This window comes from Desertivirga brevis, assembly GCF_017355835.1.
The window spans coordinates 230,687-346,029 of sequence record NZ_JAFEWF010000005.1; the positions used below are offsets into that span (position 1 = coordinate 230,687).

General features: G+C 40.4%; 97 protein-coding genes and 1 tRNA gene (2 of these 98 running past the window's edge). 56 read left to right on the plus strand and 42 right to left on the minus strand.

All coding sequences use genetic code 11. The features are described 5' to 3' along the window. The 3 genes in view from J4N25_RS13950 to J4N25_RS13960 are tightly spaced (at most 41 nt apart) and all read left to right on the plus strand, a layout consistent with a single transcriptional unit that may run on beyond the window. Positions 1-141, plus strand: the 3' end of a protein-coding gene (locus tag J4N25_RS13950; protein ID WP_207420281.1) for a hypothetical protein. 240 nt of this gene lie to the left of the window's left edge; the window shows 141 of its 381 coding nt (coding positions 241-381); the start codon falls outside the window, past its left edge; the stop codon is at positions 139-141. 41 nt (positions 142-182) lie between these two features. Beyond that, positions 183-773, plus strand: coding sequence for a penicillin-binding protein activator LpoB (locus J4N25_RS13955; RefSeq protein ID WP_207420282.1), 591 nt, complete (start codon positions 183-185; stop codon positions 771-773). Between the two features lie 39 nt (positions 774-812). After that, positions 813-2,225: a COG3014 family protein gene (locus J4N25_RS13960; RefSeq protein WP_207420283.1), complete on the plus strand. Its 1,413-nt coding sequence runs from the start codon at positions 813-815 to the stop codon at positions 2,223-2,225. Between the two features lie 210 nt (positions 2,226-2,435). Here the strand turns inward: J4N25_RS13960 and J4N25_RS13965 are convergent, their stop codons facing one another. Beyond that, the gene (locus J4N25_RS13965) at positions 2,436-2,834 is read right to left on the minus strand and encodes a response regulator (RefSeq protein ID WP_207420284.1); all 399 of its coding nucleotides are present in this window, start codon (positions 2,832-2,834) and stop codon (positions 2,436-2,438) included. 247 nt (positions 2,835-3,081) lie between these two features. Between J4N25_RS13965 and J4N25_RS13970 the strand changes: the two genes are divergently transcribed. Next, positions 3,082-3,378 (plus strand): hypothetical protein, encoded by a 297-nt coding sequence (locus tag J4N25_RS13970; RefSeq protein ID WP_207420285.1) that lies wholly within the window; start codon positions 3,082-3,084, stop codon positions 3,376-3,378. A 38-nt stretch (positions 3,379-3,416) separates the two neighbouring features. Here the strand turns inward: J4N25_RS13970 and J4N25_RS13975 are convergent, their stop codons facing one another. Together J4N25_RS13975 and J4N25_RS13980 are read right to left on the minus strand one after the other, a co-directional pair. Next, positions 3,417-4,088 (minus strand): hypothetical protein, encoded by a 672-nt coding sequence (locus tag J4N25_RS13975; protein WP_207420286.1) that lies wholly within the window; start codon positions 4,086-4,088, stop codon positions 3,417-3,419. 89 nt (positions 4,089-4,177) lie between these two features. After that, complete coding sequence (locus J4N25_RS13980) at positions 4,178-5,059, minus strand: winged helix-turn-helix domain-containing protein (protein ID WP_207420287.1); 882 nt, start codon at positions 5,057-5,059, stop codon at positions 4,178-4,180. Positions 5,060-5,193: 134 nt separating this feature from the next. Between J4N25_RS13980 and J4N25_RS13985 the strand changes: the two genes are divergently transcribed. Both J4N25_RS13985 and J4N25_RS13990 read left to right on the plus strand, forming a co-directional pair. Beyond that, positions 5,194-6,243, plus strand: coding sequence for a ligand-binding sensor domain-containing protein (locus J4N25_RS13985; RefSeq protein WP_207420288.1), 1,050 nt, complete (start codon positions 5,194-5,196; stop codon positions 6,241-6,243). A gap of 50 nt (positions 6,244-6,293) precedes the next feature. Continuing rightward, complete coding sequence (locus tag J4N25_RS13990) at positions 6,294-6,656, plus strand: hypothetical protein (protein ID WP_207420289.1); 363 nt, start codon at positions 6,294-6,296, stop codon at positions 6,654-6,656. A 196-nt stretch (positions 6,657-6,852) separates the two neighbouring features. Here the strand turns inward: J4N25_RS13990 and J4N25_RS13995 are convergent, their stop codons facing one another. Continuing rightward, positions 6,853-7,428, minus strand: a complete 576-nt coding sequence (locus J4N25_RS13995) for an RNA polymerase sigma factor (RefSeq protein WP_207420290.1) — start codon at positions 7,426-7,428, stop codon at positions 6,853-6,855. Between the two features lie 273 nt (positions 7,429-7,701). Between J4N25_RS13995 and J4N25_RS14000 the strand changes: the two genes are divergently transcribed. The 3 genes from J4N25_RS14000 to J4N25_RS14010 all read left to right on the plus strand — a co-directional run bounded on the left by J4N25_RS14000 (position 7,702) and on the right by J4N25_RS14010 (position 13,967). Then, positions 7,702-8,823 carry a FecR family protein gene (locus J4N25_RS14000; protein WP_207420291.1) on the plus strand — a complete coding sequence of 374 codons (1,122 nt, stop codon included), beginning with the start codon at positions 7,702-7,704 and terminating at the stop codon, positions 8,821-8,823. Positions 8,824-8,943: 120 nt separating this feature from the next. After that, positions 8,944-12,291 carry a TonB-dependent receptor gene (locus tag J4N25_RS14005; protein WP_207420292.1) on the plus strand — a complete coding sequence of 1,116 codons (3,348 nt, stop codon included), beginning with the start codon at positions 8,944-8,946 and terminating at the stop codon, positions 12,289-12,291. A gap of 11 nt (positions 12,292-12,302) precedes the next feature. Next, on the plus strand, positions 12,303-13,967 hold the full coding sequence (locus J4N25_RS14010; protein ID WP_207420293.1) for an IPT/TIG domain-containing protein: 1,665 nt from the start codon (positions 12,303-12,305) through the stop codon (positions 13,965-13,967). A 118-nt stretch (positions 13,968-14,085) separates the two neighbouring features. On the opposite strand, the gene J4N25_RS14015 is transcribed toward J4N25_RS14010, so the two are convergent. Both J4N25_RS14015 and J4N25_RS14020 read right to left on the minus strand, forming a co-directional pair. Beyond that, positions 14,086-14,640: a sugar O-acetyltransferase gene (locus J4N25_RS14015; RefSeq protein WP_207420294.1), complete on the minus strand. Its 555-nt coding sequence runs from the start codon at positions 14,638-14,640 to the stop codon at positions 14,086-14,088. A gap of 146 nt (positions 14,641-14,786) precedes the next feature. Continuing rightward, on the minus strand, positions 14,787-15,137 hold the full coding sequence (locus J4N25_RS14020) for a TfoX/Sxy family protein (RefSeq protein ID WP_207420295.1): 351 nt from the start codon (positions 15,135-15,137) through the stop codon (positions 14,787-14,789). A 110-nt stretch (positions 15,138-15,247) separates the two neighbouring features. On the opposite strand from J4N25_RS14020, the gene J4N25_RS14025 reads away from it, so the two are divergent. Both J4N25_RS14025 and J4N25_RS14030 read left to right on the plus strand, forming a co-directional pair. Next, on the plus strand, positions 15,248-16,141 hold the full coding sequence (locus tag J4N25_RS14025; RefSeq protein WP_207420296.1) for an EamA family transporter: 894 nt from the start codon (positions 15,248-15,250) through the stop codon (positions 16,139-16,141). An 83-nt stretch (positions 16,142-16,224) separates the two neighbouring features. After that, positions 16,225-17,031, plus strand: coding sequence for a DUF3050 domain-containing protein (locus tag J4N25_RS14030; protein ID WP_207420297.1), 807 nt, complete (start codon positions 16,225-16,227; stop codon positions 17,029-17,031). A gap of 130 nt (positions 17,032-17,161) precedes the next feature. On the opposite strand, the gene J4N25_RS14035 is transcribed toward J4N25_RS14030, so the two are convergent. The 4 genes from J4N25_RS14035 to J4N25_RS14050 form a co-directional block, all read right to left on the minus strand. Beyond that, positions 17,162-17,623 carry a hypothetical protein gene (locus tag J4N25_RS14035; protein ID WP_207420298.1) on the minus strand — a complete coding sequence of 154 codons (462 nt, stop codon included), beginning with the start codon at positions 17,621-17,623 and terminating at the stop codon, positions 17,162-17,164. Between the two features lie 186 nt (positions 17,624-17,809). Continuing rightward, on the minus strand, positions 17,810-18,892 hold the full coding sequence (locus J4N25_RS14040) for a hypothetical protein (RefSeq protein ID WP_207420299.1): 1,083 nt from the start codon (positions 18,890-18,892) through the stop codon (positions 17,810-17,812). 568 nt (positions 18,893-19,460) lie between these two features. Further along, positions 19,461-20,783 (minus strand): exosortase N, encoded by a 1,323-nt coding sequence (gene xrtN, locus J4N25_RS14045; protein ID WP_207420300.1) that lies wholly within the window; start codon positions 20,781-20,783, stop codon positions 19,461-19,463. After that, a complete protein-coding gene (locus J4N25_RS14050; protein ID WP_207420301.1) occupies positions 20,783-23,305 on the minus strand; it encodes an XrtN-dependent VIT domain-containing protein in 2,523 nt (840 codons plus the stop codon). The genes xrtN and J4N25_RS14050 overlap by 1 nt, the downstream gene beginning before the upstream one ends. Positions 23,306-23,630: 325 nt before the next feature. Between J4N25_RS14050 and J4N25_RS14055 the strand changes: the two genes are divergently transcribed. Genes J4N25_RS14055 through J4N25_RS14065 form a run of 3 tightly spaced genes read left to right on the plus strand, consistent with a single transcriptional unit; the run spans position 23,631 to position 26,780 of the window. Next, entirely contained in the window at positions 23,631-24,263 is a 633-nt protein-coding gene (locus J4N25_RS14055) for a hypothetical protein (RefSeq protein ID WP_207420302.1), read from the plus strand. 30 nt (positions 24,264-24,293) lie between these two features. Beyond that, entirely contained in the window at positions 24,294-25,229 is a 936-nt protein-coding gene (locus tag J4N25_RS14060; RefSeq protein ID WP_207420303.1) for a hypothetical protein, read from the plus strand. A gap of 45 nt (positions 25,230-25,274) precedes the next feature. Beyond that, positions 25,275-26,780: a hypothetical protein gene (locus J4N25_RS14065; protein ID WP_207420304.1), complete on the plus strand. Its 1,506-nt coding sequence runs from the start codon at positions 25,275-25,277 to the stop codon at positions 26,778-26,780. A gap of 85 nt (positions 26,781-26,865) precedes the next feature. On the opposite strand, the gene J4N25_RS14070 is transcribed toward J4N25_RS14065, so the two are convergent. From J4N25_RS14070 to J4N25_RS14095, 6 genes are all read right to left on the minus strand, one after another. Continuing rightward, positions 26,866-27,045 carry a hypothetical protein gene (locus J4N25_RS14070; RefSeq protein WP_207420305.1) on the minus strand — a complete coding sequence of 60 codons (180 nt, stop codon included), beginning with the start codon at positions 27,043-27,045 and terminating at the stop codon, positions 26,866-26,868. A gap of 106 nt (positions 27,046-27,151) precedes the next feature. Further along, positions 27,152-27,496, minus strand: a complete 345-nt coding sequence (locus J4N25_RS14075) for a hypothetical protein (protein WP_207420306.1) — start codon at positions 27,494-27,496, stop codon at positions 27,152-27,154. A 196-nt stretch (positions 27,497-27,692) separates the two neighbouring features. Next, the gene (locus J4N25_RS14080) at positions 27,693-28,391 is read right to left on the minus strand and encodes a DUF4595 domain-containing protein (RefSeq protein WP_207420307.1); all 699 of its coding nucleotides are present in this window, start codon (positions 28,389-28,391) and stop codon (positions 27,693-27,695) included. 209 nt (positions 28,392-28,600) lie between these two features. Beyond that, positions 28,601-29,038, minus strand: coding sequence for an EamA family transporter (locus J4N25_RS14085; protein ID WP_207420308.1), 438 nt, complete (start codon positions 29,036-29,038; stop codon positions 28,601-28,603). Between the two features lie 146 nt (positions 29,039-29,184). Then, positions 29,185-29,634, minus strand: a complete 450-nt coding sequence (locus tag J4N25_RS14090; RefSeq protein ID WP_207420309.1) for a GNAT family N-acetyltransferase — start codon at positions 29,632-29,634, stop codon at positions 29,185-29,187. 42 nt (positions 29,635-29,676) lie between these two features. Further along, entirely contained in the window at positions 29,677-30,249 is a 573-nt protein-coding gene (locus J4N25_RS14095) for a GrpB family protein (RefSeq protein WP_207420310.1), read from the minus strand. Positions 30,250-30,598: 349 nt separating this feature from the next. On the opposite strand from J4N25_RS14095, the gene map reads away from it, so the two are divergent. Next, positions 30,599-31,363: a type I methionyl aminopeptidase gene (gene map / locus J4N25_RS14100; protein WP_207420311.1), complete on the plus strand. Its 765-nt coding sequence runs from the start codon at positions 30,599-30,601 to the stop codon at positions 31,361-31,363. A 26-nt stretch (positions 31,364-31,389) separates the two neighbouring features. Here map and J4N25_RS14105 read toward each other — a convergent pair whose 3' ends face one another. From J4N25_RS14105 to J4N25_RS27155, 4 genes are read right to left on the minus strand one after another with little or no spacing between them, the layout of a single operon-like run. Further along, positions 31,390-31,602 (minus strand): DUF1456 family protein, encoded by a 213-nt coding sequence (locus J4N25_RS14105; protein WP_242695747.1) that lies wholly within the window; start codon positions 31,600-31,602, stop codon positions 31,390-31,392. 34 nt (positions 31,603-31,636) lie between these two features. Beyond that, a complete protein-coding gene (locus tag J4N25_RS14110) occupies positions 31,637-32,938 on the minus strand; it encodes a DEAD/DEAH box helicase (protein WP_207420313.1) in 1,302 nt (433 codons plus the stop codon). Between the two features lie 57 nt (positions 32,939-32,995). Then, on the minus strand, positions 32,996-34,126 hold the full coding sequence (locus J4N25_RS14115; protein ID WP_207420314.1) for an MBL fold metallo-hydrolase: 1,131 nt from the start codon (positions 34,124-34,126) through the stop codon (positions 32,996-32,998). A 56-nt stretch (positions 34,127-34,182) separates the two neighbouring features. Further along, complete coding sequence (locus J4N25_RS27155) at positions 34,183-34,797, minus strand: TetR/AcrR family transcriptional regulator (protein WP_207420315.1); 615 nt, start codon at positions 34,795-34,797, stop codon at positions 34,183-34,185. A 60-nt stretch (positions 34,798-34,857) separates the two neighbouring features. Here J4N25_RS27155 and J4N25_RS14125 point away from each other — a divergent pair, with 60 nt between their 5' ends. Continuing rightward, positions 34,858-37,374 (plus strand): pectinesterase, encoded by a 2,517-nt coding sequence (locus J4N25_RS14125; protein WP_207420316.1) that lies wholly within the window; start codon positions 34,858-34,860, stop codon positions 37,372-37,374. Between the two features lie 27 nt (positions 37,375-37,401). On the opposite strand, the gene J4N25_RS27160 is transcribed toward J4N25_RS14125, so the two are convergent. Both J4N25_RS27160 and J4N25_RS14135 read right to left on the minus strand, forming a co-directional pair. After that, positions 37,402-37,980, minus strand: a complete 579-nt coding sequence (locus J4N25_RS27160) for a YdeI/OmpD-associated family protein (protein ID WP_207420317.1) — start codon at positions 37,978-37,980, stop codon at positions 37,402-37,404. A 71-nt stretch (positions 37,981-38,051) separates the two neighbouring features. After that, positions 38,052-38,576, minus strand: coding sequence for a DUF6933 domain-containing protein (locus J4N25_RS14135; RefSeq protein ID WP_207420318.1), 525 nt, complete (start codon positions 38,574-38,576; stop codon positions 38,052-38,054). Positions 38,577-38,789: 213 nt separating this feature from the next. Between J4N25_RS14135 and J4N25_RS14140 the strand changes: the two genes are divergently transcribed. The 5 genes from J4N25_RS14140 (at position 38,790) to J4N25_RS14160 (ending at position 43,342) form a co-directional block, all read left to right on the plus strand. Beyond that, positions 38,790-39,929, plus strand: coding sequence for a hypothetical protein (locus J4N25_RS14140; protein ID WP_207420319.1), 1,140 nt, complete (start codon positions 38,790-38,792; stop codon positions 39,927-39,929). An 88-nt stretch (positions 39,930-40,017) separates the two neighbouring features. After that, complete coding sequence (locus J4N25_RS14145; RefSeq protein WP_207420320.1) at positions 40,018-42,222, plus strand: PAS domain-containing sensor histidine kinase; 2,205 nt, start codon at positions 40,018-40,020, stop codon at positions 42,220-42,222. Next, positions 42,209-42,601: a response regulator gene (locus J4N25_RS14150; protein WP_242695748.1), complete on the plus strand. Its 393-nt coding sequence runs from the start codon at positions 42,209-42,211 to the stop codon at positions 42,599-42,601. Before J4N25_RS14145 ends, J4N25_RS14150 begins: the two co-directional genes overlap by 14 nt. 186 nt (positions 42,602-42,787) lie before the next feature. Beyond that, positions 42,788-43,021, plus strand: coding sequence for a thioredoxin family protein (locus J4N25_RS14155; protein ID WP_207420321.1), 234 nt, complete (start codon positions 42,788-42,790; stop codon positions 43,019-43,021). Between the two features lie 57 nt (positions 43,022-43,078). Then, positions 43,079-43,342, plus strand: coding sequence for a DUF2024 family protein (locus tag J4N25_RS14160; protein ID WP_207420322.1), 264 nt, complete (start codon positions 43,079-43,081; stop codon positions 43,340-43,342). Positions 43,343-43,353: 11 nt separating this feature from the next. Here the strand turns inward: J4N25_RS14160 and pdxR are convergent, their stop codons facing one another. After that, complete coding sequence (gene pdxR / locus J4N25_RS14165) at positions 43,354-44,874, minus strand: MocR-like pyridoxine biosynthesis transcription factor PdxR (protein ID WP_242695749.1); 1,521 nt, start codon at positions 44,872-44,874, stop codon at positions 43,354-43,356. Between the two features lie 140 nt (positions 44,875-45,014). Here pdxR and J4N25_RS14170 point away from each other — a divergent pair, with 140 nt between their 5' ends. Further along, entirely contained in the window at positions 45,015-45,836 is an 822-nt protein-coding gene (locus J4N25_RS14170) for an ion transporter (protein ID WP_207420323.1), read from the plus strand. 60 nt (positions 45,837-45,896) lie between these two features. Here J4N25_RS14170 and J4N25_RS14175 read toward each other — a convergent pair whose 3' ends face one another. Further along, complete coding sequence (locus tag J4N25_RS14175) at positions 45,897-47,234, minus strand: PQQ-dependent sugar dehydrogenase (RefSeq protein ID WP_207420324.1); 1,338 nt, start codon at positions 47,232-47,234, stop codon at positions 45,897-45,899. A gap of 55 nt (positions 47,235-47,289) precedes the next feature. Next, complete coding sequence (locus tag J4N25_RS14180; RefSeq protein WP_207420325.1) at positions 47,290-47,919, minus strand: NAD(P)H-dependent oxidoreductase; 630 nt, start codon at positions 47,917-47,919, stop codon at positions 47,290-47,292. 94 nt (positions 47,920-48,013) lie between these two features. Between J4N25_RS14180 and J4N25_RS14185 the strand changes: the two genes are divergently transcribed. Then, positions 48,014-48,910 (plus strand): LysR family transcriptional regulator, encoded by an 897-nt coding sequence (locus tag J4N25_RS14185; protein WP_207420326.1) that lies wholly within the window; start codon positions 48,014-48,016, stop codon positions 48,908-48,910. A 3-nt stretch (positions 48,911-48,913) separates the two neighbouring features. On the opposite strand, the gene J4N25_RS14190 is transcribed toward J4N25_RS14185, so the two are convergent. Then, positions 48,914-50,107: an MFS transporter gene (locus J4N25_RS14190; RefSeq protein WP_207420327.1), complete on the minus strand. Its 1,194-nt coding sequence runs from the start codon at positions 50,105-50,107 to the stop codon at positions 48,914-48,916. A 152-nt stretch (positions 50,108-50,259) separates the two neighbouring features. Here J4N25_RS14190 and J4N25_RS14195 point away from each other — a divergent pair, with 152 nt between their 5' ends. The 3 genes from J4N25_RS14195 (at position 50,260) to J4N25_RS14205 (ending at position 51,668) form a co-directional block, all read left to right on the plus strand. Beyond that, positions 50,260-50,910, plus strand: coding sequence for a hypothetical protein (locus J4N25_RS14195; RefSeq protein ID WP_207420328.1), 651 nt, complete (start codon positions 50,260-50,262; stop codon positions 50,908-50,910). Between the two features lie 96 nt (positions 50,911-51,006). After that, complete coding sequence (locus tag J4N25_RS14200) at positions 51,007-51,417, plus strand: VOC family protein (RefSeq protein WP_207420329.1); 411 nt, start codon at positions 51,007-51,009, stop codon at positions 51,415-51,417. Between the two features lie 164 nt (positions 51,418-51,581). Beyond that, positions 51,582-51,668 (plus strand) — tRNA-Leu (locus J4N25_RS14205). 10 nt (positions 51,669-51,678) lie between these two features. Here the strand turns inward: J4N25_RS14205 and J4N25_RS14210 are convergent. Further along, positions 51,679-52,029, minus strand: a complete 351-nt coding sequence (locus J4N25_RS14210) for an MmcQ/YjbR family DNA-binding protein (RefSeq protein ID WP_207420330.1) — start codon at positions 52,027-52,029, stop codon at positions 51,679-51,681. A 96-nt stretch (positions 52,030-52,125) separates the two neighbouring features. On the opposite strand from J4N25_RS14210, the gene J4N25_RS14215 reads away from it, so the two are divergent. Then, positions 52,126-52,986 (plus strand): AraC family transcriptional regulator, encoded by an 861-nt coding sequence (locus J4N25_RS14215; RefSeq protein WP_207420331.1) that lies wholly within the window; start codon positions 52,126-52,128, stop codon positions 52,984-52,986. A gap of 86 nt (positions 52,987-53,072) precedes the next feature. Further along, positions 53,073-53,993, plus strand: a complete 921-nt coding sequence (locus J4N25_RS14220; protein WP_207420332.1) for an NAD(P)/FAD-dependent oxidoreductase — start codon at positions 53,073-53,075, stop codon at positions 53,991-53,993. 2 nt (positions 53,994-53,995) lie between these two features. On the opposite strand, the gene J4N25_RS14225 is transcribed toward J4N25_RS14220, so the two are convergent. The 4 genes from J4N25_RS14225 to J4N25_RS14240 all read right to left on the minus strand — a co-directional run bounded on the left by J4N25_RS14225 (position 53,996) and on the right by J4N25_RS14240 (position 58,893). Then, positions 53,996-54,613, minus strand: a complete 618-nt coding sequence (locus J4N25_RS14225; RefSeq protein ID WP_207420333.1) for a PAS domain-containing protein — start codon at positions 54,611-54,613, stop codon at positions 53,996-53,998. Next, positions 54,613-55,413, minus strand: a complete 801-nt coding sequence (locus J4N25_RS14230) for an alpha/beta fold hydrolase (RefSeq protein WP_207420334.1) — start codon at positions 55,411-55,413, stop codon at positions 54,613-54,615. Before J4N25_RS14230 ends, J4N25_RS14225 begins: the two co-directional genes overlap by 1 nt. A 125-nt stretch (positions 55,414-55,538) precedes the next feature. Next, entirely contained in the window at positions 55,539-56,528 is a 990-nt protein-coding gene (locus tag J4N25_RS14235; protein ID WP_207420335.1) for a purple acid phosphatase family protein, read from the minus strand. 166 nt (positions 56,529-56,694) lie between these two features. Further along, entirely contained in the window at positions 56,695-58,893 is a 2,199-nt protein-coding gene (locus J4N25_RS14240; protein WP_207420336.1) for an LruC domain-containing protein, read from the minus strand. A gap of 272 nt (positions 58,894-59,165) precedes the next feature. On the opposite strand from J4N25_RS14240, the gene J4N25_RS14245 reads away from it, so the two are divergent. After that, positions 59,166-59,750 (plus strand): Crp/Fnr family transcriptional regulator, encoded by a 585-nt coding sequence (locus tag J4N25_RS14245; RefSeq protein WP_207420337.1) that lies wholly within the window; start codon positions 59,166-59,168, stop codon positions 59,748-59,750. A 52-nt stretch (positions 59,751-59,802) separates the two neighbouring features. Next, positions 59,803-60,339 carry a DinB family protein gene (locus J4N25_RS14250; protein ID WP_207420338.1) on the plus strand — a complete coding sequence of 179 codons (537 nt, stop codon included), beginning with the start codon at positions 59,803-59,805 and terminating at the stop codon, positions 60,337-60,339. Between the two features lie 8 nt (positions 60,340-60,347). Here J4N25_RS14250 and J4N25_RS14255 read toward each other — a convergent pair whose 3' ends face one another. Further along, positions 60,348-62,192 carry a PAS domain-containing protein gene (locus J4N25_RS14255; RefSeq protein WP_207420339.1) on the minus strand — a complete coding sequence of 615 codons (1,845 nt, stop codon included), beginning with the start codon at positions 62,190-62,192 and terminating at the stop codon, positions 60,348-60,350. Between the two features lie 165 nt (positions 62,193-62,357). Here J4N25_RS14255 and J4N25_RS14260 point away from each other — a divergent pair, with 165 nt between their 5' ends. Next, a complete protein-coding gene (locus J4N25_RS14260; protein WP_207420340.1) occupies positions 62,358-62,972 on the plus strand; it encodes a trimeric intracellular cation channel family protein in 615 nt (204 codons plus the stop codon). 599 nt (positions 62,973-63,571) lie between these two features. Here J4N25_RS14260 and J4N25_RS14265 read toward each other — a convergent pair. Further along, positions 63,572-65,485 carry a vWA domain-containing protein gene (locus tag J4N25_RS14265; RefSeq protein WP_207420341.1) on the minus strand — a complete coding sequence of 638 codons (1,914 nt, stop codon included), beginning with the start codon at positions 65,483-65,485 and terminating at the stop codon, positions 63,572-63,574. A gap of 79 nt (positions 65,486-65,564) precedes the next feature. Between J4N25_RS14265 and J4N25_RS14270 the strand changes: the two genes are divergently transcribed. Together J4N25_RS14270 and J4N25_RS27165 are read left to right on the plus strand one after the other, a co-directional pair. Next, a complete protein-coding gene (locus J4N25_RS14270; RefSeq protein ID WP_207420342.1) occupies positions 65,565-66,140 on the plus strand; it encodes an RNA polymerase sigma factor in 576 nt (191 codons plus the stop codon). Further along, on the plus strand, positions 66,130-67,452 hold the full coding sequence (locus J4N25_RS27165) for a carboxypeptidase-like regulatory domain-containing protein (RefSeq protein WP_207420343.1): 1,323 nt from the start codon (positions 66,130-66,132) through the stop codon (positions 67,450-67,452). Before J4N25_RS14270 ends, J4N25_RS27165 begins: the two co-directional genes overlap by 11 nt. 54 nt (positions 67,453-67,506) lie before the next feature. Here J4N25_RS27165 and J4N25_RS14280 read toward each other — a convergent pair whose 3' ends face one another. From J4N25_RS14280 to J4N25_RS14310, 7 genes are read right to left on the minus strand one after another with little or no spacing between them, the layout of a single operon-like run. Continuing rightward, positions 67,507-68,577, minus strand: a complete 1,071-nt coding sequence (locus J4N25_RS14280) for a hypothetical protein (RefSeq protein ID WP_207420344.1) — start codon at positions 68,575-68,577, stop codon at positions 67,507-67,509. Beyond that, positions 68,564-70,234, minus strand: coding sequence for an NAD(P)-binding protein (locus J4N25_RS14285; protein WP_207420345.1), 1,671 nt, complete (start codon positions 70,232-70,234; stop codon positions 68,564-68,566). Before J4N25_RS14285 ends, J4N25_RS14280 begins: the two co-directional genes overlap by 14 nt. Next, positions 70,212-71,720 carry a polyamine aminopropyltransferase gene (locus J4N25_RS14290; RefSeq protein WP_207420346.1) on the minus strand — a complete coding sequence of 503 codons (1,509 nt, stop codon included), beginning with the start codon at positions 71,718-71,720 and terminating at the stop codon, positions 70,212-70,214. The genes J4N25_RS14285 and J4N25_RS14290 overlap by 23 nt, the downstream gene beginning before the upstream one ends. A 5-nt stretch (positions 71,721-71,725) precedes the next feature. Continuing rightward, positions 71,726-71,950: a DUF350 domain-containing protein gene (locus J4N25_RS14295; protein WP_207420347.1), complete on the minus strand. Its 225-nt coding sequence runs from the start codon at positions 71,948-71,950 to the stop codon at positions 71,726-71,728. A gap of 48 nt (positions 71,951-71,998) precedes the next feature. Continuing rightward, positions 71,999-72,175, minus strand: a complete 177-nt coding sequence (locus tag J4N25_RS14300; RefSeq protein WP_207420348.1) for a hypothetical protein — start codon at positions 72,173-72,175, stop codon at positions 71,999-72,001. Positions 72,176-72,178: 3 nt separating this feature from the next. Then, on the minus strand, positions 72,179-73,528 hold the full coding sequence (locus tag J4N25_RS14305; RefSeq protein ID WP_207420349.1) for a DUF4178 domain-containing protein: 1,350 nt from the start codon (positions 73,526-73,528) through the stop codon (positions 72,179-72,181). 2 nt (positions 73,529-73,530) lie between these two features. Next, positions 73,531-73,884 carry an S-adenosylmethionine decarboxylase family protein gene (locus J4N25_RS14310; protein ID WP_207420350.1) on the minus strand — a complete coding sequence of 118 codons (354 nt, stop codon included), beginning with the start codon at positions 73,882-73,884 and terminating at the stop codon, positions 73,531-73,533. Between the two features lie 218 nt (positions 73,885-74,102). On the opposite strand from J4N25_RS14310, the gene J4N25_RS14315 reads away from it, so the two are divergent. From J4N25_RS14315 to J4N25_RS14355, 9 genes are all read left to right on the plus strand, one after another. Next, positions 74,103-75,416, plus strand: a complete 1,314-nt coding sequence (locus tag J4N25_RS14315) for an SWIM zinc finger family protein (RefSeq protein WP_207420351.1) — start codon at positions 74,103-74,105, stop codon at positions 75,414-75,416. Continuing rightward, the gene (locus J4N25_RS14320; protein ID WP_207420352.1) at positions 75,413-76,882 is read left to right on the plus strand and encodes a DUF5691 domain-containing protein; all 1,470 of its coding nucleotides are present in this window, start codon (positions 75,413-75,415) and stop codon (positions 76,880-76,882) included. The genes J4N25_RS14315 and J4N25_RS14320 overlap by 4 nt, the downstream gene beginning before the upstream one ends. An 11-nt stretch (positions 76,883-76,893) precedes the next feature. Continuing rightward, the gene (locus J4N25_RS14325; protein ID WP_207420353.1) at positions 76,894-77,976 is read left to right on the plus strand and encodes an ATP-binding protein; all 1,083 of its coding nucleotides are present in this window, start codon (positions 76,894-76,896) and stop codon (positions 77,974-77,976) included. 3 nt (positions 77,977-77,979) lie between these two features. Continuing rightward, positions 77,980-80,220 carry a DUF5682 family protein gene (locus J4N25_RS14330; RefSeq protein WP_207420354.1) on the plus strand — a complete coding sequence of 747 codons (2,241 nt, stop codon included), beginning with the start codon at positions 77,980-77,982 and terminating at the stop codon, positions 80,218-80,220. 6 nt (positions 80,221-80,226) lie between these two features. Then, positions 80,227-81,366 (plus strand): vWA domain-containing protein, encoded by a 1,140-nt coding sequence (locus tag J4N25_RS14335; protein ID WP_207420355.1) that lies wholly within the window; start codon positions 80,227-80,229, stop codon positions 81,364-81,366. A 169-nt stretch (positions 81,367-81,535) separates the two neighbouring features. Further along, positions 81,536-82,894 carry a rhamnogalacturonidase gene (locus tag J4N25_RS14340; RefSeq protein WP_207420356.1) on the plus strand — a complete coding sequence of 453 codons (1,359 nt, stop codon included), beginning with the start codon at positions 81,536-81,538 and terminating at the stop codon, positions 82,892-82,894. Positions 82,895-83,354: 460 nt separating this feature from the next. Further along, on the plus strand, positions 83,355-86,498 hold the full coding sequence (locus J4N25_RS14345; protein ID WP_207420357.1) for a SusC/RagA family TonB-linked outer membrane protein: 3,144 nt from the start codon (positions 83,355-83,357) through the stop codon (positions 86,496-86,498). Between the two features lie 11 nt (positions 86,499-86,509). After that, complete coding sequence (locus J4N25_RS14350) at positions 86,510-88,126, plus strand: RagB/SusD family nutrient uptake outer membrane protein (protein ID WP_207420358.1); 1,617 nt, start codon at positions 86,510-86,512, stop codon at positions 88,124-88,126. Positions 88,127-88,138: 12 nt separating this feature from the next. Beyond that, complete coding sequence (locus J4N25_RS14355) at positions 88,139-89,053, plus strand: DUF5017 domain-containing protein (RefSeq protein WP_207420359.1); 915 nt, start codon at positions 88,139-88,141, stop codon at positions 89,051-89,053. Positions 89,054-89,124: 71 nt separating this feature from the next. Here the strand turns inward: J4N25_RS14355 and J4N25_RS14360 are convergent, their stop codons facing one another. Further along, positions 89,125-89,553, minus strand: coding sequence for a BLUF domain-containing protein (locus J4N25_RS14360; RefSeq protein ID WP_207420360.1), 429 nt, complete (start codon positions 89,551-89,553; stop codon positions 89,125-89,127). A 412-nt stretch (positions 89,554-89,965) separates the two neighbouring features. On the opposite strand from J4N25_RS14360, the gene J4N25_RS14365 reads away from it, so the two are divergent. The 14 genes from J4N25_RS14365 (at position 89,966) to J4N25_RS14430 (ending at position 114,437) form a co-directional block, all read left to right on the plus strand. Beyond that, positions 89,966-92,947, plus strand: coding sequence for a right-handed parallel beta-helix repeat-containing protein (locus tag J4N25_RS14365; RefSeq protein ID WP_207420361.1), 2,982 nt, complete (start codon positions 89,966-89,968; stop codon positions 92,945-92,947). Between the two features lie 177 nt (positions 92,948-93,124). Next, complete coding sequence (locus tag J4N25_RS14370; RefSeq protein WP_207420362.1) at positions 93,125-96,109, plus strand: SusC/RagA family TonB-linked outer membrane protein; 2,985 nt, start codon at positions 93,125-93,127, stop codon at positions 96,107-96,109. Between the two features lie 19 nt (positions 96,110-96,128). Further along, a complete protein-coding gene (locus J4N25_RS14375) occupies positions 96,129-97,721 on the plus strand; it encodes a RagB/SusD family nutrient uptake outer membrane protein (RefSeq protein ID WP_207420363.1) in 1,593 nt (530 codons plus the stop codon). 4 nt (positions 97,722-97,725) lie between these two features. Next, positions 97,726-98,991, plus strand: a complete 1,266-nt coding sequence (locus tag J4N25_RS14380; protein WP_207420364.1) for an SGNH/GDSL hydrolase family protein — start codon at positions 97,726-97,728, stop codon at positions 98,989-98,991. Positions 98,992-99,007: 16 nt separating this feature from the next. Further along, complete coding sequence (locus tag J4N25_RS14385) at positions 99,008-100,351, plus strand: alpha-L-fucosidase (RefSeq protein WP_207420365.1); 1,344 nt, start codon at positions 99,008-99,010, stop codon at positions 100,349-100,351. 10 nt (positions 100,352-100,361) lie between these two features. After that, a complete protein-coding gene (locus tag J4N25_RS14390; RefSeq protein WP_207420366.1) occupies positions 100,362-102,131 on the plus strand; it encodes a hypothetical protein in 1,770 nt (589 codons plus the stop codon). Between the two features lie 203 nt (positions 102,132-102,334). Then, entirely contained in the window at positions 102,335-106,393 is a 4,059-nt protein-coding gene (locus tag J4N25_RS14395) for a hybrid sensor histidine kinase/response regulator transcription factor (RefSeq protein WP_207420367.1), read from the plus strand. A 128-nt stretch (positions 106,394-106,521) separates the two neighbouring features. Then, positions 106,522-108,792 (plus strand): right-handed parallel beta-helix repeat-containing protein, encoded by a 2,271-nt coding sequence (locus tag J4N25_RS14400; RefSeq protein WP_207420368.1) that lies wholly within the window; start codon positions 106,522-106,524, stop codon positions 108,790-108,792. Between the two features lie 20 nt (positions 108,793-108,812). Further along, positions 108,813-110,537 (plus strand): glycoside hydrolase family 3 protein, encoded by a 1,725-nt coding sequence (locus tag J4N25_RS14405; RefSeq protein WP_207420369.1) that lies wholly within the window; start codon positions 108,813-108,815, stop codon positions 110,535-110,537. Positions 110,538-110,539: 2 nt separating this feature from the next. Beyond that, positions 110,540-111,943 (plus strand): alpha-L-fucosidase, encoded by a 1,404-nt coding sequence (locus J4N25_RS14410; protein WP_207420370.1) that lies wholly within the window; start codon positions 110,540-110,542, stop codon positions 111,941-111,943. A 4-nt stretch (positions 111,944-111,947) separates the two neighbouring features. After that, a complete protein-coding gene (locus tag J4N25_RS14415) occupies positions 111,948-112,598 on the plus strand; it encodes a GDSL-type esterase/lipase family protein (protein WP_207420371.1) in 651 nt (216 codons plus the stop codon). A gap of 52 nt (positions 112,599-112,650) precedes the next feature. Next, on the plus strand, positions 112,651-112,986 hold the full coding sequence (locus J4N25_RS14420) for an L-rhamnose mutarotase (protein WP_207420372.1): 336 nt from the start codon (positions 112,651-112,653) through the stop codon (positions 112,984-112,986). A gap of 11 nt (positions 112,987-112,997) precedes the next feature. Continuing rightward, complete coding sequence (locus J4N25_RS14425) at positions 112,998-114,125, plus strand: glycoside hydrolase family 88/105 protein (protein ID WP_207420373.1); 1,128 nt, start codon at positions 112,998-113,000, stop codon at positions 114,123-114,125. A gap of 78 nt (positions 114,126-114,203) precedes the next feature. After that, the gene (locus J4N25_RS14430) at positions 114,204-114,437 is read left to right on the plus strand and encodes a hypothetical protein (protein ID WP_207420374.1); all 234 of its coding nucleotides are present in this window, start codon (positions 114,204-114,206) and stop codon (positions 114,435-114,437) included. A gap of 187 nt (positions 114,438-114,624) precedes the next feature. Here J4N25_RS14430 and J4N25_RS14435 read toward each other — a convergent pair whose 3' ends face one another. Further along, on the minus strand, positions 114,625-115,343 hold the 3' portion of the coding sequence (locus tag J4N25_RS14435; RefSeq protein WP_207420375.1) for an ATP-binding protein. 1,492 nt of this gene lie beyond the right edge of the window; the window shows 719 of its 2,211 coding nt (coding positions 1,493-2,211); its start codon lies beyond the right edge, outside the window — the gene reads right to left on this strand; its stop codon occupies positions 114,625-114,627.

Consider the following 115,343-nt stretch of genomic DNA (forward strand, 5'->3'; position numbering starts at 1 on the left):
CATCAGGAAAATATGAACCGGCCTTTCTTATACAACAACTATTGGTCTGATTCTTTTTACTCTCCATATTGGAGAAATTCAGGCTTTTATTACCGCAACCTTCCGGGTCGTTTCCGCTCGTTCCGTTATTACAACTGGTAATAGTTTTTCAGCTTATTCACACATTCAACTTTTATATAAATATGAAGCTCAGTAAATTCAGCTTTTGTGCCATTGCTATGGCCTTGTTCTTTATGGTTTCTTGCGGGCGTAAGGTTACCCGGATAGATAACAATACGCCTATGGACATTAGCGGGAACTGGAACAATACGGATTCCCGTTTGGTAGCCGAAGAAATGACCGGAAGCATTTTAACTGCGGATTGGATAGCCAATCATTTGCAACAGAAAAGCGGAAAGAAACCGGTTGTAATTGTCGGCATGTTTCAAAACAAATCACATGAACACATTGATGCAGAAACTTTCACCAAAGATGTAGAACGTTCTTTTATTTCTACTCAGAAAGTTGGCTTAGTGCAGGGCGGTAAAAAGCGTGAAGAGATCAGGGGCGAGAGGGCAGATCAGCAAACCAATTCATCGGCTTCTACAATGAAGAAGTTCGGTTTAGAAAAAGGTGCTGATTATATTTTACAGGGTTCCATCAATTCTATCGTTGATGCGCACAAAAAACAAAAGGTGGTTGCCTATCAGGTAAATATGGAGCTAACCAATCTTGAAACCAACGAGGTGGTTTGGATTGGAGATAAGAAGATTACCAAATACGTAAAAAACTAATTCAACTATTCATAAGGAGCTTCGAGCTCCTTTATTATCATGCTCTTTAGAAGAAGAAAAGGTTTATCTGTTTTGTGGCTGATGGTGCTGTCACTTTGCTCCTGCGCTACCTATAATAATCGAATTCAATCGTATTATGCCAGCATTATGCAGGGCAATTATCACAAGGCAGATAAAGAACTTGAAGCGAATAAACTATTAAAAGCGGGGAGAAATAAACCCTTGTATATGTTGGAAAAAGGTCGCTTGGCTCATTTGCAGGGCGCCTATGATACCAGCAACTATTTTTTCAACGAATTCGACCGTATGATGGAAGAGCAGGGCCGTAACCCCGCTGATGTAGCTGTAGGTTTACTTGTTAATCCGATGATGCAGCAATACAAACCTGAACCTTTTGAGCGCATAATGATCCATTATTTTAAAGCGCTGAATTATTTGTACCTGAACCAACCGGATGAGGCCATCGTGGAAGCCCGGAGAATAACCTTACAAAATCAGCAAATCGGGGATAATGTGGGTAATAAAGATAAACGCTACTCGAAGGATGCTTTTTCGTTAATGTTGCAGGGACTTATCTACGAAACATCAGGTGATGTAAACAATGCGTTTATTGCCTATCGCAATTCTGCCGAGGTGTATTTGCGCGATACAAGTGGTCAGAAATATTATGGTGTGGAGCTACCGATGCAATTGAAAAAAGACGTGTTGCGAACAGCTTATCAGAATGGCTTTACCGACGAGCTTATGCGCTTTGAGCGCTTATTTGGGATGAAATACAAGCATGCTAAGCCGGCTGATGGTGGAGAGTTGGTGGTATTCTTCGAAAATGGAATGGCTCCGGTAAAAGAGCAGCAGGATTTTTTCTTTTCACTTACTAAAGGTCTTTCTGGTTTTTACTTTGTTGATTCGGGGGGCAACGAAATTCCTTTCGATGCTTCGATGAGCTTTGGCGAGGACAGCAACTTGGGTAGTTTGAATACGCTGCATGTTGCATTTCCTAAATTTGTTGCACGGCCATTGGTTTATCATTCCATAAGGATTTCAGGTGGGCTAGATACTTTAAAAGCTGAGAAAGTAGAGGATATCACCAGTCTGGCACAAGCCATACAGAAACAACGGTTTGCAAAGGAGATGTCGGCTTCGTTGAGTCGCCTTGCTGTGAAAAAAGCGGCGCAATATGTGGTAAAGGGAAAAGAAGGGGCAAAGAATAAGGAGCTGAGAGAAGGATTATCTTCTTTGATTGATATTTATGCGGCAGCGTCGGAAAAAGCCGATACCCGGAATTGGCAAACACTTCCTTCTGAAATCTATTATGTTCGCTTACCCTTAAAAAAGGGTGAAAATAAGGTGGAAATCAACTTGAATGGTAAACAGGGGCAATCAGAAAATAAAAGCTTTACAGTTAATGGTTCCGGCGGTCTGGTTTTCCTTAATTATGCTTCATTGAAGTAAAGCTACCCAACTGCATTCGGTGAGGAATTAACAGTGAGAGTTACATGTAAAGGTAGAGGAATTTGCTGTTTATAAATAATGTAACTTCGTTCAAGTTACCAAAGTTTTCATCCTGGCTTATTCCTTAAAACCTTGCCTCGCAAGGTTAGAAACCGACTTTGCTAATTAATAAATAATGAAGAAGATTGAACCTGAAAATAAGCTTATACCCTAATCTTCCAATACAACTCTACCCAAAGGAACAACTTTAGCCAGCAGGAAACGATCTACTGTATTAACTAAGGTAATAAGATCAAATGGCTTGGAAATCACGGCATCGGCAGCATATTCTTCAACAGCTCTATTAATGCAATCCAAACCAGAAACAATAACAATAGGAATATCCCTTGTGATAGAACTTTGTTTAAGTACTTTGCACATTTCTAAACCATTGAAAGCCCCGATCTTAATATCCAATAGCATCAGATCAGGAGAAAAATCAACGATAGCACCTGCCAGATTATCAGGGGAAAGGAGCGTTTTCACTTCATAACCCTCTGCCCCAAATGCCATAGAATAGATATCTAAAATATCAGGATCATCGTCTAATGCAAGAATTCTCTTAGCCATGAATAGGAAAAACTTTGAGGTGCAAAGATAGAAATTGATATAAATATTTCTTGCCTCTTATCCCTCTTACTACAATTTCTAGAATAAATTGACGGGAATATATAGCTTTGCAAAAAGATTTTTCAACCAAAAGGGGGAAAGGACTGCGCACAGAGTAAACGGGATTTTCTATTAATAGAGTTCAGTTTTTGAAGGTAGCAGTGGTGAATGGTCTTTCCAAAAATATTCAATTTTATCATTTTATAGCTTGCGTACACCTGTAATAGCGTTTAATATCGAAGGGTGCTTCCCCCTGATTGGGAGAGGTCAGATAATTTTCGGAGAAATTTTAGACGGCGAAGTGAGCGCCGGAGATGTTCTTAACCTGGTGATAAAAAGTAAACCCGTCAAATTGGAGATTAAATCAGTAGAAAGTATTCGAATGGGAGAGGAAGAGAAAGTAGGGTTACTGGTAGAGTTGGGTGAAGATTGGGTAGCTCTTGAGAAGCATTTCGCTTTTGTTATTCTGGCGGAAGTACAACAGGAAGAATTGCCTGGCAACTAAGCAAATACTTTGATAAATTACTTTTTCATAGGAATAAATTACAGTGGCGTTTCCTCGTTGTATAGTTTCATAATTCCATATCTTTTCGCTTTATTTAGAGCGCAGTCATCCTTGATCCTATACAATTCCTTTGCAAGCCACTGCTGTTCTTCTAAGTCTTTACCTTCGGGCAAGGTGACTGATTCGCTTCTAACAAAATAAAGGCGCACATAATAGGCTTTTTCGTTTTCACGTTCTTCTGTCTCTACTCGTACTCGATCCCAATCCCCGTAAGCTTTTCTTTGAATCCACTTGAATTTTAGTACCTGTTTTATAAATACCAGCTCTTTCGTATTAATAGTTAATTGATGCTTTAAATTGAAGTTAAAAACAAGGACCAGTGCTATTGCAAATAAAATAAACAAAAAAAGGGTCGCCTCACCATAGCCGAGAGCAAGGAAAAGAATAATAAAGATGGCAACACATAAAAGGAAAATGTTCCCATTCGACCAACCCGCTGATTTTCTGCTAATAATATAATCAGTATCGGTAATCTGTACACTCCATCTTGTCTGGCGTGGCTGCTCTGCCTCGCTAAGCTGTTGAAAAGGAGAGAGGAATTCTGATACTTTAAAGAATTCGTCGCAAGAAGAACAATAGCAAATACATGTTCTTAGGTTTACGTTATCACGGGTTATAGGTCTATTGCAGTTAGGGCAGAGTAATTTCATTGAAAAAATGTGATTCGATATTGGCAGAGGCTTTCATAACTCTAAGGTATGAAAAGGGAGTGAAGTGAAACACCGTTTCTTATCTTTTCTCAAACCTCCAGCTTATATCCTCGTCCATGAATATTAACAATACGAACCCTCGGGTCATTCCCGAGTTTCTTTCTCAGCTTAGAAAGAAACATATCTAGGCTACGCCCGACGATCACACCATCATCCTCCCAAACCTTTTGCAATTCTGCTCTTTCCACAAGCTCATTCTGCCTATTAGCAAGGATGTACAGGATTTTTGATTCCTTGTCGGAGAGGTCAATTTGCTGGTTTCCAATTTCCAGATACTGCTCTTTTGTTTTGAATTTAAAGTTACCAATAGTAATTATTTCAGACTTAGGTTGTTCCATTTCCTCGGGGCAATTTGCAATTCTTCTCTGCCTACTTCTCATCCTTAGCCCTGAAAGAATCAGCATCAGAGCACTCAGACTGCCACCCGCTCCTAAAACATAGTGATTGTTTAATGAACTAACAGCTGAATTCTGAAATGTTATGGATATAGAATAACATGCCTCAGGTTGTTTCCTCTCTTTGCAGGGTACCAGATCAGTCTTTTCCGTTTCAACAATTGAAAATCCGAATACTACTTGATTTCCCGTACATTCTATAACGTTTACTACATAATTAGAAGGTAAGTTATTAGTTTTTACAGCCTGCCGGATAATTCTTATAATAGAATCTGGATTGAAGTGCAAGCTGCTCTCAAAACGGATCTCATATTGGGTGTTTCCCGTATTATTAACCGTTAACACTCTCGAACTACTATCTCCCGAACTGAGTAAAATTTGATGGCCAATGGTCCGCATAACAATCATCTCCCTTGCGGAAACATAGTCTGTATCGTTGGGACTGAAGCACAAAGTCAGTGAGCAAACAATAAGAAGGAATGCGGTAATAAACAAAAATCCGGGCCTTAACTTCATACGTAAAAATATGAATTAACACTCGTCAAATCCCAGGTTGTATCTGATTTTACATTTTTTACAATTGGTTTTACAATGTTTTACTAGAAAGGTAATTACAGTGCTACTTAGGTTTGCAAAAACAATTCAACGTCATGAAAAAACTCCACCCGGTCTATGGCCTGTTCTTAATTCTTATTATTAATGTCACATGTATCAAGTACGATAAAAGAGTCGATGAACCTAAAAATGCGGCATCTGAATCCCAAGCTTTCGCTAAATCAAGCATACCTAAAAACATTGTACGTTCCATAAAAACAGATAAAAAGGGCAATATATGGATAGCCTCCTGGGAAGGCATTTTTTGTCACGATGGAAAATCGTTTTTCAACATTACAAGTAGAGTAAGTTCAGCACGCTTCTTTTCTATATTGGAGGATAGGAGGGGAAATTTCTGGTTTGGTTCAATCGGGGCAGGGGTATATTACTACGATGGAAGCTCCTTTAAGAATTATACTTCCAAAGAGGGACTGGCGGGAAACGAGGTTACTTCTATTTACGAAGATAAGATTGGTAACATCTGGTTCGGGACAACAGAAGGGGTGAGCCACTACGACGGAAGATCCTTTCGTAACTATACAGTGAAGGAGGGGCTTCCGAATAATGTTGTGAATTGGATCTTTGAAGACAAATCAGGAAAGATTTGGTTTGGTACAAGCGGAAATACGAGCACTTTCGATGGGGATAAATTTACTACGATCACTAATAATGATCAGCCCCTTAAAAATGTTTGGAGTATTGTAGAGGATAAAAATGGCAATATCTGGCTGGGTGCCGCTAGTGGATTATGGCGCTACGATGGCAAGTTTTTTTCAAATATGACAAGGACGTTTGTAGGCTATATTTACGAGGATAAGAAAGGAAACATTTGGACCACGGCAATGCTGCCTGCCGCGGATAGATGGACTGTTTCCTGGTATAACGGCAAGCCGCAATTTGGAGGGGATGTATCTGCAATCTATCGCTTTGATCAACAATCCTTATCTAAAGAAAGGCCTGCTGTAACAAGAATTAGGATACCACATCCGGGACCTTTTTTAGGGATTACAGAAGATCAGGAGGGTAGAATCTGGATTGGAACAGCCCAGGGTGTACGGGTTTATGGCGGGTATGTAGATTCTAGCAGGAAAAGGAAGGGGTGTTAGAATTAGCCACAATGGTGAATAAATTTCGTAGATTTCCTTAACTTTAGTTTATGAAAAAACTAATCCTATCCATACTTCTAACAATTCCTTTTATTGCCTTTTCTCAAGACACTACTAAGAAAGCATACGAAGAGTATTGCATGGTGGTAGCAACTGGAAAATTGCTCAGCACCAAGGTTAACATTAAAATGGACTATGGGCAAGAGCAAAAACTCTTTTCTCTTCAGGATCAGCGTTTAAAGGACGAAGCTGGTAAGGTAATTGATTTTAACTCAGCCATTGATGCCCTGAATTTTCTTGGTCAGAAAGGTTGGAAATTGGTGAATGCCTATCATATCGTAGATCCACAAGGATCTAATTCTTCACATTTTGTGATGAAGCGGGATGTTAATTTGGATGAACTAAGAAAGTAGTAGCACCAAGTCTTTTAAAGTTAAAAACTTGTAATCACGGCCTTTAATTTAAATTGTAGCACTGTGCACGTTACTATGAGAATAATGTTAATAGGTAAGTGCTAATTGAAGTTCATTCGAGCCCTGCAAAGCAGATCAAAGGACCTTTATTGAAGTATGATGTCATCATTGCTAGCTTTAGTTCTGCTAACTGTTCTTAAAACAGGAAAAATACTGCCGTAATAATCACAGAAATCTTTAACCGTAGTGATGTTAGAGCTTTATTGATCTGCTTCTTTACAGTATTTTCTGAGATCTTAAGCTCCCATGCTATTTCGCGGTAAGAGAGGTGATGCTTGCGGCTTAATTCAAATACTTCCCTCATTTTAGGCGGCAGCAGTTTAATTTCAGCTTCAATTCTACGCGCAAGCTCTTTTTCCAGAATAGCGTTGTCTGTGGTGTACTCACCAGCGAGAATGAAGTTCTCTAGCGACGCCTGATAATTCTGCTTCACTTTTCCCCGCTCAATTAGATTGAAAACTTTATTACGAACTGAAGCATATAGGTATGCAGAAAGGGAACTTGTTAAGGTTATTTCGGGAGCTCCTGCCCAGAGTGTTGCGAAAACGTCCTGAACTAAATCTTTTGCTTCGTTATCGTCTTGCAACATTCGCCTGGCGTGCCTGAACAGAATCCCCCAATATCTCTCGTAAATTTCAGAAAATGCCGTTCTGTCTGCCTTTTTAAGCTGCTCAAATATTTCTTTATCTGAAAGGTTCTTATACTTCAACATAAGGCGACGTTCACAAATCTCCTTAATATTTCCAGTGCTTTACACTCCTCCGTATTATCTTTTTGTTATGAATTCCCTTCTGGAAAATTAAGAAGACGCTCTTAGTCTTTAGTCACAACAAAAGCCTATTGGCCGATAATTTATGCTGAAACCTTTTTTTATTAGGTATAAAATTTGGGACGTGAAAAAACTGAAAAATATTTTGCAGTCGTATTACACAAGTACCAGAGCAAGCTGTCTTAACTATGATTGCCGAAGTTGCGGAAGTAAAGAATGGAAGATCTAAAAGCGAATGCCTTATTAAAAAAATACCTTGAAGGTAACTGTACGGATGCGGAAAGAGCTCTGGTAGAAAGCTGGTATATTAAAGAAATAGACGCTAAAACCGAAAAAGCAGGTGAGCCTGATTACCAGTCATTGAAAAGTTCCACCTGGGAAGATCTGGAGCGCTTGCCTGCACCCGACAAGAAAATTTATCCCATGAAGCATCTAGGGATAGCGGCTTCAATTATCCTATGTATTTCCATTGCTCTTTTCTTTTATCGGCGGCAAGATATTCTAAAAGCGGATCAAAAAACTGCAGCAATTGTTCCGGGAAGCAATCAAGCCGTTCTAACGCTGCAGGATGGTGAAAAAATAATGCTTAGCGAAATGAAACCAGGTGAGTTGGCCAGGCAAGGTGCTGTAACCATAAGTAAATTAAAAACTGGTGAATTAACTTATACGGTTAAGAAAGGGCTGTCTAACAGCCTTTCAAGTGGATTCAACACGATTGTTACGCCAAAAGGTGGGGAATGGCAGGTAAATCTGCCAGATGGATCAAGAGTCTGGCTGAATTCAGCTTCTTCATTAACTTTTCCAACGGCATTTACTGGTAATGTAAGACAAGTGCAACTTAGGGGAGAAGCCTATTTTGAAGTGGCTAAGAATAAGGCAAAACCTTTTAAAGTGATTACCGCGGGGCAGATGGTAGAAGTGTTGGGAACGCATTTTAATATTAATGCCTACCAGGACGAAGCTGCCGTGAAGACCACTTTATTGGAAGGGGTTGTAAGGGTAAAAGCCTCAGGGGCTGGGGGGAAAGCCAGAATATTAGCCCCTGGACAAAATGCAGTTCTGCAAAATGGAAACATCAGTATTAGTAATGCTGATACAGAGGAAGCGATTGCCTGGCATAAAGGCTATATGCGCTTTAATAATGATAATATAGAAAGCCTGATGCGTGAAATTGCAAGATGGTACGATGTGGAGGTGGTTTATGAGGGGAATATATCCCAGGAGAGGTTTACTGGCACCTTTTCCAGAAAAAGAAGCATACAAGAGGTTTTAAACACCTTACAATTAACCGGATTTTTTGAATTTAAAATAGAAGGAAGGAGGATCATTGTAATGTAGTCCCGCTCAAAACATTGATCCTTTAAAGCCAAATACCGGGTGCGACCGGTACTTGGCGACGATCCGGATCATAAAATTACTTGCTAGAACAAATTATTTATTGAAACCCGAACTATTCAAATGTATAAAATTTACCAACAAATTGTATGCAGCCTGGCATGCTGTGTCATTTATTTTCAAACAAATCTTATCCCATATCTACCAAACAGAACAAAAGGTGGTATGCTTCCAAAGCCCTTTTTACTTACGATACTGGTATTACTAACCTGCTTTATTCAAACTGGCATTGCTGCCACTGCACCCAAAGTGACGCTAAATGAAAAGAACGCGACATTGAAGGAGGTATTTGATAAATTACGTAATCAGACCGGTTATGATTTTATTTGTCCGGAATCAGTATTAAACTCTGCACGGCCAGTAACTGTGACCGTAAAGAATTTGGAACTTGAACAGGCTTTAAAAATAATACTTAAAGATCAGGCACTTAACTTTCAAATTGCCAATAATACTATTATCATTCGTAAGCTCCTTGAAAGAAAGCAAGAAACCGGAAAAATAGCTGGTAAAGTCACTGATGAAAAGGGTCTGCCTTTGCCTGGTGCAAGTGTGTATATCAGCGAATTAAACAAAAGTACTGCCACGCTAGCGAACGGCACCTACTCAATAAGCGTACCGGCAGGGGTGTACGCCCTACGTGTTTCATTTATTGGTTACAAGGTAAAAACTCTCCAAAGCCTGACAGTGAACGCAGGAAAAACTCTTATAGTGAATATAGCGATGGATGCTGAGGAAGGGCTACTTAATGAAGTGGAGGTTAAAACTGAAAATATTTCAATAAGCCCGACCCTGCATACCAACGAACGGCAGGTAATTGAACTGATCAGAAGTGCACCCACCGTAGTATCTGCCATATCTAACGAACAGATAGTTAAATCATTGGACCGCAGTGCTGCAGAAGTAATGACACGTCTTTCTGGTGTAACACTGATCAACGATCGCTTTATACAAATGCGAGCCCTTGATCCTCGTTATTCGGTCACTTTACTTAATGGCACTATCGCTCCAAGTTCTGAATCAGATTCCCGTTCATTTTCATACGATTTGATGAACACAAATATGTTAGACCGGATCGTAGCTTATAAGTCTGGCTCACCTGAACTTTACGGCGAACTTACGGCCGGGCTAATTAATCTCTCTACAAAGCATGCGGTTGAAAAAAAGCAATTTGACATTCAGGTATCAACTCAATATAGACCCGGTTCCTCTTTCCAAAATTTCTATTCCTATGCTGGTAGCGATATGGACTGGCTTGGTTTCGGTGCTAAAGACAGGCAATTACCTAAAGGTTTTCCTCAGGCAAATGTGGCTAAAAGTAATGATGGTGAAGGGAATTACGTTTCGGACGAATGGGGTAGGAAGGTGATTAAACCAAATTATAACTTATTACAGAAATATAATAACAGTGATATCCGCATTGTGACTGATTACATGAATAAGTTTAGGATCGGCCGCAGTTATCTCAACAGTATTTCTATGTTAAGCTACACACGCACCCGTAACCAAAGAGACTTGTCGAGAACCTATTTTAATGTTTCGAGTGGAAGAGATAACGGATATTTTGAAGAGCAAACACATACAGAGAGGGTGCGCCTTAATGGTATGCAAAACTTTATGTATGCTTTTAGTCCAAAAGTATCTCTGGAATGGAAGAACTTATTCAGCCAGAACGGCAGTGACCAGACCTTCATTAGAGACGGTTACCAGTATTTCCAGGAACCTGGTGCTACCCGTAGCGTAGTGACAAGCTATATGCAGAAAAGGCTTTACTCTAGTCAACTAAATGGTAATTTTTTGTTCAATGAAAAAAGAGACTCGAGGATGAACCTGGTGCTCGGGTACTCGGCAACAAATGAAGACGTGCCGGATACAAAGGATTTTCGTCTTGTAAATGCAACTCTAGATGTAACTGACGGTACGAAAAAGCCCTGGGAACAGCCAGTTGTTGCACCAGACGGAAGGTATTATCTATATTTAATTGAAGGCAGCAGCCCCTATGGTAATACACCATTAGGGGGCGTATGGAACTCAAGGACCTTTTACCGCACTGACGAAAAAGCTTACACAGGCTCTATCAACTACCATCTTGGCAATAGAGAAAAGATCGGAATTGATATTGGTTCCTATAACGAAGTTCGCGACCGGATTAGCAACCTCAGGGTTTTGGGCCACCGAATAGGGAAGGATTATCCGTTTGCTGCTAACCCTTATTACGCACCTTACAAACCTTGGGAAAGGATGTCTGACTGGCTTAATCCGGCGCTCGTCGGTAAAGGACTTCAGCTTTGGGATTTCAACCTTAATAAAAATGGCTATACGGGATTGTCCCGGGTACATGCTGGCTACATAACAGCTACTGTACCAATGTTTAAAAACAAGGTTTCTATTCATGGTGGAGTCAGGGCAGATTACAATCAACTTAAAATTGTTAACCTTCAAGGAGATGGCCAGCCTGCTCCAATTACAAGGAACGATGGTGCCAGTGGCCTAGATACCCTTGGTTTTGAGCGGAATACAAAAAAGCTTTACTGGCTACCGAGTATAAACATCACGTGGCATGCGAGTGATAAAACTCAATTGAGAGCATCTTACAGTAAATCAATTAACCGCCCGGAGTTTAGGGAGGCCTCTGGTCTCCAGTATCTTGATTTCGTTAATAGTACAATTGTTACAGGGAATGACACGCTGCGTTATGCAACAATTGATAATTTCGATCTTCGACTGGAATATTACCCGACACGAGGCCAGCAAATTTCTATTGGTGGTTATTATAAGGAGATTGATAACGCTGTTGAGAAGGTTTCGGGGACTGCAAGAGGCTTCGCGGGTGACTATAACTATTTCTGGAATGCACCGAAAACCACCGCATATGGGGTAGAGGTTGAACTAAGAAACCGTCTTGATTTTACCGGTCTTCGTTTTCTGAGAAATTTGTCTACGATAGTTAATGCTTGTTACCTCTACACCAAAACAAGCAGGTATGAAGGTGGCGGCATTTACCCTACGACTAAATCTACGAGACCACTGCAAGGAAGCACACCCTTTGTTTTCAACGCCGGCCTGTATTACGACAAACCATCAAAGGGAACATCAGTTGCGCTCTTGTACAACATAACAGGACAGCGCTTAGCTTTTGCAGGAAATTATTTTACGGCTGATCTCTATGAACTAGGGAGGCATTTGTTGGATATATCTTTCACACAACGTTTAACGAAGCGAATGACCTTAAGAGTGGGCGTGCAGGATTTACTGAACCAACCCTTCAGGACCGCCAGAGATGGGGACGGGAATGGGAAGTATGAAAATATCAACTTGAATGAGAGCGACGATCCAATGCTTACTTCGGATTATATTGAAACAAGCTTTAAACCCGGCTCATACTACTCGTTGGGCTTAAACTTCAAATTCTAACAGAACTTATCATGAAAATATACTTGGCTGCGCTATTATTAACAGTAATGGCATTAATCACATCTTGTGAAAAGAATGTTGATCTTGTTGGTCCTATACGTGATGGGCAACCTTTAACTTTTGAGGGCTTTTCTCCAGGTGATACAGTGTTAAAAGGTCAGGTCATTACCCTGACCGGGACAGGCTTCAATACCGTGGAAATTACGACGAATGGTTTTCCGCTCACTATAGACAAATTAAGTCCTGAAGCTATCAATATCACTTTACCTACTTACCTTGGAGCTGGCGAATATACCTTCCATATCAAACGTTTTGATGGAGACACGTTGAGCACGAAAAAGCTTACCGTATTTGACGCAGCCTTATCGGAAACGGCTGGCCCGGCAGGAAGCAGACTCTTTATTAGTGGGGGTGGCTTAAATAGTATCAATAAGATTTATTTTACCAGCGCCTCCGGGATGACCGCAGATGTATTAAAGGGTCGTAAGAATAATAAACAACTGGACCTGATAGTACCAGACGATGCGGTAACTGGCCCCTTAACTCTTGAATTGAACAACCCATCAGATCCATCAAAACCTATCCTATTACAAACAGGTGTATTCACAGTGACATTACCGACCCCAGAGATAACCAGTGTTAGCCATATGAACGTAGCACATGGACAGGAAATTACGATAACTGGTAGACATTTCGGAGAAGTAGGGCCTGCGAATACCTATTTCTATACCCGGAAAGTCTTGTTTGAAGACGCAAATGGTTTGAACATTGAGGGTGTATTAAGTACGGAGCCTGGTAGCCAGTCGGCAACACAGATAAAGGTGTTGGTGCCCTACTTCGCTGTATCAGGAAAACTTGAAGTAGAGATTGATAATATAGCCACCGGAAATCCGAAAAGTATAGCTGTTGATAATTCCAACACCAAGGGAACGTTCTTTTACATCAACGGAAACTACAATTTGGCAGCTGCAATTGAGCAAGCAAATAACACCTTCGGTTTTATCCCTGTAAACTCGGGCATGCAGATGTTTAGTATCGCATTAGACAAGTCTAATCACCGGGTGTTCTACCGCACTGGAGGGTCAATTGGCTACCTGGATCTATTAACCGGAATATCAACTGAAATTTATAGTACAGCTAGCGTGAATGATGTAGTTTTAGCAGGTGATAAACTTTTCTGGATTGAAAATTACTCTACCATAAACACCAGCGACCTTGATGGTACTAATATGCAGACTGTATACTCCAGCAGCATTGGCGGGGTATCAAAATTGGCCCTAGACCCTGCCGGAACAACGATATTCTATACAGAAAGTGATCCCAATTCCACGACATCATTAGTGTACAGGTATTCTATTGCTGATGGTATACCCTTACAAATAACGGCTATTTCCTCCACCGATCCCCTGATAATTTGCAGTAATAGCGAGGTATTTATTGCAGACGGAGCGGACATATTCAAAACAAGTATCGCAAATCCTGGCACTCCAACTAAGATTTATAATGCAAACACAAACTTCATAAATTCGATAGGAGTGAACCACCAGAGGCATGAATTGTACTGGATAGAAGGAAATGAAAGGTTTGATCTGTTCAAATCTAATTTAGATGGAAGCGGTAAAAGTCTTTTAGAATCAAATGTTGCTAAACCCTTTCCGTCGGTTTTACAATTCTAATAGCTACTCTATAATCCCATTCGTGAAGACGAATGGGATTATAATTACTGTTTTGCCTAAGGCCAAAGATATTACTAAGAACAATAGGGGCTCCAAACTATTTTTAATCTATTTGAGCTTAGAGATGCTTCACCACTCTGCAAGGAGAACCTACTGCGATTGAATTAGGAGGGATGCTTTTTGAAACCAGACTTCCGGCACCGATGGTACAGCCATCTCCAATGGTTACTCCTGGAAGTATTACACAATTGCCTCCGATCCAGACATCATTTCCAATGGTTATCGGTAAGGCAGAACCAATATGTTTATTCCGGGTTTCGGGATCAATAGGATGTTTTGCTGTATAGATTTGTACGTTTGGTGCTATAAAAACATTATTTCCAATTGTAACGGGGCAACAGTCAAGCATTACAAAATTGAAATTTATAAAGACGTTGCTTCCAATTCTTGTATTGATGCCGTAATCGATTCTAATAGGTTTTTCGATATGCACGTTTTCTCCAACACTACCAAAGATCCTTCTTTGCAAAGCCTCTTTTTCCTTAACATCTCTTGGTCCGGTTGCATTAAACTCGTCTACCAATTCTCTGGTTTTATATCTTATTTCAACAAGTTCCGGATCATTGATATAGTACAGCTCCTGAGCCAACATTTTTTCGCGTTCTGATTTCATTTTCCAAATGGATGTTGTTTATAGTCTGCATTCTGCAGCCTCTTTATTATACTGTAAAGGTACTAAAGGCAGGGTTATCTTTCTGCATTTGATATGAGCATGGTTATTATGGGTAGGGGATTGAAATCGCTTAAAGAATGGAGAGACTATCGCTTCTTCTTTTTAGAAGATTTTGCTCTGTCATTATAGTCAATGCACAGATTGATCCAATACTCAAAGTCCTGTTTTGACTGAAAACCTACCGGATCAACGTAACCATAACCTTTCAGCTCTTTACCCTTCATTATCATAGTACGAAAACCAGGTCTTTCAGCTACTTGTTCTAGTAAGTCAGGATCAAAACGACACATCAGCTCATCGCCGCTCACATTGATGCACATTTTGTCATTTACTAAAAATGCAAGGCCACTAAACATCTCCTTTTCCTCTATTTGTAATTGGGGTATTTCGGAAAGGTAATTGCGAACTCTGTCAGCTAGTTGGGAATCGTAAGGCATAATGTAAAAGCTGTTATGTAAATTTAGAGTTTTTTGTAGCCTGGTGATAGTTTCTGGACCAAAAAGTAGTATAAGTCACGAAAGTTTATTTATGCTTATTTTTGCGACCTATGGGCAATACTGCTAATTTAAGCTTAAAGCACCTTCTTCTGGTTCTCTTTATTGTTTTGATTTGGGGAACTAATTTCATTGCTGTTTTTGTGGGATTAAAAAGCTATCCTCCTTTTTTGTTAGGTGCTATACGGTTTGCGCTTTCTGCTTTACCTTGGGTGTTTATTCTGCCGAAACCCGACGCTCCATTCAAATTTGTATTAGGCTTTGGTGTGTTCAATTTTGCTATGCAATTCGGGTTTCTTTTCACCGGAATACATTTGGGCTTATCCCCAGGACTTGCATCTCTTCTCCTTCAGATTTCAGTTTTCTTTTCAATGGCACTGGCATTTCTGTTTTTCAAGGACAAACCAAGTGTTATGAAAATTCTTGGATCATTGATATCATTTGTAGGGATTGGAATTGTCGCCTCACACGTTGGTGAGGGTGCTACTTTTATTGGCCTGTTACTAACCTTGCTTGCTGCCTTTTCATGGGCAGCGGGAAATATGTTTACGAAAAAAGTTAACGCCCAATCGCCACTATCGCTTGTAGTTTGGGGAAACATGATTGCTTTTCCTTTTATGCTTGCTCTTTCGCTTGCCATAGAAGGGCCAACTTTAATTGTTAATTCATTACAAAGTTCTTCCTGGGCAACAATAGCTGCTGTTTTTTATATTGTTTACATTTCTACACATATTGGTTATGGTGCATGGGGATTTCTTTTGAAAAACTACTCAGCCTCTGCTGTGGTTCCCTTTACTCTTTTGATCCCGGTTGTAGGATTTTTAAGCTCTGCCTTATTTTTAGGGGAAGACTTGCCCTCATGGAAAATTTTCGCCTCTTTGTTTATTATGGGCGGACTAGTTTTTAGTTTGTTAGAAAGACAAATTCGTACACTTTTTAAGAACTGAACATTTAATGAACAGGATAGGGGATTAGTCTAGTTGGGGATCAGAAGAAATTTGCAATTTTATTATCCAGATAAGAACAGAACATGAACGAATACATACAGAAAATCAAAACGGTAACAGAACCATTAAGAGAACAGATCCTTCACCATAAATTGTATGAAGCTATTTCTGATATAGATGATCTGAAGATCTTTATGAAATATCATGTTTACGCAGTATGGGACTTTATGTCGCTATTAAAATCATTGCAAAACAGCTTAACCTGTGTTTCAGTTCCATGGTACCCGGTCGGCGACGGCGATACACGGCATCTAATTAATGAGATAGTATTAGGTGAAGAATCTGATGTAGATATCAATGGTGAAAGGAAAAGTCATTATGAACAATACCTGGATGCTATGCAGCAATGCGGAGCTGACATCTCTGAAATTGAAGCATTTACTACTGAGCTGAAACGTTCCGGAGATTTTGCAGCTGCATATGCTGCTGCCCAGACTCCTGAAAAAGCACGTGCATTTGTTGACTTTACATTTGACACTATCAGAAGTAATAAGGTATATCTAAACTCGGCGATATTTACATTTGGTCGGGAAGATCTGATTCCCGGAATGTTCTTTTCAATAGTGAATGACATTGATAAGAAATTTCCTGGAAGCATTTCTATATTTAAGTATTACCTGGAAAGACATATAGAGGTTGACGGTGACCACCACAGCCATTTAGCCTTACAAATGACTTCTAACCTCTGTGGATCAAACGAAAAATTCTGGCAGGAAGCCGAACTTGCAACTATAAAGTCGTTGCAAAAACGAATTGACCTTTGGGATGGAGCCTATCAGGATTTAATCAAGATGAAATCTGAAAAGCCCGGTTTACAGAATATCAAATAATATGTGTTTTTAAGGTGCGGGCAGGATTGCTATCACTTGAGCTTCTACCGCTAGAAAAAAAAAATGACTGACTAGCACATCGTCTAATCAGCCATTTTTAATGTTTTAAGAGTGGTTTTATCCAACCTCTTTATTTAAGGGTATATTTTATTCCGATACCGAATCTTCCGGCTTCAAATTCGCTTCCACCATCATAAAGGAATAGTCCGGGTCTCCAATCAAAGTTTAATGCAATAGGAGCATCTTTAATCTTGTACTCCAAACCAGCCATAGGGCGCAGAATGAAAGTTGAACCTCCTTCATACAAATTTACTCCGGGACCGCCTCCTAAATAGAACTTTAATCCTTGAGCGTCTTTCAATGGCCAATGGTGCTGATAAAATCCCTGGATCAATGTAGAGTTGCCTCCGAATATGATTTCGGCGTTAACAGCGTCAGCTGGGTTGAAGAAGTGCTTAATGGAAGGACCTACTAGCGTTGCTCCTGTACCAAAATCAATTGATAAACCTACTGCGGTCTTGTAGTCCTGAGCTTTTGCACCTGTTACAGACAACAAAGCTGTCAGGGAGAAGAGAAGTAGTAACTTTTTCATGTTCTTTGTGTTGTGTAGATAAGTTTGAGGCATAACACGAAAGAAAAGCTAATGTTTGCTATATTTTGAAATATTTTTACATCTATGGCAAGTTCTGTTCAGAATCCAGCGATATTATTACTACTGCCGAGAAGTTTTAGCAACTTGTTTGGATCGAAAGACTGGGTAAAAAGTCCGCTGATTCCCCTAACGTCCTAAAACATCAAAATATAATCCATTTTTTAATCCCGTATAGCTTGTTTCTATTAATCTATCAGACAGCTTCATTCTCTTAATTTCCCCATCATTTTTACTCGTCATCCAGTATAAGCAGTTTTTTTCGACATCCATTTCTAGATCAAGGATAAGCACTGGTTGTGAAATGTTACCAAAGGGTAGTGAGTTTTCCTGGAACAACTTGCTTAAGGAACCCGTTCCATCTAAGTTGCCCTGAAGGATCATACCGCTTTCCTTTTGCATTCCGGAAGGAGTGGGTTCGCCGTCAAACGAATTAATATAGATTTTTTGATTTTTTCCGTCAACCGCAATGTTCCAACAGTAAAGCAATCCATCCGTTTGATCAAAAAGCACAATCGGGCTTTGCTGACCGTTTATGCTTCCCTGCATGATTTTTGCCGAACCATTATTAATTCCGGTGTCCTTTATAATCCCCATGGCCCAGTAGATTTTTCCGTTTGCTTTGTCTAATTTGACATCTGAAATTGAGGCTTCTGTATTAATAGTGTAAAGTGGTGCCGAGCTTTGCGGCTGGTTAAGGCTTATTTTATAGATTTCGGCCTTATTGACACGTGGACCCTCAGCTGGATTGAGTGGTCGGTCTTCACTTACGGAATTCGTAAGATATAGTAAATTCGATTCAGTATCAAGAACCAAATCGATGAAAAAGTTAGTCTTATAATCTTTGCTAAAAATTACTTCTAAAGGTCCATTCCCACTTAATGGCGCCCTTACCACATCCATATCGTTTGTCAAGGAGTTATAACCGTTGATCCAGTAAACATAGTTTCTAATAGTATCTACTGCAATTCCCCAAGGGATTCTCACCCCATCCGGGGTGTTATACAAAACTTCTACTTTGCTTTTTCCACTTGCATCTGTAGTTCCTTTCATAATAGCACCACCATCGGTACCTTCATTAACCGTCCAATAGACAGTTCTTGCTATGTCTGGCCCTGAAACAATAGACTGTTCCTTTTTGCATGCGGATAAAAGGATAACAGAAAGAAAAAGGAATAATGAAACTTGACGGAAAGGATGCATTCTGTTCATAAGGAAAATTGTGATAACTTATGGTATCAAAACTAAGGATTTTATATAAACCTGTTGAAAATGGAGTTTATTTTAATACTTAACATCGATAAGGAATTAATTTTCGTCCGTATAAATAAAGAAAGGGAGTAGTAAAATTACCGCTCCCTCTCTATCAACCTCACCAATAAACCTAACTATGAAAATCTTTATTCCTAATGGATATACTTGCTTCTACGGGGCAATAAGTTCTAAGGTTACAAGATTTGTTTATTGAATTTTAAGGTGATATTCCCTTGACAATTAAGGCTTAATGTAGGGTCTACTTAATTCTATGAACAGATTGTAAATCTGCGGTAGCAGTATCATGAAAAGTTAATCTGTGATGATATGAATGAAAACAAGTAGCCGGGTTACATCGGCTAAAAAAAATAAGGGAGCTGTATTCTAGCTCCCTTATTATCAACCCCACCTAATCTAACCTTGAGATATCTTTAATTTCTAATGAATATACCTGCTTCTACGTGTTTTGCTCCAGCAGGTTTCGATCGTGTTATTTGCTGATACTAGAATTACAATTCTTAGACCACTAATCGTCAACGCCTCTTCTAATAAGCTCTTTTACCAATTTCATTAAGTCTTCTTCCGAATTTGCAGTTGCGTTAATAAGGTAAAATCCCTCATTAGAAACGCAGGCCTTCCATCGCCACTCCAATTGATTTACTGTTTGTGTTTTATCACTGCTATACCACCAGGCGGTATATAACTTCTCTTTGCCTTTGATTAAGGTGCCTGTATAAACTTTGTAGTTGGGAAAATTCGTTTCTTTAACCGAGCTAAACTTGTACCCACTTCCTTTCCAACATATTTTGGGATCATGATCTGGTGCATAAAAAGCACTAGGTTTGAAATAGAGAAGTGCCTTGTTATTGCTGAACTTTACAATTTTGTTATCCATAATTTCCCTTTTATATCCGCTGAGCTGAATATTTGTCGCCCTGTTATTCATCTTGTCTAAGCTATTTAAATTCAGTGATACGTATAAAACAACGGAAAAAAGTACGCAGTGGACGAGGTGCAGTAGACGAACGGGATTGTTTTGAGGAATGGCATTAATAACAGGTACCCCTGTACTTCCAACAAGCCGTTTTACCATAAACATTAATGGAAAGACGGAATAAACAACTAAGCAGACTATGCCGGTTAAATCATGCAAAAAATTCTCTGGCTCTATTTTCAATAGAACCAGGAAAAGGATACGAATGAGATTACCGATTAGATTCAGTAAAATACAGACGAATAACAGAGAGAAGACTTGCCAGTTCTTGATTCGCTGATACATGGTGTTTTCCCAGTGAGAAATAAGAAAAAGGCAGATTATCAGTGAGACATTTAGCATGCTCAGTCCGGCACACGCCTGCTCGACTATAAAACTATTTCCATTAACGATTAAAGTATTACCTTCTGCAATTGCTTGTATACCGCTGGCGTTAATCACCTTTGCCGCAAGGCCACTTATCCATAACCGTAGAGGGAAACCGAAGGTGTTCATGACAACCTTGAAGACTGGGGAAACGATAAGCAATGTGAGGATAGTTGCCAAATTGATCTTTCCCAGGTAAGTTTCTATAAAAAATATCAGCGCGAACAAAGCCGCGAGAAACAGGCAGGTATTAACAGGGAAGAAAATAGCCAAAGCGGCTGTTAGTACCGAAATAGGAAGGAATCGTAGGGATGAGGAGCCTTGATTTAGTCTGGCAATTAAGGGCAGTAATAAGAAGCCGCAAACAGATATTGCATCAAAGATGAAGTACCTTCGAAGTGCAAAAATGCTTATTGCGAGGTAGCAAAAGACCACCAAGCCAGGGAATGTAAAAGGCCTTGATCGAAGTGCAATGGATTGAGCGCTCATTAAGCTACAGATTTCGTTTGCTGTCTATTTCGGAGAAAGTAAATTACAACTGCCCCTGTAATTAAAATTAGCATCCACTCATGAGGCTCGGGTACTGCTCCTGAAGACTTCATAGAGGCATTTTTTAAACTATTTTTACTTTCTTCTATTCCAAACCGTTCATAGTCTTTTTGGGTCTCCAGCACGATCAGGCTTGATACAGGCGTTACGATATTAGCTTGCTCTGCTTCAGCAATAGTTTCTGGTTGAATAAAATCATTTTTAAAATAGCCTCCTGCTACTTCTTTCATAATATGATTATAGGCATATAAGCGGAGTAGGTGATCGGGTGCATTACTCTTCAAATTGCCCGAAGTTTGACGAATGCTTATTTTCGCTGGGTCAATGGTAGTTGAAGTTGAATCTTCAGCAGTGCTTTCAAATGTGTTGGTGCTTACGTTGTTCAACAGATCGGTAAGCTGCCCAGCATGAAAATCGAATACTCTCAACTCTTTTAAGGTCTTTAAATAAGGAGAAATCTGCCCTTCAAGAGCGTAAAGATGGATCTTCCCGGACGATGACAGATATTTTCCCATCTTACGTGCAAATTCAGAGTCCTTAAGATCGCTTAAATTAGGTGAAGGACCGTTACCTTTTGATATCAGTAATGACGTTTTAGGATCATCAATTTTGTACAGCGGAAAGAGACTAAAGTTAAGCTTTGATAAACGCTGGAACTCAAGGTCTACATTACTTTCATCCAGTTGCAATAGTTTCTCATCGAATACATATACTTTTCTCATCTTGATATGTTCCCATAATTCCAAATATTCTTTTTTACTCCATGAACCGTTGATATCGAGATAAATATGCTTAGGTGAAAAGGAATATTGATTCACTTTTGCTTCAGATATCTGGTATGCCTTGTTGTTAAATGAGAATCCTTGAGAAGATAAGGGAGATGCAGGGAATTGAAGGATCCAGTCAGGTTTATAATCTCTGTCCAGCTGATAGGCATTTTTTGAAACCAACTCGGAGCCATCAGGAATAAGTGGTTCAGGTAAGGGTTTAGAAGAACTTATTCGCAGGGTTTCAGTGGCATCTGACGCAGATGGGCCGTCAAAGTAGATATTTTCATAAACGAGTTCTGACCCGGCCTTTTTCAACGGACTTGTAACTCCAATCTTGAACTTCCGGTCTTCTTCGATGGAACATGGAAAGACCCGCACACTAACAGTGTTTCCTTCCTGCCAGTGAATTACTGAAGGGTCATGTTGTTCTACCCCTACAATTTGCCGGTAGGCCGAATCAGCTTTAGCTTTAGTTGTAAGGTAGCCTTTCTCTTCTTTACCCGCAATCCAAAGGGAAAGTGAACTTACAACTGCTCCTTCTGGCAGATGAAAGGTGTAGACTGCTTCCTGATTTCTGTTCCACATTGAAGTAGATCTATTCGTAATGGTGAGGATCTTCTCGGTATATGCTATTCGATATTCTGGAATAAGCCTTACGTTAGAAATTACATTACGTGTTTCAAGCTTGTCGCCACTCCATAATCTTTCCTGAGCCTGATGTCTGGCGTCATATAGCGATTCAAGTATTTTGATACGTTCTTTTTGATCAAGCTGAGATTTTCCTGCGAAAAGACTTGCCAAAACAACCAAAGGATCATGCTGCTGCTTCTCGTCGAATGTCTTGTTCATAAAGCCACCCCATAACCAAGATCCATCCATATCAATTGTGCGGTAAACAAGGTCAGACTTCAGGTTACGTTCTGTAATTAACCCTTTTGGAATACTTTGGCTTATCACTACCCAATTTGGCAGTTTGCCTTCTGCAAGTATATTCCGGTTGGATACCTTGCTGATGGTGTTATTAATAGAAAACCAGTTATAAGTGAAGATGGCAATCACCGAAATAGAAAAAATGAGCCCGGCTGCTATAGAATAGATTATTTTTCTATCCCTTTTAACATTGCGGCAGCAGATGGTGAGAGTAACAATGGTAAGGCACAGGGGAATAAAAGAGTGAAGCGAAATCCCCAGTCCGATAGATGCAGGAACGCTTATTAAGTATAATGGTATAAGGGAGAATGCGAAATAGGAGAAGAGGATAAGTGCTATCCCGAGCACAAAATGGTTAAGATGTTTTAGCAGGCTGGGCTGGAGATCAAGGAACAGTGCAGCTATTAGCGCAATACAGCTCAATACAAGCAAGACGACCAGCCATAAAACGGAGTCATCAAATACATTCATAACCTTGTTCAATACGAACGCACTTACAAACCATAAAATAAGCATTAGGACGGTATACTCTATTTTACTTTTGGAAAGCTTCCAGCGATATCGGTTTAGGGCGGTACCAAAAACAATGATAGTGTAAATGACGGTGATAACATAACTAAGGAAAAACATTCCATGGTGGCCCTCCGGGTTTTTCATCTCAATTAGTGTGCTTGCAAGCAAGATCAGACTGGAGAAAATGATCATCCAAATACCTGTACTTGTGATTAGGTCTTGCTGAAGGTTGGTTATTAATTTCTTCATTTTATAATTTGTGTTTTATTTAAAGTACTTTGTTATTCAAAGTTAAAGGGTAAAAAAAATTGACCTCCGCCAATCGTTAAAGAACTTTGAAATACAAAGTAAAGTAGAATAAGGCTTAATTGCAATAGGGGAGGAGGGATTATTTATAACTAATTTACAAAGTTCTTTCTTGAACTTATCCTAATTTAACTAAAGGTAGGTTGCGGAATGATGGAAAGACAGTGGTAAATCTGTAATAAATATCATTTTGGATTTCGCTGGGAATTTTTAGTTTTGCGCGCACTGCTCCCTGTAGCAGAATGATGAGTAATTTATTAACCTTATTATGATTAAACCCTTTTTGGTTGCGTGCCTGATATTTTCAGCATTCCACGCAAAATCACAATCGTATGGCCTCCAGGTTGGAGCAGACTACGACACACCTGTTGGCGATTTCGCCTATACTTTTAAACCGACAAAAGCCTATCACTTAGATCTGCTCTGGTATTCCTATGAGAAGGACAACACTATCAATTTCACCATCGGAACCAACACTTTTACACCAAAGGAAGAAATCTTTTATTTTCTCACCAATTCGGATCAAGGTTATGGGACTACTGTGTATTCAGATTACAAGATATTTTCTGCATACATGGGGTGGATGAGAAATTTAAATTTGGCAGAAAGACTAAAACTAGGGCTTGGCTTCAATTTTGGTGCCTATTTTTCTCACTACACAACGGAATCGAATGGGGGAGGATCAAGCTCTGATATCGGTGATACAAACGTTTACCTCGCGGCAAAATCAGGTTTTTCATTTGATCTGTCTGATCATCTGCAGCTAAACCTTCAGGCTAAGTATAATGCTTTCGCGCCCACAGGTAAAAATGATGCAAGAACTCCTGCATTTCAGGATAACAGAATTGGTACTTTTAACCGTACCTGGTCTAGTGGACTTGCTATTGCTTACAAATTCTAAATCTAGTTAACCAATCCTTTGATCTTTGTAATGAAACTCTTTCGCAACCTTTGCATTATTTTTCTATTGTCTTGTTTCGTGGCCTGCAAGAAGGGCGAAAATCCCTGGGTGCCAAAATCGGCTATAGATTCGCTGATCTCTGCCCGAAATCCTATGATGAACCATGTCGCCGTCATCTATAACCAAGATATTTATTATTTCCCTTCTATTGAACAATCGCCAATTCGCATCACCCAAACTCCGAACGTAAACAAGCGAATGTTAAGCATGTCTCATAATCATAAAAAATTTGCATTTCTTAATGGTAGCACCATTGTTATTGTTGATGATAAAGGCGCTCAGCTTGCCGAACTAAGTCAATATTCAAACGTTAAAGGTTTTGACTGGAGTGCAGATGACGCCACTCTCTATATTCTCAATAACAATACAATTTCCTACTTCGGTCCGTCAATGAACCTTCCTGCAATCACCTATCCTGGCATAAATTGGGCCACTAGTCCTCAGGTACTTTCTGCGACGGTTTCTTCAAGAGGAGATTTTGCCTACGTGTTTACGGCTTATCACCCTTTTAGCCCAGATCCTTACAAACTTGTTATCAAACGCGCAGATGGCAGACCAGATGTGGTTTATACCGCTGAACATAATGAACGTCTTAGTTATGCTGCTTTCTCCGCAAACGACTTCGATTTGGTAGTAGGATACAAGGATAATGAGAGCGACCGCAGTTTTGGCAAGTTGGGCATCTTTACAGGTTTAAAAAACTATCCTGATTTCGAAATGAGGTTTTCGTCAAAATACTCAAGCCCGAGGTATAACAGCAAACTGAACTTCATGGTCTGCGGATATAAGTCCTCCAGCTCTGATGTTTTCCTTTTAAGCGCGAGGAATTTTGCTGATCTGATTGATAAAAGTACGAACCGGGATGATTTTAACAACAGGGATGTGTTGTATACAGACTGGAAGTAGCCAGTCTTTACCTTATTATAAAACCAAAATACTTTATTCATAAAAATGAAAAGACAATTTTTTAGAGTACTATTCTCTGGGTTCCTATTGTGCTCCACTACTGGTCTAATGGCTCAAACCCAAACCAGAACACCTGATTTCTTCACTGGAAGCACACATGTAAAAAGCTTTATTCACGGGGGACAGGTAATACTTCTGTCGAGCGAAAATGATAAGCAGGTGAAAATCGTTAACTCCACACCCGGAATGAAAAAGAACTGGGAACAGACAATAGATGGATCTTTGATGTTCGGTGCCAGTTTAGAGGATAAGATCCTGATTGTGGTGAGCACTGATTTTGCAGCAATGGTAGGTGGAAATAATAGTACATATAAGGCTGCTGTCTTGAATCCAAAGGATGGTAGGATTATAGCCGAAAAGGTCATTTATAATGGTAATAATGATTATGTTACCATCTCCGATTTTGCTGTTTCCAAAGGTAAAAAAACGTTTTCCTTGTTTGCACGCGAAACCAGCGTAAAGCGAAACGTAAAGGTGGCTCCCGGAGCAATTGGAGCAATCCTTGTGGCAAAGAAAATGGATAATAATGCAAATATCATAAGGTCTTTTAGTGTTTCAACTTTTAACAGTAATCTGGAAATTACTGATAAGGTTTTCCCGGTATTGCCTAAAGGGGATTTTGTAGGTGCAGCAACTACCAACAATAATGATCTGTATGTTGCTGTTGCGGAGGATAAAAAAGGGGTAACTATCGCTAAGTACGAAGCAGGAAAAGATAAAGCAACCGCCACAGTAGTAGAGCCGTTCAACCATTCGGCTGGCTTTCTGGGTACAGCGAAATTGAACGACTATTTATCTCTTATTACCGATACTCTACACAATAATAGGGTATACCTTTCAGGAGCATTCAAAAACGATGATGAGTTTATCTGCATATTCAATAAATATGACTTCGGAACTAATCAGCACAACCGCTTTAAGAAAAGTTTCAGAAAAGCTGATCTGAAGGCGTTTGAAAAATCTTACACTCCTATAAATAAACAATTTGCTGATCTGGAGCTTGGAAGTGCTACAGGTGTTGAAGTTTTGGGTGTAATGTTTTCGGAAGATAAGTATTTGGTTGCCCTTGGAGATGTTCACTATGTGCCGTCTAGCCCAGGAAGCCGTTTGCCAGCAACGTACAATGCAAATGGAATGCTTATCTATAATCTCGATGATAATTTAGTAGAAAAGTCTGTTTCTGCAATTCCAAGATCTTACGAAAATGTTCCCAGACCTTCGTTTACCTCATATTATAAGGATAATGCCTGGTATTTGTTCGCTTCTGACGATTGGAGGGCGAAGTTTAGTGTAGCTAAGATCAACGCCACCACAGGGAAAGTGGAAGACCTTAAATTAATTGAGCCGGATAAGGCTGGTAAAGGTGATGTTGCCGAGCTAAGCGAAATGGTTATTACTGATAAATATCTGATTCTTCCAGTTAAAGATATTAAAATGTCTTTTAGTGCGAAGTTTAAATACGATGTGCATATGTACCAGATCAACTGGTAATTATTAAACTAATAATGAAATAGAGCCTATAAAGATGCACCATCTAAATAGGCTCTATTTGATTTTGCATCAGTGATTAGGAGTGTCACAGATAGCCGCCTAATCCTGGCTTACCCTCATCGTTGAGTATAACGAAGCCATCAATGATGATGGCTTGTATAAGTTCAAAATTAATTTTGTCAAGCAAGCTTAAGATGCCGGGTAGTTCGCGTTTGTAAAACTCTCCGGGGATATACTCTTGATCACAATCTAGAACCTCGATCAATGTGTCTACCGGTTCCTGATCTTCCCAGGTATTAAAACATAGACAAACAGTCCGGCTTTACTTTCATAGTAATAGCTGTCAAAGGCAAGTATCATTCTTCAATTACTCATTTACTTTTTTTCTTCTTTAGAAACTTAACATCATCGCGAGCTTCTTCTTTGTTATAGTTTTCCGCCTTTGAACTAATAGCCTTAGATCTGGTACACATGCTGGTAGTGTAATTTTCGTCAGTGCCATTAGCAAAGATCAACCATTTTTCCCCTTCCTTTGGGGAGATGCCGCAAGCAGCCGACTCTGCCGGTGTTGATACTATAACAGGCCCAGATTGCCTATTGCCTTTAAAGTAATTAATGACTTTAACTGTGATCTTCTTTTTCATGCCATCGGTATCAACCTTAAGGATCTTGCCTTTAATGATCAGATCGTACTGACTGAATTGTTTATCGTCCATCTTACCTAAAGCCACGCATTTACACGAGCTGGCAATTTTAGTGGTAAGAAGAAATAAAAATAGGAGGCAGTATTTAAAGGAGATGCACGTGATTTTGAAACCCATAAAAAGTTAATTTATTTTTGTTATACTAAGCTCGTAAAAGAAAAGGATGATAATATTTTTTTCATGAAGGCATTTTGGAAAAGGCAATAGATCAGTGGCATTCATAATTCAAAGCGAAACTGTAGCCCCCATTTTCCGCACTAACTATTCGGCCTTGGTCGTCCATTTGAAACTCATAAGGATGATTTCCAGGGAAGTCCCCATATTTAATTTCTGTTGGTAAGTTTGCTGGCATTTTACCATAATAATCAAGCAAATAAGGATTTACAACTTCCAATAGATTATATACAAGTCCATTTGGTAATTGCTGGTAAGCTTTGTTGGAGTACATTACTTGTTCTGGTACACCAACAGCATAACCATAATTACGATTTTTTTCGATCATATTACCATTAATCCAGGTATAGTTTAGGATTTGATAGTTCTTTCCATCATTCATAACTTCCTTTACCAAATAACTATCAGGACTATATTCATATGTATAGAGCGCCCCTGTGTTGCTCTCGTCTGATATTATTCTACCGCGATTATCAAGTTTAGATGTGAAAACAATATTGGTAGAAAGTCTCGTTTCAATAGAGTTCTGATTATAACTTATACTTATTTCTCCATTAGAAAACCGCACTCTTTTAAGCTTTTTATGCTCATCATAATAATAAGTTTCGAGCTTGGTGTCACTTAGAACATCTGTTTGCATAGAAACTGCCGCACATCCTTCAAATTCAGGTTTATCTTTCTTACAGGCCGACAAAAAAACAAATAGGATTAGGCAAAGGTTTAAGAGTTTCATCACCCAAACCTAAATAATTAATAGATCCCAGTCAAGAAGAGGTGACCTTTTCTCAGTGTTCGCCTATCCAAAATATCTTTTTTTAGCCTTCAAACAGCTTCAAGGCCTATTTAAATTACTTATATAGCTGGTCCTAAGGACACAGCCGACATGCTCGTAATTCTTTATCCTGCTGGAACAATTAATAGGAAAACGTGTAATCGTAGAATTTATGAAGATTGCTGACCCAATGCAACTAGAATGGCTCCGCCAAGCATTAATGCAACACCGGTAACCAGTTGCCAGGTCAATTTTTCGCGGAGAAAGATGACTGAGAAAATGATTGCGAATACCAGGGATAGCCTTTCAAGAGCAGTTACATAAGAAGCTTTACCTGATTTGAGCGCATAATAGGAAAACAAAGTCGACAAAGTTGTTGCTATTCCTGCGGCTACCAGGAACATCCAGGCTTTTTTGTCAATGTCCTTAAGCATTCCGATGTTTCCCTGAAATGCTACTACTCCCCAGGTAATAGTCAGGATCAGCACCGCCTGGATGGCAAAAGCAAGACTTGAGTCTACATTCTTCAAACCCGCCTTAGTAAGTACAATTGTAATTGCAGCTGAGAAAGCTGCTAAAAGAGCGAACAATATCCACGATTGACCCATATATCCCTTCTTAAAAAAATGGCAAAAAAGCCAATCTTTGGTGTTTTTGTATATCAGCTCTCTTAACCTCAGTTTAGTTCTTTAGTTTGCGAAAGTTTCATTTTCTACTGGGGATTATGAAAGGCGGTGATTATAATTTTCAAACATCAATTGAGTGATAACTCCATTAATAAAAGAGGGTAGGGTTTTCCAAGTCCGTCCACTTCAACCCGGTCATACACTTGAAAACCCATCTTATGGTAAAAGGCAATAGCCCCAAGATTCTGTTCATTTACATCTACTTTCTTCACACCATGAAAGTCAATAGCGAAACTTAGTAAAGCTTTACCAATTCCTTTCCCAAAAAACTTAGGCTTCACAAATAGCATCTCAACTTTATCTTCTGAAAAACCAATAAATCCTTGTATTTCGTTATCGTAATTCTTTACATAATAAAGCCTTAATTGTACTAAGTACTCGTTAAGAATCAATGGCTTGAAAAAGAGAATATCTTTTTCTGTAATGAAATCATGAGTTGCTCTTACCGAGGCTTCCCAAACTTCAGTTAATTCATTGTAATCGCAAGCACTAGCTTTGCTTATTCCACCTTTGGTCATGTTTTCTATGAGTTATAATAATGCTTAAGGGTCAAGTTGAATCTATATCATTATATCAGAAGGAGGGATCTTCCAATTCACTGAAGCTGCCCAGTGCTCTGCACCTGCCATTAAAACATCAAAAACAGGATCCTTAATATCGTAATAGGCTTTCATATCATGAGGGAAATACCTTGCTAAACTAATCTTTACCGCCTCGTAGGCCTTTGCTGCAAAATCATCATTTCGCAGGTAATCGCGACAAAGCAAGGCATAGCGTTGATTGTATCTTCCAGATATTCTTACATGTAGGTTAACTGCAGGCTCAAGCATTTGAAAGAACCATTTCTGCAGTTCTGATGCTGGAAGGTGCGCGGCCCCCGCTGGCAGGTGATCACTATTGATATGCTCCAGATTGTGGAAACCAAGCATTTCCAGTTCTTTTATGATCTTTGGATCAAATTTAGCCAGTGTCACCTGAATATCGATGACATCCTTCGCGCCAAGTTCACTAACGGCGGTAGAGCCTATGTGATGAATTCCTTTAATCGAACCGGTTAGGGTATCTTTAAGCCGGCTACCTAGTTTTTCAAACTCAACTTTCCATTGAGGTTTGTGTGGTACTATTTCTATCATTGGTAATTACTACATATTTTCTTAAAGTGAACCAGAGCTTAGACTTACAAGCTGGTCTATTACTTATATCTCCTTCAAGAATAATTCAAATGTGAAAAAATGAAATCACTTGAGAATAATCAGATTAAGGAAATTTGAACGTAACAGTTAAATGTAACACATAAAATAAAGCTGTTCTGTGGCGGTCTGTCGACCATTTAACTCATGAACACTTTTTGTATCCTATATCGATATTTCACTGCTTTCTGTTACATTAGCGCGATTTTGACGTTAGCTACAACGTTCTAAATACGAGGAAATGCGTGTAGTCGGTAAAGAATAAAAGATAACATTAAAAGATATAACAGGTATGTTAATTACGAATGAAACAGAGATGGAGGGTATGAAAAAGGCAAGTGATGCAGTGGCTTGCGCTTTAAAAGAAATGATAAAATACGCGCAGCCGGGTATCACAACAAAGCAGCTTGATGATTTTGGGGCGGGTATTCTTAAAGATTTTGGCGCTAATTCTGCTCCATTCATGGCTTATAAATTTCCAGGCTGGACATGCATTAGTGTCGACAACGAATTTTGCCATGGTATCCCATCCGAAAAGAGGATACTTCAGAAAGGGGATTTAATCAACATCGATGTTTCAGCTGAACTTGACGGCTTTTACTCGGATAATGGAGCTTCTTTTATTCTTGGTGAGGATCTAAAGCAACATCAAAAACTAGTTGAAGCTTCAAAACAAATTTTACGATTAGCGATCAACAGTATTAGAGGAGGGGTTAAAATTTCTGATGTTGGCTTATTAATTGAAACTGAAGCAAAGAAACGCGGCTATAAAGTTATTAAGAATTTAACGGGTCATGGAGTAGGGAGAAGCCTTCACGAAGAACCAAATGAAATAGCTAATTATAAAGACCGCTTTAACCAGACCAGGTTCAAAAAGAACAGCGTGGTGGCAATAGAAACCTTCATATCGACAACGTCAACAATTGCCGAAACTCTAAGTGACGGCTGGACTATGGTTGGAAACAAAGGAGGCTATATGGCACAGCACGAGCATACCATTATGGTAACAGAAGGTAAGCCAATTATATTAACGGAAAAAAATGAGATCTGGAGTTAGTGACCTGGAGAACCAGCAGGGATACCTTAATCCTTCGCTGGTTTCGGTCCTCTGTTATGAATTATAAGCCCATTTAAAAAATTTCGCAAAATCTGATCGCCACAAGGTTTAAAGTTGGGGTGATCTTCACTGCGAAAAATAGCACTAAGTTCTGTTTTGGTGATCCGGAAGTCTACTAGTTTTAAAACGTTGATAATATCATCATCCGTAAATTTCATAGCTACCCGAAGCTTCTTCATTATATCATTATTGGTCATCGCTTACATGCTTGAATTAGATGGAAACCTCTATTTTAACTTTCTTGTTTTTGATCTTTTCAGTCTTAAGTAGCTGCGCGGTCTTTTCAATTAAGCTGCGTTTTACGGCAACATAGGAAGAATAATCGAGCACCTCTATCAACCCAATTTCATCTCTTTCAAGACCACCTTTCTTTGCCAGCAGACCTACAATATCGATCTTATTTATTTTATCTTTCTTTCCTGCAGCGATATATAGGGTTGCCCACTCGGAAGGTTGTGGCACTATTGGCCGCTTAGGTAATTGTTCAGGTTCGGGCAGTTCGTTGAGGTAAACCGGGTTCTCGTCCTTAGTCAATAGGAGATAAGAAGTTCCTTTTGCATGCATACGTGCTGTACGTCCATTGCGGTGGGTGAAGGCCTCTTCGTTATGCGGTAATTGATAATGCACCACATTCTCGATCTCAGGAATATCTAATCCGCGGGATGCCAGATCGGTAGTTATGAGTATCTTGTGACTTCCATTCCTAAATTTTAGTAATGCACGCTCCCGGTCATCCTGTTCCATCCCGCCATGGAAGATTCCATGAGGCAAGCCCATATTCCAGAGCAATTCGCTGATCCGTTCTACGGCCTCGCGGTGGTTACAGAAAACCAATGTTGAATGGTTGCCTATCTTGCATATTAAACCGAAGAGCGCTTCAAGTTTATCCTCAGCTTCGCATATCACTACCTTTTGCAATAAATCGGGCGTTGCAGCGACATTACCAAGGTAATCAAGAACTGCAGGATCCTTTATCCCTGTAAAGGCTGGTATCTGGTCCATTTGGGTAGCCGAAGTTAGCATACGCTTAGTAACAGCAGGCATTTGCCGGATAATGAACTCCATATCCTCCTGGAAACCATATTCCAAAGCTTTATCGAATTCATCAAGAATTAAGGTATGAACTGCAGTGCTATCAAAACTCTTTCTGCGGAGGTGATGAGCAATTCGTCCAGGCGTTCCAATCAATACCGCTGGGGGCTCAGTAAAATTGTTCCGCTCAATTTTTACGGAATGCCCACCATAGCAGCAGTTCACTTTAAATCCACTACCAATGGTTCTGAAAACTTGCTCGATCTGTAAAGCTAATTCGCGTGACGGTACCAGAATTAAGCACTGAACTGTTTTTATATTGCTATCTAACAAGCCAAGTAATGGCAACAGGAAGCCCAGGGTTTTGCCGGATCCTGTTGGAGCAAGCAGGACTATATCGCTCTTTTTGGCTGCACTAAGAGATGCTTGTTGGATTTCATTCAGTGCATTTATTTTAAGATTTTCGAGGGCTTGCTTGATCATTAATTTGGGATTCGGATAAAGATAGCTTTATTTTTAACTTACTTGGTTTCCACAGTTTTATTTCAGCTCCTTCCACCATTCCTTAAATACCTGCTTTTCATTATCCATCCACACAACTTCGCCAATTAAGGGAGTTACCAGAGGAATATCTTGAGCTTTAGCAATACGCGAAACCTCTATAAGTGGCCCATCCCAACTATGCAGGGCCAGCGAGAACTTACTGGAGTGAACCGGCATAATACGTTTCGCATTCAGGTCTTTACCTGCTTTCACTACTTCTTCCGGAAGGCAGTGGATCGCATGCCAAGCCAGGTTGTATTGTCCGTTTTCCAGTATGGCGAGATCAATGTCGCCGAAACGTCTGCCGATAGCCGCAAAATGAGTATCGTAACCACTATCGCCTCCAACAAAAACTTTCGTATTTGAGGTTTCAAGTAGATATGACATCCAAAGAGTATTGTTCCTTTTGAAGGTTCGACCACTAAAATGCCGGGCCGGTAGGGTATGAACTTTGAACTTATCGTTTAGTGTGATGGTTTCATTCCAGTCGTGCTCAGAAATAATTTCGGGAGCGTAACCCCAGTGTTCAAAATGCTCCCCAACTCCTAAACCACAGATCACCTTTTTTACTTTGCCTTTAAGATCTTTGATGGTTAGGTAGTCGAGATGATCATAGTGATCGTGACTTATAAGAAGTACGTCAATCTCTTGAAAATCATTAACCCCGTAAGTATTTGCTCCGTCAAATGCACGTGTTGTAGAGGGAACAGGAGAGGCATTACCGCTAAATACCGGGTCGACGAGGATCTTTAAACCATCTAATTGCATATAGTACGAAGAGTGACCAAACCAAACTACTACATTACTATCAACAGGTAGACTTTTAAGGTCTGTTTTTACATAGGGTAAAGGTTTAGCAGGTTTTTGGCGGGGATTCGACTTGAAGAAAAAGTCAAACATTACAGACGTCATTGAATAGCCTTCTGTAAGCGTCGGGGTATGACTAAAATTATGAAATACTCCGTCTCTAAAATGTTTCGACTGTTTCATTCGCTCGAGACGTTTACCTGAAGCTGCCTTTCCAAATTGAGGTTGCTGAAGAAATATAAATGTTGCAAGTGCAAGTAAAACTGCCAGAGATATCAGGGTGATCATACCGTATTTTAATATATTAAGAAATCGTTTCATCTATTACTACTATAACCTTTGGACTGAATGTTCATTCCATTTGTTACTAAAAATTTTTATTCTTTTATAGCATCCCACACCAACCGCAATTGTCTTTGTAAATGTGTCGGGTCATTTTTCTTTCCCTCGCTCTGCATCCATCTTACATAAGTAGTGATAGTACCGGCAAGGAAATGAAGTAAGGCATTCAGGTCCATATCTTTGATTATTCCGTCCTTTTGGCCTTGTTGTAACAGATCAATCACATCCATAAAATCTTGCTGACCTGCTTTTCGTGTATTCTCTGTTATTAGCGGGGAGCTATGGAACTGATCCATAAAAGCAAAACAATCCGGGTAATTAAAATAAAAGTTTACCAAGCCTCCGTAAAAGTTGAAAAACCGTGCTTTTAATGAAGTTTGGTTATTCACCGTTTCAGCTATCAAATGGATTTTAGATCGCTTAATATAAAGGTAGATCTCATTTATTAAATCCTCTTTAGTTGCAAAATAGTTGTAAATAGTACCCATACCAGTATTGGCAGCTTTGGCGATAGCCGACATTGGCGTTGCCTGCACCCCGCGTTCTGTAAGTAAACGCATTGCAGCTATAATGATTTGTTCCTTCTTATCCACTGCGACAAAGGTATAACTTGGAATGGATATTCCAAATTCAATAGCATTAAGTAACACTCACACTACATTTGGATATTGTGTAGTTTAGTTCATAGCTTTATAAATCCAATTTCAAGTATGAACCTAAGTTTCTATACCCTTGCAATAACAGTATTTGCCTTAGTGACTGGCCCAATAAGCGGTTCTGCCGCTAAATCCCGGCAAGTAGCAAATTTCCGGCCGGGTAATTCCTCATTTAACGATGTTATTAAAACAATTAAATATCAGGGAAGAACTATTCACTTGAATGAGCGGGCTTTATATCTAAATCCAAAGCTTAATGAATCGCAGTTAGGTCTTTTTGCTTTTCGAACCTTACAGGATGTTGTCAAGTTTGCGAAGGACGGAACCGAAGAGCGGCCTACAGTGATCTATATGGAGCCAGACGTGTATTGGACGGATGACCCAAAGGGCGACAACAGGGAGAATAAATTGATAGGCCTTATTATTCCTCAGTCTAATATTACCTTGATTGGCTTATCGAAAAATCCTGAGCATACAATTATCGCAGGCAACAGGGGACAAATGGCTGGGGCAATAGGAAATTGGAATACCCTTGGTGTAGGAGACGGCTTTAAGGCTTATAACATTACTTTCGGCAATTACTGTAATGAGGATCTGGTTTACCCTTTAGATCCTTCTAAGAACCTTCCCAAGCGTCAATCTACTATTACTCAGGCCCAGGTATTAACTAAGGCTCATAACGGTAAGATGGATAAATGGATATTTGACAATTGCAGATTCATCAGCTATCTTAATACTTTCGCGGCCGGTAATCAACCTCATCGCACTTACTATAAAAATTGCTTCTTACAATGTACAGATGATGCGGTTGGCTCAGGAGATTATAGTGTATTTGACAGATGCAGTTTCCGGTTCTATGCAAATCATCCTTCCTGGGGAGGGTCGCGTGTCCTTCAGGCCTATCTCGGCTGTAGGTTTGAAACAGTATTACGCGATCCCGGGGCTAACTCAACTATCTACTTTGCAAAGAATAATAATGTTTTTGCAGTAATTGATGCGAGGTTTGAAGGGAATGCCACTGCATTAGGGTGGACAGATGTTACTCAGGATCACGTAAGGCATTATGTTTACAATAATACCCTTAACGGGAAGATCGTTCAAATAAGTCCTTCTAAACCCGAACTTTCTGTTCAATTAAAAGGAGGTAGTCTGGCTGCTTTTAAGGTGGGTGAGGAGTACAATATTTACAATTTATTGAGAGGAAATGACGACTGGGATCCCGCCGGTCAGAAGGATCGTTTGTCGGATTTCAAAGATATTCCATTCCGTATGGAGCTAACAACAGATAAGGCTAAGTTAAAAGGTGCAGATAAAGAACAAGCCACCTTATCCTACAACATCTATCCGGAACGAGTAAGGAAGAACACCACTTTGAAGTGGACAGTTAGCGATTCAAAGCTGTTATCGCTGCGGCAAAATATAAACGGTACCATTACCGTGGCCGCAACAAACAGCAGCGACAGTACCCGGCGGGCCTTCGTAAAAGCGGAAACCGAGCAGGGAATTCAAGCATTGGTTTATTTTGATATAAGCGGAATTGCACAGGAAGCGCCGTCTTTCAAAAAGAAACCGGAGATCAAAGGTCCGGAAGCCGGGATACTTTCTCTTAGTTATGATTTAAATTTAAATAACCGTAGAGATAATTCCCTAATCACCTGGTATAGAAGCTCTGGCAAAAATGCTATTGATTCAATTAAGGTTGGAGTAAGTACATCTACAGCTCCTTTGAAGAATTATTCCCTTTCTGCTGGTGATATTGGTTATTACCTGAATGCTGTGATTTATCCTAAACATAACACCAGCAAAACAGGGAAGCCTGTTTTTGTGCAAAGCCGAAAAATCAGTGCAAAAGATATTCTGACTTCTTCTATCACTACTGACTTTAAAAATCTTCCTACTTCGAGGAACTCTGTGATTAAGGAGGGTTTTTGGACTGTAGACACATATCGTCCAACAGATTTAAGTAAAGAATTTGTCTGGACACCAGATGAAGGGAACGGATGGGAGTATGGTCCAGGAATGGATGCCGCCGCCGGCCGGGAAGGTTTGATGACGGTAGGCAGGGGAGCTCGTCTACTTTATACGCAGTCGGGAAGACTTAAAGATATGACCCTGATTTTGAAATTAAGTCCACATAAAGCTGCAGGACAGGGATTTGGCAGCGCAACCGGACAGTACCTGGATATTTATACTAAATACGACACGAAAAGCCAGAGCGGATACGGACTACGAATTGAACGTACACCAAAATTTGGTAACGGCGTACAGTTTACACTATATAAGTTCAGTAAGGGGGTAGGTACCGCCATCTCAGACAGTCAATACTCCTCGGTTTTTTTACCCGGATGCAAGGTGGAACTTAGCACTGGCGGCGACATCCTTAGCGCAAGAGTAAGCACCAGCAGTCCACAGCAGCAGGGTCAAAAAGAAGCAGGCCTTGCACATAGCGTAAGTCTTGAAGCAAAGGTTGAACCGAATGAATTTGGTGGCTTTGGTGTTCAACATACTGGCAGTACTGGAGGAGCCAGCAGGATAATGCTTGAAGGTCTGGAGGTGACTTACAAGGACTGAAGAGAGGAAATCATTAAAATACCTTAACTAAAACTGCTTCGGTCTTTGTTTCTTTGCAGCAAGCTCGGCTACTTCTCTGACTCGCTTTTCGCGGGTTTCTGGCCTTTTGGCTACTGCAACCCATTGCAGGATCATTTTCCTGACAGACTTGCTCAAGGTAATAAAATACTCCTTTGATCCTGGGTTACTTTCAAATTGACGTTCTAATTCAGCGGGAATTAGCAATTCTTCAACTTCGTCCAGAATGGTCCAGGATCCATTCTCTTTTGCAGTTTCGATCGCTTTGTAGCCAGCTTCGGTCATTAAACCTTCATTAATCAATTGCTCAACCTTAGCTTTATTGATTTTAGACCATGCACTTCGTGCCTTTCGAGGGCAGAAAAATTGAATAAAACTTTCCTTATCGATTGATTTCCTAATACTGTCTATCCAGCCGAAGCAAAGTGCTTCGTCAACCGCTTCACTCCATGAAATGCTCGGCTTATTTGTATTTTTTCTATACTGCAATATCCATACAGCCTCTTTTGATTTATGATTTTCTTTTAACCACTCTCGCCATTCCTGTCTGCTGGCCGGATAAAAAGTTTCGACGGGAGTTTCCTTCACTTGAATATAATGGAATTTTATTGATGCATTCTGCCGGCAATCAGGAAAATTAGATTTTAGAATATAAAGCACTATAGATTTACCATGGCTTTCATATCTTCAATGGGCCAACCATATGCTCGTTTACCTGATCTTCCCGCCCCAACAGGTATCTGATTAAGTCTGCTATTTAAAACTGGTAGATCGGGTTGATCTTCATCCGAATATTCCAATTGCCCTTTAAATTGGAATATAAACTCGTTCAGCGTACCAATTGCTTTTTTATCGTTATTCGTTTTGGAGAAAGTTAAAGGAAGTAGTCGGCTTAAGATAACAAGGGAAGAGTCTTCATAAATAATTTTATCAAAAACTAATTGCTCTAAAAGTCTTTGAAGAAATATATTTTCCAGGTTCTTTAAATCCGCTTTTTTAATGGGAGGAATAAGTACAGCATAATAAGTTTTACTATTGACAAACATTAAATACTTCTTCCTTTGATAATAAAAGAGATGACCGTTCCAATTTCCAAATTGAGCTTCATTTACCTCGGGAGGGGTAGAGAGCTTTTCTTTTCCTAAGAAATCCGCTAGTTTGCCGGAACAATAGATCGTTGTCATTATCTTGATAAGTACTATAAAGGTTCGTAAAGATATTTGTTGGTTTATTACCAGCAAAATTAAACAAACAGAAAGCTGCAATTGTTCGCGGTCGAGTAACGAAAGGATTAATTAGAATATATAATGTCAGCTTCAGGGTAAATATAATAGAGGCAAAAACTACTACTTGTATCGTTATTGAATTTCCCCTCGTCATAGAGTAAATTAAAATTGATGAGATACTATTTTCTTCTATTTATCTATCTGATAGCTTTCACATCCTGTAAAAAAGATAAAGACAATGTTAAAGATGACGATGTTAAAGAACTTAAAGTATTGGGCTGGGCCCAAACCACTAACAACAGCAATTCTATACCCTCCCTCTGGACTGAAAGCCGGCAGCTTGACTTTCTGCCTATTCTAAATAATGCCCATTATAAGATGTACTTCAGCCATAAGATGAACGGAAAATTAATCTACGTGGGAATTGAGGATATCCATTCTCCTGCATCATCAAAAATAGTAATGTGGAAAGGATCCTCTAAAATGATCCTTTCTGAAATAATCCTTTCTCCGGTACAACAGGAAAGAATTTTAGGTATATCTGTTGATCCTCAAAGTAATGGCATCTTTATTCTTGCCTCTAATCTAAACAACTATTATTACTATCGAATTACTGATGGAGGGAATGAAATCATTAAAAGTTCTGTCAATGCTGGGGCTCATGGAATTCCAGTGTATATTCAAGCTAATGGCACCGACATAAATGTCCTTACAATTACTCAGGTATATAGTGATCAGGTTACTGAAGGGAAAACAACAATCAAGCATTTAAAGAATGATGTAGTTTATGCGACCTACGATATTCCTCTTAATGAAGAAGAGTATTTTTGGAACAATCTTATAGTGGGTTCAGCATATATTGAAAATAATGTATGCCACTTGCTGGCAGCCGCGGATCAGTCGCTAGACTACTATTATTTGAAGCTAAGCAAGAATGATCCAATAGTGCAGCGGTCTTTTCAAACTGATAATTATACACCTGCCTTCGGTGCTGAAACAGCAAGTATAAGTTCGGCAAGTGGCCTTTACGAGGATGGCAGGTTTTATGTGGCTGCCAAGAAGAGTGCAAGAGATGTTGCTTGCCTAACTATTGATGTAAGACCGGCTGTACCCACAGTGGTTAAATCGACATTAGAAGCACCTGAATCAAATACTACCTATACTCCCACGAAAGTGTATAAATATGACGGGGATATTTATTTAAGTGGGCTTGCTAATGACTTTGGGGTTTACTGGAAGAATGGAAAGCTGACCGTGCCGGACAAATCAGGGTTATCGATGTCAAGAATAGGGTACATAGCTTACCATTAGTTAAAAGTTTGTTCTGATTTGACTCTTTATCCAAGATTTCTCGAATCATGTTAAAACACGTAAATTAGGAGGCACTTATTTTTAGACTTTGGACATCGAAAGCTTTAATTCAATTATCAACCAGTTACCACTTCCTTTTATTGTTTATACTGGCACCGACTTAAAAATAGAGTTAATAAGTGGTGAGGCAAAAGACCTATTAGACCTTAAGTATTCATGGGAGGGCTCAAATTTTATTGACCTCTTTGCTGGAAGCAGCAGCGACCAGGTAGAAAGTTCTTTACATGCAGCAATGGAAACGGGTAAAGAACTTAAACAAGAAGCAATAGCATTAGAGATTAAGGAAGGTGATAGTACACGTCACCTTTACCTCAATGTACAAAATAGGCCATTAAAGCTTGAAGATGGAACAGTGTATGGTGTTTTGCAGGTGCTGAGTAAGGCCAGCCAGCCTAAACAAGAATACAATCCTGCAATGAATGATCATCGCCGGCTGATTGCCTTGGTTGAAAATAGTAGCGACCTCATTGGGATCACTGATATGGAGGGAAATGTTATCTATCTAAACAAGGCAGGACAAATGCTTATGGGCGCATCAAGCCCCGAGGAGTGTTACCGCCCAGCAGGTGAATATCTCCTGGAAGAGGAACATTCAAAGTTGCGTTTGGAAATGCAAGCCTCAATGAAATCGAGGGGGATGTGGCGAGGAGAGATAAACTACAAGCATTTTAAAACCGGAGAGGCAATCCTTTGTGATCTTAACGCTTTTGTAATAGTCGACCCGGTAAGCGGAGAAGCAATCGGAATGGCTTCTGTTACCCGGGATCTAAGGCCTACTTTGGCCGCAAGGAAGGAGCAGCAGAAATTGCTAACTCTGGTTGAGAATAGTGGCGATTTGATGTCGGTCCTGGAACCTACGGGGTATAATTCGTATCTAAATAAAGCCGGACGGGAAATGTTGGGTTTTGAGTCCGACGAGCAAGTTGTGTCTACACCAATCTCAAACCTCCACAGCGCTGAACATTTTCTTGAAGTAAGTCAGAAAGTGTTACCAGCCCTTGAAAATTTTGGTCGCTGGGAGGGACAGATGATTGTCCGGCACTTGCAAACGGGAGAGGAGTTCCCCGTATTCAATAAATCTATCAGAATTGATGATCCTAAAACAGGTAAAATGCTTGCCGTAGGAGCACTAATGCGGGATATGCGTCCTGAACTAGCGGCCCAACAGGCCCTTGCTGATAGTGAAAGGCTTTTCCGCGAAATTACCACAGCTGCACCTGCTGGTTTGTGGATGTGCGATACAGAACAAAAACTTACCTATGTAAATAGGATCTGGGAAGAATGGACAGGTAAAACTTTTGATCAGCAAGTAGGGGAATTGGTTTGCGATACGGTTATTTTATCAGACAGAGCCTCAGCTGAGTCCAAATTCAGGGAGGATTTTGAAAGGCGTAGCTTTCATCAAAGCCAGTTTCGTATCTCGAATGGCTCCACTACACGCTGGATTATAAGAACAGGAAATCCCCACTATTCAGCAAAGGGAGAGTTTTTGGGTTATGTTGGTGCTTGTGTGGATATTACGGAATTGAAACAGCTTCAGGAACAAAAGGACCAATTTCTGGGGATTGCAAGTCACGAACTAAAAACTCCTGTCACAAGTATCAAAGCATACACGCAGGTACTTGAATCCATGTTACGAGATAGTGGAGATCTCAAGAAGGCTGATATGGTAAAGAGGATGGATGTACAGGTAAATCGTTTAATAAACCTTATTGGCGACTTATTAGATGTGACCAAGATCCAGACAGGCAAGTTACAGTTTAATGACCAGGAGTTCGACTTCAACCAGATGGTAGAGGAACTAGTGGAAGATTTAGCGCGTACTAGTCCAAAGCACCAGATCGTTACTCACCTTGAAGAAACTGGAGCAGTATATGCCGATAAAGAACGAATAGGGCAGGTGGTAACTAATTTGATAACCAATGCCATTAAGTATTCACCAAATGCTGATAGAATTGAGGTCTATAGCAGACTTGATAATAATAAGGTTCGCCTTTGTGTTCAGGATTTCGGAATAGGAATACCAAAAGAGAAAAAAGACCGGGTATTTGAACAATTCTACCGTGTTAGCGGCGACGAACAACACACATTTCCAGGCTTGGGCTTAGGTCTTTTTATTTCGTCTGAGATCGTAAAACGCGAAGGTGGAGAAATTTGGGTAACCAGTGCGGAAGGAAAGGGTTCTACCTTTTGCTTTTCAATACCTGCCCACAATACCAATGAAAATAAATAATGAAATGAATAATAGTAATATAAGAATTATGATTGCGGATGATGATCCAGGTATACTGGATTCGGTTTCGATCATGTTGGAATACCGTGGTTATGATGTTCTCTTGTCTTCAATAAATACACTCGAGGCGGTTAAACAAGAATTACCAGATCTACTACTCCTTGACATTTGGATGTCTGGGCAGGACGGGATAGATATCTGCAAAGCTTTAAAGGCAGATGAAAAAACCAAAGAATTACCTGTCTTAATGATCTCAGCCAGCCGTGATATTGAAGGCTCGGCAAGGAATGCAGGGGCGGATGATTTCCTTGCAAAGCCGTTCGAAATGAATCAACTTTTCGCCAAAATGGAGACTTTATTAAAAACAGTAAAGCATTAAGTTGAATTTTTATAAAACCGCCTATTTCCTATGAAAATAGGCGGAGTTCCTGTTGCTGGTGACATTGTCAAAGAAGTCCTTCCTAACCAGTTTGCCCCGGAAAACGATAAAACTGGATCACCCAGCTGTTCATTTGTCTGCCTAAGTTTGTATTGACAATAAGGTCAAAACTCAAACAAATAAAAAATGGCAAAATCAATTTTCTATCATGCTGGTTGCCCGGTATGTGTAAGCGCAGAGCAAGATATTATTAATCTGATAGGTGAGTCGAATGTGGAAGTGGTTCACCTTGGAGACGATCAAACTCGTATCACTGAGGCTGAAAAAGCTGGAATAAAATCTGTACCAGCTCTGGTAACTCCGAATGGGAATGTTTTACACATCAATTACGGAGCATCTTTAGAAGACGTAAAAGGTTAAGTGTTTTACCTAATCGCCAGCAGTATCCTTCTGCTGGCTTAAATTTAAAATCATCAAATGAAAATTTCAGTCTGGGACACCTACGTTCAAAAAAAAGATGGACAAACAATGCACTTTGACATTCTTGTACCCTCAGATATTACCAACGATGCTCTAATCTATGAGATGGGTAAGCAGTACCTCACTACTAAGGGGCAGGAAGGGCAAGCCCTAAGCTCAAAGGAATGTCAGTACTGCCACCAGGAAATAGCTTCAGAAGAAATGGTGGATGCTATTGACAAGCAGGGCTTTTATATTATTGAGATGGAAGGTTGCAATTAATAATAAAGCTTTTACAAGAATTGCGCTATTATTCTAATACCTTTCTCCAGCTGATCCTCGTCCAGGGAGGCGTAGCCTAAGCGTAAACCTTGCACCGGGGAGCTAAAACTAAAGCTCTCTGGTGATAAGATTTGCACTCCTTTTTTTAACAGCACCTCAGACAGCTTCGTGATATCTACCTGTCCTTTTGGTGTTAGCCAGAATGCAAGTCCCCCTTCTGGTTTATGAAAATGCACTTTATCCCTTAGATGTTCATTAATTACCTTTTCAAAAAAGTCTCTTTTATTTTTATACGTCAATGTGGCTTTGCGAAGATGTCTTTTAATATGCCCCTCATTAATAAGTTGAAGAACAGCCTGCTCCATCATGTTATCCCCTTGAGCATCTATGATCTTCCGGAGACTTGCAACATTGGTGATGACTTGCTTTGAGGAGGCGAGATAGCCGATACGCAGAGCAGGAGCAACAATTTTACTCATCGTTCCGATATAGACAAAGTTGCCAACGTTCTCAGAGCTGCTTACCGGTAGTATTGGCCGCTGTCCAAAGTGGAACTCGTTGTCGTAATCGTCTTCAATGATTGTAAATCCATAAGCGTTTGATAAAGAAATAAGCTGCAAACGCCTTTGTAAACTTAAAGTAACCGTAGTGGGGAATTGATGATGCGGTGTGGTGTAAATTGCCTTTACTGATTTATGCGTCTGAAGGATAGTACGAAGTTCGTCAATATTTAAACCATTTTCATCAACGCTCAGCGGTACCAGTTCTGCTCCGGCACTCTGGAAAGCTTGCCATGCTGGCTTATATCCAGGATTTTCTACGATCACTTTATCGCCTGGCTTGAGCAGGGCATGTGCTGTTAAGTACATCGCCATTTGGCTTCCCCTGGTGATGAAAATCTCGTCGGGAGATAACCGCATGGAACGCTTGTAGTTAAGCATTTGCGCAATAGCGTTTCTGAAATCCCAATCACCAGCCTCTTCGGTATAACCCATCATTTGCCATCTTCCTTTTCGACTGAATATTTGTCGATAGGCCGCTGCAAGTTCATTTATTGGCGCTATTCGCGTGTCGGGGATTCCATCGTCAAATATAATTTCTGGCTTGATGCTTACCACTTGCTCAGAAACCACTGAATTAGGATGTTTTACCGCTGAAAAGTCCGGTAAATTATCCGCAATGAACGTTCCTTTCCTCACTTTCGAAACCAGCCAACCTTCTGCAAGGAGAACATCTAATGCATCGATCACTGTATTACGGTTGAGCTTTAATTGCAGTGCCATTTGCCTGCTGCCCGGTAGTGGATCGCCACTTTGCAGTTTTCCTCCCTTTATTGCCTCAATAATCGAATCGGCCACCTGAATATAGATCGGCCGTTCGCAGTTCACGTTTATTGTTATCTGTAGATCCCAGGGTCTGAGCATATCTGGACTTGTGGCTATTAATAATTCAACTACAATTATATCAACAATATCATGGAATATTAGAAGATCATAAGGATTTACCAGTAATTGAACTGACAGTAGATACAAACAGAACTTGCCTGCGGGTCATACAATTTTTGCGATTAGCAAATATTTTCTATTGATTAATAAGCCCGATCATTACCAGGTTGTAGAAAGGCTAGGAAAAAGGTCCGCAAACTTTATGTTTTAGCCATTGTTCAGCATGCATGTCCCTAGCTGAATTTCGTAACAGGCTTTACATTGTAATTTTTCATTCAGATACACCCGGCGGACGTAGGTTTGACATTGCTTTACTATGGCTTATAGTATTAAGTGTTGGGGTGGTTTTTATGGAGAGCATTGCTTCTGTAAGGAAGGAATATGCTCTTTTAATAACAGCCGCCGAATGGTGCTTCACTATCCTCTTCACCATAGAATTTGTAGCCAGAGTATTTAGTTCACCCAACCGGTACCGGTATATATTTAGTTTTTATGGGATGATTGATCTTTTAAGCATTCTTCCCGCATACCTGGCTTTGTTCATTCCAAACCTTCAATATTTGCTGGTAATTAGGGCATTGAGATTACTCAGGGTCTTCCGGATACTAAAGCTTACAAGGTTCTTGAAAGAAGGAAATGTGCTTGCAGTAGCATTAAGAGCGAGCATGTATAAAATTGTAGTGTTCCTTACAACTGTAATTACCCTGGTAATTGTAGTAGGTACAATGATGTATGTGATCGAGGGAGAAAAAAATGGCTTCACAAGTATACCTATTTCCATCTATTGGGCCATCGTTACAATTACCACCGTTGGCTATGGTGACATTTCTCCTTCAACTCCACTCGGCCAGTTCCTTGCAGCCCTACTGATGATTTTAGGCTACGGTATCATTGCTGTACCCACAGGAATTGTATCTTCAGAAATTACCAGGATTTCAAATTCGGGACTGTTGCCTTGTCCAAATTGTAATCATATGATTTTCCCGGCCAATGCAAGGTTCTGCGGCAACTGTGGCACCGAACAGAAACGCTCAGATAACAAAAATTAACATCAGACCGAAAGGATAGAACTTTTAGTTCAATGACCGGGAAAATCTAAAAAAACAATATTATTTAGCGGGGGCAACCCTCCAAATAGTATTAGAAGCATCGTCTGCTACCAGAAGGGAACCATCACGAATTACGGCAACTCCCACCGGTCTTCCATATACTTTACTTTTTTCCTTATCTGCAATAAATCCGGTTAAGAAATCCTGGGGTTTACCTGAAGGTTTGCCGTTCTTAAATGGCACAAATACTACCTTATATCCTACAAGCTGAGAATGGTTCCATGATCCATGTTGCCCGATGAAAGCTCCTCCCTGATATTCACCTGGGAATGCTTTTTGATCATAAAAGGCTAAACCTAAAGATGCCGTATGAGAACCAAGCGAAACATCTGGAACTATAGTTTTTTTAACGAGGTCGGGCCGTACATTTTTCATTCTGGGATCTTCATTAGGACCAAAGTAAGCATAGGGCCAGCCATAAAAACCATTTTCTTTAACACTGGTGATATAATCGGGCACTAACTCATCACCCAGTTCATCGCGTTCATTCACTGCTGTCCACAAGGTTTGGGTTCCTGGCTCCCAATCCATTCCTACTGGATTTCGCAGTCCTGATGCATAGATCTTCTCCCCTGAACCGTCAGGATTTACAACCAGTATAGCAGCCCTTCGAACCTCATGCTCCATTCCATTCTCTCCGTTATTAGATCCTGATCCTACAGAAATATAGATCTTGGAACCATCCTTACTCGCAATAATATTACGCGTCCAATGATTGTTATACCCGCCTGCTGGAAGCTCAACGATTTTAGTCCCCTTAGCACTGATCTTCGTAGTACCAGGAGTATATGGAAAACGCATCAAACCACTTGTGTTGGCTACATAGAATGAATTATTTAAAACTAGCATACCCAGTGGTTGCTCTAAACCTGTTAAAAAAACCTGTTTAAGGTCTACTTTACCGTCTTTGTTACTATCCCTAAGAATAGTGATCCGGTTGGCGCTTGCATCCTGCTGATTCGCCTTTGCTTTACCGGTAATATTATCTTTGATCTTTGCCTTTAGTTTCTTTTCGGTAGCAGCTTCAGCAATGAAAATATCTCCATTTGGAGCCTCATATATCCACCTGGGGTTTTGAAAACCATCGGCGTACTTTGTAACCTGAAAACCAGAAGGTGCTACAGGAGTCTTTCCTTCCGGCCAGCCAATAATATCAGAAAAATTTGTCTTTGAGGCGGTAGTATCTGGCTCAGGAAGAACCAGTTCTCCAGCCGCGGTTGATGTTCTGGAAATAGTATCAGCACCGCTATTTTTCGTTTGCTTGTTATTCGAATTACAACCTGTCCAAGCCAACCCAAGTGCCAAAACTAACCCGGGTAATACAAATTTGTTATTCATGCTCTTTTTTCAAAATTTCACTCAAGCAACCGTAAAAATACTTGTATTGTTTGAACTATAAGACGGAAACCGTTGACTGCTTAGCTATAAAGAGTTGGTCCAGATGCTGCTGGTAGCGCTTCAAATCTTTCTCAATATCTGCATTCTTCTCTACGTCGTGAAAATGCAGGCTTTCCAATGGATGCATTCCAGTGAAGGCATTCATGCGATGGAAACCGAATAAAGGCCCGTCGTCAACACTTCTTTGGTTAAAAAACTCACCAGGCAACGTAAAGGCAGTTGCCGGTGCATTCCAGGAAGTAGTTAGCAGATAATTACGCCCGTGTAGCATGCCCCCAGTCCCATAATTAACGTCAGGGTTCTCCGCCTTCCGGCCATCACTATGATAAATTCCCTTACGGTGCCCAGCGGTGAAAACTTCGTCTATATACTTCTTGAAGCCGTGGGGCAACTGAAACCACCAAATAGGAGTGTGATAAATGATAGTATCAGCCCAAACAAAGTTCTCTACCTCTTCAATAACATCATATTCCTTATTTATATCTGTAGATCTCACTTCGAAACCTTCTCTGGTGTTGAAAAATTCTTTGGTTGCATCGAAAACGGATCTATTGAATCTTCCGCCTGAATGTCCAAATACCTGACCTCCATTTATTACAAAAATCTTTTTACTTTGATTACTCATATTTATTGCTTTTGACACAAATGTAGGACGGTAAATACTTCTATTAAAATAATACAAATCATACCTTTGTATTATAATTATAATAGATATTACTATGGTGAATTTAGAGTGGTTCAGAACTTTTAAAGCTATTTACGAGACAGGAAGTCTTACGGGAGCGGCAGAAGCATTATATGTTTCTCAACCTGGGGTAAGTTTACATCTTAGCTCTTTGGAGGCATACGTGGGCTACAAATTATTCGACCGTAGTTCAAGAAAAATGGTCACTACAGAAAGAGGTAAGGTTTTATATAACTATATTGTAGAAGCACTTACCCACCTTGAAAAGGCAGAACAGCATTTTCACAAAAGCACAGAAAAAGAGCGGCCAACTATTAGTATAGGTATGTGCTTCGAAACTTTTCAATTTACTTTGGAGCCCTATTTGCCAAGATTACCCTTTAATGTGATCATCAAGTTTGGGGATTATCCAGAGATGCTGAGCGATCTGGATGCTGGTATTCTTGACCTGATCATTACTCCACAGAAGGGGGAATTTACGGGATTAGAATATGAGGCATTTTTTAAGGAACGTATTGTAATAGTAGGAGGGGCTAATACTGATATAGAGGGCTTTAAAAAACTGCTGAAGGATGGAAACAAGGTTGATATTCAAAAATGGTTGAAGAAACAGATCTGGTACGGGACAAATGGAGATATGGAGCATCTTCGAAGGTTCTGGCATTTCAACTTTGGGAAAAGACCCGACTTCAAGCCAAACTACATAGTGCCCAATATGAGCTCCATACTAAGATGTCTTGGCGGAGGCGAAGGCATTGCCGTAATACCTGACTTTTTATCAAAAAAGGAATTCGAGCAGGGCCACGTTAAATTGGTATGGGAAGGTGATAAACCAATTGAAAACACCCTTTATTTTGGCACCCGTAAAAAGACTACTTATAATAATGAAATTGCCATGGTCAAAGAGATTTTTTTAAGGGAAATGGTTTAAAGATTATAATTTCTTTATTATCCAATAGAAACCTGCCGCGGTGATGATAGAAACCAAGCCGGTAAGTGTCCATAGAACATCAAACCCAAAGTGGTCGGCAATACGCGTCCCTATAAATGGAGATATGATATGTGCAGCAGAAAATGCCAGGGAATTTACTCCCATATAAGAACCCTGCTTTTTTCCTGAAGCCCTTTTCATAGTCAATGTTGCCATAAAAGGCATGGCTAGAATTTCGGATATACATAGCAGGAACATACCGAAGTAGAGAAGCAGGAATTTGCCGGGCAATAGTAGTACGAGAAAGGCAGCACCACCTAACAAAGTCCCGATGATGATCGTTCCACTTGCTCCAAGTCGTCTTTCTGCAATATGTACGAGGATCATCTCGAGTGAAAAGACCACGAATCCACTGTAGGCGAGTATTACTCCGATACTCCATTCACTAAGGTGATGGACCGTCCTGTAAAACAGTGGGAGAGTGCTTAGAAGCTGGAAAAAACAAACACTGTACAGCAGGCAGAAAAAACTAAATACTAAAAACGGAGCATCCTTCCATGGAGACAAACCAGTTGTTCCCTTTTCAGGATCTTTTTGAACACCTTTAACGGGTTGCAGATTCCGGAAATAAAAGTAGAAAAAGAGGCCAGCAAGTCCCGTACTGATCGCATTTCCATAAAACAACCAATGGTAAGAGATAGCCGCAAGTAGACCTCCCAGAGCCGGGCCAATAGAGAAGCCCAGGTTCATAGCCATTCTGTTAAGAGAAAAAGCTTTTGTGATATTTTCAGGCGACGTATACGACGCAATAGAAACGGTATTCGCTGGCCGGAAAGTTTCACTGATAACACTTAGAATAAAGACTCCAATACTTAATTGAACGGGAGTACTTAGAACAGGAAGGATACAGTATACCGGAACACAAAGCATAAGGCAAAGGAACTGAACCCTGAAATTACCAACCTTATCACTTAACCATCCTCCTAAAGCTGACCCAACTACGGCACCTGCACCAAAACAACTTAAAGTATTTCCGGTATCTTTCAAGCTAAATTTAAGCGCATCAGTCATGTAAACCCCGAGAAATGGAATAACCATCGCTCCGCTGCGATTGATAAGCATTATCAATGCCAGCATCCAGGCGGGTTTAGACAGACCACGATAAGAATTAAGGTAAAGTTGTATTAAATGCTTCATGGGCAGGCGGTAAAAATAAGAGAATTGGACCGACCTTGACAAATCGTTTTGTCATAAAAGAAAGGATATCCTAAACCTTCCAATTGATTTGCAGTTTTGTGCGGAATCTTTAATTTTGCACCGCACTATAGAAATACTACTTAATTGGGAATATGAACTTTAAGCTTATCACTTGTACATTTATCACCGCTCTTTTTGCATTCACTTCCTGCAAGAAAACGCAAGAAGAACCTGTAATTGAATACCCTTTCACTTTAGAAAATTCAACCGTAGAAAAAAAGTCGGAGATACAGCTCTTTACTAGTAATCAGGAATTGAAGGACGTAGGAAAGATCACAAAGTTTGTTGAAAATAGTCAGCTATTTAACATGCATTTACAAGATAATCGTTTCGGTTCGTTGACTGTCTTTTCTGCCGACTCCTCTTATTTCAATTTTCCTGAAAACAAGTATACGTATGAGAAAAAAAACGGCTTGTATTACTTTTATTCTACATACTTATATGATCTTGGAGATGCTCCGGCTGGCTCATTGGCATTAGTAAAACATAAGGAACCACATTTTAATACCGCCCAGGGAGTAATGGCAAAAGAAATCAGGGTTGCTAAGGGAACATTAAAATCACTGGAATTTTCATGCCTTGCCTATAAATTATCCAGGAACAGCTATAATGTAAACGGAAAGCTTACGGGGTCTACAGAGGAGGAAGGTGTTCTATATAATGAATTCAATGAAGACTTCCTGAGAAGCCTTGGAGAACATGATACTTTGGCTGTCCAAAAATTTGTGATAACCGTAAAATAATTAGTCGTATTCTACCCTGCTTTTGTCGCAATGTACACACCTTTTACTTCATATTAACTTCGATATTTGGATAAAAATCACCGAAATAAAAGAAATATGAAAGACGAAAGAAACCCCATTGGATGGACAGAGATTTATGTGGAAGATCTTGTCCGCGCCCAAAAATTCTATGAAGATGTTTTGCAAATTACGATGCAACCAGCTCCGGTGCCTCAAGGAATGGAAGCTGAGGAAGGAAGTGACGACTACTTCGAAATGGTATTTTTTCCAGGTAACATGGAAGCCCCGGGAGTAAGTGGTTCTTTGGTAAAATCAAAAATGTTCAAACCGGGATCAGGAGGAACAATGGTCTACTTCTCATGTAGTGATTGCGCAGAGGAAATTTCAAGGGTTGAAGCCGCTGGAGGGCAGGTAATAGCAGGTAAAATGCCTATTGGTGAATATGGATTCTGCGGGATTTGCATGGATACGGAGGGTAACCAGATTGGTTTCCACTCAATGCAATAGGAAAAATTTTCTTGCAAAGGGAGTTGAATGCTCCCTTTTTTTATTCCCTGAAAATGATTGCATTAGGGCGAAATATTTATTTAGAAGGGGAATTCCCCCTAGATTACATTTTCCGATATCATCACTATTTCTATATTTGCGCCATAATACGTCGTTCCCAGCCTGCCCGGATGGCGAAATTGGTAAACGTTGCGGTCTCAGAAGCCGTTGAGAATTGTCTCTTGAGAGTTCGAGTCTCTCTCCGGGCACCAGGTTAACCACTTATTCACCCTCATTTTGTTTCAGCTGTAACCTTAAGTTTTTAGGAGCAACTTCGCAATAGGCGGTTCTCAAAGCATCTGTAAACAACCCTTCATTTACCCGCTTCATTTCTATCATTGTCCAGCCTTGTTTTCCCCATTTATTATTAACGGGATAGATCACTGTTCTGTCATTAGAGGAAAATACATCCTGGTCTATTTCAGACAACTTCACTGTGGCTATTTGTAGTTCGGCTACGTAAGTGGCAAAAATCTTTTTCTTAACCCTGAATGACGTTTTTTCAAAGTGGGGTTCTTCCGTTACTTCCGGCAATGAGAGAGCCAGTTGTCTGAATAAGTCAAATGTTACCATAATCAACCAAATAGAAGGATTCTTTTTTAGCTTTACAAAACATTGGCTGTTTAGCTACAATCTCCAGTAATACAAGATTGTCGAAAAGATAATTGAATGAACAAAATTCCAATAGCAGAAATTCCGGCTTCAGAAAGAAATTCTGAAGAGAATGGCTTTAGCATCTCCGAACTAGATTCATCCTTATTAGCTAAGGAGAGGATAAGGGGAAAGCACCGCCATAATTTCTTCTTCATTCTGCTTATAAAAAAGGGAACAGGGATTCATGAAGTTGATTTGGTGAACTATGATGTAGCAGACAATATGATCTTTTGTTTACGGCCAGGTCAGATTCATCTCCTGAAGTTAGAGAGCGACGTTACCGGGTATGTGATGAGGTTCAATACCAACTTTTACCAGCCAAACGAGAAGTCAATCCTACAGAAATTCAGGAAGGCAACTCACACTAACCTCTGTCCACTCGACAATAACCGTTTCGAAAGAGTACACGCCATAGCAGAACGGATTTTCAAAGAATTTAGCGATAAGGAAGAGGGTTATACTAGTGTTATAAAGGCTTCTCTTGATATGTTTTTTATTGAACTTGTTCGTCGATGCAACAATGGCGGCCAGGTGGAAGACCAGGTGCATTCTTATAAACAGGACCGACTTGAGGAGTTTCTGGATTTACTAAGATGCAATCTCTCATCTATGAAGCAAGTTTCTCAATACACCACAATGATGAACCTATCGGCATTTCAATTGAACGAAATTACCAAGACAACAATTGGAAAAACTGCATCGGAAGTCATAAATGAACAAATAGTCCTTGAGGCAAAAAGGCATTTGCTGGCTTTAGACGAACAGGTGAAAATGATCAGCGAGAGCCTTGGTTATGAAGACGTCTCCTACTTCATTCGTTTCTTTAAAAAGCATACTGGCTATTCTCCCGACGCCTACAGGAAAAACTTTAGATAAGTACTATCCAAGTAAATTTTTGTTCTATTTCTCATTTTCAGCCTAAGCTAGTTTTGTAGCTATAAATTATTGCTAGTTTAACTGATATGGAAACACCGAACAAAACATTTGATGTGATAATAATTGGAGGAAGCTACTCAGGTTTAGCAGCCGCACTTGCCCTTGGTAGAGCATTGATGAATGTTTTAATTATTGATGGAGCAGAGCCGTGCAACAAGCAAACGCCTCATTCCCATAATTTCCTTACGCAAGACGGGAAAAAGCCAGCAGAGATCCACAAACAAGGAAAAGAACAAGTATTGATGTACAATACAGTAGAATTCCTTGAAGGAGTTGCGGTCGCGGGGAGAAAAATGGATGATGGAACTTTTGAAATACAGGTGTCAAAAGGAGAAATATTCAGAGCAGGCCAGTTAATATTCGCCACAGGCATCAAAGATGATCTGTCAGGAATTCCTGGACTTGCAGAATGCTGGGGTATTTCGGTGATCCACTGTCCTTACTGCCATGGGTATGAAGTAAGAAATGAACCTACCGGTATTTTAAGTAACGGACCAGAGGCTATTGAAATAGCGGGTTTAATCTCCAACTGGACAAAGGACCTTACTATTTTAACAAATGGAGAGCATACTTTTAGTGAGGAGGAAGAGCTTAAACTGAAAAAACATGATATTAAAATTGATGAAAGAACAATTGCGAAGTTAAAGCACGATAATGGCTACTTAAGCAGTGTTACTTTTCAAGATGGATCAGAGCTCTCGCTGAAGGCAATTTATTATCGGCCCACCTTTGTTCAGCACTGTCAAATACCACAGGCATTAGGCTGCGAGTTAACAGAAGAAGGCTATATTAAGGTTGATTCAACTCAGGCAACTAGCATTAAAGGTATTTTTGCCTGCGGAGATAATGTAACAAGGATGAGAGCTGTGGCCAATGCTGTATTTATGGGTACCATGGCTGGGGTGGCAGCTAGTAGACAGCTTATACTCGACAGATTTAGCGAATAAGGTCATGCACCTGTTTTCCTTACAATTTCCTTTATGCGGACATCTAATTGTTCTGTACTTGTTTGAAGCATCTCTACAATACCTAGAACATCCTCGCTGATGTCCATTGTTTTTACGAGGGAAATAAGCGCCAGCATGTTAGCAAGAGGCGCCCTTGCTAAATGGGCCTGATCGAATGCGATATCGTTCAGAACCTGAACTTTATCCTTCTTTTCTTCTTCCGCCTGAACCTTCTTTTTCAGCAATTCGCTTTCGTACTTTTTTCTGTCGGCTACCTTGTAAAAAGCGCAATAAAAAAGCTCTTCGTCATCTGATTTGGGGCCGGATTGTGCAGTGAACAGACAAGGAAAGCTAGCATTATTACTTCGAATAGTAAGATCAATTTCTTTAACGGTTCCGTGCATTTTTAAAATCGGCTGCACAAAAAGCTGATAATAAACTTTACCACCCTTATCCAGCAAGTCTGAAATGTTTTTTCCAAGAATATCTGTTTCATCCAGGTCTAACCACTGTAAGAGAGTTGAATTCACATTTGAAATCTTGCCTTGTCTGAGCGTTAATAAGCCGCAGGGCGAATTATTAAAAAGGCTTTTGTAATCGGGAATGAGAGCGTGAGTCATTAATGAGTATCGAGATAATTTTCAATCGCTGCAATAGTCTCTTCCGGTGCGCTGAGATGAGGACAATGACCAGTTGCTTTCATGATTACCAGAGTATTTTGCGGTGTGTTCCTTTCAATATAATAGCCCACCTCCAGTGGAGCAAGTATATCCTCTGAACATTGAAGGCTAAGACTTTTTACTTTTAGTTTTTGAAGATCAGAACGGTTATCTGAAAAGAAAGTTACCCGCGCGAATTCTCTCGCTATCTCCGGGTCTGTAGCGCAGAAGTTTGCCGCAAGCTCATCGCCTAACTCGGGTGCTTGAGGATTACCCATGATCAGGGGAGCCATAGAGGTCGACCAGCCAAGGTAATTAGCATCCATTACTTCAAATAAAGACTCAATGTCTTCTCGGTTCATTCCTCCTACATAATCTTCACTGTTTATATAGGAAGGAGAGGGGGCTACCATAATTAGCCTTTCAAATTGCTCTGGATGTCTTATAGCTGCTCTCAAACCGATCATGCTACTAACAGAATGTCCAATAAAAATAACCTTGCTAAGCTCAAGAGCCTGTATTACTTCATTTACATCTTCGGCATAGCCATCCAGCGATGAGTATCTATTAGGGTCATAGGCCTCTATGTCTGACTGACCTGCTCCTACATAATCGAAAACAACAATTTTGTACCTTGACTCAAAAGCTTTAATTAGATGCCTCCAAACGTTTTGGTCGCAACCAAAACCATGGGCCATTAACATACATTGGTTTCCGTTTCCGTAAATCCGGACATTATTACGCTTAACTATATCTATCATAAGCTTTTCTGGCTTAATTTTATACGTTTTATCCCTAGTTCAAGTTTCCACTATAATCCATCCAATGGGTATTTAATTCATTTTTGTGAATTATACCAATACTCTGATTTATAACCGCCAGGCGTCTAATGTTTACTAAGCCTTGTTTTATAAACAACCTCACCATCTATACTTACCGCTTGCATTAATAATTGCTTCTCTTTAACCGAAAAAGTCATGAACCCGGGAACAGCTTTGGCCAGTTTACTTTTTGGAATTGTTTTCAATGAAAGTACTTCTGAACCTGCACCTGATATGAATTGTTGAGTTATCTTGTTCACTTTAAGATGCTGCAAGTTATGTTCATGCCCTGAAATGTATGCGTCCACTTTGTACTTGGAAAATAAAGGCTTTAGTTGTCTCCGGACCGCCCTTGTATCATAAGCAATTCGACGGTGCCCACCTGTATGAATAGGATGGTGACCCACAATTATTTTCCACTTTACACTGGGCGACGCGGTTTCTAATTCTTTCCTTATCCATTCTTTCTGTTCTGCTGGCTTTTGGCTTTTTATATTATTTCCGTAGTGTTGCTTTTTATGGTACAGCTTAACCAATGGATTAGTATCCAAAAAAAGTATTAGAACTTGTTGGCTTGTGTCTCCATCAATAGCAAACTTCTTCGAATAGTACCTGGAAGGCATAGACCATCTGCTGTTGGTATTAGAATATTCAATCTGAGCATCGGGGTTTGCCATATAATCATGGTTACCAAGAACCGGGTACCACTTTACCTGCAGTGATTTTTGATTGTAAATCTTTTCAAATGAATTTTGAAAGAGTGGATCAAGGGTATCTTTAACTCCAGCTGGATAAAAGTTATCTCCAGTGCTTACAATAAAATCTGCGTCTAACTTCTCCGCCGCTATAGCCATCTGAGTGGCAACCGGCCGTTGAAAATCTCCTCCGCTTTTACCCCAATCGCCAATAGCAATAAAGTGTAAAGCAGAATCACTTTTTTCCAATTCAAGCTTTGACGAATATTGCTTGTTGCCAGAATTAAACGAACCTTGCGAAAACGCTTGAGGGAGACAAATTACAAGAAGTAAAAGCTGAAAAATAGGGAAGAACCTCATTTATCTTTTTCTTAGAGTTCAAAATAGTTCATAAACTGACAAATTGCTTGAAAGTTTTTATTAAGAACACCTGATGAATGAGTGAGATTAGACAGAAATTCACCAGGTAGGCTTAGGGCCCTACCTGGTACGAATTTCGATGCAAAAAAGAACCTTGATCTAATTTTTATTTACTAAACAAGTTAACAGAATTTCTATACCCAGAACCAGTGTTGGCGTACCAATCGGTGTATTGTGTTCCTCCTGATAAGATCCAGTTCGGAAGTTTTAAATACGCTGTGCTAATATCTTTTCCTTCTAATGGATAAACAAAGTTTTTCACAGGAACGCTGATTGCCCATGGATATCCTTCTGCTGTGAGGTAGTACTTTCCTGCAGCAACATTGCTGCGATCGTCTCCCGTTCCAAATAAGCTTTTATCAGCTAAAGTAGTTGGAGTTTTTCCTGGTAGGTGGATCTCTGAACCTCTACCTGCGTTTTTATTCCAGATAAAAGGATTGTACTCACCCAAGCCGAAGCTTGCCAAAGATGGCCCGTTTGCAATTGTAAAGCTGATATTATATGATTTTGCCGTTTGCTTAGGTTCTTCCAGGCGGGTGTTATAGTAAAGCATTTCCGAATGTGTATTATCGAAAAGTGTTATAACAGCCTTTTCCTGTCCTGCTTCAAGAGAACCACCTGTAACATCACCTATCAGTTCTCGTTTAACCGGGAATTCTATACCAAAACCATTTTGGAAAATTCCACCTCTTGCCTGAAGCTCATAGTTACCGTCAACCTGAACTACTTTGTTTCCAGCATTAGTGATCACTTTTAATTTGTAAGAGAATACCACATCATTCATGTCGTAATCTCCTTTAACTGGCCACATATCCTCGAAAGCAATTGTTGCCCCAGCATCAGCAGCTGCATTTGGATAATAGTTATTAAAAGCTTTTGAAGCATCATTAGGGTAGTCGTCAAGATTATCGGCAACACCATCACCGTCTGAATCTACAATTGTTGCCATGCCGTTTCCTGGATTACATCCAGTAGCAGGAATATAAAGATCACAACCTTGAGATGCACCATCCTTGAACAACCCAGAAGGTAAGGTAGAACCATAACACACTCTTAAATTACCTTTAAACTTCTGACCATTCGAAGTTTGTTGAGCATCAAGTATCAGGTTAGAGTTAATTGTTCCAGTAACTTTTACCATAGATGTTGATCCACTTGCGGAAAAACCTCCTGTTATTTTATCAAGGTCTTTCGTCTTGAAATATGATGCATCATACAAATTGACCTGCGCGCTGCCATTAATTTGTGTATTACCGCTAACCTGAACATAACTGTAGTTATTTAACAGATTATTATTCATCAGGCTATTAGAAACCAGAAGTTTACAGCGGTTATTTACAATACCGCCACCATTAATTTGAAGGTTGTTAACTGTTGCAGAGCCTTTATTCTCAAAAGTTGTTGTGCTGTTCACGTTCATTGTACCACCAACCGAAATTGTGCCTTCGTTAGTGTCGGTAATATTAGATGAGTTAAGATTAAAGTCGCTCGTAACCGTTAGATCACCATAGTTATTTACAGTACCTGAGGAAGCAAGGTTTCCTGTAAACTTAGCTGTTCCGTAGTTACTGAAAACATGAGTAGCCCTGTCAAACTCTAAACCAGGAAAGCTTACCCTGCTACCATTTGTTACCACAAAACCAATAGCACTGCTTCCTGCATTTTTATTAATGTTCTGTACCGTAAGATCAGTTCCACACAAACGGGCAATACCACCACCGTTACCAAAGGTAAGGTTAACTATTTTATTAGAACCGCTGATACAAACTGTTTTACCACCATCAATAGTGATCCACTGACCTGAAGAGGTAAGGCTTACGCTTTGAGTACAGCCGGTATTGCAATCAGGACTAGTAGCAAATGTACTAGCACCAGATTTAGTGGAAGAGACAGTAGTGTTTATTGCTCCAAGTGAAATATTTACTTCAGCTCCGCTTAATTCTACTTTTTTGTTTACGGTTGAATTGTCTGGCGCTGTTTTAATTACATATACCTCTGTAATGCTGCTTGGAACATAAACCTTCGTTTCAAAACTAGCATCCGTTGAAGCTGACCCTTTTGAAAGTAATTTACCGTCAGGAGTATAAATAGCAATAATGTGAGTAGCATCAGAAAAACGTGTATCTGTAACTGCAACCTTGAATGTTACATCGCGTGAAGATTCCCATAAGAATCCTTCAGGAACTATTACGTCCGTCAACTTGTTAATATCGCCATTGGCCAATAACTGATCATCGGTTTTCTTGCAAGCCTGAAAAACACTCGCAATAATAAGGGAGTAGGTTAGTAAATGTTTGTAACTCATAGTCATACTTAATGCATACGGAAGGGCAATTCTAATGCCATGGCTGTTAAGATGCGTTTTAAAGCGGTGGTGGTTCAAACTGTAGGTCCCAAATGCCTCATCCTGTTCTATAGACTGCGAAATTTTGGGAAAGGTTTTCCTCTTTCCCAGTTATAAATCCATTGTAAAGCCTCTTGTCCTTTAATAAGGAAGGGCATTATTATTACTTACACAATGGTAGACCCAACTACAATGACTTAATTTGTACCTTCTCTGAAATAGAATAGCTAAACATGCAGGAAGATCTACAGCAACTTAGAAATTTACTGGAAACAATCGGAGTTTTGCAGAGTGAGGATTGGGAAGCATTTTCAAAAGTATGGTCGCCTTACTCCGCAAAGAGAAAGATCAGTCTTACCGCCATTGGCGAAACCGAGAAATACCTTTATTTTGTTTTAGACGGTGTTCAACGGGTTTACTATTTTGACGGGGAGGGGCGAGAGGCCACTATTGTTTTTATGTACCCACCTTCATTTGGCGGTGTGTTAGATTCCTTCATGCTTCAGCAACCATCTCGCTATTGTTACGAAACCTTAACTCCCTCACGGTTCCTGCGTGCTCCATATGCTGAGGTGAACGCCCTGATGAAATCACATCCGTCAATACAGCACCTTATCCTTCAGGGCCTCTCGGCGGTGCTTTCAGGAGTATTACAGCGACTTACAGAGTTGCAATGCTTCACTTCTGAAGAAAAGTTTTCGAGCTTTTTAAAACGAAGTCCCCATATTCTACAACTAGTTCCACATAAGTATCTGGCTAGCTACATTGGAATAGATCCAACTAATTTTAGTAAGCTGATCAATAAAGTGAAAATCTAAATCATGGTATTTACCAAGGTTGACGTGAACAAGGATTGCCAACTTTGCATCTATGAAACTCAATAAAAACCACCTCTTAAATAAGCTTGGCGACCAAGTAGAAAGCCATTTGCATATTGCAATTTCATCATTTCAGAACGAGTCTGAGAAAGTGTTGCTATGCCCGTCTGCTACCGGCGGCTGGAGTATTGCCCAATGCCTTGACCACTTGAACTCTTATGGGGATTACTTCTTACCTCGATTGAGTAAGGTATTACAGGTGGAAACCTCCGATAATGCCGTTACGTTCAAAAGCGGCTGGTTGGGAGATTATTTTAGTAAGATGATGGAGCCTTCAGCAAAGAAATACAAAGCAGCTAAAGGGCATACTCCGAGGAAAGATCTAGATGTATACAAGGTTACCGCCACTTTCATTGCTCAACAAGAAGAATTACTGTTGCTGTTAAGGAGGGCAACAAGTGCTAATCTTAATCACAGGATTCCAATTTCTATATCTCCAATAATACGTTTAAAAGCCGGCGATGTCTTTCGTTTTCTTATAGCTCATAATGAAAGACACATGCAACAGGCACTTAGGAATCTCCCTTAATCTCACTATCATGCATGTGATAGTAACCATTCCCGGGCTTCAGTCGTGGACGTAAAAAACTGCGTTATCACATTTCCCTGCTTTAGATCGACCGCTTTCTGAGCGGAGATATTGTTAAACATTACCGAGGAGAAGACCCAGGCAAAATGGCGCAGTCCTGCAGCTTCCATCATAGGAAACCACTGACCACCTACCCATTCGGAAGCGTCAGAAACGCCGGTGATGTTCGAATTATCATTCAACACGAGTCGGCAATTATTCGCCTTCAACAGTTCATGCATCTTCAAACAACCATATTTCACAGACTCAAGGTCCTGAAAGCCGATCCAATCTACCTCAAGGATGCCAGTTGCAACGTTGAAGCTTATAGCCATCTGATTATCTTTATACTCAGTTGAAGATTCAACAATAATTTCACGACGAAGGTCATTAATGGGAAGTTTAAAAAAGAACGTGGAGCCTTTTCCCAGTTCGCTTTCAATCCAAAAATCTCCACTATGTCTAATTAATATCTCAGACACTATAAAAAGGCCTAAACCCAATCCTTCGTACTTCATGGCCGTAGCATCTACACGATAGAACCGCTGAAAAATCCTCGCCAGATCCTCATCTGCTATGCCGATGCCAAAATCTTTAATTGAAGTAATTACATAATTCGCTTGGACGTAAGTATCTATTTCAACACGATCGGCTCCAGGCGAATATTTAACAGCATTGGAAAGTATATTCGCAAATACCTGCTCTAATCGGTAGCGATCTCCCTTAAGCTTTACAGATGATTTATTTTTAACAATAACTTGATGCTTTACATTCCAGCTCCTAAACGTATGAACAAAATCGTCTATTAGTTCAGCAAAATCAATTTCTTCAATATTGTATACGAGCTTTCCAGCTGATATTTTAGACACATCAAGTAAATCGGAAGTAAGCCTCTCCAAACGTTTCAATTGATCAAGGCCACGAGAGATAAAAGTAGTCTGTTCTGCGGTTTTGTTTTTATCTAAAAGCTGCAGATAAAGCTTTAGACTAGTGAGCGGAGTTTTGAGTTCGTGACTCGCGATACTTACAAACTCATCCATTTTCTTCAATTGCAAATTGCTGTGTTGATGTTCTCTTTCCTGCTCGGTGATGTCTGTCAATGTACCAAGAAAACCAGTTTCTCCATCAAAAACGGGTAAGCCTACCGAGAGGAACCATCTATATTCATTATTTGCACTCTTAAGTCGAAATCTGCCACTATAATGCTCTCTATTCCGCAAAGCTTTATCGTAGTATTTTTGAACCTCCGGAATATCATCCTCATGCAATAACTTGGTCCAGCCGCTATCAAATCCATCAGCGACAGGCATGCCAGAAAATTTCTCCCACTGCTTGCTAATATAATTCAAACTTCCGTCAACCCCGGTTCGCCAAATAATAACAGGAGTATTATCGGCAAGAAATCTGAAGTATTGTTCATTTTTTCGTAAGGCTTCAGACGATTGCTTTTGTTCTTCAATATCCACGCATATACCTAACCAGGAAGTCAAGACCCCATTTTTGTCGAACACAGGCTTCGTTTTACTTAGGTGCCAGCGATAAATTCCGTTTTTATCTCTAAAACGCTGCTCAATTTCATAACTTGTGGCACTCTGTAGATTTCTCTGCGCTTCTCTCTGCACTAGCGGTAGATCCGCTGGATGTATCAAAGTCCAAATAATCTTTTTTAATTCACTAACACATGTCGTTCCCGTAAAATCAAACCATTCCTGGTTATAATAATTCGCGGACATATTTGCATCAGCCCTCCAAACTTTGGCAGGAACTGCATCAGCTAAAAAACGAAATTCAGAATCAAACGAGCTATCAGGCATAAGACATATTAGCTGACAAACAAGTCAGGGTAGCAAAGATATTATTTATGCATTTTACAGCACTATATCCAAGGAAGGATTTTCTGGACTGCGAAAAGCCGTAAGTAAATAAGAACTGGTGTTTATAGATTTAGCTGTTATGAAATATTCCGTACTTTGCTTCAAATGGATCCTATTTACATTACTGAATTGTTTGGCACATTCTTTTTTGCAATGTCAGGAGCTCTGGCTGCTGCTGAACATAATGAGGAGCACGACTGGTTTGGCGCGGGCTTTATAGGCTTCGTTACCGCAATAGGAGGAGGTAGTTTGCGGGATATTTTGCTAGGTAGTTATCCACTTATATGGGTCGGCAATGTACGATTTCTGTATGCCATCCTCCTGGGAATTCTACTGGCCGGTTTATTTTATAATACCCTGTTAAAGCTTCGCAGAACCTTTTTGCTTTTTGATACTTTGGGTATTTCCCTTTTCACCATCCTTGGAACGGAAAAAGCACTTAGGTATGGTATTAGTTCTGAAGTTGCTGCCATGATGGGAATGTTTACAGCAGTGATGGGCGGAGTAGTAAGAGATACTTTGCTAAACGAGGTGCCTGTAATTTTTAAGAAGGAGATCTACGCAAGTGCTTGCTTGATGGGAGCAAGTATATATCTGTTACTTATTAATTTTGGGGTAGAGCGGAACAGCAGTTTCTTTGCTTCAATACTTGTAGTCGTTATCATAAGAATTCTGGCTCTGAAATTTAAATTAAGCTTACCAAAATTTAAAAGAGGCTAAATGTTTATGCCTGCTGCTATTATTGTAAAGCCTTAATGGAATAAGAAACTTTTTACTATTTAATTGAAATTCATTTTTGTAAATTTGGAACTATCCTATCAGAGGCAATTTCGGTCTCCATTCAAAATCCAATAAACATTATAGCAACCTTATAGCGACCTTACAGCGATCTTATAGCGACCTTATAGCGATATTTATTCCATACTGATTCGTAAATGCTCCGGCACTGATCTCACTATCGTCCAAGGATTGGCTTAAGGTTCGCTTCCTCTTATTTTCTACTGCCCCCCAAAATTCCGAACCTGTCCCGAACCAGTATGATCTTCTTCTATAAGGCAACCTGAAATTAATTCTTTTAGACAGACTACTTTTATAATAGGAGGGATCTTTCAAAAAAAACTTCCATGAGCAGAAACTCACAAACGTAGGATGAAAGCAGCTTAAGGGTTTTACTGTGGGGAAGGCAGGGTTGTGATACCATAACAGACTATAATTAGGATCATCATTGGTATCCCAGAAAGTAAAAGGCCGGCATTAGTTATTATGCCGGCCTGGGAGGCTAACTCCCTGTTTAGCACGGTTTAGGATGCCCGGTGTTATTAATAAGAGTCTTTAGCAAGTTCCATTCCTTTAGATAGCATGGCTGCGCTTTCAGCTAAACGAACAAATTCTGCACGATAGCCATCATCATCTTTTCCTCTTGCGCCTTTTGCTCTTAAGATGAGCTTATCAAAAGAAGAAGCTTGTTTAAACTCAGAATTTCTTAGTAGCATACCGAACTCGGCTACTGCACTAGCAAAACGAAAATCTGCAGAGGCTGATTCAAAGGCAAGGGCTCTATCTTCCTGGATAACTTGCACTAAGCGACTTTTATCAGAATGAGGATCCTTGTAGCGGAATTTAATAGTTGCAACATCATCCGAATTCGTAAGATCTTCTTTCCTTGCTTGTTTTTGATACTTTAGAGGATCAACGCTTAAGGAAAAATCACTTTTTACGCCCACCGGTATTATTTCATACAGGGCAGTTACAGTGTGCCCTACACCCATATCTCCGCCTATCTTTTTATCATTATTAAAGTCTTCTTTTGCCATAAGTCTGTTTTCATAACCTATTAGCCGGTACGCCTGAACTTTGCCTGGATTGAACTCAACCTGAATCTTTACATCTTTAGCAATTGTGAAAAGGGTTCCGCCAAATTCAGTGACCATTGCTTTCCGCGCTTCTGTAATATTGTCAATATAAGCATAGTTCCCTCTCCCTTTATTTGCGATAGTCTCCATTTTGCTGTCTTTCAGATTTCCCATACCAAACCCTAAAACAGAAATATTAACTCCGCTTTCTCTTTCCTGAACAATCAGATCTTCCATTTCCTTATCGCTCGAGGCACCTACATTGAAATCTCCATCCGTCGCCATAATGATCCTGTTATTACCTTCTTTCTTGAAATTTTCACGGGCAACCTGGTAGGCCATTCTTAAACCAGCACCGCCTGACGTAGAACCGCCAGAGCCTAAAGCATCAATGGCGTTCTTAATTTCTGCTTTACGGCTACCCGGGGTACTCTTCAAAGCTAGTGTTACGTAGCCTGCATAAGTTACTATAGCTACCTGGTCTTTATCCCGTAACTGATCTACCAACATTTTTAAAGAGGTTTTAACCAGTGGAAGTCTGTTTTCTGGAGACATTGAGCCTGAAACGTCGATCAGGAAAACAAGATTAGAGGCTGGCAACTTTTCTGTCTTAACCTCTTTTGCCTTTAAACCTATCCGTAATAGCTGGTGCTGGGGATTCCATGGGGCTGAGGATAGTTCTGTATGAATTGCGACTGGTTTATCGTCTTTTGGTCCTTCCAGATCATATTTGAAGTAATTGATCATTTCCTCAACTCGTACTGCGTCTTTAGGAGGAAGCTGCCCATTATTAATAAAGCGACGCAGATTTGTATAGGAAGCGCCATCCACATCTACTGCAAAGGTCGATAAAGCTTGATCTTTGGGATTCTGGAAACCGTTTTCGGTAATCTCCTTGTAAGATTCTGTGTTGTGGTCGGGAATTAATATATGTCGGGTATATACCTGATTGTTTTGACCTCTTATTGCAATCCCAGATATTTTACCATGCATAGCAGCTGTAGGAGCAGCTGCCACTGCTCCAGTGACATCCTGTTTTCTTTGGGTTCCATATCCAACTATCACTACTTCCTTCAGTTCTGATTTCGACTGCTTTAGAGTAACATTGAGGCGATCAGTTTTCCCCGGCTTAACTTTCAGAGTTTCATATCCAACAAATGAAAAGACCAAATTCACATCGTTGGATGGAATCTTTAAAGAATAATGCCCTTCGGTATCTGTTGATGCTCCAATAGTTGTACCTTCAACTCTTACAGACACACCCGGTAGAGGAGAGCCGTCTAATTGTTCGCGCACCGTTCCACTAATAGTGCGCACTGAGCTGCTTTTAAAGCCAACCAGACTTAAGAGCAGGATAATGAGGTATAGATTTCCTTTCATGTTATTGAATTTTGGCGAAGGATGCATCATCAGGAAAATTTCCATAAGCGATAAATAAAAATTATTTTCAAACACTTAAATGAGTTGGTTTAGTAATTCAGGGAAATCAGATCAGTATAGCGACCAGGAACTCCTGGACCGTTATCTGGCTACGCACGATCTGGAAATCCTGGGTAAACTGTATAAAACCCATTCCTCAATGGTTTACTATGTCTGCTATCGCTACTTCCAGGATACTGAACGGAGTAGGGATGCCGTAATGCAGATCTTCGAAGAGCTTATCAGGAAGATAGATAAGCAGGAGATCAGGCAATTCGCCAGCTGGCTTTATGTGTTGACCAAGAACTACTGCCTAATGCAGCTGCGTTCAAACAAGAAAATGCAATATGTTTCGTTCGATGAATTTGTGGAATTTCCTGTAAGTCAGCATCAGGAAGACCATAAAGAAAAGGAGGCAGCCCTTACCGCACTCGAGAAATGCGTGGAGAAGCTTCCAGAACGGCAAAAACAAAGTATCGACCTGTTCTTTTTAAATGAAAAGTGCTACAAAGAGATTGTGGATTTAACAGGCTTCAGTTTGAATGAGGTTAAAAGCTATATACAGAACGGAAAAAGGAATTTAAAAATTTGTATGGAGAAGAACGGTGGAGAGTAACAAATACGACATATCCTTAATTCGGAAGTATCTTAACGGAGAGCTTGATGCAAGAACTATGTATCAACTGGAACGCCAGGCTCAGGAAGATCCGCTTTTGATGGATCTGATTATGGGAATGGAATTGGGAGACCAGTTGAAACATGATAAAGCTTTAATTGAGGTAAATGATCTTATCGATCAAAGGACAAAACCTGAAAAGACCCGCATTATTCCTCTGCTTCGTTGGAGTATTGCAGCTTCTGTAGTTATCGTGTCTGGAATTGCTGCATTGCTTATCCTAAGGAAGGATTCACCCGAAAGAATTTCAATGGCGGAATCCAAGAAACCTGTAACTGTAGTGGACAGCCTGGAAAAGCCGGGGGTTGAGGATCTTCCTGAAGTTCATCAAGATCAAACGAAAGTGGCAGAAGTTAAACGGAAGTCAAAACCGTTGAAAACTTATGGGAAGGACAAGGATTTAGAAGTATCGAAGAGTAAGGAACAAATAGCAATGCTTGAACCAGGGAAAACAGGAGAGTCCGGAGTATTGAATGAGGTTGTGATAACAGGTTATCCCACACAGAAAAGAATGGAACTTACAGGCGCTGTAGTAAGTGTAAAAGCAGAAGAATTAAGCCCACAAATAGCCTTACAAGGGCGTGTTCCTGGGGTGGGAGTTGAGCCACCCATGTCAAAATCGATCAGAATTAGAGGTTCTTCTTCATTGCCAGCAGAAAACAAGGATTATAGAGCACAAATAAGTGGCATAGTTAGAGACAAGCAATCCAATCAGGCGCTTCCGGGTGTATTCATAAAAGTTAAAGGAACAAACATTGCAACAGTAACAGATATCAACGGAAAATTTAAGCTGGCCGTTCCAGACCCTCAACAAACCCTTGAAGTGTCTTTTGTTGGTTTTGACCATGCTTCTGTAAAGGTTAATAGTAACGATAGCGTGGTTATTGCGATGAACCCGGCAAGCTTGGCCTTAAACGAAGTTGCAGTAGTTCGCTACGGAAGCAAAAAAGATAATGACGATCTAGCGGACAATCAAAACAGGGAAGTTGCACCGGCTAATGGATGGGAGGAATATAACAAGTACATAAAGGAAAACGCAATAGTATCAAAAGGGCAAAAAGGTACGGTTGTACTAAGCTTTTCTGTTTCTTCTAATGGTTCCTTAAGTGATTTTAAAATTATAAAAACAGACAGGCCTTCTCTGAACCTACAGGCAATCAAACTGGTATCAGACGGTCCGCAATGGCGGGGCCCAAAGGCAGGCACACAGAAAGTGAGATTAAGGATCAAGTTTAAGGAGGTTGAAGACTAATAAGCAGAGTGGTTTAATACCTGGTATGCATAAAGACAAGTAACAGTGATCCGATCAAAATTTCTTTCTAATTTTCCAAATGAAGCCATCAAGAACGTAATGGGTGGATTGAGGAAGGGCAAGCAGTGGAACCAATAACGAAAGTAGTTGACGTTCTTCAATCTTTGGTAAATTTGAGAATGCGGGAAAAAGGTCATTATGTTCCTTCCAGATCAAGCCATCCCAAAGTCCTTCTTCCGCGTATGCCAAAGAAGCAAGGATAAGGATGAAGACTACAACGCCATACTTGCCAAAGGAAAACTTTAAGACCTTGCTTCCTTCAGACATCTCTTTACTATATCTTTTCTTTTCGAAAAACCAGATTAAAGCCATGTAGGGGATACCATGCGATAAGACGTTGAGGGTAGTGAAGGCCATATCTCCATTATAGTAAACTATCCCAAAATACCAGGATAAGACTGTGCCCAGGATCAAGATATTTTTGGGGACATTAAACTGCTTACGTTTGTATAACAACGCTATCTCCTTAAGGATGTAAAGTACAAGTACAGCAACATATGCCCAGCCGAATAGCTGTGATAGGAAGGGCAGAGGATAACGAAGGAAATCGTTTTCAATAAACCAATTGAAGTTCCGGTTCGGGTTAAGATGCCAGAAGCAGATCGGATAAATGGTTGCTGAATAGATCGTTAGAGAGTCGATCACTACGGATAGTTTATCTTTTTTCTCGTGTCGTGAGTATAAACGCATGATCCCGTACTGTTGCCGGATAAAGTGAAATACCGCCAGATAAGCTAATACGCGCCAGAACAATAGTTGATCAAGGCTGTAGAAAACGACACTGATGACGTAGCAGAACAAAGGAACCGCCACTAATAAGGATTTTTTTGATTTGAGTTCCCTGGGGTTAAAATAGGTGCGGTATAAAGTGCTGTAAACATGTGCCACATCCACAAATACAATCAATATCAGCCAATAAAGAGCAGGCATTGCCTCTGATTCCTTAAACTGCATCGGGAAAAAACCGACTATCAACAAGGCCAGATAGGGTGGTAGCAGGATAAAAATAGTGTCAGAGCTGGCAGAATTTAGCCAGGGTTGCTTGATCTCCTTAAACTTTTCCATTCGAATTGAGTACTTGTTTGGCTGCCTTTATTCCCTGGTAAAAGGCTTCTTCGAAAATGGAAACTCCACTTAGATCACTATGTCCAAAAAATATCTGATCATTTAGAGGCTGGTTAGCATTTCTTCTGCTTTCGCCCCAAACAAAACCTCTTGCAGGACTTATCATTCCATGTCCCCAAACCCAGAACTCTACATTTTCAATCTGTTCCGTGATATTAGGATGCAGGTACTCAAGCTCGGGCACTACTATGTCGAGCCATTGTTCATGATTCCTAGCGTATGCAGCTAGCCGGGCAACACGGGTATCGTGATCGCATAATGGAAGATAGTATGTAATGATCTTGGAACCGCCCTCTGCTGTAATATCCTGGTGATTTGCATTGACATAACCAACGGAAGGCGTGTTATAAGCTACATTATCCCAGGAAAGTGGCGCGCCCGGTGCTCCTGTTAGGCCTTTAAGTGTAATGTTGGCAACCAGCCAGGGTGCATAGTTAAAGTCGTCATAATCCACCTCCGTCCTGGTAAAATTTCTAAGCAATTTCCTTGTTACATATTGAGGTGTTGCCATGATCAATTTTTCTGTTCTTATCTGGTAAGATTCCTTTTTCTTCAGATCATACACGTCGACCAGCATAAAAGACTTATCTTCCTTAATTCCATAAACAAGTGTAGAGGAACGGACGTGCCGTTTAAGTCCGGCAGTAAGACCCTGCATCAAAAATCCGTTTCCTTCCGGCCAGGTTAGAACTGTTGAGCTCTCGGCGTTCACCGCTTTTCCCTTTCTACCTGCAAAGTAATGCAAACCCGCCCATGCTGATATCTTATCAAGCTTCTGGCCATAATCGTCCTTACAACAATATTCAAGATACCATAGGAGGTAAGGGGAGTTGAAGCCGTTTTTGTTTAAGTAATCGCTGAATAATAGTTTATCGAGTTTCCGCCATTCGGCATCTGTCGAACTTCGATCCAGGGGAATATCGAAGGCGTACTTTCCATCATTTCCTCTAACATATCTCAGTTCCTCCATTAAAGCCAGAAATCTTTTTATCTGGTCTTTATCCTCTGCTGGTATACCAAATTCAGGAATAAGGCCTTCCTGCCACTGTCCGTTGATGAGTAATCTTTCCTCAGGGTCGAAACAGAGTGAATATTCATTATAAAAAGGGAGACCGTTCTCGAAATGAGTGATCAGGTTACATTCCTGATAAAAATCAATCAGATCTTTATTTTCATTATTGGCAGGGGTAACATAGTGTGCACCCAAAGGGTATTTTGAAACCTTCGATTCCCCGAACTTTGAGTTTCCCCCTGGCTGGTTCTCTAATTCCAGCAGTTCAAAATTCTCTAAGCCATTTTTCTTCAGCCAACGCGCAGCTGAAAGACCGGAAATTCCTCCTCCAATAACTAAAACACCAACATCCCTGGAGTAAGAGGGTTTAGGCAGTGATACCTTGTCCCTCAGAATATGTCCAGCGCTTGCATCGGGTCCTTTAAGTTCCGCTGGTATACCTGAATAAGGAGAAGACCCGGGCTTAATTTTTCGGATACAGGCATTGAGCGCAATGCCAGAACAAATAAGTCCCGCACGAAGCATAAATCCTCTTCTGCTGATACTATTTGTAACTGAGTTTCTAAAGAACCGATGCCCACTCATCCTCAAAATATTTCACCAGCACCTGATTGTTCAATTTATTCACTTCCGTCTCTCTCTTGGCCATGTCTTTTGGAAAATACAGCATTTGATCCATGCTTTCCTTACTTACGAACTTAAGGTTGGAAATAAAGGAATTCGGCTTCTTATAGAAACTCTTCTTCATCGCCATGATATATCCCCATTCGCCGAAAGATGGAACATAGTTATGATAGGGAACAGTGTGCAAACCTACAGATTCAAGGGTTTTATTGACGGTCCAGAACGATTTAGGGGCTACAAAAGGAGATGTAGATTGTACGACCATGATCCCGTCAGGATTTAATAGTTCCTTAATTATTGAATAAAAGGAATTTGTATATAATTTTCCTACAGAATAGTTAGAAGGATCCGGGAAATCAACAACTATAAAATCAAAGGTATCCTTTTGCTGACGGGCCCAGGTAAAAGCATCTGCATTAATCACCTTCACTTTCTTCGACAGTAATGATTTCTTGTTCAAACTCAATAACATCTCATTCTTTTGAAACAAAGAGGTCATTCCTTTGTCCAGGTCAACAAGGGTAATTTGCTCTACATTAGGATATTTAAGTATTTCTCTAACCGCCAAACCGTCGCCGCCTCCCATTATCAAAACCTTACGTGCTCGCGGCAGAGCCTGAAGTCCGGGATGTACCAGGGCCTCATGATAACGGTACTCGTCGTCGGAACTGAACTGAAGATTTCCGTTCAGGAATAAACGCAATACTTTTCCTCGTTTAGTTAGGATGATGCGTTGGTAAGAGGTACTCTTGGAATAAATAATGGTGTCATTATAACTGAGACTTTCAGAGAAATTGGTGATCTTTTCGGCGTAAACAAAACCCAGCAGCAGACCAAGGATACTTATTATAGAGGCAGATTGAAGGTAATTAACCGCTGGTATCTCTTTTTTAAAATTTACACAGACCAATAAAGCAACAGAGACATTGAGGATACCAAACAGATATGCTGTTTTTACCAAGCCTAAATAAGGGATCAATACCAGCGGAAAGATAAGGGATGCAAGCAAGGCCCCAATATAGTCGAAGGTAAACACCTTCGACACGAGATCCTTAAACTCAAAACGGTTCTGAAGGATACGCATCAGCAAGGGGATTTCCAAACCTACCAATATCCCCGTAAGGGATACCAGACCGTACAACAGTACCCTGAAAGAGGCAATGCTTTCAAATAGAAGAAATAGTAAAGTAGAACTTATTCCACCAACAATTCCAACCAATATTTCTATTTGGATGAACCAGGATAAGATATTTTTCTCAAAGTACTTGGACAACCAGCTGCCAATTCCCATTGAAAATAAATAAACACCAATAATGGTAGAGAACTGCGTTACGGAATCTCCAAGAAGGTAACTGGCAAGAGTTCCGGCAATCAGTTCATAAATTAACCCGCATGTTGCAACTACAAATACAGAGAGCAGCAACACTGCAGGAAGTTTGTTATTCATATTTTCTATCCGTGAATGGCAGAACTAATAATTATAGCGATAGCAATAATAAATGCAGCACAAACAATAGCAAGTGCGTTATTCTTCTTATCAACGATCTCTTTCCAGAGATTTTCCGGAGTGATCTTTTCTATTATAACGAAGGAAATAACCAGGATTACAATACCAAGTACTGAATAAACCAGGGATGCAACTAAATACTTGTAATTGATCAGTTCGTGTAAACTCATTTTCTTATTTTTTTGAAGTTTTCTTATTATTTGAGATGACTGGTTAACCTACTTGTGGTAAAACCTTGCTCCTGAACCAAAATGTCCACGGCTCGTATTTGTATACTCGGTGTTTTTTTCTGCCTTATCTGCCCAAAATGTGATTCCATTCCAGGTAGCATATCCAAAATAAAACAGAATAACCAGCATAAATCCTATATAGTATTTTAATGGTTTGATATCCATATCTTAATTATCAGTTTCGTAAGGAGAATAGTCACTGTTCATCCAACGCTTCCTTTCGAAGCTTGTCCAGCGGATGTAACTAATGATTGGGTAAATACTTAGTAGAAGCCAGACTAGTAGGATGTTACGCCACATCAATACGTTTGCAGTCACCGCAATATGGAGATAGGTTTGAGTGGGATCACCTGAAGCTGGATAAATATTAAGATGATATTTACCTTCAGGGATTTTCGAGAGGATTATAGATTGGCTCTTCGATCCCTCAGACCATGATTCACCACTTTCATAGCCGTGATAGTATTCAATTCCTTTAGTTACTTCCCAGGTTTCATTTGTGCCTTCGTTAACCAAAACAACTGTCGCTTCCATCCAGCTATTATCAACATTTGCGCGTACTTCTATTTCGAGTGTTGTTCTCCCATATGGTTGCTCAAAAGAAGAGCTTAGGAATGGCTTGTATTCGTAAGTGCCTGAACTGGAACCCAAATAACTAGTTGAATCTGAGGAGTTTCGCTCAAATGAAATATTAAAATCACTATTAAGCAATTCCCGCTCGGGCCTGATTGTCCTAAAAAGGAATACAACCAGCAATACAGCAAGAGCAGCTAGAATACTGACCTTGGCCAGGGTGTCAAAACTAGCTCCCTGTCGGGACGGCTGATTTGCCCCAATCTCAACTTTAGGTGGAAAACTCTCCGCGTTCAATCCAAAACCTTCAGCAATTTCTTCCAGCTCAGTATATTCCCCCCAAAAATACTGTGCTTTGTTACTTCCGGAGTTTCCAACTTCCTTGAAAATAATAAAGGGTGGGGCAATGAATTCGTGCACCCTGGGGCGGTCATCCATAACATCGGAATCGAATTCCCCAATTGCACCAGTAATTACAGGCGTATACTTATTAAAAATCCGGTAATCGATATTGTTATGGGTGGCAGTTGTTGAATCGCTATACGCTTTTTCAAGGGAAGGTTCCCATGTCTGGTCAACAATAAAATTCCAATGACCGTTAAACTCCGACAATGTTGCATATCCCTTCTCGTAGTTATATAGCAAATATTCTTTCCAGCCATAGCTTGTACCTTTCTCTTTCTTTTCGAGGTAGGCTATCACCCGGAACTTATGGTCCTTTAAGGTTCCTAGGGCCCCAAGTGGAATAAGGGGTTTTGCTTTAACAGGAGGAACGTTTTTTTGGACTTTCGGTGTATAAGCAGTAACAAAACGAATAAAGGAATTACACGAACTGCAAATACAATAATCACTTCCATCAGGATCATAAAGTGTAATTGCTTCATGGCATTTCGGGCACTTGAAGGTTTCCGGTTCCGGAAAAGAAAGCTGTTTTACTGTTGCCATAATTAGCGCCTTAATTCGGTTTTCTGCAATTCGCTGCCTTCAAAAAATGCTAAGACTTCCGTGTAGATCGCTCTAACCTTTTCCGTATTGTCCTTCCTGAAATTGGAAAGGAATATATCAAAAGTGGCAAGCTGAAACTCCGGCCAGGTATGTATAGAAAGATGGGATTCTGTAAGACAAATTACAGATGTGAAGCCTCCCTGATCGAAGTCATGATAAACTTCGCCAACGGAAGATAGCTCAAACCTCGTGATGAGTTTTTCAAAAAGTTCTCTCGAAGCTACCGAAGAGTAGAGAAGATCAGCTCTCTCAGTTTTAAATTCAGCTAAAATGTGTAACCCGGGATTATATTCCATATTGCAATAAGGAATTCAAAAATAAATATTATTTGAATATATGGAAATACGAGGGGCCAGGTAAGTGCATAACACATATTTTTTTCGCACATCATTCTTTAAATTCTTACAAATTTTTATGTTTGAGAGAATTAAATCATTTCTAATGCGAAATAAACCTTGTCTGGAAACCTCAAATAAAAACATTTCTATAAACTCTTATACTCTTGCTATTTAACATGCAGTTTACGCAGGAACAGATTACTAAGCTAGCTCCCGATGATGCTTCAGCCAAAGCAGGTAAAGCTCTTGCCAGTAATTCCAAGTGGGTATTAAGGTGCGTGCATGAGAAAGCCTTGTGGGGTGACTGCCAGGGAAGTGGTAAAAATCCTTACAGAACGATTGTAGATCTAACTAATCTTGCTTTCAAATGCTCTTGTCCCAGTCGCAAATTCCCCTGTAAACATGGGCTTGGCTTACTCTTCCTTTACGCTGCCAACCCTGATGTGTTTTCTGCAGAAAAGGAACTGCCTGAACATGTAGGTGAGTGGCTTGGCAAGCGCGCCGAAAGGGCAGAAAGCAAACCCATTCCGGTTGAAAAAGCAGCACCGGATGAACAGGCACAGCAAAAACGTATTGAAGCAAGAGAGAAAAAGGTAAGGGGCGGCATTGAAGAATTAAGGCTTTGGATGAAGGATGTGGTAAGAACTGGAATTATGAATGTGCCACAAGATCCTTATCAGTTTAATCAAAATATCATTGCCCGGATGGTTGATTCTCAGGCCGCTGGATTAGCGAATCATTTAAGGAGGATCAACAAAATTAACTATTACCAGGAAGGCTGGCAGAAGGCACTTATTAAGCAGTTAAGCAAGACCTATCTGTTAACAGAGGCATATGAAAATATTGAGGCCCTAAACACTGAACTTCAATCAGACATTAAAACCTTAATAGGATGGAACACACCGAAAGAGGATGTGTTTAATTCAACAGGTATAAAAGACGAGTGGCTGATCTTAAGTATTTCGAACGAAGAAGAGGGAAATTTAAGGACCGAAAAGATCTGGCTTTATGGTTTAGGGTGTCAAAAATTTGCACTTATCCTAAATTTTTATGCTGGGGCACAACTTAGTGGACACGCTTTTGTGGAAGGGGGAACAGTAAAAGGTGAACTGGCGTTCTACCCGTCAACAACCCCGCTACGGGGATTAATGAAAGAACCGTTTGAAATAAATGGAAGGTTCATACAACCTGGCATTAGAAGTTCTATATCAACACTTTTGGAGGATGTGACAAGTAAATTTTCACTTAATCCGTTTGTTTCTGAATTACCCTTTATTTTATCTTCTTGCCGGATAGCTCTTAATGGAAAAAACTGGTACATTATAGGAGATGATGGGAGTGGTTTGCGACTTTCTAATAATGAAGAGGAATGCTGGACTGTCCTTTCGATCAGTAAAGGAAAAATGTTTCCTTGTTTCGGGATCTATGAAAATGAGTCGTTCAATATCCAGGCTTTATGGCCTTCCAATAGATACTATTCGATAAAATGAGCCTCCAGAACGATATTATAAAAACAGCCCTGCTGGGTACTGACAAAATACAATTTCAACTTCCAGAAGAGTTGTCGGATATTAGGGATGGTATCACCGCAACGCAGGAGGATAAAGAAGATGCCTTCCTAAAATCGGCTGCAATAGCTTTTCTCTATGAGGAGAGCGGCCAGGAGGCTAAGAATGCATTAAATGCTATCCCTGAATGTCCTGATGATACCAGCGAAGAGTTGAGTGCAAGTACAAGTCAGCACTTAGAAGATGCGCTCCTATCAAAAGACGAAGTATTTTTCGAATACCTGTTAACCAAAACCCTCGAGGCCGATAAAACCGTTTCTTCTAAATTGGTACCGCTGTTGCTAAACAAAGCAATTGAACAGAAAAGAAAAGCTGAAAAACTGATCGCTGTTTGCGGGAAAACAGGAGAGTGGCTTTGCTCTTTAAACCCAAACTGGCAGAGACTAACCCTGAGGAATGAGGAGCAAATCGATTGGGAAACGGGGAGCCTCGAAGACCGTAAGCTCTTTCTGGCACGACTAAGGACGACAGATCCTGATAAAGCTTTGCAGCTTCTCCAGGCAGTATTTGAGCAGGAAAATGCAAATAATAGAGCTGAATTTCTGGAGATACTAGAAATTGGTATATCGGTACAAGATGAAGCCTTTCTACTGGAAGCATTAAAAGATAAAAGCAAGAAAGTGAAGGAAGTAGCCCTGAGATTACTTCAACCCTTACAGGGAACAGAAATTAACAACCTTTATATAAACTATTTTCTGGATTCTGTATCAATTAAAGAAGAACGTAGTCTGCTTATTCTTAAAAAAAAGGTCATCGAAATAGATCCAGCAGTCCTTCCATCTGATGACATGTTCAGATATGGGATAGAGAAAGTCAGTTCTGTTAAAGGTGTGGACGACCAGATATTCTGGCTTAGCCAGATCCTAAGTTTTATAGATCCTTCTGCTTTAGAAGAACGGTATCAAATAACCCAAGGTGAGTGGTTTAAGCTATTAATTGAGCATAAACAAAGCTCCGTTTTTATTCCTTACTTAGCCACTGCTGCTATTCGTTTCCGGAACACACCTCTTGCTAAGAACCTCCTCGCTCATGTCGAAGCTTTTCGAGAGGAATTACTCTTGGTCCTTTCTGAGGATGAACGCTACGAGTGGTATGATAAATACCTGGAGTCGAGGTTTCCCATTATATTAGGACTGTTGCTCAATGATCAGTATTCGATAATTCCGCAACAACTGGCAGAACGGATTGTAAAAAGGCTGGCGGTAAATCCATACGTGATAACCCAGCCAATCTATACGAGGCTGGCTCTATCGCTACCAGTCAGCATTAGGATCTTTTTGAGCAAATATATTGAGGAAGGTGCTGACGACTATCAGAGAAGATACTTTAGTAGCCAGGCGTCTAATATGTTACATTATATTGAATTAAGAGAAGGTTTAACATTTTAAATAAAGATATTTTGACACAAACTATTTTGCGGCAAGCAGCTGAGCAGCAATTTGCGCAGGAAATTGAAGAAATAAAGTTACAGGATAAACATGCGAAACCTGTCAGTTGGCAAATGTCACCAAATGCTGTGGTTACCTATCTTATGGGGGGAACGCTGAATAATGGCTTTGAGATCACTCCAAAATATATTGGTAACAGGCGTCTGATGGAAATTGCAGTTGCAACTCTTACTACCGACAGAGCGCTCTTACTTTACGGGCTACCGGGAACAGCGAAATCATGGGTATCAGAGCATCTTGCTGCGGCTATTACCGGCGACTCTAATTTGGTAATACAGGGTACAGCAGGTATTAGCGAAGAAGCTGTTCGGTATGGTTGGAACTATGCTATGCTTTTATCAGCGGGACCAGTAGCTGAAGCCATTGTGGAAACTCCGGTAATGCGGGCAATGAAGCAAGGGAAGATCGTTCGTATAGAAGAACTTACAAGAATTGGCTCTGATGTTCAGGACTCCCTTATCACCATCCTTTCCGAAAAAATGCTTCCAGTCCCGGAACTTAATACTCAGGTGCAAGCTGTACGCGGCTTTAACGTGATTGCAACCGCTAATAACAGGGATAAAGGTGTGAATGAATTATCCAGTGCTTTGAAACGTCGTTTTAATACTGTTATCCTACCAGTTCCTTCTAGTATGGAAGAAGAAGTTGATATCGTTCAACAACGAGTATCCAGCTTTAGCAGAGCTATAGAACTACCAATACAAAAACCAGTAACAGAAGAAATTAAACGGATTGTTACCATCTTTAGGGAATTGAGGAACGGTGTTTCTTTGGATGGAAAAACAAAACTTAAATCTCCGTCTGGAACATTAAGTACCGCCGAGGCTATTTCTGTTATGAATAGTGGCCTGGCCCTGGCTTATCATTTTGGTGATGGCCTTGTGAAGGCTGATGATATAGCAAGTGGTGTGATAGGCGCTGTAGTAAAAGATCCGGTTCAGGATAAGATCGTGATGCAGGAATATATGGAGACCGTGCTTAAACAACGTGACGGCTGGAAAGATATTTATCGTGCTTGCCGGGATATTATTTAACCTATGGCCATTCACTTACTAGGTATAAGGCATCATGGACCGGGTTCTGCACGGCATGTACTGGAAGCGCTAAAGCAAATCAAACCGGATATTATCCTTATTGAAGGACCTCCGGAGGGAGAGCATATGCTTCCCTGGGTTCTCCACGAGGAAATGAAACCTCCTGTTGCCTTACTTGCTTATGTACCTGACGACCCTCAACGTGCAGTATTCTACCCATTTGCGGAATTTTCACCTGAGTGGCAAGCGATCAGATATGGTGTAGAGCATAAGAGACCGGTAAGGTTTATTGATATGCCTCTGGTACACAAACTCGCCATTTCGCCTTCAAAAAAAGAAGATACTATTCCTTCGGATCTTAACGAAGAAAGCCTTGAAGCAAGACAGGAAATCGGGGATGTTGAAACTATAAGGAGAAATCCTCTTTCTTACTTGGCTTCTATTGCAGGCTTTGAAGATGAAGAGGAATGGTGGGAGCACCAGTTTGAATTAAACCAACAACCACGGGAGGTATTCTTGGCTATCGCTGAGGCAATGGGAGCTCTACGGGAATTACTTCCTCAGCGGAAGGATCAGCGGGAAGAAATTAGAGAAGCGTTTATGCGGCGCGGAATACGGACGGCAGAAAGAGAAATGTATACTGAAATTGCCGTAATATGCGGAGGGTGGCATGTACCTGCACTGCAGAACATGCCGAAGCAAAAGGACGATGATGCCTTGCTTAAAAATCTTCCTAAAACAAAAGTAGAGACCACCTGGATTCCATGGACTAATGACCGTTTGAGCTTTGAAAGTGGATACGGAGCGGGAGTAAATTCTCCGGGCTATTATGCTCACATCTGGAACAAGCCTGAAGATGATGGGACAGTTTGGCTTTCCTACGCAGCAAGAGTGTTCAGGGAAAACAAGGTTGATATTTCATCAGCTCACATCATAGAAGCCGTACGCCTTGCAAATACGCTCGCGGCTATCAGGGACCTAAATCGCCCGGGATTAAAAGAGCTCAACGAGGCAACACAGACCGTGATGTGTATGGGAGACGATATTCCCATGCAATTGGTTCGGCGCGATTTGATCGTCGGAAAGGAACAAGGTGAAGTGCCGGAAGGAGCACCACAGGTACCTATCCAACGTGACTTGGAGCAGCAGGTAAAGGGTATGCGATTAAAACTCGCCATCGAAGACAAGGTTATTAGTCTCGATCTGAGAGAGAGTAGCGGTTTGCAGAAAAGTATCCTTTTTCATCGCCTCCTGGTCTTAGACATCCCTTGGGCTAAACAACAAAATACTTCTGGTAAGGGGACATTTAAAGAGGAATGGCGCATGAGATGGACTCCGGAACTTACCATCCAACTTCTGGAAAAAGCACCATGGGGAAATACTATTGAAGCAGCTTGTAACCATTATCTACAGAATAAAGCATTAAATAGTAAACAACTTTCGGAAATAACAGAACTGGTAAGTAAAGCACTTCCCGCGGATCTGCATGCAGGTATAGAGGTGGTGATGAAAAGAATGGATGAACTGGCTTCGGGCACAACTGATACCGCCATGCTCATGGACGCCTTTAATCCACTTGTACAGGTGAGCCGGTACGGTAACGTCCGCCAAACAGACCAGGAGACTGTTCAGGTAATTCTAAGATCAATATTCTACCGTATGGTTGCAGGTTTACCAATAAGCTGCACTGGGATAGACGAAGAACAATCGGCGGATATGGCAGAAAAGATCAAAGCTGTAAATAATGCAATCCTTTTCCTTGACGAGGAAGAACTTAAGAACACATGGCTGGAAACATTGCTGAAGATCACAACCGTAAAGCAAGTGTCGCCGCTGGTACATGGGATGAGTTCAAAGATCCTTTATGATCTTAAGTATATTGACAGTGAGCAGACAGCTGCAGAGTTTAGTAAAGCATTGTCACCAGGCCATGATCCTTCTTATTCAGCTGCCTGGGCAGAGGGCTTCCTAAAAGATTCTGCCACTATTTTGATACTTGACGATGATATCTGGAATATTACCAATAATTGGCTGGCGAGCCTTGATCAGGAGGTATTCCTGCAGGTTGTGCCTTTACTCCGCCGGACATTCGCGGTGTACAATTCTGTTGAAAAAAGCAGGATAGCGCAAAGGGTGAAATACAGCAAAGAGGGTGGGGAAAAGCGAGAAGCCGCAGTAACCATTAATAAAGAAAGAGCATCCAGGGTACTGCCAATACTAGGTACTATCCTGGGAATAAAATAAGGAACTATGCAGGAAGAACTGGAGAAACGCTGGAGATTAGTATTAGGTTCTGAAACCAGAGACGAGCTTTCAGTAGATTTAAGTAGACAAGAAACGGGCATTGACAACACCCTTCAGGCCTTGTATAATTCGGACCGGAAGGGAGGACTTGGTCCCTCATCCCCAAACGTTTCCCGGTGGTTGGGGGATATCCGGGAATACTTCCCTAATACCGTGGTTAAGGTGATGCAGCAGGACGCCCTTAAACGGCTTAACCTTACCTCCATGTTGACCGAACCAGAGATGCTCGAAACGGTAATTCCCGATGTACATCTCGTAGCCAACCTGCTTACCTTGGGCCGTGCTATACCGGAGAAAACCAAATCAACCGCCCGAATGGTTGTTAAGAAGGTTGTAGATGAATTATTGCAAAAACTTACAGCACCTACACAACAGGCTATTTCCGGAAGTCTAAATCGCTCAGCGAGGAACAGACGGCCCAGGCATAACGAAATTAATTGGTCAGAAACGATCCGAAGGAACCTTAAGCATTATCAGCCAGATTATAAAACCGTAATCCCAGAAACCAGGATTGGCTTTGGCAGAAAAAGAAAGGCGCTGAAAGACGTTGTGTTATGCATTGACCAAAGTGGCTCTATGGGAACATCGGTAGTATACTCAGGAATATTTGGAGCAGTAATGGCTTCTATTCCAGCGGTAAACACAAAGATGGTAGTCTTCGATACCGAGGTAGCAGATCTCACGGAAGAATTACAGGATCCGGTAGAATTGCTTTTTGGTGTTCAACTTGGGGGTGGGACAGACATTCATAAGGCCCTGACTTATTGTTCTCAAATCATAACCCGTCCCTTAGATACAGTCCTGGTGCTGATAACAGATCTCTATGAGGGTGGAAATCAACAAGAGATGCGAAAGAAGGCAGCCCAGCTTGTTGACAATGGAGTACAGGTGATCACATTACTTGCCCTTAATGATGACGGTTCTTCCTTCCATGATCATGGCAATGCTGATTTCCTGGCCTCTATTGGTGTGCCTGTTTTTGCTTGTACACCTGATCTTTTTCCCGACTTGATGGCTGCTGCATTAAGTAAACAAGATATAAACCAGTGGGCCGGTGCTAATGATATTAAGATGAGTGGGAGATAAAAATAGATAAAAGCTTCAGGACCATTCTTCAGATGCTGGCAGCTTTGGTTGCCACAAGGTTATTACATATCGTTGTGGCAGGATGCTCTTTGAATTTGTAATTTTACCCACAATTAAAAGGAAGTTCAAATACTTCCAGACCAATTTATCCTCTAGAATTAGAAATTTAATGACTACAAGAAACTTCAGGCTTGCATTATTGCTCTTGGTTGGCCTAACACTGAACTTTAAAAGTTACGCGAAAGAGATTTTTCCTGACGGAACCCCAATTCCTGAATGGTTCAGGCAAAATAAACCTACTGATATTAGCAAACTAGGAAAGCACTATCGCATTTCCGATTTCGATGTAGTGAACGACAGCTCTATCATTCAAACCAAATTAATCCAGTCTGTCATTGATAAAGCCAGTGCCGATGGTGGTGGCGTTATTGTCATTCCTAAAGGAACTTTCCTTAGCGGTTCATTATTTTTTAAAAAAGGAACTCACTTACATCTTGAGGATGGAGCGAAATTGAAAGGTAGCGACGACATTACAAATTTTCCGCTGGTTATGACACGGATGGAAGGGCAAACATTAAAATATTTTGCTGCACTTGTCAATGCCGATGGCCTAGATGGCTTTACAATATCAGGCAATGGAACTATTGATGGAAACGGCTTACGTTATTGGAAATCCTTTTGGCTTAGACGTGAATTCAATCCCAGCTGTACTAACATGGATGAAATGAGACCGAGACTAGTTTATATTTCTAACAGTAAAAATGTTCAGCTTTCAGGAGTTAAATTAATGAACTCGCCATTCTGGACAACCCACCTTTATAAATGCGAGAATATAAAGTTGCTCGACCTCTATATCTACTCACCTAAAGAGCCCGTGAAGGCTCCAAGTACTGACGCTGTAGATATTGATGGCTGCAAAAATGTGCTTATCAAAAACTGCTACATGTCTGTTAATGACGATGCTGTAGCCTTAAAAGGAGGGAAGGGACCTACTGCCGATAAGAATCCGAACAATGGGAGTAATCAAAATATCATTATCGAAGATTGTACCTATGGATTTTGCCATGGTGCTTTAACCTTCGGAAGTGAATCCATTCACGACAGGAACATTATATTACGCAGAATTAAAATAAGTCACGCAGAGCGCCTGCTTTGGCTGAAAATGCGTCCTGACACTCCGCAGAACTATGAATATGTATTGGTAGAGGACATCGAAGGCCATGATATTGGAAACTTTTTATTTGTGCGTCCCTGGACTCAATTCTTTGATCTGAAAGGTGAGCAGGTGGCAGGAACCTCGAACAGTCGCAATATCACAATGCGAAACATTAAGTTGGATTGTGAGAACTTTTTTAACGTTGGTGTGCCGAAAGAAGTGGCACCGGCAAAGGGTTTTGGATACAAGCTTTCAGATTTTAAGTTTGAAAACCTGGAAGTAACAGCAAAAAAGTTCACTGAAATCGATACTTCGTTAATAGAGAACTTCAAACTCAAGAATGTAGTGGTTAATAAAAAGAAGATTTATTAATAAAACTATTATCAACAGGTCCGCCACTTAAACAGTATTTCTGTTTTCTGGCGGACTTTTTATTTTAAGCCCATCCCTTCGTTAACAAATTCCTCTATTTATTCAAATAGCTGGTACAATCCCCTTAAAACCCCTTTTTTTGTAACATCTCCCGCTACTTATGCAACAGTAACATAACCTAACGGTGCATAAATCAACGACTTTAGCATAACGAAAAGAAGGATCTTTTCTATTATAAACTAACCAAGTAAATTTATGCTAACACTACTTTTGCCGCAAACTTTATTGGCACCTCTTAATCTCGTAAAAAACACAAAATCAAGGTTAAATCAAACCTCTTTCAAGCAGAGGAAAACCTTCAATTAAATTCAATATTAAACCAGGATTCAAAAGATTGTTCCAGCTTTCAGCAGAAAGTTTACGACAAGTAATTATAGGGCAATCTTTAAATTTTCATTGTATGAAAGGACTTTTATTTAAAAACGCAATAATCCCTTTTTTGCTTTTTTTCGTTGCACAGGTAACCTTTGGTCAGAGTGCTGAAATAGTAGTTAAAGGATTGGTAAAAGATGGAAGGGGAGAAAGCCTTCCGGGTGTGAGTGTGACCGTTAAAGGAACAACTAAAGGTGTTGTAACTAACTCTCAGGGGACCTTTACAATTAAAGCTTCCTCACCTGATAATATTCTTGTTTTCACTTTTCTGGGTTTCGATAAGGTTGAACGAAGGATTGGCAATGACAGGAATATTAACGTCGTTATGAAAGAACATGCTAACGAATTAAACCAGGTAGTAATAATTGGATATGGAGAAGTTGCCAGGAAGGATTTAACTGGTGCGGTAGGACAAGTTAAGGTTGAGGAACTACAGAAGGCACCTGTTAGGTCATTTGAGGAAGCATTAGCTGGAAGAATTGCCGGTGTACAAGTTAGTTCACCAGAAGGACAACCGGGCATGTCTAGTGATATTGTGATCCGTGGCGCCAGTTCCATAACACAGGATAATTCTCCTTTATACGTTGTTGATGGCTTTCCGCTTGAGAGTCCCCACAACAATACATTGAACCCCTCAGAAATTGAATCTATAGAGGTATTAAAGGACGCATCAGCCTCGGCAATTTATGGAGCGCGGGGAGCTAATGGGGTGATCATTATTACGACAAAAAAGGGCAAAGCTGGTAAACCCGTCATAAGTTACGACGGTTATTATGGCTCTCAACAAGAGATAAAGAGAGCACAATTGATGGACCCTTACGAGTTTGTGCGCTACCAATTGGAACTAGACCCGGTTGGAAAGGGAGAAGCATATACACCGCCGGGAAAAACGCTAGAATCTTATCGAGGGGTACAGGGTGTTGATTGGCAGGAGCAGGTATTCAGGGGCGCAGGTATGAACAATCACAATCTTTCTGTCAGGGGAGGAAATGAACAAACTAAATATTCCATCTCAGGCTCCGTTATGGGTCAGGACGGGATAATTATTAATTCCGGGTTCAAACGATATCAAGGGAGGATTGCATTGGATCAGAACATTAGAAAAGACTTCAGAGTGGGGATAAATGCCAACTATGCAAATACAAGGATTAACGGAACAACACCCTCAACTTACAATGGAAACAGTAATTCTTTAAGTCTTCTTTACAGTGTTTGGGGATATAGACCGATTAGTGCGAGTGATGTACCCCTGGAGGACCTGATTGACTCGCCAATGGATCCGGAAGTAGATGAAACTGCTGATTACCGGTACAATCCAATCCTCTCGGCCAGAAATGAGCTAAATAACAATTTCGATAACTCTCTTATTGTTAACGGATACGCGCAGTTTCCTGTTTTTAAAAACTTGACGCTAAGAGTAACAGGCGGAATTACTAGGCAAACAACACGTTTGGAAACGTTCTATAATAGTCAAACAAAGTATGGTGATATAAATAGTGCCCAGGGAAGCAGAGGGGCAAATGGAAGGTTGACTAGTCTTGAAAAGAACGACTTCCTCAACGAGAACATCCTAACCTACAAAAGGAAATTCAATAGGTTTCATAACCTTACTGTATTAGGAGGTTTCACCATGCAGGAACAAAAGAACCTTAGCTTTGGGTACCAGGCCTCAGGCCTGCCCAATGAAAGCCTTGGATTAAGCGGACTTGAGGAGGGAACTGCACAAACACTTAATTCGTCTCGTACAGAAAACTTCCTCATGTCGTATCTTGGAAGATTAACTTACGATTATAAATCTAAATATTTATTTACCGCTTCTTTTCGAGCTGATGGTTCATCTAAATTTTCCCCGGCAAATAAATGGAGCTATTTTCCTTCAGGAGCTTTTGCCTGGCGTTTGAGTAATGAAAAGTTTATGAAAGGCTTCAACTTCATCAATAATGCAAAATTACGTACCAGTATAGGAGTTACAGGAAATAATCGCGTGTCAGACTTTGCTTATCTGTCGACAGTTACTTTCCCTATTTCCAGATATTATACCTTCAATAATGCTTACTTTATTGGAGCAATACCAACAACACTCGGAAATAAAGACTTACGCTGGGAAACAACCTTACAAACGGATGCTGGTATTGATCTATCTCTTTTTAAATCAAAGTTAAACATAACCGTCGATTATTATAACAAGCGAACCTATGATCTACTACTTAATGCTCAGCTACCATCAACAACAGGTTATCAGAATGCATTTAAAAACATCGGTGAGGTTAAGAATGCCGGATGGGAATTTGAATTGAGCACAACGAACTTTAATAAAAAGGATTTTAAGTGGAACACCTCCTTTAACATATCCTTTAACCGGAATAAAGTTGTTGAGCTTACCCAAAATCAGGAAAGTATGCTAACCAGTATTGGTTGGGAGACTGGATATAGCAACATCCCGCCATACATTGCTAAAGTTGGTCAACCCATTGCACAGTTTTATGGCTTCAAATGGTTGGGTAACTATCAATTCAACGATTTCAATCAAAACCCCGATGGTTCATATACCTTGAAACCTTCAGTCCCAGACAATGGAACTGGAAGAGACAAAGTTCAACCCGGAGATATTAAATACGCAGACATCAATGGTGACGGAACAGTTAACGCATCCGACAGAATGATTCTAGGAAATCCCAACCCTGACTTTATCGGCGGACTTTCAAATAACTTCAATTATAAGGGATTTGACCTCAATGTGTTCTTTCAATGGTCGTATGGAAATGAACTTTTGAATGCCAATCGTTTAGTGTTTGAAGGCAGTTCAAGACTTAGTCTTAACCAATATGCAAGCTATGCAGATCGTTGGACTCCGGAGAATCAGAACAACACCTATTTCAGAACGAAAGGATTTGGACCTACGGCTTATTCGTCCAGGATAATTGAGGACGGGTCTTACCTGCGACTAAAAACAGTGTCTCTTGGATACAGGATTCCCGCGAGGCTGTTAAAATCAATAAACGTCAGCTCTCTAAGAGTATATGCTTCCGCACAAAATCTGGTAACATGGACAAATTATTCAGGCCTAGACCCGGAGGTATCAACAAAACGGGCTGCACTTACTCCAGGTTTTGACTACGCCGCCTACCCAAGAGCAAAAACTATTGTGTTTGGCCTGAATGTAGCACTTTAAATCTTTAAGAAATGAAATTGAATACAACAAATATCCTGTTTCTAACTTTGTTCGCTTTTTCATCTTGCAATGAAAAGCTAGAAACAAAACCCTCTGATTTTTTAAGCCCGGTTAATTATTATGAAACAGAGGCTCAACTAAATGCTGCATTAAATGGTGTTTATGATCCTTTAGGGCAGGAGGCTATGTACGGCAACGGCTTATTAACTTATCTTTCTTACGGAAATGATGAGGCGATATGGAGAGCCTCGGGCCAAACCACCGGCCCTATGGTGTATAATTACGATCCTTCTGAAGCTAATATTGATAACCTGTGGACTGCCTTATATTATTGTATTAACCGGGCTAATGTACTGATCGAGAACATTGAAAAAGCTAATGCAAGCGACAGAGCAAAGGAGATCATCAGAGCCCAGGCATTGTTCCTCCGTGGATATTACTATTTCATGCTAGCTGACAACTGGGGTGCGGTTCCAATTAAACTCAGTTCTACACAGTCTGCAAACGATGTGAACATTCCCTCGTCACCCGTAAGTGAGGTTTTCGCAAGGGCAGTTTCAGACATAGAAGCTGCGGAAGCTCTATTACCTACAGCATCGGAGTGGGGAGATAATTCGGCTGGCAGGATCTCAAAAAATACTGCAAGGGGAATTCTTGCGCGGGTTTATCTTACCATGGCAGGGGAACACCTGAAAGACACGGGTAAATATCAGGATGCCCTTAAGTGGTCGAAGAGGGTGATTGATTCAAGGGAAAGCTCATTAAATCCAGATTATTCACAGGTGTTCATCAATCATTGCCAGGATAAATACGACAATATCTACCGTGAATCAATGTGGGAGGTGGAGTTTTACGGAACAAAATCGGACATCTATGGTGAGGTGGGTTATAATGGCAACAGGAACGGTATTGCGTCGAACAACATAGACTTTCCGGGCTATGGATATGCCTTCTTATTTGCCACGGCAAAACTTTTCAATAAATATGAGTCAAGAGGAACCGGAGCTAATGAATCTTCACCGGACGAGAGGAGGGACTGGGCTATTGCTCCTTATACATGGAACGACAATACCAAAACGAAGGTAATGATGCCTTATAACGCTACGAGTCCCTACAATCGTTACCCGGGAAAATGGCGCAGGGATCTTGAAACTAATTTGCCCAGGAACAAGAACTACAGTGGTGTTAATTTTCCACTGCTTAGATACGCCGACGTTCTTTTAATGTATGCAGAATCTGAGTTTAGAGTTAATGGTGCCACTGCCGATGCATATAACGCAATTAACCAGGTAAGAAGACGTGCTTACGGCAAGCTGAAACCTGGGGCATCTAATTTATCAGAAGCTGACCTATCTGGTTTAAGTGATGAGGCATTTTTTAAGGCTATTGTGGATGAACGGATGCGGGAGCTGGCATTTGAATGTTTGCGAACTCACGATCTCAAGCGATGGGGACTGCTAGTTAGTACGCTAAAAGAATTTGCCGCAGACATAAAGCAAAATGCACCTGCAAATCGAAAATTCTCATCAATAGTTGGTGATAATGTTCAGCCAAGACATTTCTACTATCCGATTCCCAGTAGGGAAATATCGTTGAATAAGGCTATAGAACAGAACAGCAATTGGTAACCCTAAATTAAAATGATGCTAAAAAACATTAAAATAATACTTGTTGGCTCCATTGCCAGCTTGATACTTTCTTCTTGTGATAAAGATCTGTCTACCCCGGAGTTCGAGGTGTCAACAAGATCAACTACTTTCAAAAAAGGAGAACTGATAACGTTTAACATTTCAGGAAACCCTGACGTGATCCGCTTCTATTCAGGTGAGCAAGGTAAGAAATACGAATTCAGCCGCCGTGACAGTCTGAAGGGAAAGCTACTACTACAATTCTCCACCTTTGCTCAAAATTCAGGATCGCAAGAGAATTCTCTTAAAATACTTTATTCCACAGATTTTAAGGGCGCCTATAACATAGCGGGGGTTCAGGCGGCAACATGGAATGATGTAACGTCAAAAGCAATACTTTCAAACGGTACCGACAATGTACCTTCCGGTCAAATTGATCTAACTAATATAGTACCTGCAACTGGTCCCGTGTATTTTGCATTCAGGAAAAGAGACGAGCAAAGTGCAACTCAAAAACCCAGAGCATGGACTATTAGGTCCTTTCAATTAAACCTCCTTAATGAACAAGATAACTTTTCTTATCCTTTAACGGATTTGACAAATGCTGGCTGGACTGCAGTAGATGTTCTTAATTCTACATACCGATGGGCTATAAACCTAACCGCAACATCACCAGCACTAAGCATTGGAGGTGGGAATATTAATACAGCTGCTAATGAGGATTGGGTGATAACCAAAGTTCTATATCCGAATGCGATTAAACCAGATCCAGCAATACCTGTAAAAGGTGTGGATACTAAAGTAGAATCCTATTCATATTCCTTCGCAACCCCCGGGGTATATAAGCTGGCTTTTGTAGCATCAAACATGACACCTGACAAGCAAAAAGAGGTAGTAAAGGAACTTGAGCTAACGATAACAGATTAAAAGAGCCTTTTTTTAATTAATATATTGTTGATCCAAAGCCACTTTTCGAAGTGGCTTTTTTGTTTTAGAATTTAACGCAATAGATTAAACTCGGCCTTTTCATCTTTCTTTCCCCTTAGAAGATTAAAAAGGCTGACAAGATCAAAAGCACCGGGGCTTCCCGGTTTGTAGATATCTTTATATCCCGGTTCCTTAGCTATTTCTTCTGGGGATGGTGTTCTGAAGCTCATTGACCAGCCAGGAAACAACCGCCTTTCTATGTGTCCCTCTTTTAAAATTGACAAATTATGATGCCGTTTATCCTGCTTTATTTTTTCGAATACCGCTTTTATTAATATTTCATCTCCTTCCACCAATTGAAGGAATTTATTATCAAAATATACCAACATACCTGTAATGTTAGTTTCTTGATTGTGTCTTTGTGAACTTGTCAGAATAGATTTAAGAGAAGCATGATCCATGTTTCCTTTTGCCTGACTCCTATAAATGAGATAGTACATGATGGTTAGTCGATTGAAAGCTATTGAATTTCCCAAGGGGAAGTTATCATGTCTAACAAGGTTCTTTTCTGCCTGTTTTAAGATACCCTTATAAAATTTGATGAAATAAATGAACTGATTTTTTAAAATGAGGTTATAGTCTCATTTTCAAGAAATCAGCAACATCTGCTCAAGTTTCTGCAACCTTCACAATAGCTTGCAAAGCTGCATTTATACATTTTTGTTGCGGGCTCCATAGGTCCCAAAACAATACTAACCATTTAAACAGACTGAGAATATGAAAAAGGACCTTCACTTTCCTCTAAGCGGCCCTGCCATGCTCTACTTTATAAGTTTCTGGATCCAAAAGCAGATATAAGACATCCTGACAATATCAATCTCTTTACTACCCAATACTCTAATAATAAATTATATGAAAAACTTACTTTTACTCATTTCACTTCTATTTGTACTCTCCTCCAAAGCCCAAACTAAGTACTATGTCTCTTTAACAGGAAATGACCAATCTAACGATGGTAAAACGCCAGATTCCCCCTGGCAAACTATTGAAAAAGTTAATGAGATGATGGGCAGTTTTAACCCGGGAGACTCGGTGCTATTTAAACGGAATGAAGAATTCAAAGGGGAACTGGTGATCACTAAGTCAGGAACTTCGGGTGCTAGAATAAATTTCGGAAGTTATGGTAATGGCAATAAGGCTATAATAAATGGTGCTATACCTCTTACTACCTGGTCGGAGATGCCTGGAAATATTTGGGCAACTACTTACTCAGGTTCACTTACAACTTTAAATAATTTACTGGCTGCCGATGTTAGTCAGCAAATAGGACGATGGCCTAATCCGAATGCAACTAACACGGGTTATAACTCTGTAGATGCATTTGTAGGGAATACGCAGTTAACTGACGCGGCCTTAGCTGGTCAGAATTTTTCTGGCGCTACCGCGGTTGTTAGAGTGCGTCTATTCATCCTTAATAAGGCATCCATAATATCCCAATCAGGTTCTACACTTACATTTTCAGGTGTTGGTACTAACTATACCATGACAGCTGGGGATGGTTACTTCATTCAAAACCATATCTCTACCCTGGATCAGCAGGGAGAGTGGTGCTTCGATCCTGCTACCAAAAAAATTTACATCTATTCAACCACCGATCCAAATACTATTAAAACTGAGATACCCTTTAAAAACAATACTTTAAGTGGAAACAACATCAGCAACGTCAGTATAACCGATCTTAAGTTTATTAACGCCAACTCGTATGGAATTAAGATTGAGAACTCCAACGGGGTTAAAATTTCAAATTGCGAATTCTTCAACTCGCATAATGCAATCTATTTGAATACTATTCAAAACTCGGAGGTAGATCATAATACTATCAGGAATACCAATAATAACGCTATATGGATAGCAGGCAGCTTTTACAACTGTAACTACAATACTATTCTAAATACAGCGCTTCGTCCAGGTATGGGAGATCCAAATAATAACCAGTACAATGCTATTAATATGGTCGGAACGGATGCTTTGGTAAAAGGTAATCGCATCGATAAAGTTGGCTATTGTGGGATCAGATTTGAGGGAAGCCGATTAACTTTACAAAACAATGTTATTAATGAGTTTGCACTAACCAAAGCAGACGTGGGTGGGATATATTCGTTCAAAGGTTTTGCACCAGTAGGTTACGGATATGGCAATAATGTTATTACAGGGAACATTATAAGCAATGGCAAACCTAATCTCTATGGAACAAGGGCCATACCTGTAAATACAAATTATGCTGTCGGTATTTATCTGGATCAAAGCACATTGAACAATACAGTGGCAAGCAATACTGTATATAACTGTAACAGTGCCGGTTTTATGATAAACGAAGGGGCTAACAATCATGTAGTCCGCGACAATGTATTCTATAATAACATGTTTGGCTTTGCATATTTCCCTACTTCCACCAGCGCAAAGAATTTAACAGTGAAAAATAATATATGGTTCAGTAAGCACCCCTCGCAAATTCCCGGGATGTCGCAGGCTACAAACCTGGATTATATGAAAAACTTTGGCAATATAGACAGCAATTATTATGCTCAACCTTTTGAGCCAGACAGTACACTAATTCAAACTAATGAAAATTATTCGACCAGGATCAATAAGGTTTACTCGTTACAAGATTGGAGGAAGCTAGGTTATGATATAAATTCATATCTTTCGGTTTATAAGATTGCGCCTTACTCGATCACAAGCTCAGGCTCGAATACGATTACAAATAGTGCTTTCGGAACCGGAATTACCGGTTGGACTTTAACTCCCTCAAGCGGTAACTTTACTCCCGTTTATGACAATAATAATGTTTTAGACGGCGGCAGCCTGAAACTGACAACAGTAGGAGCCACCGGCCCAAATACATCCAGAGTAGCAACGGCTATTGGGAATGTGGAATATGGCAAATTCTACCAGGTTACATTTTCAATAAAGGGAACTACTGATACCTCGAGGTTAAAGGTTACACTTTTTGCAGGGCAACCGGTTGCAAAGTACCGTTACGTGAAAACAAGTATACAACGGAAGGAGGTGACACTTACTTTCACTCCTGTAGCCAGTATTAATAATGTCACACTGCAATTAACCCTTAATGATCCAGGCAACCAGATATGGATTGATAATGTCATGTTTAAACCTTTAACCACAATCAACACTGATCCTGATGATCATTTGGTATTTCATGTAAACGATGAAGCTAATTCTAAACTTATAAATCTTGGAGCTACCGCGTATCAGGATGCAAAAGGAAACGGATATACTGGAACTATTTCTCTTCCGCCATATTCATCAATAGTACTAATAAAATCAAATACTGTTCTTCCTCTCAGGATGACCAAGTTTTACGGCTCGGCCAACGGATGTGATGCGAATCTTAACTGGACTACGGAAAATGTGCAAAGAGTTGAAGGGTTTGAGGTGGAGAGCAGTAACAATGGGAAGGATTTTCGTAGATTGAGCTTTATCAATGCGAACAAGACGGGAACATATGATATACTGTTGAATCAGGTAGACAACAGATCTTACTACAGATTAAAGATAATTGATTCAGACGGAACTAGTCGCTTCAGTGAGGTTATTAACATCCAGACAGTTTGTAAAAGACAAGGACTAACAATTTATCCTAATCCCGTTAAGTCAGAAGCTGTTGCTGTGATTCCACCTCCTGTTGGTTCCAAAGTACTTTATAAGATCCTGAACTCAGCTGGCCAGGTTTTGGTAGCTAAGGAAATAAACCTGACAAAGGGCACCAATTTTTTTAATCTGGATACTTCAACATTACAAACAGGTCATTATGTATTCTTCGTTCAGCAGCCTGGGAGTTCCGGTCTCTCTACATCGTTTATAAAGCATTAAGTTCAATTTTGACCTGCAAACTCAGCAAGACCCACTAGAAAGTTTTAAATATCGCTTTCTGCATCAATAAGAAAGGTATTTGCAACATTCGCATAAGGAAAAACACTGCAGGAGAGCTTAATTTTACACCATAGATCTCAGCTGGGTCTTTACATTAACCAAGTAAACTAACGAATTATGTCAGGTAAAATAAGTGTGATAGCGTTATCCGTCTTATGTACACTATCCGGAATAACGGCTGCAATAGCAATGCCTAACAGTGTTCCTATTGGCTCTGTGAACACAAAACAAATTGGAATTACGGGCAAAATAACAGACAAAAAAGGTGAGCCTCTGATAGGGGTTACTATAAAAGAAAAAGGAAGCAAAACCGGTGCAAGTACAGATGTAAACGGCAACTTCAAATTGCAAGTATCTTCTGCAAGCAGTATACTGGTGATCTCTTATATAGGCTATAAAACTCTTGAATATCCGTTAAATAGCCGCACAACGCTAAGTATTATTCTAGATGAGGATTCTAAATCCCTCGACGAGGTAGTTGTGGTAGGATACGGAACTCAGAAAAAGAGCGATTTTACGGGTGCGGTTTCATCTGTTACCTCAAAAACTATCTCAGAAACTCCTGTGGCGTCGGCGGCACAAGCTATCCAGGGAAGGGTTGCAGGGGTAGACGTAACTAATAACAGTGGACGCCCGGGAGATGCAGCCACCATTAGGATTCGTGGGAACCGGTCTATAACAGCGGGCAATAATCCTCTCTACGTGATTGATGGTATTCCAATGTCGGGGAGTATAAATACTGTAAACCCTGCGGATATCGAATCTATGGAAATTCTTAAAGACGCATCAGCAACTGCTATCTATGGTTCAAGAGGAGCCAATGGCGTAATATTGATCACTACAAAAAGAGGTACGGGAGACCGCCCCGTTATCAGCTATGACCCATATTATGGTTTTACCGACAGGATCGGATCGATCAATATGCTGAGCGCCAATGAATATGCCTCTTACCGTCAATCAACGGGTGCGAGCCTGGAGCCCTATCAACAAACTGCTCTTAATGAGAACTTTTCAACCGATTGGCAAAGTCCATTATTTCAGCAGGGTTATCGACAGAACCATCCAGTTAGTGTAAGGGGTGCATCAGGAAAAACGAAATATCTTGTTTCCGGGGAGTATTTCAACGAGAAGGGTGTGGTAAAGAAATCTGATTATACAAGGTACGGGTTTCGCGCTAACCTGGATCAGGAAGTTGGGAAAAAAGTAAAACTAGGCGTATCTTCATTCCTTTCTTATGCCGTTCAAAATTACGGTATCATTCCTAATAATGTATATCTCCAAAATGTACTTATCCTAGATCCATTAAGTAACCCTTTTAATGTTGACGGTACTGTTAACGTTGCACCTGATAACCAAACAATTAAAAAGAACCCCTATACAGACCTTAACAGCGTTACGGCCGACCGGAGAAAAAGCTACCGGGTATTTGCCAGTGCTTACGGTGAGTACCAGATCGCCAAAGGGCTTAGTTATCGACTTAATGCAGGTGTGGATAATACCAACAACAAAAATGGTACATATAATAGCGTCTTAAGCAATAACAATGGGCTTGCAACGGCAGGAATCAGTAATGGATCAGCTCTGGCATACACCGTTGAAAATCTTCTGAATTTCAAAAGGGATTTAAATGGGCATTCAATAAGCGCTACAGGCCTGTTTTCTATTCAAAGCGATTTCAACGAAACATCAAGCACATCGGGCAGAGGAATACCTTACGACAGCCAGTTGTATCATAATATAGGTACTGCAACGGAAATTTCAGCGGTAGCTAGTGACTACTCAAAAACCTCTTTGATGTCTTATATGGGCCGTCTTAATTATAGTTATAAAAGTCGCTACCTCGCAACTCTCACAATGAGGGCGGATGGCTCCTCGAGATTAGCTCCCGGAAGAAAATGGGGATATTTTCCTTCCGTAGCATTGGGTTGGAGACTTATTGAGGAACCATTTTTGAAAGATATTACATTGATATCAGAACTAAAGCTTCGTGGAAGCTATGGTGTTAGTGGGAATACAGGGATCAACCCGTATTCAACACAAGGTTCCCTGTCAAAAACAGTTTATGCCTGGGATGAGAATGCCGGCTATGGTTACTCTCCATCAGCCCTGGCTAATGGAAGTTTAAGCTGGGAAAAAACAGCAAGTTCAAATATAGGCCTTGATTTTGGCTTTCTAAAGAACCGCATTAGCGGTAGTGTAGAGGTTTATGAGCAAAACACATCCGACCTTTTACTAAATCGTGCGATTCCGGCATGGACCGGATTCAGCAGTGTTCTAGAAAATGTTGGTAAGACCAGGAACCGGGGGATAGAGCTAAGTGTTTCAGGAACTCCGGTGTCGGGAAAATATTTCAGATGGAGCATTGATGCAAACGCCTATGCAAACCGCGAGTCTATCATTGCCCTTAACAGTGGTATTACAAATGACATTGGTAACGGATGGTTTACTGGTAAGCCTATTAAAGTATGGTACGACTACCAAAAGAACGGAATTTGGCAAAGTTCAGAAGTAGAAACGGCAAAAAAATATAATGCTGTTCCAGGAGATGTAAAACTTGTTGACCTCAATAATGATGAAAAGATAAATGCTGATTTTGACCGAAAAATTGTAGGAAACCCTCGGCCAAAATGGGGTGGAGGTGTAACCAACAGGTTTAGCTATCGAGGTGCAGACCTTTCCTTTTTTGTCTATATCCGTCAGGGGCAAACCATTTACAGTCAAATTCATGAAAGGCTGAATACCGGTTTCTATATGTATAACAACTTGAATGTAAACTATTGGACTCCTCAGAACAATTCGAATGAATTTCCTAGACCAACAGTTTCTGGAACTACAGGCATAAAACCTCCACTGTATTATTTCGATGGTTCTTTTATTCGCCTTCAAAATGTTTCCTTGGGATACAGTTTACCAAAATCCATAATCGGTAAATCCTCCATTAGCAACGCGCGGATCTATGTAACCGGTAATAACCTTTGGACAATAATGAATAAGAAAATCCCTGGATACGATCTCGATCCAGAAACGTCCACTGGAGAAATAACACTTGACAATGTTTTATCTACACGGCTTATCATGCTTGGTTTAAACCTTACTTTTTAACCAGTTAAAGGAATTAATTATGAAATTTTCAAAAATCATTATAGCACTGGCGATAACAGCTGTTACAGGCGTTTCCTGTAATAATTACCTGGACGAAGAAATAGTCAGCGGAGCTACCTCCGGGTCATATATCGTTGATGCCAATGGATTAACCGGAGTTGTAAACGCGGCTTATGCACCTTTGAGAACCTATTATGGACAAGAATTAGGATTTGTTCTTACTGAATTTGGTGTTGATACTTATACTCACGGTCGTGATGGCTCGTTCATAGATGTTAATCAATATAACCCTGGTTTATCCCCAAGTTTATCAATTCTAAGTACACTCTGGACCAATTTTTACAAAGGGATAGGTACCTGTAATACAGCAATTGACCTGGCCCCAACTATTGGCAATATTTCGGAGCAAATCAGAGCTCAGAGAATAGCAGAAGCGCGCTATCTGCGAGCACTTTACTACTTTGTACTTGTTCAAACCTTTGGTGATATACCATTAACCCTCACCGAAGTGAAAGAAGTTCAGACAGAAACAACCAGGACAAGCGCGGAAAAAATATATACTGATGCAATCCTTCCAGATCTGGAATTTGCCGTAACTAATCTTCCTCGTACGCAAAGTGATTATGGACGCGCAACACAAGCAGCTGCCAAAATGCTCCTAGCACGGGTACATATGGTTAGAAAAAATTGGGCTGAAGTCGAAAAATTATCTGATAGCGTTATCAAAGACTACAATTTCTCTTTACTTGATTCTTATGGATCGATCTTCGATATAAATAATCAGAAAAACCCTGAGGTGATCTGGGCGGTGAACTACAACTCCACTGCATTATTGAATGGAACCGGGAATCAGAGTCACCTGTATTTTATAATGGTTTACGATGGTGAAAAAGGCATGCAGAGGGATATTCTAAACGGTCGCCCTTTTAATCGTTTTAAGCTAACTCCATACGGTAATTCCCTTTTTGATAATAAGGCTGATAAACGTTATATCGAAGGTTTCCAGCGTGTGTATTACTCCAATAACAGAACTACCGCTCCGGCAGGTATGAATCAAGGTGATACGGCAGTATTTATCACTACCGACGTGATTCCGGCCAATGTGAGAGCAGCAAAAAAATACGCGATCTACGACCTTAATGATATCAACTCACAAACCGTCAGAACAAAATTCCTAACTAATATAAAATTCCTTGATCCTAAAAGAACTAGTGTAACCGCGGTGGAAGGTTCTAAAGATTTCATTGTTTTCAGGATAGCAGAAGCTTACCTCAACTTGGCAGAGGCCCAGCTAATGCAGAACAAGCCTGGCGATGCCACCACAACGATAAATGTACTTCGTAAAAAAAGGTCTATGCCAGGTTTTGACCTTAGTATAGCGTCGTCGCAAATGAACCTGGATTTCATACTGGATGAAAGAGGCAGAGAGCTTTACGGAGAAATGCAAAGATGGTTTGATCTGAAAAGAACAGGTACATTATTGGAAAGGGTTAAGAAATACAATCCAGATGCGGCTGCCGGCATAAAAGATTATCATTTACTACGACCGATCCCACAAAGCGAGATAGACCGGTCGAGCAATAAGGTAAACCAGAATTTAGGATACAACTAATAAGATGAGACTTAAATTTATAACGCTTCTGGTGCTCTTAGGAGCAACATGTTCGGTTGCGCAAACCTTGGGTAACAAAGCCATGCCGGATTTTACAATTAGAAAAGGTCTGCCAAATTTTTATAAAAAATTATTAGAAGGTAAACCAGTAACTGTGGCCTATTTAGGAGGAAGTATTACAGAAGCGGCCAATGGTTGGAGGGATCAGTCTGCGCATATTCTCCAGCAAAAATTTCCGGATCCAAAGATAACTACCGTTAACGCAGGAATTGGTGGCACAGGCTCAGACCTGGGGGTTTTCCGCCTGGAAGCACAAGTGATTAAGGAAAGACCTGATTTAGTGTTTGTTGAATTTGCAGTGAACGATATTTCCAAGCCGGCTAACTTGATCCATAAAGCGATGGAGGGCATCGTGAGACAGATATGGAAAGCCGATTCTAAAACAGATATCTGCTTTGTGTACACCATCACCGGCGATATGGCCGCGGATATTGAAAACGGGAAAATACCGCAGTCAACAGCGGCAATGGAACAAATAGCAGAGCATTATGGAATCCCTACTGTAAGCATGGGCTTAAAGGTTGTTCAGCTTGCTACAGAAGGCAAACTTGTTTACAAGGGCAGCAAAAAAGACTATCCTGACAAAATAGTCTTTTCGGCCGACAATGTTCATCCATTTCCGGAAACAGGGCAGAGGCTTTATGCAGAAGCATTAGCAACTGCCCTAGACAGTATATTTATCCATTCTGAGAAACTAACTGCAAATAGGCTTGTGAAACCTTTTATAAGGGATAATTGGGAAGCAGCTAAAATGATCTCTGTTGCCGAGGCGAATAGGACTGGAAATTGGGTGAAGGTTATGTCAAATGATCCGGAGTTGCAAAGAGTATTTAAAAAACCCTTTACGGAATTCATTAAGTCAAATGAAGCCGGATCAACAATATCATTCAAATTTAAAGGACAAGTGGCAGGTCTTTATGATGTTGTAGGGCCGGGCTGCGGGCAATATGAAGTTAAATTAGATGACAAAGATTTGGCAGCAGTCCCCAGGTTTGATAGCTATTCAACCTATTACCGACCTCAATACTTCCTTAAACAAGATTTAGATAAACGCCTTCATACCATGACGTTCACTGTTTCAAGCAACCAACTAGACAAGAAGAGTATTCTGAAACAGAGAAACAACCAGACGATGGATGTGGAATCGAGATATAGTGAAAATGCATGTTATGCTGGATACATTATGCTTATTGGAGAAATTAAAAAGTAATGAAACAAGGCAGGATATGATGAGAAAGATTCTCCTTACATGTTTCTATCTGCTTTTTTCAATTCAGCTTTACAGCCAACAGCGGGGAAATAAGCCGGAAAGGGAAAAATGGTTTAGTAGCTTGGGCTTTGGGTTGTTCATACATTGGAGTATCGATTCACAAATTGGAGCTGTGATCAGTCACTCGCTAGCTGGGGCAAGTCCTGATTTCCGAAAACGTTTTTTCAACGAACTACCGAAGACTTTCAATCCCTTACGATTTAATCCTGATGAATGGGCCTCATTGGCTAAGTTGGCAGGAATGCGATACGTTGTATTTACGGCAAAGCATCATTCAGGTTTTTGCATGTTTAAAACTAATTCAACAACCTTTAATATCGCAAATACTCCTTATTCGCATGATATTACAAAGGAGGTTATTACAGCCTTCAGGAAACAAGGGATAGCAATTGGATTATATTTCTCACCCGAAGACTTTTATTATCTACATCAAACAGATGTTCCGATCGGACGTCTTCAAAACCCTTTACATTATCCAGCGCAAAATGTTGGATTAATGAAATATGACAAAATCCAACTAAAGGAGTTGTTAAGTAATTATGGGAAGATCGACATCATTTTTTTAGATGGTCCGGCAGAAGGTTTAAAAGAATATTGCTGGGAACTGCAACCGGATATTGTTGTAACGAGAGGTCATATAACAACTCCCGAGCAAAAAGTGCCTGATACTTCGATTCCATCCCCCTGGGAGAGCTGCCTGACTATGGGCACAGACTGGCAATACAAGCCCACAAACGATCTGTTTAAGTCAGGTACCGAATTAATAAATACATTAATAGAAACACGCGCAAAAGGGGGTAACCTTTTATTGAATATAGGACCAAAACCAAATGGTACGATCAGAGAGGAGGAGGAATCTAGGTTAAGGGAGCTAGCGCTATGGAACTTTGCTAATAGCGAGGCTATTCATGGTGTAACTTCTGCTCCTACATTGAAAGATGGTAATATTTGGTATAGCTGCTCTCCAAACGGTAAAACTATTTACGCCTACATTACCAAAAATATTTGGCAATATGGGGAAAGAAAGGAAATTGTTTTCCCCTCAATTACTGGTAATGAAAATACCACAGTTAGTATTTTGGGATACGAAAGCAATTTTGTAGAATACCGGCAAAACTTTGATGCCTCGATCAAGATACAAACGGGCCCCCTTGGCCTTATTGTAAGCGCAGTGAATGGGCAGCGATTCTATACCAATAACAAATGGCCAAATCCGCTTGTGTTTAAAATCTCTGGCGCCCATTTCAGGAAACAGCCTTCTTCCAAAGTAAATAAATCATCGCTCGACGGAGCTCAATAAATGATATAAAATGAAAACACACTTATATAAACGCTTAGTTCTGATCTTAATTCTGTTTCTTCCCGCACTAGCAAATGGACAGAATAATAACTACTACGTCCTTGACATGGTCCACCACAATCCGGGTGAACCGTCAACAAAAAGTGCTTTCACAGATCCATCTTTCCTAAAGGAGAAGGGTTATAACGGACAAGTAGTTAACGACTTTACTTTTGCCCATGCCGCTCTTACCTTTGACAAGCTTAGTAAAGAAATATTCCCTGACGGCTCGGAAGAAAGGAAATGGGTTGAGCAAGCTGCTAAGAAGGTAAAAGAAAATATCGCAGAGGCTCACGCAGCAGGAATAAAGATATATTACTTCACAGACATTATAGTTCTTCCAAAAAGGCTAGTAGACATCTATAAGGATGAGATCACGGATAAGGATGGAAAAATCTCCTTTGAGCGGCCTAAGACAGTAGAAATTCACAGAATGATGTTGAATGAGCTTTTTGATACCTTTCCTGACCTTGATGGCCTTGTAATCAGAACAGGTGAAACATACCTAAACAACGTACCCCATCACACTGGCAACGGACCTATTACAAACGGACCTGCAAGTCATGTAAAACTAATCAATCTTCTACGTGATGAAGTTTGTGTTAAACGCAACAAAATGCTTTTTTATCGCACGTGGTCGTTTGGCGGAATGCACGAGCAGCCAGACTATTACCTTAAAGTTACAGACCAAATACAGCCTCATCCCAATCTTGTGTTTGCTATTAAACATACGAAGGGGGATTACCAGAGAACCTTCGATTTTAATCCAACTCTCACTTTAGGTAAACACCCACAAATTATTGAGGTTCAATGCCAGAGAGAATATGAAGGAAAGGGCGCTTATCCCGACTACGTGATGGAGGGGGTGATAAATGGATTTGAAGAATATTCTATGAACAAACCACAACCGGGATACAAGAGCCTTAAAGAAATTAAGTCCAGCCCCAATTTCCGGGGCGTTTGGTCATGGTCTCGAGGCGGAGGCTGGGTCGGACCCTACATCACCAACGAATTTTGGTGCAGGCTTAATGCTCTAGTGATTAGCAAATGGGCATTAGATCCTAAGCAGTCAGAAGAAGAAGTATTCAATAAGGTGATCACAGAAATGGGAATTCAAGGGAAGTCGCGTGAAAGGTTTCGTGAACTTGCTTTACTATCGGCAAAAGCTGTCATCAGAGGCCATTCGAGTGTAAAGTACCCTTTTCAGAACAGCTGGACGTGGTGGATGCGCGATGAATTCCTATCTGGAACGGACCCCAATTATAACCCGCGGCAATTCTCCTCGGAAGGGCTACTTTATAAGGCATTTACACAGTACTATAAAGATGGTATACTTCATGGAGCCGTCCAGGAGAAGTATGAGGCGGTAGAGCTCTGGAAAAATATAGAAAAGCTTAGTCGTGGCATCAAAATGAAGGACAAGGAAGACGAATCTTATGTAAGGGTTTCATCAACCTATGGAATGCTGTTACATCAGATCATAGCTGAAGGCTGGAAAATCATGGCTTTAGGTTTTGAAGGAGATAAAACCGGCAAATACGACATAAAAGAAATGCACCAGGCATTATTGAATTATGATAAATACTGGAAACTTTACAAGAATTTCAAGGAGACAAACCCATCGTCTGCAACACTTTACAAACCTTACTCATTTGAGTACATAGCCCCGACCTATCATGCTGAAAAGGGAATGGGTGCTTCAGTAAATTACTACAGGAAAATTATAGCAGATAAGCAATAAATGGAACATAGAAAACAGAAATTGAAGAACTATACAGTCCTAACAGTAACTTATCTATTCCTGACCATCCTGTTGTTATTTATGCTGTACACATTTATCTGACAAAAAAGATACTTTTAGCACAGAAACGGATAACTTGAATTAAAGAAGCCAAACCCGTTATTTAATAGGAAGAAAGTATATTAATAACCAACCAGTTTAGGATGTCAGTTAAAGGATTTTTATTTATCTTCTTGTACGTAGCCGTTCTTACCTTTAAGGAGGCTGGCGCTCAGGAAGAAAAAGCAATAATAAGTCCTGGCGTACGCTTCGATCATTATTTCAGTAACGAGGGACTGCCAGACAACCGGGTGCGCAATCTTTTCCAGGACAGCAGAGGATATTTGTGGGTTGGAACAATGAATGGGCTTTGCCGTTTTGATGGTTATTCGTTTAGGAAATTTTACAAAAACAAGGCGCCAAAAGCTATTACCACAAGTTGGGCTTATTCTATTACTGAGGATGATAACAGTGATTTGTATATTGGTTCGAGGTACGGATTAAGCAAGTTTGTAAGGAACACAGAACAATTTTTTGAGATAAATGTGCCGGGATCAAGCACAGACGTTGTTTCTGCTCTCCTTTTTCATGATAGAAAGCTATGGATTGGAACCTCAAAAGGCCTGTCCCTGTATGATCCTAACACAAGGAAAACTAAAACTTTAAGCTCTTTTCCATTCAAAAATGGAGTGAAAAAAATAATACAGTCCTGGGGCGACTGCCTATGGTTAGCGTGCGACCAGGGCGTAGTTCGTTTCAATACCAAAACGCTTGCCTTCCAACTATTTGACATAGATATCAAACCAAACCCTTATGGAGACAGGATCTGGTCTTTGTACGAGGATCAGAGGTCGCTATATATTGGAACCGGTGGAGATGGAATTATTAAACTGGAGTTCGATGCCGAGCAAAATAAATACACCGATTTTAATCGTTTTGAGCAGCTTTTAACAAACGGTTCGGAGCTTAGGAACCTTCAGGTTTTCGATATTGTTAAATGGCGTAATGGAGAACTTTGGCTTGCTACTGAAGATGGACTGGCCAGGATAAGGAGCTTGAATAAAAAAACGAGTTTAGAATTTTTCAGAAATAACCCACTTGACAAGAATAGCATCAGCAATAATATAATTTACAGGCTGCTAATTGACCGTACAGGTGTACTTTGGTGTGGCACAGAACTCGGGTTAAATAAATCAGATCTAAATCTCCTCGCATTTCAGTATTATGCGTTCAAGGGAATAGGCATTGCTGATCAGGTAAGGGCTATTGCATCTGAAGATGGAATAAATATTTACCTCGGTACGGCTAGTTCAGGGCTTTATAAATACAATACAAGTTCTGGCCAAACATCGCTTCTTAAACTTGGTGATGAACACCTTTCCTATAATGCTTATCGCTCACTAAATTTTAATAACGGAAATCTTTGGGCGGGAACTCTAGGGGGAACCATGAAAATTACTGCTATTAATACAACCAGCAGTATAAAAAACCTTAATGCACAGGCGAGTTTTGCTACCCTAACGGATTCCAGAGGCAATTTATGGATTGGAACCAATAAGGGATTACTTAAATACGACGCCCAAGGAAACAAAGTAGAATTGAAGGGAAGACACAATATTCCGACGCTTATAAAAAATGGTTTTGTGAGGCAGATCTACGAAGATAAGAAGGGGAATTTGTGGCTGGGCTTTGAGAATGGAGGTTTAATAGTACTCGACCCGCAATCTGGATCGTATTTCCATTTCAATGCCAGGACACCGGAGCATGAATTGCTTGGCTCTAATGTCTTAGCAATTGCGGAAGCCCCCGCAAATGTTTTTTGGGTTGGAACTGAATCAGGACTCAACAGAATCACTTTAAAAAGCAACAGGATTTCTGATTATACAGTTAAAAGGTATACTGATGCCGAGGGGTTACCTGATAAATCTATTATCGGCATCTTGAATTCTGGAGATGGTCTTTTGTGGATATCAACGATCAAGGGCCTGAGCAGATTTGACATTCTTAAGGAAACGTTTCAAACCTATTTGTCAAATGTAAATTTTAGTATCGGAAGTTGTTATAAAGTTTCACCTGACAAATTGCTTTTCGGTACAAGCAATGGCTTTATTTCATTTAACCCCAGTCTGATTCCAAAGGCACAAAATCCACCGACGGTTGCACTATCTGAATTAAAACTCTTCAATCAACCTGTTGAGATTGGTCAGGAGTTCAATAAAGATATCATCCTTAAACAAAGTATCTCATCTACCCAAGAAATTAAGCTGAACTACCATAACAACGTGTTCACCATAGGCTTTACAGCATTACATTTTTCAAATCCTGATAAAAACAAATACTCTTATAAAATGGAGGGATTTGACAAGAACTGGATCGAAGCAGATGCAGCGTCGCGCAATGCAACTTACACAAACCTCGATGCTGGAACATACTATTTTAAAGTAAGAGCCTCAAACTACATGAATAATTGGAGTAGAAGTGCGGCAGTACTGAAGGTAACTGTTCTTCCACCGCCTTGGAAAACCTGGTGGGCTATTGTGCTTTATATTACTCTTTTTAATATACTGCTTTACATTCTGATCAAATATGTTTTGATTCAATCCCGGCAGCGTCAGGAGATCGAGTACCAAAAAATCGAAAAGGAACAATTGAAGCGATTGAACGAAATGAAAGTTAACTTCTTCACAAACATTTCTCATGAATTCAGGACCCCGCTAACCTTGATCTCGGCACCGGTAGAGGAACTGATGGGTAACGCGAGTCTAGGTAAGGAGGAAAAACAAAAGGTGAGCTTTATTTATAGAAACTGCAAGAAATTACTTTTGTTGCTCGATGAATTGATGACCTTTCAGAAGGCAGAGCAAGGAATGCTTAAACTCAAGGCCGTTCCTATGGACATCACCGGATTCCTTCATGCAATCTTCGTAAATTTTCAACCTCTGGCGGAACGGAACAAGATCAATTTGAAACTGGAGAATGTTGTTGGGAAAAAAATAATGGCATTTGATCCAGGAAAGCTTGAAATGGTATTAAATAACTTGATCTCTAATGCATTTAAATTCACACCAGAAGGAGGAGAGATCTCCATAATTGTTGCTTTGGACCAGGATGAGTTGACTGAAGTTCCACAATTGTCAATAACGGTGGAGGACAATGGAAAAGGAATTCCTGGCAGCGACTTACCTTATATTTTCGAACGTTTTTATTCTGAGCACAATAAACAGGGAACGGGTGTGGGATTAGCACTAACGAGAAACCTTGTAGAGTTGCATAACGGTACGATTAAAGTTGACAGTATTCCGGGAAAAGGCACAAGCTTTAAAATCGTACTTCCTTGCAAAAACGATAACCAGCAGAGTTCTTGTCCGGGAAGTATTCTTCAGGAATTTGCGCCTATGACAATAGATAGTAAGGAGGTAATGTTTATTGCGAAGTCTGAAAATCAGAAGAAAACTAAGCTTTTGATCGTAGAGGATAATAAGGAGATTTTAGATTATCTGGAGATGCTCTTTGAATCACAATATTCCGTGGCCCGGGCAATGAATGGATTGGAGGCTTTGGAAATAATTAAGGAGAATGAACCTGAACTGATTATTAGCGATATGATGATGCCGCTAATGGATGGAAAAGAACTTTGCAAACAAATAAAATCAGATCTTAACACTAGTCATATTCCATTTATTCTCCTTACCGCGAAAACGACTGATGATGACAAGTTACAAGGTTTACAAACTGGTGCAGACGACTATATCGCAAAGCCCTTCCATCCAGAAATTTTAAAGGTTAAGGCGGAAAATCTTATAGAATCTAAGCGCCGTCTGATTGAAAAATATAGGGGAGATGGAGTAATAATTCCTAAAGATATAGCAAAGAATCCCCTTGACGAACAATTCCTTCAAAAGGTTCTTGACACAATTAACGCTAACCTGGCCAATGATGAGTTTTCTGTAGAAGACCTTGGAGCTGCAGTATTTATGAGCCGCAGTCATTTGTTTAGAAAACTAAAGGCAATAACAGGTCAAACGCCCATAGAATTAATTTATCAGGTGAGGATCAAGCATTCCATGGATTTGCTATTGCAGAGAAAATTATCCATATCAGAAATAGCCTATGAAGTAGGCTTCAAAAATCCGTCTTCATTCACCTCATCTTTTAAGAAACAATACGGGAAATCACCGAAGGAATACTTAGGTGATGTAATTAAAGAGCAACAAGCGGAATAAATGCACTTTGGTCATCTGAAAACAGTTCCTGCAACATTTCCAACAGCCAGAGAGCTCAATGAAAAATACATTTGCTCCTATTGTTCTAATTCAACTAACCAATGATTCTAGTTTCAGAAAGTAGGCACATGCTAAAGTTTTTAATCAATAGTGCGATCTGCACCCTCTTTTTGGTTTTGACTTTCAATTATAGTTCATCTGCACAGCAAGGTAAACTTGTAACCCTTTATGTTTCCTCTTCTGGCAACGACAATAACCCCGGCAGTGCAACTGCTCCTCTGAGATCTATAGAGATGGCAAGAAACCTGATAAGGAAATTGAAGCAAACAAAAAAGCTTAATTCAGCTCGATTTACAGTAATAATAAAAGCGGGAACGTACTTTTTACCCGAAGGAATTAAATTTGATGAAAGGGATTCCGGAACACCCGGCTCACCAATATCTTATAATGCAGAGGAGGGAGCCAAGGTAGAACTCATTGGGGCGAAGGTAATTCCGGATACTATGGTTAGGCCGATCAATACCAGCACTTATAAACGCCTCCATCCCAAGACAGATCCCTCGAAGGTATTCGAAGTTGATCTAAGGTTCTTAAAACTAAAGAATGCATCTCGTTTTGCCCCGTCGAACTGTTTCTCCGACAGTTGGCACATCATTGATCTTTTCATGAATGGTAGAAGGCAGCCACTTTCTCAATGGCCTAACCCTGCGGAGAATATTAATAACACTAACGATCCGGGTTGGGTTACATGTAATGGATCAAAGGACAGTAGAACTTTTTTCTTTGGAAAGGGGGGGAAGCCGGAGGATAAAGAAACCTTAAATGAAGTTGATCTAGATAAATCCAGGCGGTCGACACGTTGGGCTGCAGCTATTAAAGAGGGACATGAAATTTGGCTAAAAGGTTTTTGGCGGGTACCGTGGGAACCATTTACGATTAAGGTTGAGAACATTTCGGCTGAAGAGCAAACAATAAAGCTTACAGAGGAGCCTGAAGGGGGGATGGGATCAAAGTACAGCAGTATTGCGAGTAAGGATCCCCTATGGAGAACCGGAAATGGAAAGGAGAAATGGAGAGCGGTTAATTTGCTGGAAGAAATTGACTACCCGGGTGAATGGGCACTCGATATTAAGGATCAAAAACTTTATTTCTATGCCCCTATGCCTGTTGCAAATTTGCAATTAATGATCGCCGATTCAGACCATCCCGTTATTTCTGTGAATACAGCATCAGATTTAAAGTTCACTGGCTTACATATCTCTGGTACACGTTCGAACGGTATTGAAATAGTCACAAGTAGTCGTACTACAATTGCGGGGTGTACTATCTATAATGTTGGAAACAATGGAATCACAATGAGGGGTGGCAATAAAAACCTTATTCGAAGCAACACAATTTATGAGACAGGAGGTGCAGGAATAGTGGCTGCTAATTCTGGCAACAGGAAATTACTGAAGTCGGGGGACGCTACTATTGAGAATAACCACATTTATCATGTTGGAAAATTATCATTCCGGGAGGCTGTTCAGCTATCAAACTGCGTAGGGCTTACTTTAAGACATAACCTGATGCATGACATGCCTAAAAGTGGCGTAAGGACAGATATGGTCAACAATTGTATTTTCGAATATAATGAGATTCACAATATAGCTCTTGGCGAAAGTGATAACGGAGCGTTCTATAACTACGGTGGATGGAGTACCTACGGAAATATCTTCAGGTACAATCTTGTACATCACATCAATCGCTCTAATGGTTTTTATTGTGATGATGGAGATAGCGGAGATCTCTTTTATAATAATGTAGTATATGATGCAATTGATGCAGTAAAGTTTGGAGGTGGACATAATAATATTGCCAGGAATAACCTGTTTATCCGTTGTAAAGACCAGGGGATTGATGACCGTGGTATTGCACGTAATTACAGATTGGGAAGTCATTATGAAGAACGGTTGCTTGAGATGAAACCCTTACAGGAACCCTGGAAATCTTACGGTAAAAAACTAATGTTAGACTTTGGGCTGGGATCGAAGCTTTGGACGGATATATTAAATCCAGACTGGCACCCTGAATACCCAAATGGTTGTGCTCTATTAGACAACATTTCGGTTCAGTGCGGTCCTTACCTCAGGCCTAAGCATGGTCGTATTGAAATAAGTGGTAATCTCGAGTTACCCTCAATTAAAGATGCAGGTTTTACTAATGTTGAACAACTAGATTTCAGTACCACTAACCCAAATATCCTTGAAAAATTCCCAAATCTCAATACAATCCTTCCGATCATTGGTCTTCAAAAAGATAGCTTTCGAAAATACTTACCGACAAAAGGTGATACGGGAGGACTAGAAAATCGCGGAAAAGCAGGCAATGAATGGGATGAGGACCAGCTGATAAAATAACCTTCTAAATAATACACTACATGAGATTTAAACTTACCACATACCTTATGGTATTGGCTTGTACCTGTTTTGCCCAAAAAAAGAAGGATCTTTCAATAGACGACTGGAAGAAACTAAGCTTACGGGAAAAAATAGGTCAGACGATGTTGATGCTGCCAGACAAAGAGTCGGAGCTACGTTTGGGGAATGGCAGGCTTCAGGATTTCTTTAAACGGTATCCTGTTACTGGCTTCTTTATGGGCTGGAAGCTTTTTGTAAATATACCTGAAGAACAAAGGGTTGAACATTTAAAAAAGTCAGTGCTCGAATACCAGGATGCTAGTAACCTTCCTTTAATATTTCAACAGGATTACGAGAATGGGATCTCTCTTCCTGGGATGACCTCCCTGCCCCGGGAAATGGCATTAGGGGCAGCCAACTCTACCGGGCTTAGCTACAATTACGGGATGAGCTTGGCAAAAGAAGCAAAGTCGCTGGGAGTTAAATGGGTCTTGCATCCTGTAGCCGACCTAAGCATTAATCCACTTAACCCCATTGTTAATACCAGGGCTATCTCGGATGATCCAGACAAAGCAATCAGACTTTTAAGCCAACAAATAAAAGGTCTTCAGAATACTGGTGTAGCAGCTACAATAAAGCATTTTCCCGGGGATGGAATGGACAACCGCGACCAGCATCTTACAACAACAGTTAACAGTTTAGGTATGGATCAATGGAAACAATATCACGGAAAAGTGTTCCAAGCTTTAATTGATAGCGGGGTTGCGGCGATAATGCCCGGCCATATTACTCTTCCAGCATGCCAGAAACAAAAGCTGAACGGCTTTTTCCCCCCTGCTACTTTATCAAAAGAACTGCTAACAGATCTCCTTAAGAAAGAAATGAGATTTAAGGGGGTAATTGTTTCAGATGCTATGACCATGGGCGGCTTTCGTGGTTGGTACCCTGATCAGTTGGAAGGGGAGATCCAGAGCTTTCTGGCTGGAGTCGACGTGCTTTTGTGGCCCTCTTACCAATTTATGGATACTGTAGAAGCACGCATTAAACGAGGAGAAATACCGATAGCGAGGCTTGACGATGCTGTAAGCCGAATCTGGGCGATGAAGTTGAAGTATGGGTTGTTGAGTAAAAACAATCAACTGATAAGGCAAATGTCTCCGGAAGAACGGGAGGTATCTTTTTCTACTGCTCGTAGCATCGCTGAAAAGGCAGTTACTCTAGTGCGTGACCGGAATTCCGTAATTCCAATCAATCCTGGTACGACAAAGAAGATACTTGTAATAGCTGTTACTACAGAAAGCCGAAAAGGAGGTGACGGAGGATTACATGTTTTGAAAAATTTTGCAGGTGCGCTGGAGAAAAAAGGATTTTCTGTAGACTTTCAGCGCAATTTACTTTACGAAACTCAGGGCTGGAACGAGGACGTAACGAAGAAATATGATAAAATTATTGTTGCTGTAGTAAGGCAAACTCATACCCCATTCGGCCCGCTGCAGTTATATGACGATGAAGCACAGACAGCCTGGGGAGTTAATGCAATGCCTAAAGACAAAGTTATTGTAGTTTCCTTTGGTAGTCCTTATATTTTAAACGAGTATTTTGAGCGGGTGAATACTTGCATCAACGCATACTCAAATGGCCCTGAGATGCATAACGCAGTAGTTAAAGTACTAACCGGCGAACTGAAAGCCGAAGGGATATCACCTGTTAAACTTGAAAGAAAAGATACATTAGCCGAAAATTGATTATGCCAAATAAACAGATAGTAAAAAACATAATTCTCGCTATAGCTTTTGGATCCTTGTTATCAACGGCTGAAGCCCAACAAGATATAGATTTAAACAAGCCTTCCTGGGTTAAAGAAACTGTCGCTCAAAAATCGGAGCGGATGGAATGGTGGCGGCAGGCAAGATTTGGCATGTTCATTCATTGGGGACTGTATTCTGCAGCAGCTAGACACGAGTGGGTACAAAACCGCGAAAAAATGACACGAGAGGAATACCATAAATACTTTCAAACATTCAACCCCGACCTCTACAACCCGGAAGAGTGGACAAAAAAAGCAAAACAGGCAGGAATGAAATATGTGGTGATTACCACTAAACACCACGAGGGATTCTGTCTATGGGATTCGAAGTTCACCGAATATAAGGCTCCTAATACACCGGCGGGAAAAGACCTGCTAAAACCACTGGTTGCAGCATTAAGAGCTGAAGGCATAAGAGTAGGATTTTACTATTCGCTTATTGACTGGAATCATCCGCACTTTCCAATTGACAGAAATCATCCGCTTCGAGAAGCAAGCAATATTGCTTCCATAAACCAGAATAGGGATATTAAAAAATACCAAAAGTACTTGAAAGACCAGATAACAGAACTGTTGACACAATATGGAAAGATCGACGAACTTTTCTTTGATTATTCTTACCCAGGACCTAATGGGAAGGGGAGGGACGACTGGGACTCAGAAGGCCTTTTAAAGCTGGTGCGGAAACTTCAGCCGGATATAATTGTGAACGACCGTCTTGATCTTGGAGAAACAAGCTGGGGCTGGGATTATAAAACTCCGGAGCAATTTATGCCTTTTAAATGGCCAAGTTTAAATGGTGTGAACATTCCATGGGAGACCTGCCAGACCTTTTCCGGTTCCTGGGGATATAACCGCGATGAGTACTCCTGGAAATCAGAGCGGCAGCTTATCACCATGTTAATTGAGACTGTTAGCAAAGGGGGAAATTTACTTTTAAATGTAGGTCCGACAGCCAGAGGTGCCTTTGAAGAAAAGGCGGACGAAAGACTTAAGGCTATTGGCAATTGGATGAGATTTAACAATCGCTCAATTTATAATTGTACTCAGGCTCCTGCAGTTTTCGAAAAGCCCGACAATTGCTTACTTACTTACAATCCTGAAACAAAAAGACTATATATTCATGTTTTATCCTGGCCCTTTAAATCGCTGCACCTAAAAAATTACAAAGGCAAATTCAGGTATGCACAGCTGTTGAATGATGGTTCAGAGATTAAGTTCAAGTCTGATATCAAGCCGGGAAGCCATACCACTGAAACTACTGGAGAAAACGATGTGATGCTAGAACTCCCGGTATACAGCCCCAATATCGAAATTCCCGTTATCGAACTTATATTAAACTAAAGGTATGAGATTAATATATGTTTTTTGCTTACTCTTAAGCTTTTTCTCTGTAGCGAGGTCTCAGTCGGTTTCACGATGGGAAAAGGAGATATCCGCATTTGAAAAGCAAGATGCTGAAAAAACTGGGCGGCAAAAGGTAATAATATTCACAGGAAGTTCAACCATCCGTCGCTGGTCTGACATCAATACTTATTTCCCAGGTAAGTTGATATTAAACAGGGGCTTTGGAGGATCGCACGCGAGTGATCTTTTATACTTCGCAGACAGGATTACAGGGGATAACAAAATTAAACAGATCCTTATTTATGAAGGTGATAATGACCTTGCTGCAGGAAAAACGGTTGAGAGGGTAGTTGACGATCTGAAGAAAATCGTAAAACATTACAGATACAATTATCCCAGGGCGACCATAAGCATTCTTTCTATAAAACCCAGTCCCGCCAGGCAAAAGTACCTGACACAAATTAAAGAGGTGAATAAACAGATGCAAATTTTCATGGCTTCAGGCAAAAGGTACCAATTCATTGATGTTTTTAATCCGTTATTAAAAGAGGATGGAAATCCTAAGGAAGAGATCTTTGTACCAGACGGGGTTCACATGGACATGGAGGGCTACAAATTATGGGCTGAAGCCATCAGGCCTTACTTAGAATAGATTGTGGTCGAATCCATACTTAAGGAAACTTAATTCACTTATACTAAGATACATGAAGAAATATTGTTTAACACTTGATCTAAAAGATGATGAAAACCTGATTAACGAATATGTCACCTGGCATAAGAAGGTTTGGGACGAAATAAAGGAAAGTATTCGGAGCTCTGGAATAATTGACCTGGAAATTTACAGGTACAATAACCGCCTCTGCATGATCATCATTGCTGACGATTCATTTAGTTTTGAAAAAAAAGCAGCAATGGACGCAGAAAATCTTCGCGTGCAGGAGTGGGAGGAATTGATGTGGAAGTATCAACAAGCATTGCCAGGCTCTAAACCTGGTGAAAAATGGGTGCTAATGGAAAATATTTTCTGTTTAAACAATTAAATATATAATCCATGCTAAGGAAAATTTTAAGTTTGGTATTACCGGTATTCCTTTCATCTGCCACTTTTGGGCAGAGAAATGCCACGATTTTTACCGATTGGAAAAAAGGCTACGATCCGGCAGAGGTAGGACAAAAACTAACTAAACGTTTTCTTGAAAGTCCCCACACAAATTATGGGCGGCCCGACCCTCCAAGATTTATTACCTATCCCGAGGTATGCACTTGGTTCGGAGCGCTTAAATTAAGTGAAACAAGCAGACGGTCGGATTTGCAGAAATTACTTGAAGAGAGATATTTAAAACTAGTTGAAGAAGAAAAATCTTTGCTTCCAATTCCGAATCACGTAGATTTCACCGTCTTTGGCACGCTTCCCCTACAGTTGTACTCGATGGGAGGCAACGAGAGTTACCTGAAACTTGGCAAGTACTATGCAGACTCGCAATGGGAAAGGCCTGTAAACCGAGACCTTACTACAGAGGAACAAAACTATCTGGATAAAGGCTTCAGCTGGCAAACGCGCTTATGGATAGACGACATGTATATGATTAATGCAGTACAGGTGCAGGCATATAAAGCAACCGGGGATGAGAAATATATCAATAGAGCAGCAAAAGAAATGGTGCTTTATTTGGATTCACTACAAAAACCTAATGGCTTGTTTTTTCATGCCCCTGACGTACCGTTTTATTGGGCTAGGGGAAATGGTTGGATGGCTGCGGGAATGACTGAAATACTAAAATCAATACCTGAAAGTAACCCCCATAGACAGTATATATTAAAGGGGTATAAAAAGATGATGGCATCGCTTCTTAAGTACCAGACAGAAAGCGGTATGTGGCGACAATTAATAGATGATAAAGGTTCATGGACAGAAACCTCGGGAAGCGCGATGTTCGCCTATGCTATGGTAACTGGAATAAAAAAAGGATGGCTGAAAAAAAGTATCTATGCGCCGGCTGCAAGAAAAGCATGGCTGGCTCTTGTGGATAGTATCAACGAAAATGGTGACGTAACAGAGGTGTGCGAAGGAACAAACAAAAAGAACGACCGGCAATTTTATTTAGACAGGAGGCGACTGATAGGTGATATGCATGGACAAGCGCCTGTATTATGGACGACGGCCGCATTATTGGATTAATTTTGTGCCCTTGAACCTCATAATAATAAATTTACTTGTCGTAACAACAATTCGAACTTTGTTGTTACCTTTAGCCAAATGGTCTACCTGGGCAAGCGAGAGTATTCTGTCGCCTATAATAATACTACCTATAAAATTGTTCAGTGGGACACACTTCACATGGTTTTTCAAATTTGGTTGAAGGGCGAAATGCTTGTCACTATTCAAAAGGATGATATCTGGAAAGCTTCAAGTGTAAGTAAAATGAGTCTAACCGACGCTTTTTCAATCGCATTTAAGCTGGAGGCGCAATTGACGAAAGAGCAATTGTAAGACCTATTTAAAAAAAATTCATACTCAGCATACTATTTCTTTTAACCACCCGTTAATGTAGAAACGTCTATTGCGAGTGATGTACTTCCTCGGGAATTAGGCTAAGAAGAAATTTTAGTTGAGCGATTAAAACAGCGTACCATCCCACGGTACCGCTGTTTTTATGTTTCCAGACCGTCCTACTCAATTATTGTGGCTTCCTAAATTTAATCCAGAAGATAGAACCAACTCCCGGCCTTCCATCAATCCAGATATTAGCTTTATGCTTTTCCAGGATCCGTTTTACGATTGCCAATCCGACGCCTGTGCCTTCGTAATCAGTTTTTACATTAACCCTCTTAAACAATTCAAATACTTTATTATAATGTTTTGGATCGATTCCTATTCCATTATCCTGCACCTTGTAAACCACTTCATATTCATTTTCCGAACCCTCGATAGTAATGATCGATGGATTAGAAAGCCTTGAATATTTTACGGCGTTGCTTATTAAATTAAGAAATACTTGGTAGATCATGGTTTGGTCACCATAAACAACGGGAGTACCTCCAACATTAAAGACCATATTAGGATTATTGAAAGCTGTAGCCACCTCATTCTTTATTGTGTGAAGCAAACTACTCATATCTATTGGCTGAAAATTTATTTCCGATCGACCAACCTTGGAGTAGTCCAGAACTTCGGCAATTAGTGTATTCATCCGGGTAATACCAAAACTGATCCGGGCAGCAAAGTTCTTCCCATCATCATCTAATGACTTATTTCGCTCCAGGAGTTGCGCATAACTCTTGATTACTGTTAATGGAGTTTTTAAATCATGTGATATTGTACTACTGAAAGTTTCTAACTCATCGTAAGCTTCTTTCAGCTTCTCGTTTAAAACTCTTATTTCACTTGCCTTTTTAT

Excerpts from the sequence above, each read along its gene's own strand:
- J4N25_RS13955 (WP_207420282.1), top strand. The coding sequence starts at position 183 with ATGAAGCTCAGTAAATTCAGCTTTTGTGCCATTGCTATGGCCTTGTTC.
- J4N25_RS13960 (WP_207420283.1), top strand. The coding sequence starts at position 813 with ATGCTCTTTAGAAGAAGAAAAGGTTTATCTGTTTTGTGGCTGATGGTG.
- J4N25_RS13965 (WP_207420284.1), bottom strand. The coding sequence starts at position 2,834 with ATGGCTAAGAGAATTCTTGCATTAGACGATGATCCTGATATTTTAGAT.
- J4N25_RS13975 (WP_207420286.1), bottom strand. The coding sequence starts at position 4,088 with ATGAAATTACTCTGCCCTAACTGCAATAGACCTATAACCCGTGATAAC.
- J4N25_RS13980 (WP_207420287.1), bottom strand. The coding sequence starts at position 5,059 with ATGAAGTTAAGGCCCGGATTTTTGTTTATTACCGCATTCCTTCTTATT.
- J4N25_RS13985 (WP_207420288.1), top strand. The coding sequence starts at position 5,194 with ATGAAAAAACTCCACCCGGTCTATGGCCTGTTCTTAATTCTTATTATT.
- J4N25_RS13990 (WP_207420289.1), top strand. The coding sequence starts at position 6,294 with ATGAAAAAACTAATCCTATCCATACTTCTAACAATTCCTTTTATTGCC.
- J4N25_RS13995 (WP_207420290.1), bottom strand. The coding sequence starts at position 7,428 with ATGTTGAAGTATAAGAACCTTTCAGATAAAGAAATATTTGAGCAGCTT.
- J4N25_RS14000 (WP_207420291.1), top strand. The coding sequence starts at position 7,702 with ATGGAAGATCTAAAAGCGAATGCCTTATTAAAAAAATACCTTGAAGGT.
- J4N25_RS14005 (WP_207420292.1), top strand. The coding sequence starts at position 8,944 with ATGTATAAAATTTACCAACAAATTGTATGCAGCCTGGCATGCTGTGTC.
- J4N25_RS14010 (WP_207420293.1), top strand. The coding sequence starts at position 12,303 with ATGAAAATATACTTGGCTGCGCTATTATTAACAGTAATGGCATTAATC.
- J4N25_RS14015 (WP_207420294.1), bottom strand. The coding sequence starts at position 14,640 with ATGAAATCAGAACGCGAAAAAATGTTGGCTCAGGAGCTGTACTATATC.
- J4N25_RS14020 (WP_207420295.1), bottom strand. The coding sequence starts at position 15,137 with ATGCCTTACGATTCCCAACTAGCTGACAGAGTTCGCAATTACCTTTCC.
- J4N25_RS14025 (WP_207420296.1), top strand. The coding sequence starts at position 15,248 with ATGGGCAATACTGCTAATTTAAGCTTAAAGCACCTTCTTCTGGTTCTC.
- J4N25_RS14030 (WP_207420297.1), top strand. The coding sequence starts at position 16,225 with ATGAACGAATACATACAGAAAATCAAAACGGTAACAGAACCATTAAGA.
- J4N25_RS14035 (WP_207420298.1), bottom strand. The coding sequence starts at position 17,623 with ATGAAAAAGTTACTACTTCTCTTCTCCCTGACAGCTTTGTTGTCTGTA.
- J4N25_RS14040 (WP_207420299.1), bottom strand. The coding sequence starts at position 18,892 with ATGAACAGAATGCATCCTTTCCGTCAAGTTTCATTATTCCTTTTTCTT.
- xrtN (WP_207420300.1), bottom strand. The coding sequence starts at position 20,783 with ATGAGCGCTCAATCCATTGCACTTCGATCAAGGCCTTTTACATTCCCT.
- J4N25_RS14050 (WP_207420301.1), bottom strand. The coding sequence starts at position 23,305 with ATGAAGAAATTAATAACCAACCTTCAGCAAGACCTAATCACAAGTACA.
- J4N25_RS14055 (WP_207420302.1), top strand. The coding sequence starts at position 23,631 with ATGATTAAACCCTTTTTGGTTGCGTGCCTGATATTTTCAGCATTCCAC.
- J4N25_RS14060 (WP_207420303.1), top strand. The coding sequence starts at position 24,294 with ATGAAACTCTTTCGCAACCTTTGCATTATTTTTCTATTGTCTTGTTTC.
- J4N25_RS14065 (WP_207420304.1), top strand. The coding sequence starts at position 25,275 with ATGAAAAGACAATTTTTTAGAGTACTATTCTCTGGGTTCCTATTGTGC.
- J4N25_RS14075 (WP_207420306.1), bottom strand. The coding sequence starts at position 27,496 with ATGGACGATAAACAATTCAGTCAGTACGATCTGATCATTAAAGGCAAG.
- J4N25_RS14080 (WP_207420307.1), bottom strand. The coding sequence starts at position 28,391 with ATGAAACTCTTAAACCTTTGCCTAATCCTATTTGTTTTTTTGTCGGCC.
- J4N25_RS14085 (WP_207420308.1), bottom strand. The coding sequence starts at position 29,038 with ATGGGTCAATCGTGGATATTGTTCGCTCTTTTAGCAGCTTTCTCAGCT.
- J4N25_RS14090 (WP_207420309.1), bottom strand. The coding sequence starts at position 29,634 with ATGACCAAAGGTGGAATAAGCAAAGCTAGTGCTTGCGATTACAATGAA.
- J4N25_RS14095 (WP_207420310.1), bottom strand. The coding sequence starts at position 30,249 with ATGATAGAAATAGTACCACACAAACCTCAATGGAAAGTTGAGTTTGAA.
- map (WP_207420311.1), top strand. The coding sequence starts at position 30,599 with ATGTTAATTACGAATGAAACAGAGATGGAGGGTATGAAAAAGGCAAGT.
- J4N25_RS14105 (WP_242695747.1), bottom strand. The coding sequence starts at position 31,602 with ATGAAGAAGCTTCGGGTAGCTATGAAATTTACGGATGATGATATTATC.
- J4N25_RS14110 (WP_207420313.1), bottom strand. The coding sequence starts at position 32,938 with ATGATCAAGCAAGCCCTCGAAAATCTTAAAATAAATGCACTGAATGAA.
- J4N25_RS14115 (WP_207420314.1), bottom strand. The coding sequence starts at position 34,126 with ATGAAACGATTTCTTAATATATTAAAATACGGTATGATCACCCTGATA.
- J4N25_RS14125 (WP_207420316.1), top strand. The coding sequence starts at position 34,858 with ATGAACCTAAGTTTCTATACCCTTGCAATAACAGTATTTGCCTTAGTG.
- J4N25_RS14135 (WP_207420318.1), bottom strand. The coding sequence starts at position 38,576 with ATGACAACGATCTATTGTTCCGGCAAACTAGCGGATTTCTTAGGAAAA.
- J4N25_RS14140 (WP_207420319.1), top strand. The coding sequence starts at position 38,790 with ATGAGATACTATTTTCTTCTATTTATCTATCTGATAGCTTTCACATCC.
- J4N25_RS14150 (WP_242695748.1), top strand. The coding sequence starts at position 42,209 with ATGAAAATAAATAATGAAATGAATAATAGTAATATAAGAATTATGATT.
- J4N25_RS14155 (WP_207420321.1), top strand. The coding sequence starts at position 42,788 with ATGGCAAAATCAATTTTCTATCATGCTGGTTGCCCGGTATGTGTAAGC.
- J4N25_RS14160 (WP_207420322.1), top strand. The coding sequence starts at position 43,079 with ATGAAAATTTCAGTCTGGGACACCTACGTTCAAAAAAAAGATGGACAA.
- J4N25_RS14170 (WP_207420323.1), top strand. The coding sequence starts at position 45,015 with ATGTCCCTAGCTGAATTTCGTAACAGGCTTTACATTGTAATTTTTCAT.
- J4N25_RS14175 (WP_207420324.1), bottom strand. The coding sequence starts at position 47,234 with ATGAATAACAAATTTGTATTACCCGGGTTAGTTTTGGCACTTGGGTTG.
- J4N25_RS14180 (WP_207420325.1), bottom strand. The coding sequence starts at position 47,919 with ATGAGTAATCAAAGTAAAAAGATTTTTGTAATAAATGGAGGTCAGGTA.
- J4N25_RS14185 (WP_207420326.1), top strand. The coding sequence starts at position 48,014 with ATGGTGAATTTAGAGTGGTTCAGAACTTTTAAAGCTATTTACGAGACA.
- J4N25_RS14190 (WP_207420327.1), bottom strand. The coding sequence starts at position 50,107 with ATGAAGCATTTAATACAACTTTACCTTAATTCTTATCGTGGTCTGTCT.
- J4N25_RS14195 (WP_207420328.1), top strand. The coding sequence starts at position 50,260 with ATGAACTTTAAGCTTATCACTTGTACATTTATCACCGCTCTTTTTGCA.
- J4N25_RS14200 (WP_207420329.1), top strand. The coding sequence starts at position 51,007 with ATGAAAGACGAAAGAAACCCCATTGGATGGACAGAGATTTATGTGGAA.
- J4N25_RS14210 (WP_207420330.1), bottom strand. The coding sequence starts at position 52,029 with ATGGTAACATTTGACTTATTCAGACAACTGGCTCTCTCATTGCCGGAA.
- J4N25_RS14215 (WP_207420331.1), top strand. The coding sequence starts at position 52,126 with ATGAACAAAATTCCAATAGCAGAAATTCCGGCTTCAGAAAGAAATTCT.
- J4N25_RS14220 (WP_207420332.1), top strand. The coding sequence starts at position 53,073 with ATGGAAACACCGAACAAAACATTTGATGTGATAATAATTGGAGGAAGC.
- J4N25_RS14225 (WP_207420333.1), bottom strand. The coding sequence starts at position 54,613 with ATGACTCACGCTCTCATTCCCGATTACAAAAGCCTTTTTAATAATTCG.
- J4N25_RS14230 (WP_207420334.1), bottom strand. The coding sequence starts at position 55,413 with ATGATAGATATAGTTAAGCGTAATAATGTCCGGATTTACGGAAACGGA.
- J4N25_RS14235 (WP_207420335.1), bottom strand. The coding sequence starts at position 56,528 with ATGAGGTTCTTCCCTATTTTTCAGCTTTTACTTCTTGTAATTTGTCTC.
- J4N25_RS14240 (WP_207420336.1), bottom strand. The coding sequence starts at position 58,893 with ATGAGTTACAAACATTTACTAACCTACTCCCTTATTATTGCGAGTGTT.
- J4N25_RS14245 (WP_207420337.1), top strand. The coding sequence starts at position 59,166 with ATGCAGGAAGATCTACAGCAACTTAGAAATTTACTGGAAACAATCGGA.
- J4N25_RS14250 (WP_207420338.1), top strand. The coding sequence starts at position 59,803 with ATGAAACTCAATAAAAACCACCTCTTAAATAAGCTTGGCGACCAAGTA.
- J4N25_RS14255 (WP_207420339.1), bottom strand. The coding sequence starts at position 62,192 with ATGCCTGATAGCTCGTTTGATTCTGAATTTCGTTTTTTAGCTGATGCA.
- J4N25_RS14260 (WP_207420340.1), top strand. The coding sequence starts at position 62,358 with ATGGATCCTATTTACATTACTGAATTGTTTGGCACATTCTTTTTTGCA.
- J4N25_RS14265 (WP_207420341.1), bottom strand. The coding sequence starts at position 65,485 with ATGAAAGGAAATCTATACCTCATTATCCTGCTCTTAAGTCTGGTTGGC.
- J4N25_RS14270 (WP_207420342.1), top strand. The coding sequence starts at position 65,565 with ATGAGTTGGTTTAGTAATTCAGGGAAATCAGATCAGTATAGCGACCAG.
- J4N25_RS14280 (WP_207420344.1), bottom strand. The coding sequence starts at position 68,577 with ATGGAAAAGTTTAAGGAGATCAAGCAACCCTGGCTAAATTCTGCCAGC.
- J4N25_RS14285 (WP_207420345.1), bottom strand. The coding sequence starts at position 70,234 with ATGAGTGGGCATCGGTTCTTTAGAAACTCAGTTACAAATAGTATCAGC.
- J4N25_RS14290 (WP_207420346.1), bottom strand. The coding sequence starts at position 71,720 with ATGAATAACAAACTTCCTGCAGTGTTGCTGCTCTCTGTATTTGTAGTT.
- J4N25_RS14295 (WP_207420347.1), bottom strand. The coding sequence starts at position 71,950 with ATGAGTTTACACGAACTGATCAATTACAAGTATTTAGTTGCATCCCTG.
- J4N25_RS14300 (WP_207420348.1), bottom strand. The coding sequence starts at position 72,175 with ATGGATATCAAACCATTAAAATACTATATAGGATTTATGCTGGTTATT.
- J4N25_RS14305 (WP_207420349.1), bottom strand. The coding sequence starts at position 73,528 with ATGGCAACAGTAAAACAGCTTTCTTTTCCGGAACCGGAAACCTTCAAG.
- J4N25_RS14310 (WP_207420350.1), bottom strand. The coding sequence starts at position 73,884 with ATGGAATATAATCCCGGGTTACACATTTTAGCTGAATTTAAAACTGAG.
- J4N25_RS14315 (WP_207420351.1), top strand. The coding sequence starts at position 74,103 with ATGCAGTTTACGCAGGAACAGATTACTAAGCTAGCTCCCGATGATGCT.
- J4N25_RS14320 (WP_207420352.1), top strand. The coding sequence starts at position 75,413 with ATGAGCCTCCAGAACGATATTATAAAAACAGCCCTGCTGGGTACTGAC.
- J4N25_RS14330 (WP_207420354.1), top strand. The coding sequence starts at position 77,980 with ATGGCCATTCACTTACTAGGTATAAGGCATCATGGACCGGGTTCTGCA.
- J4N25_RS14335 (WP_207420355.1), top strand. The coding sequence starts at position 80,227 with ATGCAGGAAGAACTGGAGAAACGCTGGAGATTAGTATTAGGTTCTGAA.
- J4N25_RS14340 (WP_207420356.1), top strand. The coding sequence starts at position 81,536 with ATGACTACAAGAAACTTCAGGCTTGCATTATTGCTCTTGGTTGGCCTA.
- J4N25_RS14345 (WP_207420357.1), top strand. The coding sequence starts at position 83,355 with ATGAAAGGACTTTTATTTAAAAACGCAATAATCCCTTTTTTGCTTTTT.
- J4N25_RS14350 (WP_207420358.1), top strand. The coding sequence starts at position 86,510 with ATGAAATTGAATACAACAAATATCCTGTTTCTAACTTTGTTCGCTTTT.
- J4N25_RS14355 (WP_207420359.1), top strand. The coding sequence starts at position 88,139 with ATGATGCTAAAAAACATTAAAATAATACTTGTTGGCTCCATTGCCAGC.
- J4N25_RS14360 (WP_207420360.1), bottom strand. The coding sequence starts at position 89,553 with ATGTACTATCTCATTTATAGGAGTCAGGCAAAAGGAAACATGGATCAT.
- J4N25_RS14365 (WP_207420361.1), top strand. The coding sequence starts at position 89,966 with ATGAAAAACTTACTTTTACTCATTTCACTTCTATTTGTACTCTCCTCC.
- J4N25_RS14370 (WP_207420362.1), top strand. The coding sequence starts at position 93,125 with ATGTCAGGTAAAATAAGTGTGATAGCGTTATCCGTCTTATGTACACTA.
- J4N25_RS14375 (WP_207420363.1), top strand. The coding sequence starts at position 96,129 with ATGAAATTTTCAAAAATCATTATAGCACTGGCGATAACAGCTGTTACA.
- J4N25_RS14380 (WP_207420364.1), top strand. The coding sequence starts at position 97,726 with ATGAGACTTAAATTTATAACGCTTCTGGTGCTCTTAGGAGCAACATGT.
- J4N25_RS14385 (WP_207420365.1), top strand. The coding sequence starts at position 99,008 with ATGATGAGAAAGATTCTCCTTACATGTTTCTATCTGCTTTTTTCAATT.
- J4N25_RS14390 (WP_207420366.1), top strand. The coding sequence starts at position 100,362 with ATGAAAACACACTTATATAAACGCTTAGTTCTGATCTTAATTCTGTTT.
- J4N25_RS14395 (WP_207420367.1), top strand. The coding sequence starts at position 102,335 with ATGTCAGTTAAAGGATTTTTATTTATCTTCTTGTACGTAGCCGTTCTT.
- J4N25_RS14400 (WP_207420368.1), top strand. The coding sequence starts at position 106,522 with ATGCTAAAGTTTTTAATCAATAGTGCGATCTGCACCCTCTTTTTGGTT.
- J4N25_RS14405 (WP_207420369.1), top strand. The coding sequence starts at position 108,813 with ATGAGATTTAAACTTACCACATACCTTATGGTATTGGCTTGTACCTGT.
- J4N25_RS14410 (WP_207420370.1), top strand. The coding sequence starts at position 110,540 with ATGCCAAATAAACAGATAGTAAAAAACATAATTCTCGCTATAGCTTTT.
- J4N25_RS14415 (WP_207420371.1), top strand. The coding sequence starts at position 111,948 with ATGAGATTAATATATGTTTTTTGCTTACTCTTAAGCTTTTTCTCTGTA.
- J4N25_RS14420 (WP_207420372.1), top strand. The coding sequence starts at position 112,651 with ATGAAGAAATATTGTTTAACACTTGATCTAAAAGATGATGAAAACCTG.
- J4N25_RS14425 (WP_207420373.1), top strand. The coding sequence starts at position 112,998 with ATGCTAAGGAAAATTTTAAGTTTGGTATTACCGGTATTCCTTTCATCT.
- J4N25_RS14430 (WP_207420374.1), top strand. The coding sequence starts at position 114,204 with ATGGTCTACCTGGGCAAGCGAGAGTATTCTGTCGCCTATAATAATACT.